General features: G+C 56.2%; 107 protein-coding genes, 1 tRNA gene and 1 pseudogene (2 of these 109 running past the window's edge). 58 read left to right on the top strand and 51 right to left on the bottom strand.

Annotated features, from left to right (window positions below; all coding sequences use genetic code 11):
• Positions 1-578, bottom strand: partial view of a transketolase gene (gene tkt, locus EGK14_RS01635; protein WP_125287328.1) — the start only. Its footprint begins 1414 nt before the window's first position; 578 of the gene's 1992 nt are visible here — the first part of the coding sequence; the start codon lies at positions 576-578; the stop codon falls past the left edge of the window.
• A 274-nt stretch (positions 579-852) separates the two neighbouring features.
• On the opposite strand from tkt, the gene EGK14_RS01630 reads away from it, so the two are divergent.
• Positions 853-1605 (top strand): M48 family metallopeptidase, encoded by a 753-nt coding sequence (locus EGK14_RS01630; RefSeq protein WP_125287327.1) that lies wholly within the window; start codon positions 853-855, stop codon positions 1603-1605.
• Positions 1606-1646: 41 nt separating this feature from the next.
• Here EGK14_RS01630 and speB read toward each other — a convergent pair whose 3' ends face one another.
• Both speB and speA read right to left on the bottom strand, forming a co-directional pair.
• Positions 1647-2570: an agmatinase gene (speB, locus tag EGK14_RS01625; protein ID WP_125287326.1), complete on the bottom strand. Its 924-nt coding sequence runs from the start codon at positions 2568-2570 to the stop codon at positions 1647-1649.
• Positions 2571-2712: 142 nt separating this feature from the next.
• Complete coding sequence (gene speA / locus EGK14_RS01620; protein ID WP_125287325.1) at positions 2713-4689, bottom strand: biosynthetic arginine decarboxylase; 1977 nt, start codon at positions 4687-4689, stop codon at positions 2713-2715.
• Positions 4690-5409: 720 nt separating this feature from the next.
• On the opposite strand from speA, the gene metK reads away from it, so the two are divergent.
• The 8 genes from metK (at position 5410) to ruvX (ending at position 12648) form a co-directional block, all read left to right on the top strand.
• Positions 5410-6564: a methionine adenosyltransferase gene (gene metK / locus EGK14_RS01605; protein ID WP_125287323.1), complete on the top strand. Its 1155-nt coding sequence runs from the start codon at positions 5410-5412 to the stop codon at positions 6562-6564.
• A 413-nt stretch (positions 6565-6977) separates the two neighbouring features.
• On the top strand, positions 6978-8375 hold the full coding sequence (locus tag EGK14_RS01600) for a sugar porter family MFS transporter (RefSeq protein ID WP_125287322.1): 1398 nt from the start codon (positions 6978-6980) through the stop codon (positions 8373-8375).
• A gap of 69 nt (positions 8376-8444) precedes the next feature.
• On the top strand, positions 8445-8957 hold the full coding sequence (locus tag EGK14_RS01595) for a SprT family zinc-dependent metalloprotease (protein ID WP_125287494.1): 513 nt from the start codon (positions 8445-8447) through the stop codon (positions 8955-8957).
• Positions 8958-9064: 107 nt separating this feature from the next.
• A complete protein-coding gene (gene endA / locus EGK14_RS01590) occupies positions 9065-9769 on the top strand; it encodes a deoxyribonuclease I (protein ID WP_125287321.1) in 705 nt (234 codons plus the stop codon).
• 72 nt (positions 9770-9841) lie between these two features.
• Positions 9842-10573, top strand: coding sequence for a 16S rRNA (uracil(1498)-N(3))-methyltransferase (rsmE, locus tag EGK14_RS01585; RefSeq protein ID WP_125287320.1), 732 nt, complete (start codon positions 9842-9844; stop codon positions 10571-10573).
• Between the two features lie 54 nt (positions 10574-10627).
• Complete coding sequence (gene gshB / locus EGK14_RS01580; RefSeq protein WP_125287319.1) at positions 10628-11572, top strand: glutathione synthase; 945 nt, start codon at positions 10628-10630, stop codon at positions 11570-11572.
• 90 nt (positions 11573-11662) lie between these two features.
• Positions 11663-12226, top strand: coding sequence for a YqgE/AlgH family protein (locus tag EGK14_RS01575; RefSeq protein WP_125287318.1), 564 nt, complete (start codon positions 11663-11665; stop codon positions 12224-12226).
• On the top strand, positions 12226-12648 hold the full coding sequence (gene ruvX / locus EGK14_RS01570) for a Holliday junction resolvase RuvX (protein ID WP_125287317.1): 423 nt from the start codon (positions 12226-12228) through the stop codon (positions 12646-12648). The genes EGK14_RS01575 and ruvX overlap by 1 nt, the downstream gene beginning before the upstream one ends.
• Before the next feature lie 242 nt (positions 12649-12890).
• Here the strand turns inward: ruvX and EGK14_RS01565 are convergent, their stop codons facing one another.
• Positions 12891-13886 carry a type IV pilus twitching motility protein PilT gene (locus EGK14_RS01565; protein WP_125287316.1) on the bottom strand — a complete coding sequence of 332 codons (996 nt, stop codon included), beginning with the start codon at positions 13884-13886 and terminating at the stop codon, positions 12891-12893.
• Positions 13887-13901: 15 nt separating this feature from the next.
• Here EGK14_RS01565 and EGK14_RS01560 point away from each other — a divergent pair, with 15 nt between their 5' ends.
• The 4 genes from EGK14_RS01560 to hemW are packed head-to-tail and all read left to right on the top strand — an operon-like array spanning position 13902 to position 16920.
• Positions 13902-14600, top strand: coding sequence for a YggS family pyridoxal phosphate-dependent enzyme (locus tag EGK14_RS01560; protein ID WP_125287315.1), 699 nt, complete (start codon positions 13902-13904; stop codon positions 14598-14600).
• A 15-nt stretch (positions 14601-14615) separates the two neighbouring features.
• Positions 14616-15167 (top strand): YggT family protein, encoded by a 552-nt coding sequence (locus EGK14_RS01555; protein WP_125287314.1) that lies wholly within the window; start codon positions 14616-14618, stop codon positions 15165-15167.
• Positions 15168-15197: 30 nt separating this feature from the next.
• The gene (rdgB, locus tag EGK14_RS01550; protein WP_125287313.1) at positions 15198-15791 is read left to right on the top strand and encodes an RdgB/HAM1 family non-canonical purine NTP pyrophosphatase; all 594 of its coding nucleotides are present in this window, start codon (positions 15198-15200) and stop codon (positions 15789-15791) included.
• On the top strand, positions 15784-16920 hold the full coding sequence (gene hemW, locus EGK14_RS01545; RefSeq protein ID WP_125287312.1) for a radical SAM family heme chaperone HemW: 1137 nt from the start codon (positions 15784-15786) through the stop codon (positions 16918-16920). The genes rdgB and hemW overlap by 8 nt, the downstream gene beginning before the upstream one ends.
• 247 nt (positions 16921-17167) lie before the next feature.
• On the opposite strand, the gene EGK14_RS01540 is transcribed toward hemW, so the two are convergent.
• The 3 genes from EGK14_RS01540 to trmB form a co-directional block, all read right to left on the bottom strand.
• Positions 17168-17875 carry a DUF2884 domain-containing protein gene (locus EGK14_RS01540; protein ID WP_125287311.1) on the bottom strand — a complete coding sequence of 236 codons (708 nt, stop codon included), beginning with the start codon at positions 17873-17875 and terminating at the stop codon, positions 17168-17170.
• 84 nt (positions 17876-17959) lie between these two features.
• Positions 17960-18286, bottom strand: a complete 327-nt coding sequence (locus tag EGK14_RS01535) for a YggL family protein (protein WP_125287310.1) — start codon at positions 18284-18286, stop codon at positions 17960-17962.
• Positions 18286-19005, bottom strand: a complete 720-nt coding sequence (gene trmB / locus EGK14_RS01530) for a tRNA (guanosine(46)-N7)-methyltransferase TrmB (protein ID WP_125287309.1) — start codon at positions 19003-19005, stop codon at positions 18286-18288. The genes EGK14_RS01535 and trmB overlap by 1 nt, the downstream gene beginning before the upstream one ends.
• A gap of 152 nt (positions 19006-19157) precedes the next feature.
• Between trmB and mutY the strand changes: the two genes are divergently transcribed.
• From mutY to mltC, 3 genes are read left to right on the top strand one after another with little or no spacing between them, the layout of a single operon-like run.
• Positions 19158-20237, top strand: coding sequence for an A/G-specific adenine glycosylase (gene mutY, locus EGK14_RS01525; protein ID WP_125287308.1), 1080 nt, complete (start codon positions 19158-19160; stop codon positions 20235-20237).
• Positions 20237-20509 (top strand): oxidative damage protection protein, encoded by a 273-nt coding sequence (locus tag EGK14_RS01520; RefSeq protein ID WP_125287307.1) that lies wholly within the window; start codon positions 20237-20239, stop codon positions 20507-20509. The genes mutY and EGK14_RS01520 overlap by 1 nt, the downstream gene beginning before the upstream one ends.
• Before the next feature lie 51 nt (positions 20510-20560).
• The gene (mltC, locus tag EGK14_RS01515; protein ID WP_199746323.1) at positions 20561-21637 is read left to right on the top strand and encodes a membrane-bound lytic murein transglycosylase MltC; all 1077 of its coding nucleotides are present in this window, start codon (positions 20561-20563) and stop codon (positions 21635-21637) included.
• A gap of 118 nt (positions 21638-21755) precedes the next feature.
• Here the strand turns inward: mltC and EGK14_RS01510 are convergent, their stop codons facing one another.
• Positions 21756-22583: a phosphoenolpyruvate hydrolase family protein gene (locus tag EGK14_RS01510; RefSeq protein ID WP_125287305.1), complete on the bottom strand. Its 828-nt coding sequence runs from the start codon at positions 22581-22583 to the stop codon at positions 21756-21758.
• Positions 22584-22585: 2 nt separating this feature from the next.
• Positions 22586-23806 (bottom strand): Tm-1-like ATP-binding domain-containing protein, encoded by a 1221-nt coding sequence (locus EGK14_RS01505; protein ID WP_125287304.1) that lies wholly within the window; start codon positions 23804-23806, stop codon positions 22586-22588.
• Between the two features lie 280 nt (positions 23807-24086).
• On the opposite strand from EGK14_RS01505, the gene EGK14_RS01500 reads away from it, so the two are divergent.
• Positions 24087-24722, top strand: coding sequence for a TetR/AcrR family transcriptional regulator (locus EGK14_RS01500; protein ID WP_125287303.1), 636 nt, complete (start codon positions 24087-24089; stop codon positions 24720-24722).
• Between the two features lie 62 nt (positions 24723-24784).
• Here EGK14_RS01500 and EGK14_RS01495 read toward each other — a convergent pair whose 3' ends face one another.
• Positions 24785-26929: an ornithine decarboxylase gene (locus tag EGK14_RS01495; protein WP_125287302.1), complete on the bottom strand. Its 2145-nt coding sequence runs from the start codon at positions 26927-26929 to the stop codon at positions 24785-24787.
• A gap of 798 nt (positions 26930-27727) precedes the next feature.
• Here EGK14_RS01495 and EGK14_RS01490 point away from each other — a divergent pair.
• A tRNA-Phe gene (locus tag EGK14_RS01490) sits at positions 27728-27803 on the top strand.
• A gap of 193 nt (positions 27804-27996) precedes the next feature.
• Here EGK14_RS01490 and EGK14_RS01485 read toward each other — a convergent pair.
• The 3 genes and pseudogenes from EGK14_RS01485 to EGK14_RS21475 all read right to left on the bottom strand — a co-directional run.
• Entirely contained in the window at positions 27997-28461 is a 465-nt protein-coding gene (locus EGK14_RS01485; protein WP_233598419.1) for a hypothetical protein, read from the bottom strand.
• A gap of 243 nt (positions 28462-28704) precedes the next feature.
• Positions 28705-29322: an ADP-ribosyltransferase domain-containing protein gene (locus EGK14_RS01480; RefSeq protein WP_233598418.1), complete on the bottom strand. Its 618-nt coding sequence runs from the start codon at positions 29320-29322 to the stop codon at positions 28705-28707.
• Positions 29323-29959: 637 nt separating this feature from the next.
• Positions 29960-30183, bottom strand: a pseudogene (locus EGK14_RS21475) (helix-turn-helix domain-containing protein); the annotation flags it as partial.
• Between the two features lie 424 nt (positions 30184-30607).
• Here EGK14_RS21475 and EGK14_RS01470 point away from each other — a divergent pair.
• Genes EGK14_RS01470 through queF form a run of 3 tightly spaced genes read left to right on the top strand, consistent with a single transcriptional unit; the run spans position 30608 to position 32934 of the window.
• Positions 30608-31204, top strand: a complete 597-nt coding sequence (locus EGK14_RS01470; RefSeq protein ID WP_125287299.1) for a helix-turn-helix transcriptional regulator — start codon at positions 30608-30610, stop codon at positions 31202-31204.
• An 18-nt stretch (positions 31205-31222) separates the two neighbouring features.
• Positions 31223-32110, top strand: a complete 888-nt coding sequence (locus EGK14_RS01465; protein ID WP_125287298.1) for a queuosine precursor transporter — start codon at positions 31223-31225, stop codon at positions 32108-32110.
• Entirely contained in the window at positions 32107-32934 is an 828-nt protein-coding gene (gene queF / locus EGK14_RS01460; protein ID WP_125287297.1) for an NADPH-dependent 7-cyano-7-deazaguanine reductase QueF, read from the top strand. Before EGK14_RS01465 ends, queF begins: the two co-directional genes overlap by 4 nt.
• A 61-nt stretch (positions 32935-32995) precedes the next feature.
• Here queF and EGK14_RS01455 read toward each other — a convergent pair whose 3' ends face one another.
• From EGK14_RS01455 to puuD, 3 genes are all read right to left on the bottom strand, one after another.
• Positions 32996-34276 (bottom strand): FAD-binding oxidoreductase, encoded by a 1281-nt coding sequence (locus tag EGK14_RS01455; RefSeq protein WP_125287296.1) that lies wholly within the window; start codon positions 34274-34276, stop codon positions 32996-32998.
• A gap of 148 nt (positions 34277-34424) precedes the next feature.
• On the bottom strand, positions 34425-34982 hold the full coding sequence (gene puuR / locus EGK14_RS01450) for an HTH-type transcriptional regulator PuuR (RefSeq protein ID WP_125287295.1): 558 nt from the start codon (positions 34980-34982) through the stop codon (positions 34425-34427).
• Positions 34983-35005: 23 nt separating this feature from the next.
• Entirely contained in the window at positions 35006-35770 is a 765-nt protein-coding gene (gene puuD / locus EGK14_RS01445; protein ID WP_125287294.1) for a gamma-glutamyl-gamma-aminobutyrate hydrolase, read from the bottom strand.
• A gap of 217 nt (positions 35771-35987) precedes the next feature.
• On the opposite strand from puuD, the gene EGK14_RS01440 reads away from it, so the two are divergent.
• Together EGK14_RS01440 and EGK14_RS01435 are read left to right on the top strand one after the other, a co-directional pair.
• Positions 35988-37403: a glutamine synthetase family protein gene (locus EGK14_RS01440; protein ID WP_125287293.1), complete on the top strand. Its 1416-nt coding sequence runs from the start codon at positions 35988-35990 to the stop codon at positions 37401-37403.
• Between the two features lie 216 nt (positions 37404-37619).
• Positions 37620-38996 (top strand): APC family permease, encoded by a 1377-nt coding sequence (locus tag EGK14_RS01435; RefSeq protein WP_125287292.1) that lies wholly within the window; start codon positions 37620-37622, stop codon positions 38994-38996.
• A 102-nt stretch (positions 38997-39098) separates the two neighbouring features.
• Here EGK14_RS01435 and EGK14_RS01430 read toward each other — a convergent pair whose 3' ends face one another.
• Entirely contained in the window at positions 39099-40358 is a 1260-nt protein-coding gene (locus tag EGK14_RS01430; protein WP_125287291.1) for a 4-aminobutyrate--2-oxoglutarate transaminase, read from the bottom strand.
• A gap of 109 nt (positions 40359-40467) precedes the next feature.
• On the opposite strand from EGK14_RS01430, the gene EGK14_RS01425 reads away from it, so the two are divergent.
• On the top strand, positions 40468-41940 hold the full coding sequence (locus tag EGK14_RS01425; protein ID WP_125287290.1) for a PLP-dependent aminotransferase family protein: 1473 nt from the start codon (positions 40468-40470) through the stop codon (positions 41938-41940).
• A gap of 384 nt (positions 41941-42324) precedes the next feature.
• Positions 42325-42591 (top strand): hypothetical protein, encoded by a 267-nt coding sequence (locus EGK14_RS01420; protein ID WP_125287289.1) that lies wholly within the window; start codon positions 42325-42327, stop codon positions 42589-42591.
• A gap of 51 nt (positions 42592-42642) precedes the next feature.
• Here the strand turns inward: EGK14_RS01420 and EGK14_RS01415 are convergent, their stop codons facing one another.
• Positions 42643-43440 (bottom strand): arylamine N-acetyltransferase, encoded by a 798-nt coding sequence (locus EGK14_RS01415; RefSeq protein ID WP_125287288.1) that lies wholly within the window; start codon positions 43438-43440, stop codon positions 42643-42645.
• Between the two features lie 192 nt (positions 43441-43632).
• On the opposite strand from EGK14_RS01415, the gene EGK14_RS01410 reads away from it, so the two are divergent.
• The 8 genes from EGK14_RS01410 (at position 43633) to EGK14_RS01375 (ending at position 52088) form a co-directional block, all read left to right on the top strand.
• Entirely contained in the window at positions 43633-43974 is a 342-nt protein-coding gene (locus EGK14_RS01410) for a hypothetical protein (RefSeq protein WP_125287287.1), read from the top strand.
• 913 nt (positions 43975-44887) lie between these two features.
• Positions 44888-45043 (top strand): hypothetical protein, encoded by a 156-nt coding sequence (locus tag EGK14_RS01405; RefSeq protein ID WP_233598416.1) that lies wholly within the window; start codon positions 44888-44890, stop codon positions 45041-45043.
• Between the two features lie 658 nt (positions 45044-45701).
• A complete protein-coding gene (locus tag EGK14_RS01400; protein ID WP_125287286.1) occupies positions 45702-46109 on the top strand; it encodes a helix-turn-helix domain-containing protein in 408 nt (135 codons plus the stop codon).
• Between the two features lie 93 nt (positions 46110-46202).
• Positions 46203-46784: a fimbrial protein gene (locus EGK14_RS01395; RefSeq protein WP_125287285.1), complete on the top strand. Its 582-nt coding sequence runs from the start codon at positions 46203-46205 to the stop codon at positions 46782-46784.
• 49 nt (positions 46785-46833) lie between these two features.
• On the top strand, positions 46834-47535 hold the full coding sequence (locus EGK14_RS01390; protein WP_125287284.1) for a molecular chaperone: 702 nt from the start codon (positions 46834-46836) through the stop codon (positions 47533-47535).
• A gap of 71 nt (positions 47536-47606) precedes the next feature.
• On the top strand, positions 47607-50237 hold the full coding sequence (locus EGK14_RS01385; RefSeq protein WP_233598414.1) for a fimbria/pilus outer membrane usher protein: 2631 nt from the start codon (positions 47607-47609) through the stop codon (positions 50235-50237).
• 14 nt (positions 50238-50251) lie between these two features.
• Positions 50252-51397 carry a fimbrial protein gene (locus EGK14_RS01380; protein WP_125287283.1) on the top strand — a complete coding sequence of 382 codons (1146 nt, stop codon included), beginning with the start codon at positions 50252-50254 and terminating at the stop codon, positions 51395-51397.
• 52 nt (positions 51398-51449) lie between these two features.
• A complete protein-coding gene (locus EGK14_RS01375; RefSeq protein WP_125287282.1) occupies positions 51450-52088 on the top strand; it encodes a helix-turn-helix transcriptional regulator in 639 nt (212 codons plus the stop codon).
• Between the two features lie 37 nt (positions 52089-52125).
• Here EGK14_RS01375 and EGK14_RS01370 read toward each other — a convergent pair whose 3' ends face one another.
• The 5 genes from EGK14_RS01370 to EGK14_RS01350 all read right to left on the bottom strand — a co-directional run bounded on the left by EGK14_RS01370 (position 52126) and on the right by EGK14_RS01350 (position 58688).
• Positions 52126-53226: an NADH:flavin oxidoreductase/NADH oxidase gene (locus tag EGK14_RS01370; RefSeq protein ID WP_125287281.1), complete on the bottom strand. Its 1101-nt coding sequence runs from the start codon at positions 53224-53226 to the stop codon at positions 52126-52128.
• Between the two features lie 594 nt (positions 53227-53820).
• Positions 53821-54831 carry a fimbrial protein gene (locus tag EGK14_RS01365; protein WP_125287280.1) on the bottom strand — a complete coding sequence of 337 codons (1011 nt, stop codon included), beginning with the start codon at positions 54829-54831 and terminating at the stop codon, positions 53821-53823.
• Positions 54819-57362 (bottom strand): fimbria/pilus outer membrane usher protein, encoded by a 2544-nt coding sequence (locus tag EGK14_RS01360; protein ID WP_125287279.1) that lies wholly within the window; start codon positions 57360-57362, stop codon positions 54819-54821. The genes EGK14_RS01365 and EGK14_RS01360 overlap by 13 nt, the downstream gene beginning before the upstream one ends.
• Positions 57363-57379: 17 nt before the next feature.
• A complete protein-coding gene (locus tag EGK14_RS01355; RefSeq protein ID WP_158616017.1) occupies positions 57380-58078 on the bottom strand; it encodes a molecular chaperone in 699 nt (232 codons plus the stop codon).
• A 58-nt stretch (positions 58079-58136) separates the two neighbouring features.
• Positions 58137-58688, bottom strand: a complete 552-nt coding sequence (locus EGK14_RS01350) for a fimbrial protein (protein WP_125287277.1) — start codon at positions 58686-58688, stop codon at positions 58137-58139.
• Between the two features lie 631 nt (positions 58689-59319).
• Here EGK14_RS01350 and mrdA point away from each other — a divergent pair.
• Positions 59320-61215: a penicillin-binding protein 2 gene (mrdA, locus tag EGK14_RS01345; protein ID WP_125287276.1), complete on the top strand. Its 1896-nt coding sequence runs from the start codon at positions 59320-59322 to the stop codon at positions 61213-61215.
• An 8-nt stretch (positions 61216-61223) separates the two neighbouring features.
• On the opposite strand, the gene EGK14_RS01340 is transcribed toward mrdA, so the two are convergent.
• Genes EGK14_RS01340 through EGK14_RS01320 form a run of 5 tightly spaced genes read right to left on the bottom strand, consistent with a single transcriptional unit; the run spans position 61224 to position 67247 of the window.
• Positions 61224-61997 carry a heme ABC transporter ATP-binding protein gene (locus EGK14_RS01340; RefSeq protein WP_125287275.1) on the bottom strand — a complete coding sequence of 258 codons (774 nt, stop codon included), beginning with the start codon at positions 61995-61997 and terminating at the stop codon, positions 61224-61226.
• Positions 61990-62988 (bottom strand): iron ABC transporter permease, encoded by a 999-nt coding sequence (locus EGK14_RS01335; protein ID WP_125287274.1) that lies wholly within the window; start codon positions 62986-62988, stop codon positions 61990-61992. The genes EGK14_RS01340 and EGK14_RS01335 overlap by 8 nt, the downstream gene beginning before the upstream one ends.
• Positions 62985-63803 (bottom strand): hemin ABC transporter substrate-binding protein, encoded by an 819-nt coding sequence (locus EGK14_RS01330; RefSeq protein ID WP_125287273.1) that lies wholly within the window; start codon positions 63801-63803, stop codon positions 62985-62987. Before EGK14_RS01330 ends, EGK14_RS01335 begins: the two co-directional genes overlap by 4 nt.
• A complete protein-coding gene (locus EGK14_RS01325; protein ID WP_125287272.1) occupies positions 63800-64828 on the bottom strand; it encodes a hemin-degrading factor in 1029 nt (342 codons plus the stop codon). The genes EGK14_RS01330 and EGK14_RS01325 overlap by 4 nt, the downstream gene beginning before the upstream one ends.
• A gap of 46 nt (positions 64829-64874) precedes the next feature.
• Positions 64875-67247, bottom strand: coding sequence for a TonB-dependent receptor domain-containing protein (locus EGK14_RS01320; RefSeq protein WP_125287271.1), 2373 nt, complete (start codon positions 67245-67247; stop codon positions 64875-64877).
• Positions 67248-67493: 246 nt separating this feature from the next.
• Between EGK14_RS01320 and EGK14_RS01315 the strand changes: the two genes are divergently transcribed.
• Entirely contained in the window at positions 67494-67769 is a 276-nt protein-coding gene (locus tag EGK14_RS01315) for a SelT/SelW/SelH family protein (RefSeq protein WP_125287270.1), read from the top strand.
• Between the two features lie 205 nt (positions 67770-67974).
• The gene (locus EGK14_RS01310; protein WP_125287269.1) at positions 67975-69192 is read left to right on the top strand and encodes an MFS transporter; all 1218 of its coding nucleotides are present in this window, start codon (positions 67975-67977) and stop codon (positions 69190-69192) included.
• Positions 69193-69323: 131 nt separating this feature from the next.
• Here the strand turns inward: EGK14_RS01310 and EGK14_RS01305 are convergent, their stop codons facing one another.
• Together EGK14_RS01305 and EGK14_RS01300 are read right to left on the bottom strand one after the other, a co-directional pair.
• Complete coding sequence (locus EGK14_RS01305; RefSeq protein ID WP_125287268.1) at positions 69324-69686, bottom strand: DUF6678 family protein; 363 nt, start codon at positions 69684-69686, stop codon at positions 69324-69326.
• Between the two features lie 179 nt (positions 69687-69865).
• The gene (locus EGK14_RS01300) at positions 69866-70909 is read right to left on the bottom strand and encodes an NAD-dependent epimerase/dehydratase family protein (RefSeq protein WP_125287267.1); all 1044 of its coding nucleotides are present in this window, start codon (positions 70907-70909) and stop codon (positions 69866-69868) included.
• 438 nt (positions 70910-71347) lie between these two features.
• On the opposite strand from EGK14_RS01300, the gene EGK14_RS01295 reads away from it, so the two are divergent.
• The 3 genes from EGK14_RS01295 (at position 71348) to EGK14_RS01285 (ending at position 74355) form a co-directional block, all read left to right on the top strand.
• Positions 71348-71929: a DUF4142 domain-containing protein gene (locus EGK14_RS01295; protein ID WP_125287266.1), complete on the top strand. Its 582-nt coding sequence runs from the start codon at positions 71348-71350 to the stop codon at positions 71927-71929.
• 1629 nt (positions 71930-73558) lie between these two features.
• Positions 73559-73921, top strand: coding sequence for a tlde1 domain-containing protein (locus tag EGK14_RS01290; RefSeq protein ID WP_125287265.1), 363 nt, complete (start codon positions 73559-73561; stop codon positions 73919-73921).
• Entirely contained in the window at positions 73918-74355 is a 438-nt protein-coding gene (locus EGK14_RS01285) for a Shiga toxin A subunit (RefSeq protein WP_125287264.1), read from the top strand. The genes EGK14_RS01290 and EGK14_RS01285 overlap by 4 nt, the downstream gene beginning before the upstream one ends.
• Positions 74356-74393: 38 nt before the next feature.
• Here the strand turns inward: EGK14_RS01285 and EGK14_RS01280 are convergent, their stop codons facing one another.
• The gene (locus tag EGK14_RS01280; protein ID WP_125287263.1) at positions 74394-74621 is read right to left on the bottom strand and encodes a hypothetical protein; all 228 of its coding nucleotides are present in this window, start codon (positions 74619-74621) and stop codon (positions 74394-74396) included.
• A 181-nt stretch (positions 74622-74802) separates the two neighbouring features.
• Here EGK14_RS01280 and EGK14_RS01275 point away from each other — a divergent pair, with 181 nt between their 5' ends.
• Positions 74803-74991: a YjfB family protein gene (locus EGK14_RS01275; protein ID WP_125287262.1), complete on the top strand. Its 189-nt coding sequence runs from the start codon at positions 74803-74805 to the stop codon at positions 74989-74991.
• A gap of 116 nt (positions 74992-75107) precedes the next feature.
• Here the strand turns inward: EGK14_RS01275 and EGK14_RS01270 are convergent, their stop codons facing one another.
• The gene (locus EGK14_RS01270; RefSeq protein WP_125287261.1) at positions 75108-76283 is read right to left on the bottom strand and encodes an MFS transporter; all 1176 of its coding nucleotides are present in this window, start codon (positions 76281-76283) and stop codon (positions 75108-75110) included.
• Positions 76284-76390: 107 nt separating this feature from the next.
• Here EGK14_RS01270 and EGK14_RS01265 point away from each other — a divergent pair, with 107 nt between their 5' ends.
• The 9 genes from EGK14_RS01265 to EGK14_RS01225 all read left to right on the top strand — a co-directional run bounded on the left by EGK14_RS01265 (position 76391) and on the right by EGK14_RS01225 (position 86297).
• Positions 76391-77350 (top strand): AraC family transcriptional regulator, encoded by a 960-nt coding sequence (locus tag EGK14_RS01265; protein WP_125287260.1) that lies wholly within the window; start codon positions 76391-76393, stop codon positions 77348-77350.
• Positions 77351-77789: 439 nt separating this feature from the next.
• Positions 77790-78830, top strand: coding sequence for a dipeptidase (locus tag EGK14_RS01260; RefSeq protein ID WP_125287259.1), 1041 nt, complete (start codon positions 77790-77792; stop codon positions 78828-78830).
• Between the two features lie 155 nt (positions 78831-78985).
• On the top strand, positions 78986-79057 hold the full coding sequence (pqqA, locus tag EGK14_RS01255; RefSeq protein ID WP_071789594.1) for a pyrroloquinoline quinone precursor peptide PqqA: 72 nt from the start codon (positions 78986-78988) through the stop codon (positions 79055-79057).
• Between the two features lie 51 nt (positions 79058-79108).
• Complete coding sequence (gene pqqB / locus EGK14_RS01250) at positions 79109-80020, top strand: pyrroloquinoline quinone biosynthesis protein PqqB (protein WP_125287258.1); 912 nt, start codon at positions 79109-79111, stop codon at positions 80018-80020.
• Positions 80021-80027: 7 nt separating this feature from the next.
• Complete coding sequence (gene pqqC / locus EGK14_RS01245; RefSeq protein ID WP_125287257.1) at positions 80028-80780, top strand: pyrroloquinoline-quinone synthase PqqC; 753 nt, start codon at positions 80028-80030, stop codon at positions 80778-80780.
• Positions 80780-81064, top strand: coding sequence for a pyrroloquinoline quinone biosynthesis peptide chaperone PqqD (gene pqqD / locus EGK14_RS01240; protein WP_125287256.1), 285 nt, complete (start codon positions 80780-80782; stop codon positions 81062-81064). Before pqqC ends, pqqD begins: the two co-directional genes overlap by 1 nt.
• Positions 81051-82184: a pyrroloquinoline quinone biosynthesis protein PqqE gene (gene pqqE, locus EGK14_RS01235; protein ID WP_125287255.1), complete on the top strand. Its 1134-nt coding sequence runs from the start codon at positions 81051-81053 to the stop codon at positions 82182-82184. The genes pqqD and pqqE overlap by 14 nt, the downstream gene beginning before the upstream one ends.
• Positions 82181-84517 carry a pyrroloquinoline quinone biosynthesis protein PqqF gene (gene pqqF, locus EGK14_RS01230; protein WP_125287254.1) on the top strand — a complete coding sequence of 779 codons (2337 nt, stop codon included), beginning with the start codon at positions 82181-82183 and terminating at the stop codon, positions 84515-84517. The genes pqqE and pqqF overlap by 4 nt, the downstream gene beginning before the upstream one ends.
• Positions 84518-84653: 136 nt before the next feature.
• A complete protein-coding gene (locus EGK14_RS01225) occupies positions 84654-86297 on the top strand; it encodes a methyl-accepting chemotaxis protein (protein ID WP_125287253.1) in 1644 nt (547 codons plus the stop codon).
• Between the two features lie 20 nt (positions 86298-86317).
• Here EGK14_RS01225 and EGK14_RS01220 read toward each other — a convergent pair whose 3' ends face one another.
• Positions 86318-86566 (bottom strand): helix-turn-helix transcriptional regulator, encoded by a 249-nt coding sequence (locus EGK14_RS01220; protein ID WP_125287252.1) that lies wholly within the window; start codon positions 86564-86566, stop codon positions 86318-86320.
• A gap of 521 nt (positions 86567-87087) precedes the next feature.
• Here EGK14_RS01220 and ftnA point away from each other — a divergent pair.
• The gene (gene ftnA / locus EGK14_RS01215) at positions 87088-87594 is read left to right on the top strand and encodes a non-heme ferritin (protein ID WP_125287251.1); all 507 of its coding nucleotides are present in this window, start codon (positions 87088-87090) and stop codon (positions 87592-87594) included.
• A gap of 106 nt (positions 87595-87700) precedes the next feature.
• Here the strand turns inward: ftnA and EGK14_RS01210 are convergent, their stop codons facing one another.
• Both EGK14_RS01210 and EGK14_RS01205 read right to left on the bottom strand, forming a co-directional pair.
• Positions 87701-88192: a GNAT family N-acetyltransferase gene (locus EGK14_RS01210; protein WP_125287250.1), complete on the bottom strand. Its 492-nt coding sequence runs from the start codon at positions 88190-88192 to the stop codon at positions 87701-87703.
• A gap of 14 nt (positions 88193-88206) precedes the next feature.
• Complete coding sequence (locus tag EGK14_RS01205; RefSeq protein ID WP_125287249.1) at positions 88207-88641, bottom strand: SRPBCC family protein; 435 nt, start codon at positions 88639-88641, stop codon at positions 88207-88209.
• Between the two features lie 485 nt (positions 88642-89126).
• Between EGK14_RS01205 and EGK14_RS01200 the strand changes: the two genes are divergently transcribed.
• Positions 89127-89648, top strand: coding sequence for a hypothetical protein (locus tag EGK14_RS01200; protein WP_125287248.1), 522 nt, complete (start codon positions 89127-89129; stop codon positions 89646-89648).
• A 44-nt stretch (positions 89649-89692) separates the two neighbouring features.
• Here EGK14_RS01200 and EGK14_RS01195 read toward each other — a convergent pair whose 3' ends face one another.
• The 12 genes from EGK14_RS01195 to EGK14_RS01140 all read right to left on the bottom strand — a co-directional run bounded on the left by EGK14_RS01195 (position 89693) and on the right by EGK14_RS01140 (position 102209).
• On the bottom strand, positions 89693-90964 hold the full coding sequence (locus EGK14_RS01195; protein WP_125287247.1) for a phosphatase PAP2 family protein: 1272 nt from the start codon (positions 90962-90964) through the stop codon (positions 89693-89695).
• Between the two features lie 136 nt (positions 90965-91100).
• Positions 91101-92327 (bottom strand): cupin domain-containing protein, encoded by a 1227-nt coding sequence (locus EGK14_RS01190; protein WP_125287246.1) that lies wholly within the window; start codon positions 92325-92327, stop codon positions 91101-91103.
• A gap of 429 nt (positions 92328-92756) precedes the next feature.
• Positions 92757-93662, bottom strand: a complete 906-nt coding sequence (gene mdcH, locus EGK14_RS01185; RefSeq protein ID WP_125287245.1) for a malonate decarboxylase subunit epsilon — start codon at positions 93660-93662, stop codon at positions 92757-92759.
• A complete protein-coding gene (locus tag EGK14_RS01180; RefSeq protein ID WP_125287244.1) occupies positions 93659-94261 on the bottom strand; it encodes a malonate decarboxylase holo-ACP synthase in 603 nt (200 codons plus the stop codon). Before EGK14_RS01180 ends, mdcH begins: the two co-directional genes overlap by 4 nt.
• A gap of 2 nt (positions 94262-94263) precedes the next feature.
• The gene (locus tag EGK14_RS01175; protein WP_125287243.1) at positions 94264-95220 is read right to left on the bottom strand and encodes an AEC family transporter; all 957 of its coding nucleotides are present in this window, start codon (positions 95218-95220) and stop codon (positions 94264-94266) included.
• 57 nt (positions 95221-95277) lie between these two features.
• Positions 95278-96069: a biotin-independent malonate decarboxylase subunit gamma gene (mdcE, locus tag EGK14_RS01170; RefSeq protein ID WP_125287242.1), complete on the bottom strand. Its 792-nt coding sequence runs from the start codon at positions 96067-96069 to the stop codon at positions 95278-95280.
• Entirely contained in the window at positions 96066-96902 is an 837-nt protein-coding gene (locus tag EGK14_RS01165; RefSeq protein WP_125287241.1) for a biotin-independent malonate decarboxylase subunit beta, read from the bottom strand. The genes mdcE and EGK14_RS01165 overlap by 4 nt, the downstream gene beginning before the upstream one ends.
• Positions 96895-97194, bottom strand: coding sequence for a malonate decarboxylase acyl carrier protein (gene mdcC / locus EGK14_RS01160; protein WP_125287240.1), 300 nt, complete (start codon positions 97192-97194; stop codon positions 96895-96897). Before mdcC ends, EGK14_RS01165 begins: the two co-directional genes overlap by 8 nt.
• Before the next feature lie 9 nt (positions 97195-97203).
• The gene (locus EGK14_RS01155; RefSeq protein ID WP_125287239.1) at positions 97204-98061 is read right to left on the bottom strand and encodes a triphosphoribosyl-dephospho-CoA synthase; all 858 of its coding nucleotides are present in this window, start codon (positions 98059-98061) and stop codon (positions 97204-97206) included.
• Positions 98061-99716 (bottom strand): malonate decarboxylase subunit alpha, encoded by a 1656-nt coding sequence (mdcA, locus tag EGK14_RS01150; protein ID WP_125287238.1) that lies wholly within the window; start codon positions 99714-99716, stop codon positions 98061-98063. Before mdcA ends, EGK14_RS01155 begins: the two co-directional genes overlap by 1 nt.
• A gap of 347 nt (positions 99717-100063) precedes the next feature.
• Positions 100064-100651, bottom strand: coding sequence for a cupin domain-containing protein (locus tag EGK14_RS01145; protein ID WP_125287237.1), 588 nt, complete (start codon positions 100649-100651; stop codon positions 100064-100066).
• Between the two features lie 652 nt (positions 100652-101303).
• Positions 101304-102209: a hypothetical protein gene (locus EGK14_RS01140; protein WP_125287236.1), complete on the bottom strand. Its 906-nt coding sequence runs from the start codon at positions 102207-102209 to the stop codon at positions 101304-101306.
• Positions 102210-102852: 643 nt separating this feature from the next.
• On the opposite strand from EGK14_RS01140, the gene EGK14_RS01135 reads away from it, so the two are divergent.
• Positions 102853-103335 (top strand): YlaC family protein, encoded by a 483-nt coding sequence (locus EGK14_RS01135; RefSeq protein WP_125287235.1) that lies wholly within the window; start codon positions 102853-102855, stop codon positions 103333-103335.
• Positions 103336-103339: 4 nt separating this feature from the next.
• Here EGK14_RS01135 and EGK14_RS01130 read toward each other — a convergent pair whose 3' ends face one another.
• The gene (locus EGK14_RS01130) at positions 103340-104767 is read right to left on the bottom strand and encodes a PLP-dependent aminotransferase family protein (RefSeq protein WP_125287234.1); all 1428 of its coding nucleotides are present in this window, start codon (positions 104765-104767) and stop codon (positions 103340-103342) included.
• A gap of 57 nt (positions 104768-104824) precedes the next feature.
• On the bottom strand, positions 104825-106957 hold the full coding sequence (locus EGK14_RS01125; RefSeq protein WP_125287233.1) for a bifunctional diguanylate cyclase/phosphodiesterase: 2133 nt from the start codon (positions 106955-106957) through the stop codon (positions 104825-104827).
• A 539-nt stretch (positions 106958-107496) separates the two neighbouring features.
• On the opposite strand from EGK14_RS01125, the gene EGK14_RS01120 reads away from it, so the two are divergent.
• The 6 genes from EGK14_RS01120 (at position 107497) to EGK14_RS01095 (ending at position 114197) form a co-directional block, all read left to right on the top strand.
• On the top strand, positions 107497-108063 hold the full coding sequence (locus tag EGK14_RS01120) for a spore coat protein U domain-containing protein (RefSeq protein ID WP_125287232.1): 567 nt from the start codon (positions 107497-107499) through the stop codon (positions 108061-108063).
• A gap of 74 nt (positions 108064-108137) precedes the next feature.
• Positions 108138-108617, top strand: a complete 480-nt coding sequence (locus tag EGK14_RS01115) for a spore coat U domain-containing protein (protein ID WP_233598429.1) — start codon at positions 108138-108140, stop codon at positions 108615-108617.
• Positions 108618-108635: 18 nt separating this feature from the next.
• Positions 108636-109343, top strand: a complete 708-nt coding sequence (locus tag EGK14_RS01110) for a molecular chaperone (protein WP_125287230.1) — start codon at positions 108636-108638, stop codon at positions 109341-109343.
• A 3-nt stretch (positions 109344-109346) separates the two neighbouring features.
• Entirely contained in the window at positions 109347-111743 is a 2397-nt protein-coding gene (locus EGK14_RS01105) for a fimbria/pilus outer membrane usher protein (RefSeq protein WP_125287229.1), read from the top strand.
• Positions 111740-112738, top strand: a complete 999-nt coding sequence (locus EGK14_RS01100; protein WP_125287228.1) for a spore coat U domain-containing protein — start codon at positions 111740-111742, stop codon at positions 112736-112738. Before EGK14_RS01105 ends, EGK14_RS01100 begins: the two co-directional genes overlap by 4 nt.
• Positions 112739-112877: 139 nt before the next feature.
• Positions 112878-114197, top strand: a complete 1320-nt coding sequence (locus EGK14_RS01095) for an MFS transporter (RefSeq protein WP_125287227.1) — start codon at positions 112878-112880, stop codon at positions 114195-114197.
• Between the two features lie 103 nt (positions 114198-114300).
• Here EGK14_RS01095 and exbD read toward each other — a convergent pair whose 3' ends face one another.
• Entirely contained in the window at positions 114301-114723 is a 423-nt protein-coding gene (exbD, locus tag EGK14_RS01090) for a TonB system transport protein ExbD (protein ID WP_125287226.1), read from the bottom strand.
• Between the two features lie 5 nt (positions 114724-114728).
• Positions 114729-115032: the final stretch of a tol-pal system-associated acyl-CoA thioesterase gene (gene exbB, locus EGK14_RS01085; RefSeq protein WP_125287225.1), read on the bottom strand. The gene runs 422 nt beyond the window's last position; 304 of the gene's 726 nt are visible here — the last part of the coding sequence; its start codon lies off the right edge, out of view; its stop codon occupies positions 114729-114731.

The following is a 115032-nucleotide window of genomic DNA, read 5'->3' as shown; positions in this document are numbered from 1 at the left end:
ATGTGACCATCAATAGAGATGCCGTTGTCATCATAGAAGGCCACCAGCTTGCCCAGCTTCAGCGTACCGGCCAGCGAGCAAACTTCGTGCGAGATCCCTTCCATCATGCAGCCGTCGCCCATAAACACATAGGTGTTATGATCGACGATATCATGGCCAGGACGGTTGAACTGCGCAGCCAGCGTGCGCTCGGCGATAGCCATGCCCACGGCGTTGGCGATGCCCTGCCCCAGCGGGCCAGTGGTGGTTTCAACGCCGGCGGTGTAGCCGTATTCCGGATGACCTGGAGTTTTGGAATGCAGCTGACGGAAGTTTGCCAGCTCGGCAATCGGCAAATCGTAGCCAGAAAGGTGCAGCAGGCTGTAAATCAGCATCGAGCCGTGTCCGTTGGACAGCACGAAGCGGTCGCGGTCGGCCCACAGCGGGTTGGTGGGGTTATGGTTCAGGAAATCACGCCATAACACTTCGGCAATATCCGCCATGCCCATGGGTGCGCCAGGGTGGCCGGATTTCGCTTTCTGTACAGCATCCATACTTAATGCGCGAATGGCGTTCGCAAGCTCTTTACGAGAAGACATGTTCTACTCCAGGTCGGATTAAAGGCTTCGCCGTCCTTAACCTATTTTAATCAACGAGTTATCAGGCAAAGCTGCAAAAGACGACCCTCAATGTACATGAAAGCGCAGCCGAATGTACATGGTGAAAAGTGCAAAAAAACAGGGCCATACTTGCGTTTTTCAGACGTTGGAACTATGCATTAGCGCACAGGAAGTTAACATAGTGCCAATCTTATTCCCTGCCTTTAACGGCAGGTCTTTGTTTTTATTACCTTGTTATCTAATGGATGGAAATATGAAAATACCCGCTTCCCTGATGGCGTTGGCCGTCGCTACCGCACTGACCGGCTGTCAGAATTTTGACAGCAACGCGCTGTTGCAGTCTGGCGCGCAGGCCTATCAGGCCGCTTCGCTTAGCGACGCACAGGTAAAAGAGCTGAGCGTAAAATCGTGCGAGCAAATGGACAGCGAAGCGCAGATTGCGCCAGCCGACAGCGTTTATACCCAGCGCCTGAATAAAATCGCCGCCGCGCTTGGCGATAACATCAACGGCACGCCTGCTAACTACAAGGTTTACCTGACCAAAGACGTTAACGCCTGGGCGATGGCCAACGGCTGTATCCGCGTTTACAGCGGCCTGATGGATATGATGACGGACAATGAAGTGGAAGGCGTGCTGGGCCATGAAATGGGTCACGTGGCGCTGGGCCATACCCGCCGCGCGATGCAGGTCGCTTACGGCACCACCGCAGCGCGTACCGCAGCCGCATCCGTTGGTGGTATTGCCGCCACGCTGTCGCAGTCGCAGCTGGGCGATCTGGGCGAAAAGCTGGTTAACGCGCAGTTCTCGCAAAAACAGGAGTCGCAGGCGGACGACTACTCGTTCGATCTGCTGAAAAAGCGCGGTATCAGCCCGCTGGGTCTGGAAACCAGCTTTGAGAAACTGGCGAAGCTGGAAGGCGGCAGCGCGAGCACCATGTTCGATTCTCACCCTTCTTCCGAGTCCCGTGCGGCGCATATTAAAGCGCGCATCGAAGCCGGAAAATAAGCCTGAACAAGGCCAGCCCTGCGGCTGGCCCCTTTCGACGATTACTCGCCTTTATTCACAGCCTGAACGTGCAGCATATCCAGCGCCAACGTGGCGGCGGCCAGCGCAGTGATATCGGACTGGTCATAGCCCGGCGCGACTTCCACCAGATCCATGCCCACAATGTTCAGCCCTTGCAGACCGCGCACCAGCTTAGTTGCTTTGTCCGAGGTCAGACCGCCGACAACAGGCGTGCCCGTGCCCGGCGCGTGAGCCGGATCCAGACAGTCGATATCAAAAGTCAGATAAACAGGCATATCGCCCACGATCTCTTTCACCTGCGCGATGATATCGTCAACGCTGCGATCGTTAATCTGCGCCGCATCCAGCACGTTGAAGCCCAGCGATGCATCGAACTCGGTGCGAATACCAATCTGCACGGAGCGCGTCGGATCGATCAGCCCTTCCTGCGGCGCGGTGTAGAACATGGTGCCGTGGTCGAACTTCGGGCCGTTGGAATAGGTATCGGTATGCGCATCAAAATGCACCAGCGCCATTTTGCCGAAGTGTTTCGCGTGCGCGCGCAGCAGCGGCAGCGTAACGTAGTGATCGCCGCCAAAGGTCATCATGCGTTTGCCGTTAGCCAGCAGCTTTTCCGCATGGGCCTGCAGTTTATCGCTCATATCCTGCGAATCGCCAAAAGCGTAAACCAGGTCGCCGCAGTCAACGACGTTCAGACGCTGACGCAGATCGAAATTCCACGGCCAGCGGCAGCCTTCCCAGGCCAGGTTTGTCGAGATCTGCCGGATGGCGCCCGGCCCTAAGCGACTGCCGGGACGGCCGGACGTGGCCGCGTCAAACGGTACGCCGGTGATCACCCATTCGGCGTCGCTGTCGTACGGCTGGAAGTTAACCGGAAAACGCATAAAACCAAAAGCATTGGAAACCAAAGAGTTATCGTACTGGTTGCCCAGAGTATTATACATAAGCCCCTCTCTTGCTGTCGGCCAGGCTGGCCTTGCTGTTATAGCTAAAAAAAAATCCCCGTCGCGTCGTTAGGCCCGACGAGAAAGGGATTGGGTTCAGGTTGTCAGGCGGAAAAGCGCCGCCCGACCGCGCGGCTAAGGCTTACTCATCTTCCAGATAAGTGTAGCCGTAGAGACCCGCTTCAAACTCTTCGATAAACTGCGCGCGCAGCTCGTCATCCAGATCGGATTCGGCAATCTGCTTGCGGAAATGCGTCAGCAGCTCGTTGGGATCCAGCTGCACGTATTCCAGCATATCCGCTACGGTATCGCCTTCGTCCGACAGCTGCACATCAACACGACCGTCTGCGTAAGCATAAACGTCAACCGCTTCGGTATCGCCGAACAGGTTGTGCATATTGCCCAGAATTTCCTGATACGCGCCGACCATAAAGAAGCCCAGCATCGGCGGATTATCCACGTCGTACTGCGGCATCGGCATGGTGGTAGCGATACCGTCGCCGTCCACATAGTGGTCGATGGTGCCGTCTGAATCACAGGTGATATCCAGCAGCACGGCGCGGCGCTCCGGCTTTTTATCCAGCCCTTCCAGCGGCAGTACCGGGAACAGCTGATCGATACCCCACGCGTCCGGCATGGACTGGAACAGCGAGAAGTTGACGTAAATCTTATCCGCCATACGCTCCTGCAGCTCGTCGATAATCGGACGGTGCGCGCGGTTGCCCGGATCCAGATGCTGCTGAATGTAGTTACAAACGCTCAGGTAAAGCTGCTCCGCCCAGGCGCGCTGCTCCAGATTGTAAATGCCCTGCGAGTAGCCCGTATGGATATCAAACAGATCCATCTGGCTGTCGTGCAGCCATTCGCGCAGCGAGCGGCGATTGTTCAGCTCGTGCATCTCCTGCCACGTATCCCACAGGCTGATAATCGGGCGAGGCGCATCCGCTGGCGGCGACTCCGGCGTAATAAACTCGTTGCGTTCCACGCCGATGATGTTGGAAACCAGCACGGTATGGTGCGCGGTAACCGCACGACCTGATTCGGTGATGACCGTCGGATGCGGCAGATTGTGCTCTTCACACGCATCGCCAATAGCCCAGATTACGTTGTTGGCGTATTCGTTCAGGCCGTAGTTGACCGAACAGTCGGACTGGGAACGCGTTCCCTCATAGTCCACGCCCAGGCCGCCGCCCACGTCGAAGCACTGGATGTTAACGCCCAGCTTCGCCAGTTCAACATAGAAACGCGCCGATTCACGTACGCCGGTAGCGATATCGCGGATATTCGCCATCTGCGAGCCAAGGTGGAAGTGCAGCAGCTGCAGGCTTTCCATTCGGCCGGCTTCACGCATGATTTCGACCAGCTTCAGCACCTGCGTAGCCGACAGGCCGAACTTGGACTTTTCGCCGCCGCTGGACTGCCATTTACCGGAGCCCTGCGAGGCCAGGCGCGCGCGGATGCCAAGACGCGGCACCACGTTCAGGCGTTCCGCTTCTTCCAGCACCAGCTTCACTTCGGTCATCTTTTCCAGCACCAGATAGACTTTGTGGCCCATCTTTTCGCCGATCAGTGCCAGACGAATATACTCACGGTCTTTGTAGCCGTTACAGACGATCACCGAACGGGTCATGCCCGCGTGCGCCAGCACCGCCATCAGCTCCGCTTTAGAACCGGCTTCCAGCCCCAGCGGCTCGCCGGAGTTGATCAGGGATTCGATCACGCGCTTATGCTGGTTAACCTTGATCGGATAGACCAGGAAATAGTCGCCGCGATAGCCATAGGATTCCCGCGCGCGCTTAAACGCTGCGTTAATGGAGCGCAGGCGATGCTGCAAAATTTGAGGGAAACAGAACAGCGCGGGCAGGCGTTGCCCTTCGGCCTCGCGCTCTTTAACCAGCCGGGCCAGATCGACGCGCGCTTCCGGCACGTCCGGATCGGGACAGACGCTGATATGCCCCAGCTCATTGACGTCGTAATAATTATTGCCCCACCAGGCAATATTGTAGGTGCGCAGCATTTTGCTGGCATCTTGATCGCTCATGGCCACCTCCTGCATTGAGCGGAGTACACCCTGTTCGCCTGCTGACGAACCCTTAATCATCTTGCTGTCGTCAGACATCGCGAGCCTCGAATTTCAATGATGCGGAACAGTTAACTACTATCGCAGGGAAAACCCACGACAACAACCCATCGACTACCGGGAAGCCCAGCATAAAACGCTGAGGCACCGCACCAGGCGATATCAAAAGTATAACATTAAACACGTCGCGGACTCCGGCACCCAGCTGCGCTGAGAAACGAGAAGAAGGAGATTATCGACAATGAATGCCGGTATTACGACCGGTGCTACATCGGCACGGCACCGAGGCAGGAAAACGGGACAGGAAGAGTCTGCGCGCGCCGGAATGGCGCAATGAACCGGTTGCGATCATGACCGTATTCAGCTCCGCTTGGGGAAACCGGGAGGAAAAGGCCAGCGAAAAGTCCTCTCGCTGACGCGCCTGCCGCTGATACCGGCAAACCCGGCTTACAGCAGCGGCGTTTTATACAATCAGCACGACAGGAATGCAAAATTTAAATGTAAGGAACAACAAGAGGCACGGTAATTTTTACAAAATTCCCCGGTTGTTTCCGATAAAAAATGCTGGCAATCTGTTTAACGAGTAACCTAAAATAGCCGTCCAGATGTGAATCCATCTATACTGGTTAACTTCTAAGCGTCTTAAATTAAATTATTGTACTGCTCATGGCTTTGCCTGAGGGGGCGCAGAGAGAGAAAGCCGTTTCTTTTTAGCGCTATGCAGTCGATCCCAACCCGTTTCAGTAAGGTAAAGAATAAATGGCTAAACACCTTTTCACTTCCGAGTCCGTCTCAGAAGGACATCCCGATAAAATCGCCGACCAGATCTCTGATGCCGTGCTGGATGCCATCCTTGAGCAGGATCCGAAAGCCCGCGTCGCCTGTGAAACCTACGTAAAAACCGGCATGGTGCTGGTCGGTGGCGAAATCACCACCAGCGCGTGGGTAGATATCGAAGAGATCACCCGTAATACCGTGCGTGAAATCGGCTATGTCCATTCCGACATGGGCTTTGATGCCAACTCCTGCGCGGTGCTGAATGCTATCGGCAAACAGTCGCCGGATATCAACCAGGGCGTGGATCGCGCCGATCCGCTGGAACAGGGCGCGGGCGATCAGGGCCTGATGTTCGGCTATGCCACCAACGAAACCGACGTGCTGATGCCTGCGCCGGTGACCTACGCGCACCGTCTGGTGCAGCGTCAGTCCGAAGTGCGTAAAAACGGCACCCTGCCGTGGCTGCGTCCGGATGCGAAAAGCCAGATCACTTTCCAGTACGATGCGGGCAAAATCGTTGGTATCGACGCGGTAGTGCTTTCTACGCAGCATTCAGAAGATATCGATCAGAAAGCGCTGCAGGAAGCGGTGATGGAAGAGATCATCAAGCCGGTTCTGCCAGCTGAATGGATCAACGCCGGTACCAAATACCATATCAACCCGACCGGCCGTTTCGTTATCGGCGGCCCGATGGGCGATTGCGGCCTGACCGGTCGTAAAATCATCGTGGACACCTACGGCGGCATGGCTCGTCACGGCGGCGGCGCGTTCTCCGGTAAGGATCCGTCAAAAGTTGACCGTTCCGCAGCCTACGCAGCACGCTACGTGGCCAAGAACATCGTGGCTGCCGGCCTGGCCGATCGCTGTGAAATCCAGGTTTCTTACGCCATCGGCGTTGCGGAACCGACGTCCATCATGGTAGAAACCTTTGGTACAGAAAAAATCTCTACCGAACAGCTGACGCTGCTGGTACGCGAGTTCTTCGACCTGCGTCCTTACGGCCTGATCCAGATGCTGGATCTGCTGCACCCAATCTACCGCGAAACTGCGGCTTACGGTCACTTTGGCCGCGAGCACTTCCCGTGGGAAAAAACCGACAAGGCCGCACAGCTGCGTGACGCCGCTGGCCTGAAGTAAGGTTTTACCTATTGCATCAAGGGCACCTAAAGGGTGCCCTTTTTGCTGCCCGCTGGCTGGCGGATTGGTAAACTCCGTGTACACTTTTGCAGGCTTTCGCCGCCCCGCATGTTAACGGTTACATCCAGAAACATCAGGCAGCATCTGATAATTAAGAATTTCCAGCCTTAACAAGAGTAGCGGGAATGCGCTATTTTCAGCGCTGTCCGATAGAGGGCCAGCAGGGAACCAGGAGAAGCTATTTAGTGCTATGCCTGAACGGTTATAAAGCGTAAGCGCGTATGAAAACCACCGTTTTCAGAAAGATCTGGTGTGTAACCGATTACACCGTGTGATCGCCCGCACAGTCTTTCGCGCCGGGTTTTTTTAACATTTATAAAAACAATATACAGTACCACTAATATGGAGGCTTCATGCCTGATAATAAGAAACAGAGCAGAACATCCAACAAGGCGATGACCTTGTTCGTATGTTTACTCGCCGCACTCGCCGGCCTGCTTTTCGGGCTGGATATCGGCGTGATTGCCGGCGCTTTACCTTTCATTGCGAAAGATTTCAACGTCACTGCCCACCAGCAGGAATGGATCGTCAGCTCAATGATGTTCGGTGCCGCCGTCGGCGCCGTCGGCAGCGGCTGGATGTCCTCTTACCTCGGTCGTAAAAAGAGCCTGATGATTGGCGCAGTGCTGTTCGTTATCGGCTCTCTGTGGTCAGCCATGGCGGGAAACGCGGATATGCTGATTGTGGCGCGCGTGCTGCTGGGCCTGGCCGTCGGCGTGGCTTCCTTTACCGCTCCGCTTTACCTTTCTGAAATCGCACCAGAAAAAATCCGCGGCAGTATGATCTCCCTGTACCAGCTGATGATCACCATCGGTATTCTGGGTGCCTATCTCTCCGATACCGCGTTCAGCTACACCGGCGAATGGCGCTGGATGCTGGGCATCATCACTATCCCGGCGGCCCTGCTGCTGGTCGGCGTCTGCTTCCTGCCTAACAGCCCGCGCTGGCTGGCGGCGAAAGGCAACTTCCGCGATGCGCAGCGCGTGCTGGATCGCCTGCGCGACACCAGCGAGCAGGCAAAACGCGAGCTGGATGAAATCCGTGAAAGCCTGAAGATCAAACAGTCCGGCTGGAATCTGTTCAAAAACAACGGTAATTTCCGCCGTGCGGTCTGGCTGGGTATTCTGCTACAGGTTATGCAGCAGTTCACCGGTATGAACGTCATCATGTACTACGCGCCGAAAATTTTTGAAATTGCCGGCTTTACCAATACCACCGAGCAGATGTGGGGCACCGTTATCGTTGGTCTGATCAACGTGCTGGCGACCTTTATCGCTATCGGTCTGGTGGATCGCTGGGGCCGTAAGCCGACCCTGAAGCTGGGCTTCCTGGTCATGGCGATCGGTATGGGCGTGCTGGGTACCATGCTGCATATCGGCATTCACTCTGCCGGCGCACAGTACTTTGCTGTCGCTATGTTGCTGATGTTTATCATTGGCTTCGCCATGAGCGCCGGCCCGCTGATCTGGGTACTGTGTTCTGAAATTCAGCCGCTGAAAGGGCGCGATTTTGGTATCACCGTTTCTACGGCGACCAACTGGATTGCCAACATGATCGTCGGGGCCACCTTCCTGACCATGCTGAACACGCTGGGCAACGCCAATACCTTCTGGGTCTACGCAGGTCTGAATATTCTCTTTATCATTCTGACTATTATGCTGATCCCGGAAACCAAAAACGTTTCTCTTGAGCATATCGAACGCAACCTGTTAAGCGGCAAAAAGCTGCGCGACATCGGTCAGCGCGACTAAGCTTCACTGGCCGGGGCAACCCGGCCAGCTTCATTGAATTCCCCTGCTTCACGTCGTATCCTCTGCACCATGAAATCCCCTCGACTTCCAATAGCCCTACAACAGGCCGTAATGCGTTCGCTGCGCGACAAGCTGCAGCAGGCTAATCAGCGTCTTGAACGCCACTATCCTGAACCAAAGCTGGTTTATCAGCAGCGCGGTACGGCTGCGGGCACTGCCTGGCTGGAAACCTGGGAGATCCGCCTGAATCCGGTGCTGCTGCTGGAAAATCAGGAAGCTTTTATCAATGAAGTGGTGCCGCACGAGCTGGCGCATCTGCTGGTATGGAAACAGTTTGGCCGCGTGGCGCCGCACGGCAAAGAGTGGAAGTGGATGATGGAGAGCGTACTGGGCGTGCCTGCACGACGCACGCACCAGTTTGCTATCGAATCGGTGCGCAGCCGCGCTTTCCCCTACCGATGCCGCTGTCAGCAGCATCAGCTGACCGTGCGCCGTCATAACCGGGTTACGCGCGGTGAGAGCGAATACCGCTGCGTTCACTGCGGCGAAAAACTACAGCCCGGCACGTTTACGCCTGCATAAAAATCGGCCTGGCGTCAAAAAAAGCGCTGATAAAGCACACGACGATTTCCTGTTATCCGGTGCTTCTGCTACTCTCGCCGCTTTATTGACTGACAGAAAACCGAACTATGTTACGCAAAATTATTGGCTGCTTTTCGATGCTGACCGCGTTCTTTGCCCACGGGTTAAGCCCCAACAACTACCATCAGAATAATTTCAGCCAGGCGAAAGCCTATGCCGCGCAGATCAATGCCGATGCGCCCGGCTCTTTTTACTGCGGCTGTAAAATTAACTGGCAGGGGAAAAAAGGCGTGCCGGATCTCGCCTCCTGCGGCTATCAGGTGCGCAAAAACGCCAACCGCGCTAACCGCATTGAGTGGGAACACGTGGTGCCCGCCTGGACTTTCGGCCACCAGCGCCAGTGCTGGCAGGACGGCGGCAGAAAACAGTGCGCCAAAGACGCAGGCTATCGCCGTATAGAGTCCGATCTGCATAACCTGCAGCCCGCCATCGGCGAGGTTAACGGCGATCGCGGCAACTTTATGTACAGCCAGTGGAACGGCAGCGAGCATCAGTACGGCCAGTGCGAAATGAAGATCGACTTTAAGAATAAGCAGGCTGAACCGCCAGCGCGCGCGCGTGGTGCCATCGCCCGCACGTGGTTCTATATGCGCGACCAGTACCAGATTGCGATGTCGAAACAGCAAACTCAGCTGATGACGGTCTGGGACAAGCAGTATCCGGTTACCGCCTGGGAATGCGAGCGCGATAACCGCATCGCAAAAGTCCAGGGCAACCATAACCCCTATGTACAGCGTGCTTGCCAGCGGTAAAATCTGTGGCCTAAACTGGACAGCATGTCTTGGCCGCGCCCGCCGCGGCCAGTTACTTTTATCAGGATCCCCATGCGCATACCCCGCATTTATCATGCCGAGCCGCTGGTCGTCGGCAGCGAAGTTCTCCTCAACGAAGAAGCGGCAAATCACGTAGGACGCGTACTGCGGATGAACGCAGGTCAGCGCCTGGAATTGTTCGATGGTACTAATCTGACATTTAGCGCCGAAATTATGCAGGCGGATAAGAAAAATGTGCGCGTCGCCGTGCAGGAAAGTCACGAAGAGTGCCGTGAATCCCCGCTTCACCTCCATTTAGGCCAGGTGATGTCGCGCGGCGAGAAGATGGAGTTCACCATTCAAAAAGCGGTGGAACTGGGCGTAAACAGCATCACCCCCTTGTTTTCTGAGCGCTGTGGCGTAAAGCTTGATGCCCAAAGGCTGGCGAAAAAAATCCAGCAGTGGCAAAAAATTGTGATTGCCGCCTGCGAGCAGTGCGGCAGAAATCGCGTGCCGGAAGTACGTGAAGCAATGACGCTGGAGGCCTGGAGCGCCGAAGAGGACAGCAGCCTGAAGCTCAATCTGCACCCGAGAGCGAGCCAAAGCATCAATACCCTGCCGCAGCCCGTGGAACGCGTCCGTTTGCTGATTGGCCCGGAAGGCGGCCTGACGGCGGATGAGATCGCGATGACGGCGCGCTACGGCTTTACCGATATCCTTTTAGGGCCTCGCGTGCTGCGCACGGAGACCACCGCGCTAACCGCCATTACCGCCCTTCAGGTACGGTTTGGCGATTTAGGCTGATAACAGGCACTGACGAGAAAAACGGCAGGCAAGAAAGCTCAACTGGAGAGACTAATGATTAAGCTTGGCATTGTGATGGACCCGATTAGCGCCATCAATATTAAAAAAGACAGCAGCTTCGCGATGCTGCTGGAAGCACAGCGCCGCGGTTATGAAATTCACTATATGGAGATGAAAGATCTCTATCTGCGCGGCGGCGAAGCGCGCGCGGCCACTCGTCTGTTGAGCGTTGAGCAAAACTATGACAAGTGGTACGAGTTCGGCAGCGAGCAGGATATTGCGCTGGCCGATCTGAACGTAGTGCTGATGCGTAAAGATCCGCCTTTCGACACCGAATTTATCTACGCGACCTACATCCTTGAGCGCGCGGAAGAAAAAGGCACGCTGATTGTCAATAAGCCGCAGAGCCTGCGCGACTGCAACGAGAAGCTCTACACCGCCTGGTTTGCTGAGCTGACGCCGGACACGCTGGTGACCCGCAGCGCGCAGCAGATCCGCGATTTCTGGCAGGAACACGGCGACATTATCCTGAAACCGCTGGACGGCATGGGCGGCGCCTCTATTTTCCGCGTGAAGCAGGAAGATCCAAACCTGTCGGTGATTATTGAAACGCTGACCGAGCATGGCAGCTTCTACTGCATGGCGCAGAACTATCTGCCAGCGATTAAAGAAGGCGACAAACGCGTGCTGGTCGTGGATGGTGAACCCGTGCCTTACTGCCTGGCTCGCATTCCCAAATCGGGCGAAACGCGTGGCAACCTGGCGGCCGGCGGCCGTGGCGAAGCGCGTCCGCTGTCCGAAAGCGACTGGGAAATTGCCCGCCGCGTCGGCCCGATGCTGAAGCAAAAGGGCCTGATTTTTGTCGGCCTGGATATCATCGGCGACAAGCTGACGGAAATTAACGTGACCAGCCCGACCTGCATACGTGAGATCGAGGCCGCATTCCCGATTTCAATTACTGGTATGCTTATGGATGCGATTGAAAAACGACTGGCCTGATAAAAAAAGGATTGACGGGCCTTCGTGCTAACCCTGTTGTTCGCCTGCGGCCTTTACCGCAGGTGGGCAACCCGACTACAGAATCCTGATATGAATTTACAGCATCATTTTTTGATTGCCATGCCCACGCTGCTGGATCCTTTGTTTAAACGTTCGGTTGTTTATATCTGCGAACACAATGACGAAGGCGCCATGGGTATTATCGTTAATAAACCGATGGAAAATCTAACCGTCGACGGCATTCTTAAGAAGTTAAAAATTATGCCAACCCCGCGCGAACCCGAAGTCAAGCTCGACAAGCCGGTTTTTGCCGGCGGCCCGCTGGCAGAAGATCGCGGTTTTATTTTGCACTCTGCTCAGCATACCTACGCGTCCAGCATTCGCGTTTCCGATAATACGGTGATCACTACCTCCCGCGACGTGCTGGAAACGCTGGGCACGCCGGAGCAACCGGAAAGCGTGCTGGTCGCGCTAGGCTACTGCGCCTGGGAGAAAGACCAGTTGGAAAACGAGCTGCTGGAAAATGCCTGGCTGACCATTCCGGCCAACAGCAACATTCTGTTTAAAACGCCCGTTGCCGAACGCTGGCGCGAAGCGGCGAAAAGCATCGGCGTGGATATTCACAATATCACCAGCGATGTTGGACACGCCTGATGAGCCACCTTACCCTGCTGGCCTTCGATTTTGGCACCAAAAGCATCGGCGTGGCGATTGGCCAACAGCTTACCGGCACCGCCCGCCCGCTTCCTGCCCTGAAGGCACAGGACGGCACGCCCGACTGGAGCAAAATCGAGGCGTTGCTGAAAGAGTGGCAGCCGGATCATGTTGTGGTCGGTCTGCCGTTAAATATGGACGGCACCGAACAGCCGCTAACCGCCAGAGCGCGCAAATTTGCCAACCGGCTGCACGGGCGCTTTGGCGTCAAGGTAGAGCTGCACGATGAGCGGCTCAGCACCGTGGAAGCCAGGGCCGACCTCTTTTCACGTGGCGGCTTCCGTGCGTTAAATAAGGGCAGCGTCGATTCCCTTTCAGCCGTGATCATTCTCGAAAGCTGGTTTGAAAACGCGTGGAGCTAGTCGGCTCGCTTATCGCTTCACTTTTTACCGCCGGGCCGCGTAACGCCGCCCGGCTCGTGCACCAGCCGTTACGCTATCGGTTCTGTCTGCCGTTACGCCCCGGGCACGTTTTCCCCCCGCCGCCGGTCACCTGCCGCTAGTCCTGCCTGCCGTTACGCCATCAGCCTGACCTGACGCATCAGCCTGACCTGTCATTACGCTATCGCCTGCGCTTACCCTTATACCACCTGCTCCGCTTATCGTTACGCCACCTGCCCGGCCTGCCGCCGCGCCTGCAGGCTCTGCTCAAACGTCTGCATACCCAGCTGCGCGCCGGTTTGCAGCACGCCCGGCAGCTGATGCGTTTTGCCTTCGCGAATCAGACTGCTCGTGGCTGGGGTATTGATCAGCACCTCAAACAGCGCCACCCGGCCTTTGGTCACGCCCGGCACCAGCTTTTGCGCAATCACCGCTTTCAGGCTGCCGGCCAGCTGACTGCGGATCAGGTTTTTCTCCGCGCCGGGAAAAACGTCCACCAGCCGGTCCACCGCCTGCGCTGCGCCGCGCGTGTGCAGCGTCGCCAGCACCAGATGCCCGGTTTCTGCCGCCGTCAAAGCCAGCTGAATGGTGTCGCTATCGCGCAGCTCGCCCAGCAGAATGACGTCCGGATCCTGACGCAGCGCCGCCCGCAGCCCGGTGCTGAAAGAGAGGCAGTGCTGGCCTATCTCCCGCTGCTGGATCAGCGATCGCTCGCTGCGGTGAATAAACTCCACCGGATCTTCCAGCGTCAGGATATGGCGGTGCTGCTGCTGGTTAATCGCGCCGATAAGCGCAGCCAGCGTTGTTGATTTGCCGCTGCCGGTCGCGCCCGTCACCAATACCAGCCCGTCCTGCAGCCGGAGCAGCCCCGTCACTACCGGTGGCAGCTCCAGCTCCGCCAGCTCGGGACAGCGGCTGGCGATAAAGCGCAGCGCCAGCGAAACGCCCCGCTGCTGCCGGAACAGATTCGCCCGCAGCCGCGTGCCGTCGGCCAGCGTCAGTGCGAAATCCAGCTGGCCCGCGCGGCCAAACTCGCGCTGTTGATCGGCATCCAGCCACGCCTGGCTAATTTTTAGCAGCAGCTCGTCGCTGGCAGGAAGACCACCCGGTATCGCCTCCAGCCTGCCCGCCAGCCGCCAGAACGGAGAATGACCACTACAGAGGTGCAGATCCCCGGCGTTATGCTTTACACTAAGCGCCACTAATTCCTCAATATCCATATTAACTCCCTGACTATGACCCCGATTCAGCACAACTTACAGCAGATACGCGAGCGGATCTCAGCGGCAGCCGCACGATGCGGCCGCGATCCGGCAGAAATTACGCTGCTTGCAGTGAGCAAAACAAAACCTGCGAGCGCGGTCGAAGAAGCGGCGGCGGCGGGCCAGCTTGCTTTTGGCGAAAACTACGTGCAGGAAGGCGTCGATAAAATTCAGGCGCTGAACAATTCCGCGCTGGCATGGCACTTTATCGGGCCGCTGCAATCCAACAAAAGTCGGCTGGTAGCGGAAAACTTTGCCTGGTGCCATACGGTGGATCGGCTGAAGATCGCCGCCAGGCTGAACGAACAGCGTCCGGCCGATTTACCGCCGTTGAATGTGCTGATCCAGATAAATATCAGCGACGAGCAGAGTAAATCTGGCATCATGCTGTCTGCGCTGCCGGATCTGGCTCGGGAGATTGCTCAGCTGCCGCGTTTAACGCTGCGCGGCCTGATGGCGATCCCCGCGCCGGAGGCGGATTATCAGCGCCAGCTGGCCGTTTGTCGTCGGATGACGGCAGCCTTTAGTGAACTGAAAAAGAATTACGCCTCCGTCGATACGCTCTCCCTGGGGATGAGCGACGATATGGATGCGGCTATTGAGGCAGGTACGACCATGGTGCGCATTGGCACCGCCATATTTGGCGCGCGCGATTACGGCGCCACTAACTAACTTTTGAGGGACTCCATGCTGACGTTGACTTTTCTGGTCTCAACGATAATTAATCTTTACGTGAAAGTGCTGCTGCTGCGTATCTGGATGCAGTGGGCAAGATGCGATTTTTATAATCCGTTCTCGCAGTTTATCGTTAAGATCACCCAGCCGGTGATCCGCCCGATGCGCCGGGTCATTCCCTCTATCGGGCCGCTGGATACCGCGTCTTTACTGCTGGCGTATGTGCTGAGCGTGCTGCTGTTTACCGTGATGTTTACGCTACAGAGCAGCGTATTTATTTTCGATCCGGTCTTCCTCTATTTCGGCCTGGTGTCGCTGGTGAAAGCCGCCGGCGTGCTGGTATTCTGGGTGATTATCATTCGCTCGCTGATGAGCTGGATAAGCCAGGGCCGCAACCCGGTGGATTACGTGCTAATCCAGCTGACTGAGCCGCTGATGGCGCCCGTGCGTCGCCTTATTCCGGCGATGGGCGGCATCGACTTCTCGGCGATGGCGGTGATCCTGATCCTCTATATGCTGAACTATCTGGGAATGGACTTTATTCCCGGCTGGGCGCAGCTTTAATTTGTACGGTAGTTAACTTCTGGACCTGATATGCAAAAAGTAGTGCTCGCCACCGGCAATGCCGGAAAAGTTCGTGAACTGGCCGATAAGCTGGCCGCCTTTGGCCTGGATATCGTGGCGCAGACCGAATGTGGCGTGGAGTCGGCCGAAGAGACCGGCCTGACCTTTATCGAGAATGCCCTGCTGAAAGCGCGTCACGCTGCGGCTATCACCGGCCTGCCGGCTATCGCCGACGACTCCGGGCTGGCGGTGGACGCGCTGGGCGGCGCGCCCGGCATCTATTCGGCGCGCTACGCCGGCGCGGAGGCCAGCGATCGGCAGAATATTGACAAGCTGCTGGAGGCGATGGAAAACGTGGCGGACGGCCAGCGCCAGGCGCAGTTCCACTGCGTACTGGTTTATCTGCGCCATGCTGAAGACCCCACGCCGCTGGTGTTTCACGGCTGCTGGCAGGGAGAAATCGCCCGTACCGTCAGCGGCGAAGGCGGCTTCGGCTACGATCCCGTGTTCTTCGTGCCGACGCTGGGCAAAACCGCCGCAGAGCTGAGCAAAGAAGAGAAGCGCGCGGTTTCCCATCGCGGTAAAGCGCTGGCTCTGCTGCTGGAAGCGATGCGCAATGCATAAGCTACCGCCGCTCAGCCTCTATATTCATATTCCGTGGTGCGTACAGAAATGTCCCTACTGCGATTTCAACTCGCACGCGCTGAAGGGCGAGGTGCCGCACGAGGAATATGTACGGCATTTACTGGCCGATCTGGATGCCGATCTTCCGCTGGCGGCTGGCCGCGAGGTTGGCACAATCTTTATTGGCGGCGGCACGCCAAGCCTGCTGAGCAGCGAGGCGATGCAGATGCTGATGGACGGCGTACGGGCAAGGCTGCCGCTCTCGCCAACGGCGGAAATCACCATGGAGGCGAACCCGGGTACCGTCGAGGCCGATCGCTTCAGCGGCTATCAGCGCGCCGGTGTCAACCGTATCTCGATTGGCGTACAAAGCTTCAGCCAGCAGAAGCTGACGCGTCTTGGCCGCATTCACGGCCCGGAAGAAGCGAAGCGTGCGGCGAAGCTGGCTCAGGGGCTGGGCCTGCGCAGCTTTAATCTGGATTTGATGCATGGCCTGCCCGATCAGTCGCTGGCGGAGGCGCTGGACGACCTGCGCCAGGCTATCGAGCTGGATCCGCCGCATCTTTCCTGGTATCAGCTGACCATCGAACCCAACACGCTGTTTGCCTCCAGGCCACCCGTGCTGCCGGACGATGACGCATTATGGGATATCTTCGAGCAGGGCCACCAGCTGCTAACGGCAGCGGGTTACGAGCAGTACGAGACTTCCGCCTATGCCAAACCGGGCTACCGCTGCGAGCATAACCTCAACTACTGGCGCTTCGGTGACTATCTGGGGATCGGCTGCGGCGCGCACGGCAAGCTAACGCAGGCAGACGGGCGAATTATCCGCACCGCCAAAACCCGCCATCCACGCGGCTTTATGAACGGCAATTACCTGGACCGTCAGCATGAGGTCGCGGAAACAGAAAAGCCGTTTGAGTTCTTCATGAACCGCTTCCGGCTGCTTGAAGCGGCACCGCGTGAAGAGTTTGCGCGCTTTACCGGCCTTAGTGAGGAAGCTATCCGTCCTCAGCTTGATGAGGCGCTGGCAAAAGGTTACCTGACGGAAACGGCGCAAAGCTGGCAGGTGACGGAGAAAGGCAAGCTGTTCCTGAACTCGCTGCTGGAGCTGTTCCTGGCTGAATAGCCGCCCCGCTTTACCCACTCCCCGCCGGAAAAAGCGGGGAGCCTCTTTAACTGCCTGTACCCTCTATCCGCGCGGCGCGTGAAACACCGGCCTAATCGCGAGCCGTTAACACCGTCTGCCGTTATGGCAACTCTGCCAGCTATAAAGCCGATGGATGTCTTTAGACAAAGAGAAAGGCAACGGCGTTCAGCCAGTCTTTGCAGCCTGCAGATAGCCCGTACAGACGCCAGAAGAGCAGCCAGCCGGATTATTTCAACCCGCCGATCAGCGCCTTACGCTGCGCTTCCAGCGCAGTGACGCGGTTGCAGACTTCGTGTCCAAAATTCTGGAAATCCGCCTCCTGATTGCTCCACTCCGCCTGCACGGCCTGCTGCAATCCGCCCAGGTTACCCATTACTGCCTGAAGCGGGTTATCGCCGTTTACCTTGCTGCCCATTTCGTTAAGGCTGTCCTGGATCACGCCGCCCATCGCGCTCTGCACCAGCTTTTCGCCATCCTGCCGCACCTGCCCGATAGCCTGATGATGGAACGTCAGCCCGTCGCTGCGATGCTCAATAATGCGGTTCATCTGCTGCTTCAGCTGCTCGTCCAGCTTTATCAGGCGGCTACGGACTCTGCTGTCCGTGCCCAGTTTGTTGACGATCACGTTATCCAGCGCCACGCGGCTTTTTTCCAGACGTTGACGCGCTCCCTGATCGATCCAGGGCAAATCACGACGCAGCGCCGCCTGATAGTCGATAGCGGTCTGACGCGTGGCGTTATCGACCGAAGCGGACTGCCCGTTGCGCTGTACCTCGCCGGTCGGCGTGATGATCAGATTGCCGCTGGCGCCCACTACCTTGACGTTCTGCGGAGAAATAACGATATCGTCCTGAGGATTGACGCTACATTGATAGTCGGCCTGTGCCTGGCCTGCCGCCAGCAACAGCGCGGCCGCTACGATCGCTTTACGCATTTATTCTTCTCCTGAGAAACAAAAGGCCACGCATGCGTGGCCTCAACGGACGGTTTGCCTGCTTATGCTACGGCAGGCAGATAATTAGTCCCACCAGACGTCGAAAAGTTCGGTTACCTGGATATTATTCAGCTGGCGATCTTCCAGCCATTTACGCACCAGCTCGCGATGCTCGTCGGTGCACTTGCCGGTTTGCTGCAGGCAGACCAGTCCTTCCCACTGCAGGAAGCCGCTGCCGTCAAACGCCAGGCCATTGGGATCGATAACTTCATTAATGAAGGCGTCCAGGGTAGTGTCGATGGTGTCGCCGCTGGTATCTTCCGGGAAGGTGAAAGCGACAGAAAAGCCTAATTCCTGAAACTCATCGATATGCATTTTTTTACGCAAGCGACGACTGCGTTGAGCTGCCATTATTTAATCCTCTCAAACATCAAATCCCATACACCGTGGCCAAGACGCTGGCCGCGCTGTTCGAATTTCGTTAACGGCCGCGAATCGGGACGCGGCACATAATCGTTGGTTGCCGACTGGTTTTTGTAGCCTGCGATGCTGCTCATGACTTCCAGCATATGTTCCGCATAGGCTTCCCAGTCGGTCGCCATATGAAACACGCCGCCCAGCTTCAGCTTGCGCATAACCAGCTCGGCAAAAGGCACCTGAACGATGCGGCGCTTGTTATGGCGCGCTTTATGCCAGGGATCCGGGAAAAAGAGCTGCACCATGCGCAGCGAATTATCCGGGATCATTTTCTCCAGCACGTCGACTGCATCGTGACACATCACGCGCAGATTCTCCACGCCCGCCTCGTCGGCCGCGCTCAGGCAGGCGCCGACGCCAGGCGAATGGACTTCAATACCCAGAAAGTTTTGCTGCGGGTTCGCGGCGGCCATGGCCACCAGCGATGCGCCCATGCCAAAGCCAATCTCCAGCACTACCGGTGCCTCGCGGCCAAAAAGGGCGGCCAGGTCAACGGGTTCCGGCTGATACTCCACACCTTTAACAGGCCAGAAATGGTCCAGCGCGTGCTGCTGGCCTTTGGTCAGGCGGCCCTGACGGCGAACGAAGCTGCGAATACGGCGCATCGGGCGGCCGTTTTCGTCAAACTCCGGTGTAATCACATCATTCTTCATGTTTCTGCCTGCTGGTCTGCAATATCTGAAAAACGGGCATTATGCAAAGTTACAGCGGTTAAGCAAGCCCTGGAAACTTCCGGTTTACAGCATAACGGGTCTGTGCTGGAATCCCAGCCTGATTTTTAATTTACCGGGGAAACCTCGCAAAGATGATGCAAGCGCCGCAGTTCTCACAGCAGGTACTGGACTGGTATCAACGCTTTGGCCGCAAAACCCTGCCCTGGCAACTGGCAAAAACCCCCTATAAAGTTTGGCTCTCCGAAGTGATGCTGCAACAGACGCAGGTCGCGACCGTTATCCCTTACTTTGAGCGCTTTATGGCGCGCTTTCCCACCGTAACCGATCTGGCTGCCGCAAAGCTGGATGAGGTGCTGCATTTATGGACCGGGCTTGGCTACTATGCCCGCGCGCGCAATCTGCATAAGGCGGCGGTACAGGTAGTGGAAAAACACGGCGGGAGATTCCCGGAGACCTTTGCAGAGGTTGCCGATCTGCCCGGCGTCGGCCGCTCGACGGCGGGCGCGATCCTTTCTTTATCGCTGGGTCAGCATTTCCCAATTCTGGACGGCAACGTCAAGCGAGTGTTGGCCCGCTGCTATGCCGTTCAGGGCTGGCCGGGCAGGAAAGAGGTGGAAAAGCGCCTTTGGCAGATTAGTGAAGAGGTCACACCTGCCGAAGGCGTCAGCCAGTTTAACCAGGCGATGATGGATTTGGGCGCGATGGTCTGTACCCGCTCAAAACCCAAATGTGAAATTTGCCCGCTGAAGCTGGGCTGTATCGCCTGTGCACAGGGCGACCAGACCGCTTATCCCGGCAAAAAGCCAAAGCAGGTTTTGCCGGAGCGCACCGGCTATCTGCTGATGATGCAGCGGGACGACAAAGTGTGGCTGGAGCAGCGACCGCCGGTCGGTCTGTGGGGCGGGCTGTTCTGCTTTCCGCAGTTCGCCAGCGAAGACGAGCTGCGGCAGTGGCTGCACAGCCGCCGTATCGATCATACCGCGCTGATCCAGACTATCGCTTTTCGCCACACATTCAGCCATTTCCACCTGGATATTGTGCCAATGTGGCTGAAAATGTCTGCCGCAGGCGCGGTCATGGATGAAGCCGCGGGTCTCTGGTATAACTTAGCGCAGCCGCCGTCCGTGGGACTGGCTGCCCCGGTGGAACGCTTGCTGGCACAGCTGCGTCAGCCGCAACCGATGGGCATTCCAACAGAAGAGGAAGAGTGATGAGCAGAACCATTTTTTGTACGTTCCTGCAGCGTGACGCTGAAGGACAGGATTTTCAGCTCTATCCGGGTGAACTGGGCAAGCGTATCTATAACGAAATTTCCAAAGAAGCCTGGTCGCAATGGATGAGCAAGCAAACCATGCTGATCAATGAGAAAAAGCTGAGCATGATGAATCCGGAAGATCGCAAACAGCTTGAGCAGGAGATGGTGAAATTTCTGTTCGAAGGACACGATGTCCATATCGAAGGTTATACCCCGCCAGCAGAATAAACGTTGGGCCTCGCCATAGAGGCCCCCTCAATTTGGGCGTAGCACGACATAATGAAGAAACTGATAGGCTTGCTGGTTATCGCGCCGCTGCTGATTTCCTGCTCCAGCAATAAAAAGCCGGTTTTCCACGAAGAGTGGGTCAAGGACACCAACGGATTCGACATTCTGATGGGGCAGTTTGCCCATAACATCGAAAATATTTGGGGTATTAATGAAGTTCTGATCGCCGGTCCAAAAGACTACGTTAAATATAGCGATCAGTATTATACGCGCAGCCATATTAACTTTGACGCCGGTAAGATCACTATTGAAACCATCGCCGGTACGGATCCGATGGCAAGCCTGCGCCAGGCGATCATTACCACGCTGTTGATCGGTGAAGATCCGGGCAATGTCGATCTCTACTCCGACGCCAACGATATTCAGCTGGGTCAGGAGCCGCTGCTCTATGGTCAGGTACTGGATAATACCGGCCAGGCGATCCGCTGGCAGGGCCGCGCGGCCAGCTTCGCCGACTACCTGATCCAGAATAAATTGCAGCGCCGCAACGCCGGTCTGCATATCATCTGGTCGGTTACTATCCCAATGGTGCCCAACCATCTGGACAAGCGTGCGCATAAATACCTGCCGATGGTGCGCAAGGCGGCGGAGAAATACGGCGTGGATCAGGCGCTGATCCTGGCGATCATGCAGATTGAATCGAGCTTCAACCCCTACGCGGTCAGCCATTCCGACGCGCTGGGCCTGATGCAGGTGGTGCAGCATACCGCCGGCGCGGACGTGTTCCGCATGAAAGGAAAATGGGGCAAGCCGAGCCGCAGCTACCTGCTCGATCCGGAAAACAATATCGATGCGGGCACCGCCTATCTTTCGCTGCTGCAGGACAGCTACCTTTCCGGCATCGCGAATCCGCTGTCACGACGCTATGCGGTGATCACAGCCTATAACGGCGGCGCGGGCAGCGTGCTGAGAGTCTTTTCAAGCGATAAGAATCGAGCCTTCAGCGCGATTAACGATCTGTCGCCTGCGGAGGTGTATCAAACGCTGACCACCAACCACCCTTCTGCCGAGTCGCGTCGCTATCTTTATAAAGTGAACAACGCGCAGAAGAGCTACCACCGCTATTAATACAGCTGCGGGTAGCGCGGGCGGGGTAAAGCGGTTAGCGCTGCGGCTAGCAGCGCACGGGCTTGCGTTCCGCAAGAGAGCAAAGCGGGCGGATCCTCGGAGCCGTCCGCTTTCTGGCTTAGCGGCTGATGTTTTTAAACCGCTTTGTGGTTTCCGTCAGCGCAACTTCGGTCGGCAACCGCTCCATGGAGCTGGCGCCGTAAAAACCGTCGCACTGTGGACACTGGCTGAGGATATACTCTGCGTCTTCCGGCGTGGAAATCGGCCCACCGTGGCAAAGTACAATGACCTCTTTACGCACTTTCTTCGCGGCTGCCGCCCATTCGTTGATTAACGGCACGCAGTCGGCCAGCTTCAGCGCGGTTTCCGCGCCGATGTTGCCGCCGGTGGTCAGCCCCATATGCGCCACGATGATATCCGCGCCCGCTTCCGTCATCGCTACAGCATTTTCCGTGCTGAAAACGTAAGGCGTGGTCAGCATCTCTTTTTGCGCCGCCAGCCGGATCATATCGACTTCCAGCCCGTAGCCCATGCCCGTTTCTTCCAGGTTGGCGCGGAAGTTGCCATCAATCAGCCCTACCGTGGGGAAATTTTGCACGCCGGAGAATCCTGTCGCCTTGAGATCGTCCAGAAACTTATCAAAATGGCAGAAGGGATCGGTGCCGTTGACGCCCGCCAGCACCGGCGTGTTCTTCACCACGGGCAGCACTTCTTTTGCCATATCCACCACAATCTCGTTGGCGTTGCCGTAGGCCAACAGGCCGGCCAGCGAGCCACGCCCGGCCATACGATAGCGCCCAGAATTGTAAATAACGATCAGGTCAATGCCGCCCGCCTCTTCGCATTTCGCGGAAAGCCCTGTACCGGCTCCGCCGCCGATAATCGGTTCGCCGCGAGCAATCATTGCGTTAAATTTTGTCAGTATTTCCTGACGGGTAAAAGCCATGTTCAGCTCTCCTTTTCGATCAGCTGGCGAAACTCTCTGACCGCCGCCAGCGCAAATTGCGGATCGTTGATATTAAACGGCAGGCGACGAATAACGCGGCGGCTGGTCTGTTTGACGTTCGCCTCCAGCGTGCTGATAAAAGCGGCGCGCGCTTCCGGCGACCAGAAAGCCTGGCCCGGCGCATCCAGTGCGGAGAACCCGCCTTCCGGGATTAAAAACACGATGTCGCCTTCGCAACGATTAAGCTTATCCGCTATCCATCTCGCCATCGTCGCGTTCTCCTCCGGCGTGGTGCGCATCAGCGTAACCTGCGCGTTATGGTGATAGAAAAGCCGCCCGGCATATTTCTCCGGCACGCCGGAAGGATGGCCAAAGTTGACCATATCCAGCGCGCCGCAGGAAATTACGCAGGGAACGCGGCTGTTGGCTACGGCGTCAAAGCGCGTTTCATCGCAGGCCAGCACGCCGCCAAACAGGTGATCGCAGACTTCGGTGGTGGTTAAATCCAGCAGCCCGCTCAGCATCCCGCTGTCGGTCAGCTTTTCCATCGCCTTGCCGCCGCTGCCGGTGGCATGAAACACCAGGCAGTCGTAATGCTCTTCCAGCATGGCGCTGACCGTCTGAATACAGGGCGTGGTGACGCCGAACATGGTCAGGCCCAGCGCGGGCTTGTCGTTACTGTCTTTCTCTACAGGAAAAAGCACCGCACCGGCGATTTGATGGGCCGCATTGCCCAGCACGCGGCGCGAGATACGGTTCAGGCCGGAGACATCGGTGACCGAATAGACCATGCTGATATCGCTGGCACCCACGTAGCCGGAAACGTCGCCGGAAGCCATCGTCGAGACCATCACCTTCGGCACGCCGATCGGTAAGGCCTGCATCGCTGGCGTAACCAATGCCGTTCCGCCGGAGCCGCCGAGGCCAATAACCCCAAGCAGATCCTGACGCTGGCTAAGGAAAATTTTAAACGCCTGCGCCATCGCGTTAATGGCCCTGCCGCGGTCGCCGCAGAACACGGCTTCACGCCCGTCCGGATGAAAGTCGGCGACCAGCTGCGGCGGAAAATCAGCGGTGGAAGGCGTACTAACTGATTGAGTTGACAGGTCAACTGTGACGACGTCAACGCCGGCCTTACGCAGGCAGTCGCTGACATAAAACAGTTCCCTTCCTTTAGTATCTGCCGTTGCGACGGCGTAAACAAAACCACGATTAATAGTCATAGTCGTAACAACACCCTGTTATCAGACAGAATAAAGACTTGATAAAGAAGCAATAAAACAGTAAATAGAGATTGAGAGTTTTTTACTTTCAATTTGATGAGATAACAGTATCACTATCATCAATGATAAATCAATTGAATGGAATAAGTGTCTCACAAGGATGTTGGCTATGCTTAATAACAAAACCTGTCCTGCAGACGCTGGCGAACGGGAATGCCCTTGACGCGCTGCCGTCTTCAATCGCTTGAATATCAGGCAGATTTAACAAAATGAGGTTAATGTGGAGCAAAGGGATTCCGCTGGGGTTGTAAAGCTGACCGCCACACGCGCAAGAACACGTCGTTTACTGATCGAAACCGCTATGCGGCTTTTTGACAGCGGCGCGTTCCCATCCATTACCGAAGTCGCTCAGGAAGCTCAGCTTTCTCGCGCAACGGCCTATCGCTACTTTCCAACGCAGAGCGCGCTGGTTTCCGCCATCGTCACAGAGACGCTCAGCCCGATTAAAAGCTGGCGCCCGACTCGTGAAGAAGCCAGCGACCGTATTGACGAGCTGCTGACGTTCGCTTTTCCGCGTATGTTGGAGCATGAAGGCACGCTGCGCGCCGCGCTGCACCTTTCTCTGACCCAGTGGGCACAGTCGCAATCCAGCAACAAGCCGGACAGAGAAAAACTGGTAAGGGGAAACCGCAAGGCGCTGTTACAGCATGTTCTGGAACCGCTGAACGACGAGCTGCCGCCGGAGATTGTCGAGCGGGTAATTAAATCCCTGTCGCTGGTCTACGGCTCGGAGATTTTTCTGGTGATGAAGGATATCTGGGGCTGCGATAACGACCAGCTTCAGGATATTGGCAAATGGATCGCCAAAGCTATTATGCGTCAGGCGCGGGAAGACGCCGCGCTACAGGCTAACTGAACGGCGCTACCGTCCGATAAAAGGGGCTTATCCCGCGACCTTAACGGCGCGGGATCGCTGGCTTAGCGATTAAGCATATAGCCCATCAGGCGCCTGACGCCGTTTTCATCCGTTTCCACATAAACCCCCTGCAGCTCCGGTGAAAAGCCCGGCAAGCCGTTTAGCCCTTTCTCCAGCGCAAGGAAGTAACGCTGCGCCGCGCCGCCCCAGACCTCGCCCGGCACTACGCAGAGCACGCCCGGCGGATAAGGCAGCGCGCCTTCCGCAGCGATACGCCCTTCCGCCTCCGCGATGGGCACCAGCTCGACGTTGCCGCGTATAAATTCAATGTTAGCGTCCTGAGGGTTCATCGCCACCTTCGGCAGGCTCTGCTGGCGGAACATCGCCTTCTGCAGATCTTTTACCTCGTTACGGGCATAGAGCTGGTGCATCTCCAGACAGAGGCGGCGCAGCGTGTAGCCTTCGTAGCGCGCGGCGTTTTTGCGGTAAATAGTCGGCAGCACGTCGCGCAGCAGCGCGTCTTCGCGAATATGCTGCTCAAACTGCGCCAGCTTTGCCACCAGATGCGCCATTTTCTCCATGCTTTCGGCGGGCGTCAGCAGGAAAAGAATGGAGTTCAGATCGCATTTTTCCGGCACCACGCCGTTTTCGCGCAGGTAGTTGGCCAGGATCGTCGCCGGAATGCCGAAATCGGCATACTGACCGCTGGCGGCATCAATGCCCGGCGTGGTCAGCAGCAGCTTGCAGGGATCGATCAGATACTGATCTTTTTCGTAGCCGGCAAAGCCATGCCAGGCGGCGCCCGGCACAAAGCTGAAGTAGCGGCTGTCGGCGGCAATAGCGGCCGTCGGCACATCCTGCCAGCGCTCGCCGTCCACCTCGTCAGGGATAAAAGGCCGGATCATCTCGCACCTGGCGAGGATAGCCTTGCGCGCTTCAATCCCCAGCATCACGCACTCATGCCACAAACGTCTTCCGGCTTCGCCCTGATGCATTTTGGCATTAACGTCGAGCGCGGCGAACAACGGATAAAACGGACTGGTCGAGGCATGTAGCATAAAGGCGTTGTTAAGGCGCTTATGGCTGCAAAAACGCCGCTGGCCGCGAAGGTGGTTATCCTTTTTATGGATCTGGGAGGTTTGCGAAAAGCCAGCCTGCTGTTTGTGTACCGACTGGGTGACAAAGATGCCCGGATCGTGCTCATTAAGTTCCAGCAGCAGCGGCGAGCAGGCTTCCATCACCGGAATAAACTGCTCGTAGCCTACCCAGGCGGAATCAAACAGGATGTAGTCGCAAAGGTGGCCGATACTGTCGATAACCCTGCGCGCGTTATAAACCGTGCCGTCATAGGTGCCAAGCTGGATAATCGCCAGCCGGAAAGGACGCGGCTGGTTGGCGCGCTCTGGCGCGACGGCGGCAATGTGCTCCCGCAGCCACGTCTCTTCAAAGCAGTGCGCATCGATACCGCCGATAAAGCCAAACGGGTTACGCGCCGTTTCCAGATAAACCGGCGTCGCGCCCGCCTGGATCAGCGCGCCATGATGGTTGGATTTGTGGTTATTACGATCGAACAGCACCAGATCGCCCCGCGTCAGCAACGCGTTAGTCACGACTTTATTAGCGCTGGAAGTGCCGTTCAGCACAAAATAGGTTTTGTCCGCGTTAAAAACCCTGGCCGCAAATTTTTGCGCGTGCTTGGCCGACCCTTCGTGAATAAGCAGATCGCCCAGCTTGACGTCGGCATTGCACATATCGGCGCGAAAAATGTTCTCGCCGAAGAAATCATAAAACTGACGTCCGGCCGGATGCTTTTTAAAAAACGCGCCGCCCTGGTGACCCGGACAGGCAAAGGTGCTGTTATCCATTGCCACGTATTTGGTCAGCGTATTGAAAAACGGCGGCAGCAATTTTGCCTGATAGTCGGCAGCGGCGGCCTCCAGCCTGGCGGCATCGTCCTCTTCGCCCGTCAGCACGCCCGTTACTTCGGGCAGATCCTCCGCCTGGGCCGGATCGTCAAGCGAGATAAATACGGGCAGGTTAAACCCGGTATGGCGCAGCAGCGCCAGCACCCCGCTACGCGAGTCGGCCACGGAGAGCACGATTGCCGCCACATCGGTGAAGTCGGTTTTTTCCAGCGTCACGACTTCGCGACCGGTCTGAAGGTGGATCGCTACGGTGGTGCTGGCTGCAATTTTAAGTGGTGTCATTACGCAAATCCCAGGGCAAGGATAAGGGTGCCGGAGGCACAGCAACGGGGAAAGGCGCGGCCTTTGCCCCACGAAAGCGTCAGTAGGGCCAGCTTCGACCGACAGACATCAGTAAACTCCGCGCGTGGCGGGTTTTACTCATGGCTAACCGTGAAGCAGGCAGAACCTCACCGCATGGTGAGCGACGTGGATAAAAGCAGAAAAGAGGATCGAAGGCGCGGCATTGGATGATAGCGACAGTGCAGCAGAGCTTGCATGATGACGGCCTCGCAGGATGAAAAACGGGGCAATAATCGCATCTTTTATTTTGATGTTCAAGACGAAAAAAGCACTACCCAAACATCGCCATATTGATATAAACACATATTTTTCATGTATTTATATTTTATCACATCTCTTCCATGCTGATTTTTTTGGTGGTTATGCACTGAAAATGCAAACATATTCAGCAGTTTTCCGTGATTTTGCCTTTAAGAACTGACGGCATTTGCGCGACATGCGCTTTCGCTGCCCTGCCCCGTTTATTAGCCATCTTCTTTTCCCTTAGTAGCGACAAGGCCTCAACAGGATGCGTGGTCTGCAAAGCGGAACAAAACGGCGGGAAAACCAGCTTTTAGTATGATGTAACTAACCAGCAAAGGCAGCCCGTGAGCGCGATAGTTTGCAGCAGACGAATGTAGGCAATGGCGACAAAGCGGCGTAAATACAGCCGGATTGATGGAAAAGAGTGCAAACAGTTCGCTTTTGTGCATAAAGCCGTTGACGGTTTTCCGCGACTCCTGTTTAATGCGCCTCGTTGCCCGGATAGCTCAGTCGGTAGAGCAGGGGATTGAAAATCCCCGTGTCCTTGGTTCGATTCCGAGTCCGGGCACCACTTATTTGCATCAAAGTACGCTGGTTAAGAGATGAGAATCTTAACGGGCGGAAAATATAGGGACCGTTTATACAGAATATCCTCGGGCGCTACAGAGCGCTTGCACTGGTTGATATTCAGAATATGTCCCTCAGGAAGGGAACCTGTTCACACAGGTTCCCTTTTCTCGCTCGCCGTTCATAACTTCAGTCAATTACATCTGTAGGTTTCTTTCTGCTGTTACATCTGTATGAAGAGACATTTCAGCCTCCAGCGTTTTCCTGACCATATCCATCTGTAGTCCCACGTATTCCATTGTTGGACTAACGCTGCAATAACCCAGCAAATCTTTAACCAGCTGAAGATGTCTTTCGGATGACGTCATCAGTTCGGTCGCCAGAGTATAGCGAAAGCGATACGGCGAGACAGCAAAACCACATTCTCTGGAAAGGCGTCTGAAGAAGGAACGGATATTCTGGTGCGTTACCGTCACATCATTTCTGTCAAATTTTGCCTTTCTGCCGCTAATACAGAAATTTACATCAAAGAGATTATCTTTCCGCCCCGCTCCGGCCTCTGTTGACCACGACAGATGATGAGATTGGTAGTATGAAGCATGGGAGTTATCTCGTGTTTTGTATAAGGATCCGACACCTGTATCAAAACCGGTAACTTTCAACCTTTCAATGGTCAGTGTCAGAGCAAGTCGCGACTAATACAGCTGAGCAGGCCACGCGCTCAGGCATCAAAATCGAAGTAGCTATGCAGCAGCCCCGCCAGACGCCTCATAGCTGAAAATTCCAGACGTATCGATCTGATTTTCCAACGGTCAGAGGTCGTAAGCAGCCTGACTGCACCATTCTTCCACAGGCAAGCCCGGCGTTCTGCCGCTAAAATATTACGTTTCGGCGTGGTTCATTTGCTATCGCCCTAACTTTGCAACATCTGTTAAGAAAGGGACTTTATCTTCATGCGCAGGCTTACGAACTTCTTTCAGCCTGTAAACCTTTGTACCGATGTGCATGGCATACTCAAAATAACTGCCAGCTGTCACCTGAAAATAGCTTTCTGGAGGATATAATACTTCACCTTCATCCAGCCAGGCTGAAATTTCAGCGCCCGATATACCTTCCACAATAAAAATCACTCTCTGATCTTTCTCCATAGGTATTTTTGAATCATATTTTCCTTTAGAGAAGTCGTGAGCAACAGACCACATTGTAGTGGTGGACATGAATTGATCGGTCTTAACTATAGTATTGTTTTTACTGAAAAAATCAAGTAAAGCAATAAACTGTTGTGAGGCAAGTATCCCCCTATAACTCTTATGTGGCTTCCTTTTCTCCAGAAGCAGATTTTTCAGTAATGATGAGGAAAATGCATTTGACAGTTTTCCCTGAACAGCCATGCTGCTGCATGTAGCATCAAGAGTGATCCCCCACGAGTAGGCGGCTTCTTCACTTTGTTTTCTAAATTTTTCAACTATCTGCTCCATTTTCATGGTCAGCGGCTCATCGACCATTCGCTGAACAGGGTTCAAACGCCTTCTGAGGGGGGTGTTATAATAGTTACTTGATGTCACATAGGTGGCTACCAGCGCCTTGTGCAGATGTTTTATCGGGCTGATTGCGCTGTTTCTGGCAGCGACAATTTCATTACGTGCGATGAAATCCTCTTCCTTGAATTTTTTTGCTTTAGCATTGTCATAAACAATATGGATGGAGTTGTCTCATTAGTTCTGAGATGAATAATTATACCCACAATCCTTCGATCGGCAACATCAATAAATTAGCACGGCAATACCGTTAACAACTATCAAAAAGGGGGGTATTTTAGGGGAAAGGCGGAGGGGTTATTAACATTAAGAAAAATTTAAACCATAAAAATCAGAAGGTTGAAAAAATAAATATAATCAGGTCAGCAAACAAAAAAACATAACTCACGCAAAAAATAAAACAGGCGATAACAAAATAATAAGCCATTTATTGATGGTTTGTTTTATTTCAGGCCGAGCAGCTAAACATCAATGAAACGAAAACCAGACCAGACATATAATTTTAACAACATTTTCGTTCCCACTGTCATGGTTGGGAGCCTGTGCCCCTGTTCTCGAAAAGTGCTATGTGACGTATAAAAAACAAAATTATCATATTCTTAATCTATTAAAACCGGATTTATTACAATGTCTTTTCGTCTTTAAGATTTTTATAAACCCTGAGACAGGCAATACTAAGCCGGCGCGCAATTTCCGTTGCGCCTGTACCTTTCTGATAAAGCGCCGGCACAGTGCTTCTTTTCACTGAGCGTTTGCGGCCAATCTTGAACTTTACAGCCTGGCTCCTTGTCGGCCTTCGTTTGTACGCTCCGGGATCCTCCCGTGTTCAGGCTGGGCCGCCACACTTTTATTCAATGGCCGGTAGCCCGAAAAATGGCAGAGGTAATATTACCCTGTAGCTGCATCTACGCCTTTAAGTGTAACAGCCCTGGCGAACCTGATGGGTGAGCATCAGGTTCGCCAGCGTAATGGGTTCCCTGACGTTGGCAAGAATACTGGAGATATTTTTATTATGTGCTGCTTTGTACAGATAACTTAATCTTACACCCTTAATAAAGTCAACAAAAAAAGAGACAAAACCAACGCTAAAATGAATACCCACCCGTCCATTACACTATAAGTTATTGATTTTATTTTAATTATAAATTTATACAGCAGCAAAAAAGCAGACAAAACCAGGTCTGACCTGTCTACCCCCTGCTTCACATTTATTGAATAACATTAAATTTACTTATAAAATGCGGCTTATGACAGCAACCGGACGCTTATCATGAAAACATCGGCATTGCAGAGAAAAAATAATATAATCAATAACATAGATTATATTATTAAAAGCCGGGGCGAGACAAAAGTCTCCTTCGCCAACCGTACCGGCGTCACCCGCGCGACGCTGTATAAAATCCTGGATGGCAAAGTCAATAACGTACAGCGCTCGACTATTACGCGAATCGCGGATTTCTTTGGCGTATCGTGCGAGATTATTGAAAATCACGATCTGCAGTCTATCGAACTGATCGAAAACACCCTGTCGCCCGACGGCGATAAAAACCCGGCTGCCGTGCCCGTTATTCCTCAATCGGCATTTTTACGCTGCGCGGACAAAAGAGTAGGCCAGCTGGTGGCGCACTATCCCGTTACCTGGTTTTTTGGTGAGGCCGCTAACACAGTCGCGCTACAGGTTGAAAGGAATCTGGGTAACCTGTTTTTTCCTGGCGATGTGCTTATTATCAAACGCCATACGCCGCCACAGGAAAAACAGCTGGCGCTGTTTTCTTCCCCGACTCAGGCGCTATTTGTCAGTGATATCTACTCCGGCGCTGAGGAAGCCTCCCTGCTGGGCGCCATTATCGAAGAAAGAATCCAATAACCCTAAGGACTGTTCTGCATGGAACAAAACAAGAAGTATAAGCTGTTGGGCTTTACACGCTCGGATGTGATTACGGCCAACGTCATGGTGCTGGCGACCGGCAAGCATATCAGCATCGGCCTGCCCGAGCTGGAAAGCAGCGAAATCACGGATGATTTTAACCGGCATGAACTGAAATCCCTTTACCGTCGCCTTTATGGCGATAACAGCACCGTGACTTCTTATGATATTGGCGACAGGCATGAACGCTCCTGGTACGCCTATCTGATTATCAGCATTGCACTGACGGTTATTTATACGCTCAGCACCGTGAGCGGCGTAAAACCCGTTCAGATCCCCGTGGTGAATTTCGTGGTACCGCCCGCCATTTTTTTCTATCCGCTCTCGTTTATCCTGGTGGATATTATCAATGAGTTTTACGGCCTGAGAATGGCGAGAAGAACGATATTTATTTCATTTATTTCTAATACGCTGTTTGTGGCGGGCCTGTGGCTGACCAGTCTTTTACCCGGCCTGAAAGAGTGGGAGCTGAATATCTCCTACGCCACCTTTGTCAACAGCATTGTCTCCGTGCTGTTCGCCTCTTCGGCCGCGTATCTGGTGTCGGAAAATATTAACTCACTGATCCTGTGCAAAATAAAAGAGCTGACCAACTCGCGCTTTCTTTTTGTTCGCGTGCTGACCAGTAACGTCATCGCTTCGGCTCTTGATAGCGTGATTTTCTGTACGCTGGCCTTTCACAACGTGCTCAGCATGGAGACGATTAAAACCATGATTATTTCGCAGTTCATTATCAAGCTGGGCTATGCGCTGCTGGGCGTTGGCCCTATTTACGCTACCCGTGAATTGTTCAGACGCTATATCAATAAAGAAAGACAGGTCAATCGCGCAGAGGAAGTAGTATGAAAACAGAGGAAATTACGCTGCTGGGCAAAAGCACCGGCTATGTTCAGCATTATGCGCCCGAGCTGCTGGAGGCGCTGCCGCGGTCGCGCGGTCGCCAGGAAATCGGCCTGACGTCGGCGGAGCTGCCCTTTTCCGGCTTCGACCTGTGGACCGGCTTCGAGCTTTCCTGGCTTAACGCTAAGGGCAAGCCGGTGGTGGCTATCGCCGAATTCTGGATCCCGGCCACCAGCCAGCATCTGATCGAATCAAAATCTTTTAAGCTTTACCTGAACAGCTTTAATCAGACGCGCTTCGCCGCGCCGGAGGAGGTCGCCGCCACGCTGGAAAGCGATCTGTCGCAGGCGGCCGACGGCAGCGTGAAGGTGAAGCTCTATCCTGATTTAAACGGCTATGCCGCTTTTACCGCCGCGCTGCCCGGCGAATGCATTGACCATCTTGATATCGCCGTGGAGGATTACGATTTTTCTCCGCAGCATCTGCAGGATGCCGCCTCCGGCGATTTTGTGGCTGAAACGCTCTCCTCAAACCTGCTTAAGTCTAACTGTCTGGTGACCAATCAGCCCGACTGGGGCAGCGTAATCATCCACTATGAAGGCAAGCGGATCGATCGGGAAAAACTGCTGCGCTATCTGATTTCGTTCAGGATGCACAACGAATTCCACGAGCAGTGCATTGAGCGCATCTTTAACGATATCAGGCACTATTGCCGCCCGGAAAAGCTAAGCGTGTTCGGCCGATATACCCGCCGGGGCGGGCTGGATATCAATCCGTTCAGAAGCGATTTTGAAGCGCATCCAAACACGGGGCGCCTTGTCCGTCAGTAATGCCCGCCAGGAACAGGCGTACGCCTGTTCCTGTTTATTACGCTCGAAAATGGCTATCTCTCTACACGCCCAGCCTGTCGCGGATGCTGTACCAGGCCGCGCCCATTGCCGTAAGCGGAATACGCATATTGCGGCCGCCGGGAAACGGATAGTGCGGCAATCGGGCAAAGGCGTCGAAACGTTCGGCGTCGCCGCGCAGCACTTCCGAAATCAGCCGACCGGCCAGATGGGTACAGGTAACGCCGTGCCCGCTATCACCCTGCATATAGTAGATATTGTTTTCCAGACGGCCGAACTGCGGCATCCTTGAGAGCGTAAGCAGGAAGTTGCCTGTCCAGCGGTAGTCGATTTTTACCCCTTTCAGCTGCGGGAAGGTTTTCAGCAGTTTCGGCACGATCAGCCGATCGATATCCTCAGGATCCCGCGCGCCATAGACCACGCCACCGCCGTACAGCAGGCGATGGTCGGCCGTCAGCCGGAAATAGTCCAGCAGATAGTTGCAGTCCTCCACGCAGTAGTTGGAGGCGAGCAGCGACGCGGCCAGCTCTGCGCCAAGCGGCTCCGTGGTCAGCACCTGCGTGCCGCACGGCATACTGCGCTTCGACAACGATGGCTCCAGTTTGCTGCCAAGGTAGGCGTTGCCCGCGACGATAACATAGCGCGCCTTAACCTGGCCCTGCGCCGTTTTTACCACGGCCGGGTTACCATGCTGGATCTCCACCACCGGCGACTGCTCGAAAATCCGGCCGCCGTTCAGGACTATCGCCTGCGCTTCGCCAATCGCCAGATTTAACGGGTGCAGATGGCCGCCGCGTTTGTCCAGCAGCGCGCCAACGTAGCGATCGCTGTCGATCTCCCGGCGGATCTGAGCGGCGTCCAGCAGCTCCAGCTGGTCATTGCCGTAGCGCGCCCAGTTCTGCTTTTGCTCCTCCAGCGTGGTGAACTGACGGGCGTTCAGCGCCACGAAAAGGCCGCCCTGGCGATAGTCGCAGGCGATACCGTAGCGTTTAATGCGCTCGCGAATAATATCGCCGCCTTCAAACATCATGCTGCCCAGCATTTTGGCGGCGTCTTTGCCGTAGCTTTTTTCAATCACGTCCACGTCACGGCTGTAAGAGTTGACCACCTGACCGCCGTTGCGCCCGCTGGCGCCGAAGCCGACCTTCGCCGCCTCCAGCACCACGACCTGATAGCCATTTTCCGCCAGATGCAGCGCTGAAGACAGCCCTGTGTAGCCTGCACCAATGATGCAAACGTCGCAGGCGATCGGCTCTTCCAGCGGCGGAAACGGCGTGTAGGCGTTGGCGCTGGCGGCATAGTAGCTTTGCGTATGTTCAGTCATGCTTACGGCTCCAGAGAGATCCAGACGGATATCGTTTCGGTGAATGTTTGCGGCGCGACCCGCGCCCGTTGCCGCTCTGTATGGCGTCAAAAGGCGCGGGAATGCGCCGTCGTGGTTCACAGGCCCGCGCTGCAGCGGCCGTCAGGCATCAGAAGGTGGTAGGCGTATGGGCGCTGATAATGCGGCAAACTTTTGCCGATGTATTGCTGAAGCTGTGCGGAATGCCGGTGTTGATGGCGTAGCTTTGCTGCGCCACCAGATGATAGCTCTGACCGTTGAATTTCAGCACGACTTCCCCTTCCAGCAAGGTGCCTATCTCTTCCCCCTGATGCTTGATGCGCTCTCCTGTGGTGGTGCCTGGCTGATAAGTTTCAATCATCATCGCCAGCGTGCGGTTCGGCGCGCCGTTATGGATAAGCTTCATGGAGACGCCCTGACTGCCGATCTCAATCAGCTCGTCAGGATTAATCACCACCTGAGGCTCGTCCGGGATCTCCGGCTCCGCAAAAAATTCGGACAGCGACAGCCCGTAGACTTTTAGCAGCTTTTGCAGCGTACTGATGGCCGGGCTAACCTTGTCCTGTTCAATGGTGCTGATGGCGCTGTGTGTTAATCCAGACAGTTCGGCAACCCGGCGCTGTGACAGACCCAGTTGCTGGCGGATCCCGGACAAACGCTTGCCTGGTGCCAGGCCGTCATTGTTCATAAACGCATTTCCTTCAATGTAAGTCAGAGCTGCTGCTTTTCAGCGTGGTGCTGCTGACATGCCGTGATAAAGCCTTCAAGCAACAGGCGCGACAGCGCATATTCGCTGCTTTTCCATTCCGGGTGCCACTGTACGCCCAGCGCGTAGGGATGATCGAGCACGCTGACCGCCTCCGGCAGCCCGTCCTGGGAGTACGCCTCCACGCGAAGCCGCGGGCCAAGGGTTTTTGCGCCCTGCCCGTGCAACGAGTTTACCCAGAATGTTTTGCTTCCGGGTATCAATTGCGAAATTAATCCGTCCGGCTGGATTTTGATCTCGTGCGAGGGCGCATACTGCTGATCTATTGGCAGATCCGGGTCCTCACGATGCTCAAGAAACTGCGGATGGTCGCAGAGGCGACGGTAGAGGGTACCGCCCGTCGCTACCACCAGCTCCTGTAAACCGCGACAGATGGCAAAAATGGGGATGCGCCTTTCGAGCGCCTGCGCAATCAGCGCGATGCTCAGAAGATCTCGCCCGGGATCGGCGGCAGGCTCATCGCCGTTTTCACCATAATGGTGCGGCTGCATATTACTGGGGCTGCCCGGCAACAACACGCCGTCCAGCAGCGGCATCACGCCCGCCAGCAATTCCGGCTCCGCCAGCGCATGCGGCAAGGCGATGGGTAAACCGCCCGCGTCCAGAACCGCATTCAGGTACTTATCTTGCAAGGTATGACTTTGTTGGCCTTTGACGGGGTTGCTGCACATCACTACCCCAACAGTTGGCCTGTAAAATATATCGACCATGCTTCACCTCTTGTTTCGGACTGAATTTTTACAAAAGCGTCTGAAATTACCCGAAATGCGCAATATTTCCGCTGACTGGTATTTTGATAACCCTTTTTTAAATCAAATGCAACATTTGACAAACAATTTGTTTCCGTCCAGATTGTTTTTGTGTGCATTATATTTAACAACATGAATCCGATCCTGCCATCCCCTACCAAGCAAACAGCGGTGAATCATGGAAACTAATCTTGTAGCAGTGGAAAACTTTAAGCAGCCGGAAGAGAGACGGAGCAGCGCCTTCGCCAGAGAAGTTGAAGCCTATCTGAGCCGCTATCCGGATACCCATTACGTCGACGTGATGCTGACCGATCTAAACGGCTGTTTCCGGGGCAAGCGTATCCCGGTGGCGGCGCTGCGTAAGCTGGAGAAAGGCTGCTATTTCCCCGCCTCCGTTTTCGCGATGGATATTTTGGGCAACGTGGTGGAAGCGGCGGGCCTGGGTCAGGCATCCGGCGAGCCCGACCGCATCTGTGTGCCCATCGTCGGGACGCTGACGCCTTCCGCCGCCGATCCACAGACCATCGGCCAGCTGCTGTTGACTATGCTGGACGAAGATGGCGCTCCCTTTGACGTTGAGCCGCGAAATGTCCTTAACCGCCTGTGGCAGCAGCTACAGCAGCGTGGACTGCATCCCGTAGTAGCGGTAGAGCTGGAGTTCTATTTACTGGATCGGCAGCGCGACGCCGAAGGCTATCTCCAGCCGCCCTGCGCGCCCGGCACCCAGGATCGCAACAGGCAAAGCCAGGTCTACTCCGTGGATAATCTCAATCACTTTGCCGACGTGTTAAACGATATCGACGAGCTGGCGCAGCTGCAAAAGATCCCGGCGGATGGCGCGCTGGCGGAGGCGTCGCCGGGCCAGTTTGAGGTGAACCTGCACCATACCCGCAACGCGCTGGAGGCGTGCGACCATGCGCTGGCGCTGAAGCGCCTGATCCGGCTGGTAGCGGAAAAACACCACATGCACGCCACGTTTATGGCCAAGCCCTACGAGGAATACGCCGGTAGCGGTATGCATATTCATATCAGTATGCTGAATGACCAGGGCGAGAACGTGCTGGCCGACCGGCACGGCAACGATTCCCCGCTTCTGCAACGCTCGCTGGCCGGGATGATAGAAATGATGCCCGCCTCCATGGCGCTGCTGGCGCCTAATATCAACTCCTATCGCCGCTTTCAGGCCGGGATGTATGTGCCGACGCAGGCTTCGTGGGGCCACAATAACCGCACCGTCGCCCTGCGCATTCCTTGCGGCGATCGCGATAATCATCGCGTGGAATATCGGGTCGCGGGCGCGGATGCCAACCCTTATCTGGTTATGGCAGCCATTTTTGCCGGGATCCTGCACGGTCTGGATAAAGATTTGCCGCTGCCGCCGAAGGTCGAGGGCAACGGGCTGGAGCAGGAAGGCCTGCCTTTTCCTATTCGTCAGAGCGACGCGCTATGGGAATTCGCCCAGCACGAGGCGCTCTGTGCTCAGCTCGGCGAGCGCTTCAGCCACGTCTGGCACGCCTGCAAAAGCAACGAGCTGACGCAGTTTGAGCGGTTGATCACAGATACGGAAATTGACTGGATGCTGAAAAACGCCTGATGGCATTCGGCCTCAGGAAGAGCCTCGCCCATGCGCCCCGTCTGGAAACGAGCGCGCTCTCTGCCGGTTTTCCGGCCCGTACCGCCTGTCGACGAAGGAAAAAGCGACGGCGGAACGCCCTACATCATGAGGTTCGGAAATGGTGCACCTGCCCGTCCCGTATACCCTTAAGCCGCCCGCGGCAGCCCTCTCAGCGTCGCCGCAGGGGGGCTGTTAATGGCTGCCGTCACTGAAGAAAGCCCGGCAAAACCAGGGCTGAGAAAATCCCTTAAGCTCTGGCAGATTGTGATGATGGGGCTGGCCTACCTGACGCCGATGACGGTGTTTGATACCTTCGGTATCGTTTCCGGTATCAGCAACGGCCACGTTCCCGCTTCCTATCTGCTGGCGCTCGCCGGCGTATTATTTACCGCCGTCAGCTACGGCAAGCTGGTGCGCCAGTTTCCCGAAGCCGGTTCCGCCTATACCTATACACAGAAGGCGATCAATCCTCATGTCGGCTTTCTGGTCGGCTGGTCGTCGCTGCTGGACTATCTGTTTCTGCCGATGATTAACGTGCTGCTGGCGAAGATTTATCTTTCCGTCCTGTTTCCGGAAGTGCCGCCCTGGATATGGGTAGTGGGTTTTGTGGCGATTATGACCGCCGCCAACCTGAAAAGCGTCAGCCTGGTGGCGAACTTCAATACGCTGTTTGTGCTGGTTCAGGTCGCGATTATCAGCGTCTTTATATTTCTGGTGATCCACGGTCTGTATCGCGGCGAAGGCGTCGGCACGGTCTGGTCGCTACAGCCTTTTATCAGCCAGAACGCGCACCTGCTGCCGATTATGACCGGCGCGACCATCGTCTGTTTTTCGTTTCTCGGTTTTGACGCCGTTACCACGCTCTCCGAAGAAACGCACAACGCCGGGAAGACCATTCCGCGCGCCATCTTTCTGACTGCGCTCTACGGCGGGCTGATTTTTATTGCCGCCTCATTCTTTATGCAGCTCTTTTTCCCCGATATCAGCCGCTTTAAAAATCCCGATGCGGCGCTGCCGGAAATCGCGCTCTACGTAGGCGGCAAGCTGTTTCAGTCGATTTTCCTCTGCACCACTTTTATCAACACGCTGGCTTCCGGCCTGGCGTCTCATGCCAGCGTTTCCCGTCTGCTGTACGTAATGGGCCGGGATAATGTCTTTCCGACCAGGGTGTTCGGCTACGTGCATCCTGAATGGCGCACGCCCGCGCTTAACGTGATTATGGTTGGCATCGTGGCGCTTTCCGCCCAGTATTTCGACCTGGTAACGGCAACGGCGCTGATTAATTTCGGTGCGCTGGTGGCCTTTACCTTTGTGAATCTTGCCGTGTTTAATCACTTTTACCGCCGCGAAGGCCGCAATCGCACCTGGAAGGAGAAGCTGCATTATCTGGTGCTGCCGATGGTGGGCGCCGCCACGGTGGCGGTACTGTGGTTCAACCTGGAGGCGACATCGCTGACGATGGGGCTGATTTGGGCAGTGCTCGGCGTGCTTTATCTGGCCTGGCTGACCCGCCGTTTTCGCCAGCCGCCGCCGCAGTTTAACAAGCTGCGTGCGGAAACGGGCGGGAAATAAATGGCAGAACGTTTATGGCCGCGTGATGCAGGCGGCTTTGTGCGTCAGGAGATGAAAGGTCTGTCGAAATATGCCCGGCCGCGTGGCGCAGCCGGGAACGCCTTAAGCTTTCAGGATCGAGGTCAGAATGTTTAGCGAGCGGCTAAACTGCTCGTCCGGAATGGTCAGGGGATAAAGGAAACGGATCACGTTACCGTGCACGCCGCAGGTCAGCAGGATCAGGTTCTGCGCCAGCGCCCGTTGCTGAATATCGCGGGCGAAAGCGCTGTCCGGTGCACCGGTTGCAGGATGATTAAACTCCACTGCAATCATCGAGCCGCGTCCGCGTACCTGAGCGATGGCGGGATGACGAGTGCCGATAAGGGCTTCGCTGAGGGCCGCGCCGAGCCTGTCGGCACGCTGGCACAGCTGCTCCTCCTCAATGATATCCAGCACCGCATGGGCCGCCGCTACCGCGATCGGGTTACCGGCATAGGTGCCGCCCAGCCCGCCAGGATCCGGCGCGTCCATCACTTCGGCGCGGCCAATCACGCCGGAAATCGGGAAACCGCCGCCCAGGCTTTTCGCCATTGTCAGCAGATCCGGTTTCGCATCCGGGTAGTATTCGCTGGCGAATACCTTACCGGTACGCGCAAAGCCCGTCTGGATCTCATCCGCCACCAGCAGAATGCCGTGCTCGTCGCACAGGCGGCGCAGCGCGCTGACAAACTCCGGCGGCGCGACGTTGAAACCGCCCTCGCCCTGAATCGGTTCAAAAAGAATGGCGGCGACTTCCTGCGGCGCGATATCGCAATGGAAGATATCGTCCAGGCTTTTCAGCGCATCCTCCACGCTGACGCCGTGCAGCTCGTTGGGATAGCGGGCGTGGTACACCGAGCCGGGGAAAGGGCCAAAGCCGGTTTTATAAGGCGCGACCTTGCCGGTCAGCGCCATCGTCATCATGGTGCGGCCGTGAAACGCGCCGGTAAAGGTAATGACGCCGGGACGCCCGGTCGCGGCACGAGCGATTTTCACCGCGTTTTCCACCGCTTCCGCACCCGTGGTGAAAAAAGTGGTTTTCGCTTTGCCCGCTATCGGCGCCAGCTCGTTCAGGCGCTCCGCCAGCGAGATATAATTTTCATAAGGAATAACCTGGAAAGCCGTATGGGTAAAACGGGTCAGCTGCTGCTGCACGGCAGCGATCACTTTCGGATGACGGTGGCCGGTATTCAGCACGGCGATCCCCGCCGCGAAGTCGATGTACTCGCGCCCCTGCGTATCGATAAGCGTGGCGTTTTCGGCCTGCTCGACCAGAAAATCGCACATCACGCCCACACCGCGCGGTGTGGCGTCCAGACGGCGCTGACGGATGGAATCGTTCATGTTTTACTCCTCGTTACGGGAAGCCGGGTTGTACCTGAATTACCTTGATTTTTAGCGCTGATGGGGTGCTATTATCCAGAGCCAGTTTTGACTATTTTAGGGAGCCACTTTGCGCACACTCGTCGGTGATCTGGTCGCCTGCCGGCTCGGACAGACGGCCGCAGGCACGCTGGGCAAGCGTCTTTACGACGCCTTACAGCAATCCATTCAGAAAGGGATGCTTGCGCCCGGCACTCGTCTGCCCGCCTCGCGCGATCTGGCCGCTGAACTAGGCGTATCGCGCAATACGGTGATGGCCGCTTATGAGCAGCTGCAGTCGGAAGGCTATCTCATCACCCGCGCGGGCAGCGGCACCTTTGTCAGCGCCAGGCTGCCGGAAAGCGATCTTTCAGCGGTGGAACGGATCGTTTCCACCGACGTACCCTCAGGGCAGATCGCACTTTCCCGCCGGGGCGAGCAGCTGCTGAACCGCGCCGGGGCCAGCCAGCGTCAGTGGGGAGCCTTTATGCCCGGCGTGCCGGACGTAAGGCATTTTCCGCATAAAACCTGGCGTAAAATCACGCGCCGTCTGAACCTGCGCCTGCCGGTAGAAACGTTGAGTTACTCGCAGCACGGCGGCTACGCGCCGCTGCAACACGCGCTGGCGGATTACCTGCGCGTGGCGCGTTCGGTTAAATGCACGCCGGAGCAGATCCTGATTGCTTCGGGTACGCACCAGTCACTGGATCTGCTGGCGAAAATGCTCTGCAATCCCGGCGATCGGGTCTGGGTAGAAGAGCCGGGCTACTGGGGCCATCGCAGCGTGCTGGAAATCAACGGCCTGGAGACGGTGCCGATTGCGGTAGACGACGAAGGCATAACGCTGCCCGCAGACGTCGCGCCGCCACGGTTGATTTGCGTGACGCCCTCCCACCAATATCCGACCGGAGCCGTGATGGGCCTGGCGCGTCGCCAGGCGCTGCTCCGCCAGGCGCAGGCCTGGGGCAGCATTATCATCGAGGACGATTACGACAGCGAGTTTCGCTTTGGCGAAAGCCCGGTACCGGCGCTACAGGGACTGGCGCAGGATGAAAACGTCATCTATCTGGGCACCTTTAGCAAAACGCTCTATCCGGGGCTGCGCACCAGCTATATGGTGGTGCCCGACTCGCTGACGGCCCACCTGAAAGTGGCCCATTCCGAACTTTATCGGGGCGGCTACGGCCTGACCCAGCTGGCGCTGGCGGAATTTATTCGCGAAGGCCACTATGCGGCGCACGTTCGCCGTATGCGGCAGCTTTACGGCCAGCGACGCGAGGCGCTGGTCGAGACGATCCGCCGCGAGCTGGGCGCGGAATTTATTGGCCAGGACAGCCATGCCGGCCTGCATCTGATCCTTGCGCTGCCGCCGGAAATTGACGACGTAGCCCTTGCTTACGGACTGGAGCAACAGGGGATCTGGACTCGCCCGCTTTCGGTTTATTACAGGGGCGAGGCGAACAGGCGCGGCCTGATCCTCGGCTACGCCTGTGTAGAGGCGGAAGCGATGACGGAAACCTTTCTACCTGTTGTCCACGCCCTGCTGCCGCTTCTGGCAAAATAAGCGGTGTCGGTAAGCTTTCCACCTGAAAACATACCCGCGCGGTGCAGGCTAAACCAGAGGGAAAAGCAGCGCATGGTCAACGACTTCCGGCCGCTCCTCGGTTATTTATTTAAAATATATGGATAGTAAATAATTCAAATTACGAATAAATAAGGCTCAATATTCAACCCCACCCCATTATTAACTATTCCAATATTTACCACCTGTAGTAAGCAATAAATTCCTGTTAACCTCATTAATAATAAAGCACTGGCAGGGATGCGCTTTTTATATCCAGGCTATTCGTGCGGGAAAATTATATCCAGGAACTTTCGCCCTTTACGCAAGCGGCAGCGATAAATATATTAACTCCGCTGTATTAACCTTATATACAAGGAGAAAGTAATGAGAGAAATCAGCCATAATGAAGTACAAATGGTGAGCGGCGCCGGTCTGACTGACGTTATCACCGGCCTGAATTCGGCTATGGAAAGTGTCTCAACCAGGCTGCAAACCACCGTTGATGCTATTTCTACCACGACGGATAGCTGGAGCATCAAAAAACTAACGTATCAGGCTATAGGACTGTCCTGCACCTATGCGAAACTTTCCTTTCTGACGAATATCCTGACCAAATTAACTACTTCAGCCGACAGCTCGTCTGCCGCGTAGTTTTGCGCCAAGGATCTGAATAAGGCAGGCCACCGGTCTGCCTTCATGCCCTCAGCCGATTTTATCGTAAATTGCCCGTATCTCCGTATCGCTCAACACGCTTTCCGCCGTGAAAAAGGAGAGGATTAACGCGCGAAAGGCGCTAAAGGATGCGGCCTCCTGCTGCCTTTTCTCCTCTCCGTAGACGGTAAGATGCCGGTTGAACAGATTGGTCTGCTGCCCGTTTATTATTTTCGCCATCATCAGATTATGGCGAAACAGCGACTCTTCATATGTGGCAACAAAGTGGCTGGCGACAAGAATATCTGACTGTTCGCAGGCACCATCGGCAAACCGATACATCAGCCGCCAGCTGTCGCCGCTTTTCATCGACAGCAGCCACTCTTCCTGGCTGAACCGCTCAAGGCGGTGACCCTGCTGCTCGCCCGCCTCCAGCCGTAAAGGCGCGGTCAGGCTGACGCCGCCAAAACCGACATCCGTCAGATACCGCACGCCGTCGAGCGCCACGGTTAACAGCATATGCGTTTGCGGCGTCGCGTCCGGCTTATCCTGTCCCCACAGCACGCGTGCAAGGTGCGGCGTAACCCTGAAGCCAATTTCTTCAAGGATCTGTCGCAACAGCAGATTATGCTCAAAGCAGTAGCCTCCCCGCTGTTTGTTCAGCAGCTTGTCGGCAATTTTCTCTACGTCGATGCTGACCGGCCTGCCCAGCAAAACCTCTATATTTTCAAAGGGAATAAGAGAAGGCCAGCGCTGATGTACTTCACTAAGCGTGGCGAAATCAGCAGACGGCGACGCGGAAAAACCAGCCAGCGCCGCAAAGCGGGAAAAGTAGTAGTTGCTGTTCATAGCGACTCGTTCATGTTGTTAAAACATCATGTTAGCAGCTTTGCCACTGCCGGTTATTTTCGCAGGCCGCCGGATTAATGGAAAACTTCCAGTCCTCTTTTTTCTCTCACTCTGTAACAGCAAAAGCGTTAACCTGGCGAAAAAGCGCCGGAAAGGTTAAGCTCGCCGCCACCGCTTCAGTAAAATACCTGTATGAAACGCAAAACTATCGCCATTGTGGCTTTGCTGGCTATCGCCGGCGGGCTTTATCTGACCCTTTTCTCTCCGGAGCAGGATCCGCACTATTACGCCGCCGCCTGCGTGGCGATCAAAGATATGCATGAGACGCCAGACTCGGCAGATTTCCCTGATAAATTGCGCGAAGTGATTGCTAACGAAAACGCGTCCTACGCGGTGGACAAAGTAGCTTTCGACAAGCATTCGGCACAGGGTGCCGTTCAGCGTTACCAGCAGCTAAGCGAGCAGGATAAAAGCCGGACTCGCCAAAGCATCGACGACTGTTTAAGCGTCATGTTGCCAAAAAAAACCGGCTAAAAGGCCGACGGCCTGCCGCTGACGGGTCGTTAGTCACTCAGGTTATGGATTAACTTCGTCACAGCATCTTTCACTACGTTCAGGCAGTAAGGGTAAAGGGGCCGCAGAGCGCTGTTACATATTCAGCCAGTCGACTCAGCCTGCTACGGATCTGAAGGCGCTGCAATGTATCTCCTTCTTTGTCTCTTTGTTGCAGCGGAGCGGCTACCCACAGTTTCGGCAAGCGCGCCTGTTTTACTACCGCTATAAATCGTATTTATTAAGATTTTTTGTGAGCGTGGACATCCTGTTTAACTTCCTGTCGATAAAAAATAAGCGCCCCTCGCATCCATTAATTAACGCCGTTTAACTTGCCTTATGCGCATTTATCTGTAAATCAACAGGACGGCGCCTTTCCCGCTGGTTCCGCGTTAAAATTATCATAAAGCCACCTGCTATCGCCTGCCAGGAGTGAAAGGGAAATTCAAGCTGAATACTATTATGTGACCCAACGACCAGAACAAATGAATTTTCATCTGTTACACCGCCGCGGCTGCCGGAAAATGCCCGGGCCAAATAAGCTGGCGTTTATCGGCAGCTGCTATGCCCCTCTCCAGGCATTAACCGTGGCTAAAGCCCGGTTTGGCAACCGCGTAAAAGCCTGCGGCTTCTGCTGCCAGGAACGTCATGAGCGCGCAAACCTTGTTATTTCTTCTCATCTGTAAATAGCGCTTTGAAGCGCCGGTGCAGATAGTCGGTAAAACAACGGATCCTTTTTGGCGTCATGAGCATAAACCGCATAAATATCCGCTCAAGGCAGCTGATATGAAGTGAGAACCTTTTCCAGCTTATTTGAACCCGTACATGGCTCTGCGCCGACATCGCTGGTGAAGTCATCGCCAGTCCGACAGGTCAAACCTGGTGCGGCGCGACGATGCTCGCTCATCCGGACCATAGCGAGGCGGCGGAAGCAGTGGTAGCAGCCATTGAACGCGTGCTGAGTAGTGAAGATAAAATACGGTCAATCCCGGACATTGGCGGTACGGGAAGAACGACCGCTCTGAGCACCGCTATCGCCGCCGCGCTGTGAATAATGAAGGAGAAAGGTGGCTTTCTCCTTTTTGCTATTTTGCTGAAGAGAGAAATTTATTGTGTTTGCCTATTGTAAAAACAGAAAAATATGAGACTATTCCCATTAAAAACACCGGCGAACTATGAACCAGGGAATAATCCACGCTAATTCATGCCTGAGAATAATCCTGGCTAACGGGTCTGATTATTTCACTAACCTGAACCATAAATAAATTTAGCAGTTTTTTATTATCATCGACAACCTACCGTTAAAACATGACAATAACTAATGAAAAATTTGATTTTATCTGTTAGCTGGTTTGATAGTTGTTAAAAATAAACATCATCATTGTGAATAATGCGCAACACTGATATAAAACATCTACTATTTAACACTAAAATAAGAGGCTAAAATAGATTTTTCGTTTGATGATTACCCAACCCCCTCAGGCAAAACAAAAAGCCATAACACCCGCAGATATCAGCACAAAAAAACCATAAAAAACGCCTTAAGTAGTTTTTAATACCTTTAATTAATGACAGGACACCTGTTTATAAAAGAATAGATTAGCTATTGAGATAGATTTATCTCAACAGTTACTATAGCTGCACTCAGGAAAGAGTTCCCGTTTGACACGCTTTGAAAAAGTCGGTCTGGTTTTCATGGAGGAAAAGTAATGGATTGGAAAAGCGCAAAAGTCTACGGTTATATGATTGAACCCGACATTCAGGTTAATATTAACCAGAGCAGGATAATCAATATAAAGCTGTTGACAAATGAAAAAAGCACGAGCGCAATTAAATTAAGAAAAACCATGATGCGCCTTTTTATTTACCTGCTGGAAAACGCCGACAATAAAGTTATTGGCAATGAAGAAATATTAACCAATGTCTGGGACAAGTATGGACTGAGCTCGTCATCACAACGGCTCTGGCAGGTAATGCACTGTCTGAGACGCAAGCTTTCAATGCTCGGCATTGCGGAAGACTTTATCACCCGGACAGAAGAGGATCACGTCAGAGGATTCTGTATTAATAAAGATCGCGTCACGCCTATTTATTATTTCGATGCAAAGAATTTGTAGATAAGCCTACTGCAAATAGTTTCCCTCAGGGAAAAGCTAACAATCCCGACGCAAGAAGGGATTTATTTTAAATTTATAAAATAAGGATATTTGATGAAAAAGTTGCTGATCGCTGCTGCTATAGTGACCGCTTTTACCGGCGCGACTGCTCAGGCAGCTTCTACAGACTCTTCGGGCACCATTACCTTTAATGGTGAACTCACTGCCACCACCTGCAAGGTAAATGTAAACGGTTCAGGTAATTCAGACGGTAATGTTACGCTGCCGACGCTTGAAACCTCTACTATGCCTGCGCAGGCGACTACCGCAGGTGCTACTCATTTCCTTATGGAACTGACAGAGTGTAAGCTGGCAAACGATATGAAAGAAGTGTCGGCTTTCTTCGAGTACGGCTCTACCGTTAATTCTAACGGACGTCTGACAAACCAGAGTACGGACACGACAAAGTCAAACGTCACGCTGGAGCTATTAGATGCTAACAGCACTACCCTTAATGCTATTACCGTCGGTGATGATAATCAAAAAGCCAATGCGACTTATAAAGAAGTGGTTTTAGATACTGACGGAGTTGGCAAGGCAACGTTAGATTACGTCGTTCGCTACTATGCAGAAACTGCAGCCGCTACCGCAGGTAAAGTTAGCAGCAGCGTGGTTTACGCGCTTCAATATAAATAAAACCTCCCGCAGAGAGACGCAGTCTCTCTGCTTTTTACAGAAGATGAGTATGAATAAATTTTCTCGCTTATTTTTGTCCGGTTTAAGTACTTCTTTATTGCTGGCGCTTAGCTACGTGGCTTCTGCGAGCGTAGTGATTACCGGCACCCGAGTTATTTACCCTTCAGATGCCAGAGAAGTCAGCGTAAAATTATCGAACAAAGGGAAAAAGCCGGTGCTGATCCAGAGCTGGCTCGATGACGGCGATGTAAAAGCCAAACCGGAAACTATTCACGTACCTTTTATCCTGACGCCGCCCATCAACCGCGTGGAGCCGGATAAAAGCCAGACGCTGCGCATCAGCTACACGGGAAAACCGCTGTCGGCCGATCGGGAAAGCATCTACTGGCTGAACGTGCTGGAGATCCCGGCTAAAAACCCCTTACTTAAAGACAGCAACCTGCTGCAAATGGCCTTCCGCTCGCGCATTAAATTCTTTTTCCGTCCCGTTGGTTTGAAGGGAAACGCTAACGATGCCGCACAAGAGATCGTCTGGAAAAGAAAAGGGCAACAGCTGATAGCCAATAATCCTACGCCTTATTATATCTCTCTGACCAGCATAGTTATCAACGATAAAAATACCGAAGCAGATACGATCGCGCCTTTTTCTGAAGCCAGCTTTACTGCCGCCGCAAATCCAGGGGATAAAATAAAGGTAAATTATATCAATGATTATGGCGCCTCTATCAGCGTAGATGCACAAGTCAATTAATGCATATTTCACTCTACGTCATCGGGACAGATTAATGACGCTTAATCAGGTTTTTTATAAAAAGGACTTTTATGGAAAACGCCTCGCCACAAGGGAAAAGATGGAAGCAAGCGCAGCTGATGCTGCTCCTTCCTTTTATTTCTTCAGCCTATGCGATTGAACCTTCTCTTTCTGCACCGCAGGAAGTTGCCAAAAATGTTGAGTTCGATCCTACATTTCTTAACGTCAGCGACGGCAGCGCTATCGATCTCGGCCGCTTCGCTAACGGTGCGACGGCGTTGCCCGGCATCTATCGAACGGCGGTTTACGTTAATAATGACCTGCTGGGAAATTACGATATTGAATTCAGCGCCGATAAGAACAAAAACGTTCTGCCCTGCTTAAAAGAAGAGCTGATAAAAAAGATCGCTTTCGATGCAGGCCGGATACCCGCAAACTTTTTTGAGCAGGATGAGCGCGGCCAGGGCTGTTACGATCTGAAGAAAAAAATTCCCGAGATCGCCGTCAATCACGACAGTAATGAACAGCGGCTTGATATTATCGTTCCGCAAATTTATATGGCGCGAAACGCGCGAGGATCGATAAGCAAGGATCGCTGGGACAGCGGTATCCCGGCAGCGCTGCTGGCTTATAATGCCAGCGCCTACAACAGCGAAAGCGGGGGAACCCGCTATCAATCCGTCTATGCCAGCATCCGGGCGGGATTAAATATCGCCAGCTGGTATCTGCGCCATAACGGCAGCTGGAACTGGGTTGAGCACGGGCAGAAAAAATATAGTGCCCTTAACACCTACGTGCAGCGCGATGTTCCCGTTCTGGAAGGCCGCCTGCTGGCTGGCCAGGCAAATACGTCAGGATTGCTGTTTGAAACGCTGCCCTTTTCCGGCGTCCAGTTTGCCAGCGATGAAAGAATGCTGCCAGGTTCGCTTCGCGGCTATGCGCCCGAAATCCGTGGCGTGGCCCGTACCAACGCCAGGGTCACCATACGCCAGGGCGATCAGGTTATTTATGAAACCACCGTGCCGCCAGGCGAGTTTTTAATTAACGATCTCTATCCCACCGGCTACGGCGGCAATCTGGCGGTCACCGTGCGCGAGTCTGACGGCAGCGAACGATATTTTGAAGTACCCTATTCGTCGGTCGCTCAGTTGCTCAGGCCGGGCAACAGCCGCTACTCCGTTACCGCTGGCAGGCTGCGCAGCAGCTCGCTGTCAGAGAAGCCCGCGCTTTATCAGGCTACGTTGCAATATGGCCTGACCAACATGCTTACCGCCTATGGCGGTTTTCAGGCGAGTCAGAACTACTATGCGCTGCAATCGGGCCTGGCACTCGGCACCGAAATCGGTGCTTTTGCGCTGGATGCCAGTCAGGCCCGCACCCATTTAGGCGGAACTGCCGAAGAGGCGCCAACATCAATGAGCGGGCAGAGCTTTCAGCTTAGCTACAGCAAAACCGTCAGCGCCACCAGCAGCAAGGTGTCGCTGGCAGCCTACCGTTTTTCAACCAGCGGCTATATGGGTTTTATGACGGCAATGCAAACGCGGGAAGCGGTTGCCGACGGGCTGTCGACCCGTTCCATCTGGCGCGCCAAAAACCGTTTTATCGCCACGGTCAGCCAGGGGCTGCCGGAACGCTGGGGAACCGTTTACGCCAGCAGCTCGCTGCAGGATTACTGGAACCGCGACGGCAACAGCAAGCAGTATCAGCTGGGCTACAACAACCACTATAAAAATCTCTCCTGGGGTCTTAGCGTTAACCGAACCCGGACGCTGTACGGCGAAGCTGAGAACAACTATCTGCTGAACTTCAGCCTGCCGCTGGGAAACAACAGCGGCTATACGCCCCAGCTGCGTGTCGATCTGGCGCATAACAGCAACGGGCGAACCTCAGAACAGGCGAGCTTATCCGGCACGGCGGGCAAGGCTGGTCAGTTTTCTTATGGCGTCAGCGCCGCCAATGCCAATCAGGGCACGGGTAGCAGCGGCACGATTAACGGCACATGGCGCAGCGCCGTTTCTTCTTTGAGCGCTTCGTACGGCAAAGGCAGCAACTATTACAGCGCATCTGCCGGGATGAGCGGTACCGTTATTGGCCATTCCGGTGGCGTGACCCTAACGCCTTACACCTCCGATACCTTCGCACTGGTGGAAGCTAAAGGCGCTCAGGGCGCCAGCGTTTCATCCTACCCGGGCGTCCACGTTGACTGGAACGGCTACGCTGCCGTGCCTTACCTGGATCCCTATCAGCTGAACGAAGTCACGCTGGATCCTAACGGGGCCGCCAGCGATGTGGAACTGGATACCACCTCGCTGAAAGTGGCGCCGCTATCAGGCGCCGTAGTGAAGCTGAAATATGGCACGCGCAGCGGAACAGCGGTGCTGATTGCGGCCACCTTCAAGGGCGAACCTGTGGCCTTCGGTGCCGACGTGCTGGACAGCGAAGGCAACCATGTCGGGACCGTCGGTCAGGGCGGCGAAGTCTATGCGCGCGTTCAGGCGCAGCGGGACAAGCTACGTGTTAAATGGGGAGACGCGCCGGATATGCAATGCAGCCTGGGCTATATCCTGATGCCGCAGACAGAAACCGACCGCCAGCGTGAGATACAGCGTTTTGAAAGCGTTTGCGAGCCCGTCGAAAAAACCGCACGGCCAGAGGGAACTATTGCCGAGGCGCCGTCGACATCCCGTCAAAGTCACAGTTAATACGGATTGAAGAAATGAAGAGTCGTTTAATACAAAAATATTGCCGGTTCCCTGCTTTACTTGTTTTGCTGGCTGTCTTTACGGCCTGGAGCCAGCAGGCTTTTGCCTTCAGCTGTAGTCTGCAACAAAACGCTGGCGTTATGAATTTTACGCTGCCCTTACAAAGTAGTAATTTGACCATCGGGCCGGGCGTCAGTAACGGCACCGTTATCTATCGCCAGTATTTTAAGCCCTCCCGCTCTACAAACATAGCCTGCGTTGGTAATACGACGACCTATCAACCCACTATTAGTTGGTATTACAGCAATACGTCTAACGTGGTGTCTGACTGGACAGACAGCTCTTTTCGCGCCGGGAAAGTATATGAAACCGGCGTAGCGGGTATAGGCATAGCTATTTACACCTATAACCTGACGTATTATTCCGTTCCTTTCAACTATCAGCCATGGCAGGAAGAACGAAGTGAAACCAGTACGGTCTGGAAAGCACAGGACGGCTTTGAATTTGACGTGGTGCTGATTAAAACCGGCACGATCACGCCAGGTACGATTAACGGGTCGCAGCTGCCTACGGTGAAATATGATTTTCAGGCACAGGGCATTTCGCCAATTAACTTAGGCAGCCTGAGATTTTCTGGTGATATAAATATCATTTCACAAACGTGCGAAACGCCGGACGTCACCGTGCAGATGGGGCAATACGATATCGCTAAATATTTTACGGGCCCAGGAAAAACAACCGAATGGAAAGATGCCACTATCAAACTAATTAACTGCCCTCGATTTTACGGGACGCTGAACGACGGCAGAAATACCTGGACTTCCGACAATGGTGCCAAAGGCATGGGTGCTATCACCAGCAACATTTTAAACCTGACGCTATCGCCTAATACCGCTACTATCGACAGCGCCAACGGCATTCTTGGTATAAAAACGGACAGCAGCAGCGCAACGGGCGTCGGTATTCAGATGGCCTATGGCAGCACGTCCGATGCTTCTCCCGTGCTGGTGGATTTCGCCAGCAGCAAGGATTACACCATGCAAAACGATTCGGCAACCACGCAGTCTATGCCGCTTATCGCGCGTTATATTCAGACCGACTCGACTGTAAGTGCAGGAAGAGCAGATGCGACCGTTACATTTACCATTAACTACTACTGAAAAAAGCGAGGTTTTTTTTCAGACATAACAGGGACAGGATAAAGAGGGAATTATGTGCATATATGTTATTTCCGACGATATGTACTTTGTGGCCGGGTTAAAATATTTCCTGGCGGCAAATGGCATAGCGATGCAAGGATTTAGCTATGAAGGCTGGCTAACTCAATTCCGCCCCGGTAAGTTAACTAAAGAAGATGCCGTTATCATTGATATCAATTTCACTAATTGCCACACTAAACCCGGCATGGCAAAAAACATTGGATACTTTGGCATCAATATTGTTTTTATTGTCGACCTCCCTTTACAGGATGAGTATAAAGGCTTTCATCCTTACTGGATTATTTCCAAAAAAAGCGCATTTAAAAAATACCTCCCTTTATTAAAAGCGATCCCGGATTATGGAACGTCACACGACAACCAACTCTCCCGTAAGGAAACGCTGATCCTGAAAGAGCTGGCTTCCGGCCACTCGGCTATTTTTATTTCACGGAAACTCAACATTTCGGTCAAAACGATTAGCTCGCATAAGCAGAATGCGGTTCGCAAATTGGGCATGATCAAAATGAATGATATGGCGCTGGTCTGCTATAAAGAAATTATTAATCTTTATTCCGGCTTTAACAGCAGTTATATGGGATTGCGGGATCCGTCATCGTGGCGCACAGCATCGTCGCTTTCTCGCCTACAGTAAAAAGCGGCAGGAGGCCACAAGACCTCCTGCCGATGTTTTACTCGCTAACGCGATAGCGTTCCAGCCAGTGAGCATAAGGCGCTGGCAGCACCCACGAAGGCTGCTCTTTTTTTAACGCCCGCGCGGCCTGATAGGGCCAGTTGGGGTTAGCCAGGTGTGCCTTACCGACCATTACCAGATCCAGCTGACCTTTTTCAACGGCTTCGTTGGCAATTAACGGCGCATCAATACCCCACGCGGAAGCCACCGGAATATCCGCTTCGCGGCGTACGCGCTCGGCAACTGGCGCCAGGAAAGCAGGACCCCACGGAATATTAGCGTCCGGCGTGGAGAAGCCGATGCTGACGCTAAGCAGATCCAGGCCGCCCTCGCGGAATTTTTTCGTCAGCGTAATCGCCTCTGTCAGCGTCTCCTCGTCACGACCATCGTATTCGATCACGCCAAAACGCGCCGTCAGCGGCAGGTTATCCGGCCACCGTGTGCGTACGGCAGCCAGCGTTTCCAGCAGGAAGCGGCTACGCCCTTCGAAATCGCCGCCATATTGATCCTGACGCTGGTTAGCGTGCACGGAGAAGAAGCTCTGTGCCAGATAGCCATGAGCGAAATGCAGCTCCAGCCACTCGAAACCGGCATCACGCGCGCGCTGTGCCGCCACGGCAAAATCATCGCGAACGCGGGCAATATCTTCCAGCGTCATTTCGTGCGGCACCTGCGGCAGGTTAGCACCGAAAGCGGTAGCGGACGGCGACAGCGTTTCCCAGCCGCGCGGATCGGTTTTCGTAATATGATCGTCACCTTCCCACGGACGGTTGGCGCTGGCTTTGCGGCCCGCATGGGCAATCTGAATACCCGGCACCGCGCCTGCCGCCTTGATATCACGGGCGACGATCGCCAGTTTTTCAGCCTGCTCGTCGTTCCAGATGCCGAGGCAGCCAGGCGTGATGCGTCCTTCAGGCGCAACCGCCGTCGCCTCGACGATCACCAGACCTGCGCCGCCACGGGCCAGGCTGGCATAATGAACGCGGTGCCACTCGTTGCTCAGCCCATCTTCAGCGCTGTACTGACACATTGGTGGCACGGCGATACGGTTGCGTAACGTCACGTCTTTTAGGGCAAAAGGGGAAAATAACCCTGACATAAAAACCTCTTAATGAATGGCGGTAAAACAGGTTGCCTGATGACAACGTCATGTCGGTCGATTATTACGCCAGTAGTGGAGACTTCACTAAGCGGTTAATGCTGGGGTACGCGTTTCGCTCGATCGGCATAGCCGTAAACAGGATCCATGGCCCAATTCGTGATGAGTTCTGACGATATAAGATTTATCGTTCAGAACAGACGTGCCGTTCAAAACTAATCCTCTGCGTATCGTCCCGGGCTGATTGCTCCCATTAAAAATGTGCGTCATACAGGTCCAGCGGCCGCTGGCAGCGTTACGGTTTGTCCGCACAATGCCCAATCCAAAGCCCGAAAGGGAAGTTCCCAGACCCATACCCGGACAGACCAGACCATCAACATTTACGGTCAAACCAGGGCTAATTCAGGCCGCATTGCCAATACCGGCAACCGGTTGAAAATTGCCGCTCCCTCTACAGGTAACATTAAGGGAGTGCGTTTCTGTAGCGATAAAGTTCAAATAAAAATAATTCATTTTTCGAAACCAGGATCCCGAAAGGCATTCATCTCTCCGGGATCCTATCAGGCGGCGAATAAAAATACACATCCCGACGTTTTATTCATAAAAAATATAAAAAACCATCGTTGAATCAGCGGTACCGGGCTGGATACGATCGGCAGTCTGGTAGTAGCGCGCGCTAAAAGGGATCGTCGTTGTGCCTGCCTGGAAGGGGTAGCTGATAGCATCCCTGGTGGTATCGATCTTTTGTCCGTCCAACATAAGCTGGATCCCGACACCGGCTGCCGCGCCTTCCTCGTTACTCAGAGCTATCACCCCTTCATTTTTATCTGCATAACCGTAGCCAGGTTCCAGCCGCATCATGACATTAGCGGCAATGCCCTGGCAATCTGATAGCGTAATAGCAAAAGGCACCGCTGGCCCCTTGCTGCCCTTACCATGAAATGTTGCGCTTGAAACGGTGCCCATTTGCACATCTTTATGCGTTTCAACTGCACAGCCAGCTTTGCTTAATTGCACATCGCCCTTAAAATCGATACGGTAAAGATCGCCTAATAAATTATTGTCGTCATCCGCTTCCGCCATAAAAATAGTCTGTTCTATATGTCCGATTTTTCCATAATCGCTACTTTTTCCGGTTTTTACTAAATAAAATTTATCGGTAATAGCGACTGTTCCATTGCTTCTTAGACCGCGCCGCGTCCCCACGCTGTTCATATCCGGGAAATAGACGCTCATACAGCCCCATTTACCCGCTCCGGAATTAAAGTTTGTCCAGACGATACCCAACCCCAGATCGCTTATTCCCGTGTCGGTATCCAATACCGCACAGGTTAAACCATCCACGTTAGCCGTCATCCCCGAACGGTTCCAGCTCGGATTGGTGACCCTGAGGATCTCCTGATGACGCTTGCCCGCCTTGCAGGTAATATTGAGGGTATTAGAAACCACGCCCAGAACATCGCCTGGCTGCGAGTTTGGCGGTACGATTATTTTTTTTAAGTCAATAATGTATTGGTTATTATCTGCCTGACAAATCTGTTCCGCGCTTGCTGGCTGACAAATAACCACCATCCATATCGATAAAAATAAAATTAATTTTTGCATTTCAGCTCAGCCATGATTATCCCGTTATGCGCCGTATTGCTGCGCGAGTCGAAAGGTATTTTGCATAGTGTATTCCCCGGCAGGGGAATATTTAATTCAACCTTTTCAGGCAAACCGGTTAAATAAACCTGCCCTCTTTCATCAGCAATGCCGCTGACGTCACCAGCACTTACCAGAGTGCCAAGCGGTAAAGGCTTGTCGTGATGCGTAATTTTCAGGAATGCCCGATACCCTAATCGGGTATTAAAATCCATCAGAACCAGCGCTTCACGCGTGGGCACTTTCTTTTGTACCGGATCCGTCAAATCGACATCGTTTCCCAGCGTTGAGGTATCCAGAGCAACCTCGTTTTCCTGATAGGCCGATAGCGAGGGGACGATGGCATAGCCTCTGTCGTCCGTTTCCAGGCCGTTGTGATTAACTATACCGACCTTACCCGCGCCCGGCGCCCGGATCAGCGCGTAGCTGCCTCCGTCAACCAAAGGCTGCGCCAGCGTCATGCCGTAAGGATGGGCGACAACGGCGCCGCGTGCCGCCCAGGTGACGCGCTGGTTTTGTCCATAGTAGCGGGTATAGCCCAGGCTAAGGGTGGACATGCTGCTTTGCAGGCTGGCAAACAGGGCTGAGCTTTCATTGACCCTGCCGCCGTACTGATTACGCGCCTGGGCTACCGACCAGGAGAGGTTATTATTCTCCAGCGCCGTACCGTAAAGGGTTGTCGTCAGGTTGCTGCCTGCCGAGGGCGAATAAGCAAAACGGTTGCTCATGGTCAGCGAGCGGGTCGATTGCGGCGTTAACCATTTGCCCAGCGGCAGCGAAAGGCTGGCCGCAATAACGCTGTCCGTTTTTCCCGTCTGCCCACTTTTATTCAGGCTCTGGCTGAGGTTGATCGTGACGCCGTCAAAGTTTTTACTCCAGCTGCTGGTGACTGTGCGCGTTTTAAGGCCGTTCTGATGCCAGTAAGCCTGCTGCGATGCGGAAAGCGCAACGGCGCCGAGCCGGCCTACAGGCTGACTGAGCGTAAGCTGCGCCCGATTTTTCAACGAGCGGCGCAGAGCCTGAGAAGATGAATGATAATACTGAGTGGCTTCGTCAAAGCTGTAATAGCCGTCGGTGTCGAAGCGATAGCCAGCCAGCGTCATCGCGGTGCCGGTGCGCTCTATTTGCTTGCTGTAGCGTAGCCGCCATGACTGGCCTCTGCTGCTGTCGCCGTGACAGAAACGGGTCATCGCCTGCGTCATATCAAGCGATACCGCCCCCAATGCGCCCAGGCTTTGTCCAATACCAAACGTGCCCGCCTGATAATCTTGCGCCGCTATCGCTCCGCCATACACGGATGTGGTATTAAGCAGGCCATAAATCGCCTCCAGCTGGGTAAAGCGTCGGGTAACCTTACCGTTTTCCGTACCGGTGCGGTCACCATGCTCACCGGCGGTCAGCGAGTATTTGACTCTTCCCTGCCGTAAGGAAACCGGCGGCGTGGCAAAAGACTGAATACTTTTACGCACTGAGCCATCTTCTTCGCGAATGGTAATTTCCAGCTCGCCGGACGTGCCGGTCGCATAAAGATCGTTAATAACGAAGTCGCCGGGCGGGACAAAAGTTTGATAGAGCAGATTGCCGTTTTGTCTGACTTCGACCGTGGCGTTGGTCATAGCGACGCCGTGTATAACAGGCGCATAGCCTCGCATACTAAATGGCAGCATTTCATCCTGCGACGTCAGCGCCGCGCCCTGAAAACTAAAGCTATCGAAAATGAGGCCCGGCGTGGCCGTATCGCCGACGATTAGCCGCGCGCGCAACGCTTTGATATCCCGTTCCACCCAGCTCTGTAAACTTCGCCAGTCGCTTTTTCCCGCTGCCGTCCGGGCATAGTAGCTGTAATTACGCAGCCGCCACGGGCCGATATTAACGCCGTTACGCAGGTTAAGATATTGCGAGGTTTCCTGGCCATCGCGGTGGTTTTTTACTTTAGCGCCTGACAGGCTATAAGAGGAAAACAGCATCGGTACGCCTTCTTCCCAGCGATCGGGCGATATATAGCCCTGAACCTGGCTGTCTAAAGCCGCCTGAGGAATACTCAGGTTAAGCCGTCGCTTGTCAAAATCGAAATCGGCTGCCGCCCGGGGAATATAAGCGGCAATGTTGCTGACTACCGCATCCTGTGGCAGCTGCTGCAAACCCGGTATCGCCGTCGTTTTTATCCCTGAAGCCTGTAACAGACTGACCGGCAGCTGCGGACAGAGCTGCTCGCCACAGGTAATGAAACGCAGCTTTTTTTCGCCCATATCATGCTGATTAACACTAAGCTGAACCTGATATACACCGGGTAACTGATTAGTAAGATGGGACAGCAGCGACGGATCCAGCTGCGACTTTTGCTCCTCGCTAAGGTGCAGCGCATTAATATTGAAATAAAGTTCTGCACGCGCAGGGGAAATTATTAATGCCAATACAAGGAAAATAACGGCCACGCGAGCCGGGAAAAAGACATGTAAACCTGGCCGACAAACTACTTTTTCGGCGTACATACTCCCTGACTCCGCTATCAGAATTTCTCATGATGTTCTGGCGTAAAACCGCCAAAATCATTAATTGTGCTAAAAGTGACAGACGTTATTTTCCCGACCGGTGCCTTTATCACGCGTGAAGAAAAAGGTTGCAGCGTGCCTGGCCTTTCCAGCGGCCTGTTATTAATTTTCATCCGCGTCAGGGTAACGACATAAGGCGTGGGATTAGCCACGGTAAGGCTGCTTTCGCCGGGCGTGACTTTAAGCTGACGCCAGGCCTCGCCCGCTCCCTTCACGGTTAATCCGGACGGGCGATAGATCAGCTTGATGATATTTTGCGTGGCAATCGTTAAGCGGTTCGGAGAAGCTTCTTTGGATACCGCCGGAACGGCCCGCACATTAAGCAGGAACAGGCTTTCGCGATCGGTTGGCAGCGAGCGTGGGCCGCTGCCGGTATAAACCACCCTCACCGTACCGCTGCCCTGACGCTCCAGCTTAAATAAGGGCGGCGTGGTAATAAACGGCACTTCATCTTCTTTTTGATTAAAATCTGTGACCCAGGCCTGAATAAGATGAGGCAAGCTATTGCCGGTGTTAGTTAACGGCACGCTGGCCTCTTTTTTTCCCTGGGAATAAATTAATCGCGTAGCGCCCAGGCTCAGGCCATCGGCGTGACTTGCGGGCACGCAGACAAAAACCAGCACGGGCACAAGAATAACAGAGCTGAACGAGCGCATTAACAACCACTCCAGAGGGTGTCGCCCCTTGTCAGGCAAGGGGCATGGGATAAATAAATTACGAGTTGGTGTAATCGATAACGAAGGTGACATCCGTATCAATATCGCCCGTAGGCGTACCGCTGCTGTAAGCAACCAGGTAGGCATTAAAACGCCCCGTGGCGCTGCTTACGTCTTCAGCCAGTTCGTTAAAGCCCGTATTAGCCGTCTTAACGCCGGGCAAATAGTAGGTGCCCGTTTTACCCGCATCTTCCAGTTGAATACCGATACCCGGTACCTGACTGGTAAAAAGATGGGTGTAATTTTCTGTAGAGACGGCAGTCCCCTTAAAAGTGATATCAGGTGCGGCAGTGACCGCGCAGTCGGAAAGCTCAATCGTAAAAGGTTTAGCACCAGTGCTGCTGCCGGCGGTCTTTAACGTGGCGCTGCTTAGTTGTCCAAAGTCCACGGTGCCAATGGTGGCGCCGGATCCTGCCACGCTGGAGACCGTACAGGCAGCGGCTGAAATCGTGCCGATAAAATTGATGGTGCCGTCATCGGCGCGGGCAAGCGTCACGCTGCCCAGGCCGACAGGAATTAAAATTAATGCCAGTAGTTTTTTTCTCAACATATTACAATCCTGTAGGTCATGTTAAAATTTAATGCTTAGTTAATAGTGATAAATTCATTTTTAATAATATGCCTGAGCCTTAGCGCCGGCAGACAGCTACCGAGCAGAAAATATATTCCTGCTATTTCCAGCAAACAAGGGCGTCGTTTACAGCCTTACATTCTGCACCTGACATAAAGAAAAGCAAAAAGATAATATGGTAAAAAAGCCATAAATTAATAGCGAGCACCTGTCAGGAAACAAATAAAAAAGGATTCAGTAACAAAAGGAAAACCTCACTCCTTTAAAAGGTTAATGGCCCTACACTTATGCTATAAAATAGAAAACAGTAACAATAAAAAATATAGCAAAAAGATAACCGCACTTTTATAATAACGAGCCGTTATCAGAAATAAATAACGTTCTCGTTTAATCACCATTAATTTTATGCCCAAGGACGAAAAAATAATTATTAATCATATGGCGCAGGCGTGGTAATAACCATCGATCGTTTAAAAATCAGGCGATCAAACTGTTACAACTTCAACAAATGTCACACTTTACCCGGCCGGGACGCATCTTTCAGGTCGTGATTTGTTGCGTAATCTCTATCATGTAGCGGGTAAATAAAAGGCTACTTGATTGGCAGTGGATGAAATTCAGAGATTTTGCAGAAGAAGAAAAGCTGTTTGTTCGCAGGGCACTGGTGGCCTTTGGCGTCGTGCTGGCGGGTTTTGTCACGCTCGGCATCAATCTCTGGCATCTACAGATCGAACAAAATCAGTACTATCAAACGCGCTCTAATCAAAACGATATCAAGATGATCCCTATCGCCCCCACGCGTGGGATAATTTTCGACCGTAACGGTACGCCGCTGGTAAAAAATGTTACCTGGTATGACATCGAAGTTGTGCCTTATAAAGTGCATGATATGAAGGCATTACTGGCTGAACTGACGCCAATAGTCGATCTGTCCGCCGACGATATCGAGACGTTCAGCCATAATCTGCACAACGCCAGCCGCTACAAGCCGGTGGTGTTGAAAACCGAGCTATCGGCAGAAGAAGTTGCCCGTTTCTCTGTTAATCAATTCAAATATACCGGCGTCGATATCAACAGTTATGAAGATCGCCAGTACCCCTACGGTCCGGATCTGGCACACGTGGTGGGTTACGTCTCTAAAATAAACGACAGCGATTATAAAAGGCTGGATAAAGAAGGAATTAGCGAGAACTACGCCGCCGACCATAATATTGGCAAACAGGGGATTGAAGGTTATTACGAATCGGTGCTGCATGGCAAAACCGGCTATCAGGAAGTGGAAGTGGATAACCACGGCCGGGTGATCCGCGTACTGAAAGAGGTGCCGCCCGTTGCCGGTAAAAATATCTACCTGACGCTGGATCTTCCTTTACAGCAGTACGTGGAGACGCAGCTGCCAGGCCAGCGGGCCGCCGTGCTGATTGAAAATCCCAAAACCGGCGAGGTGCTGGCGATGGTGTCCAGCCCCAGTTACGATCCCAACCCTTTTGTGAAGGGCATCAGCTATAAAGCCTATAAGTCGCTGTTGGCTAATAAAGATCTGCCGCTCATCAACCGCGTAACTCAGGGGCTTTATCCGCCTGCCTCTACCGTTAAGCCTTATATGGCGATGTCGGCGCTGCTGAATCACGTCATTACGCCGCAAACCAGCTTCTACGGCGCGCCGACCTGGACGCTGCCGGGCACCGAGCGCAAATACCGCGACTGGAAAAAAACCGGACATGGGATGCTGGACGTGACCCGCGCGATAGAAGAGTCGGCGGACACCTTCTTTTATCAGGTGGCGTTTATGATGGGCATCGATCGCATTCATACTATGCTCAGCCAGTTCGGCTACGGTAAATCTACCGGCATCGATCTTAACGAGGAGTATAACGGCCTGCTGCCAAGCCGCGAATGGAAGCAAAAGGTGCATAAAAAGAGCTGGTATCAGGGCGATACCGTTTCCGTCGGCATCGGCCAGGGGTACTGGATCGCCACGCCAATCCAGATGGTGAAAGCGATGGCCACGCTGATTAATAACGGGCACGTTATCCAGCCTCACCTGATGTATGAGGAAAAACAGGGTAAAAACGTCAGCCTTTGGCAGCCCACGCTGCCCGCTCAGCAGGTCGGCGATCCTGACTCGCCGTACTGGGGGATAGTGCGTCGTGCCATGTTCGGCATGGCCAACGCGCCGAACGGCACCGGCTATAAATATTTCCATACCGCGCCTTACGGCATTGCAGCGAAAAGCGGTACCTCGCAGGTGTTCGGCCTGAAGCAGAATCAGATCTACAACGCCAGGATGATCCCGACCCGCCTGCGCGACCATATTTTCTATACCGCCTTTGCGCCTTTCGATAAGCCCAAAGTGGCGATAGCGCTGATCCTGGAAAACGGTGGCATCAACGGCGTCACGGCCGCGCCGCTGGTAAGAAATATTCTCGACCATATCTTCCTGCCGCCGGATGTCAAACCGATGGCACCGACTGCCGATCCGCAAAGCAACCTGACCGCGCAATAGCCCGGACGCTAGCGCCGCAGCATAAGCTGCGGCGCCAGCCCGTGATGATGAACCTGTAGCTCGGCCCGATACCAGCGCGTCAGCGTCTGTTCGGTCATCACTTCCGCCGGCGGGCCGCTGGCGACCCGCCTGCCCTCATGCAGCAGCAGCATGGTGTCGGACCACAGCGCCGCCAGGTTCAGATCGTGCAGCACACAGCAAACCGCCAGCTGCCCTTTGCGGCTGAGCCGATGCAGCAAACGCAGCGCATGCTGTTGATGATAGAGATCCAGCGCCGAGGTTGGTTCGTCTAAAAACAACCAGCCGCGCGGGCCATCGTCGTGCCAGAGCTGCGCCAGCGCCCGCGCCAGCTGCACGCGCTGCTGTTCGCCGCCGGAAAGCCGACGATAGTCGCGCGTAGCCAGCTCGTCGCAGCCGGTCAGCTGCATCACTTCGTCCAGCATTGACGAACTGGCGCGGTCAGGCCAGGGCGCACGTCCCATCGCCACCACTTCGCGTACGCTGAGCGGAAACTCAACGTGGCTTTGCTGCCTCATCACCGCCCTGACGCGCGCCAGCCGATCGCGCGGCCAGCTATCCAGCGCCTGACCATTCAGCAGGCACTGACCTGAATCCGGCGAGAGATAGCCCGCCAGCAGCCGCAGCAGCGTGGACTTCCCCGCCCCGTTCGGGCCAATCAGCGCGACCATTTCGCCCGGCGTCAGCGTCAGCGAAACCCGATCGATCAGCAGCCGCGACCCTGAGCGGCAGGAAAGATCGTTCGCCTGTAAAACATCAGTCATATTTGCCTTCTCGCCGACGCAAAATCAGCCATAAGAACCAGGGTGCACCCAGCAGGCTGGTCAGCAGGCCAACCGGCATTTCGGCAGGCGCCACCAGCGTGCGCGCCAGCGTATCGGCTATCAGCAGCAGCATGGCGCCGAGCAGCGCCGAAGCGGGCAGCAGCCAGCGATGATCGCCGCCGGTGCCCAGCCGGATCAGGTGCGGCACCACCAGGCCGATAAAACCGATCACGCCGCTGACCGCCACCGCTGCGGCCACCATCAGCGCGCTGAGCACCAGTACGATGCGCTGCGTGCGCCGCACATCGACACCCAGATAGTGCGCTTCCTCGTCGCCCAGCTGCAGCAGATTGAGCCGCTTTGCCTGCCACTGCGTCGCCAGCAGCGCCGGCAGGATCGGCACGGCGCTGGCCAGCACCGTTGCCCACTGCGCCTGTCCCAGCGATCCCATGCCCCACAGCGAAAGCTGACGCAGCTGCTGATCGTTGCCGATCCAGGAGAGCAAGCCGACCGCCGCGCCGCAGAGCGCGTTGATAGCAATGCCCGCCAGCAGCAGGCGAGAGAGCGTGGTGCGGCCGTGGCGGCTGAGCAAGAAAATCACCAGGGTTACGGCCAGGCTGCCGACAAAGGCAGCCAGCATCGGCCACCATAAAGCCAGCACGGCAGGCAGCGTCAGCGGCATCACCAGGGCCAGGGCCAGCGTCAGCGACGCGCCGCTGCTGATCCCCAACAGGCCGGGATCGGCCAGCGGATTACGAAACAGTCCCTGCAGGGTCGCGCCGGAAACCGCCAGCGCGCTGCCGACCAACACCGCCAGCAGCACGCGCGGCAGGCGGATAGTCCACCAGATCTGCCAGACCAGGCTGTCGGCCGATGCCTGCCAGACCATCGGCAGCGACAGCCGCATCGCGCCCGTGCTGGCGGCAAACAACGCCGTCGCCACCGTCAGTGCAAGCATGATCCCCAGCCCGCGCGACGTCATCTTCCTCATGGCAGCGTCGCTTCCGCCGCTTTACGCAGTTTGCCGATAGCACCCGGCGTTTGCAGACCAAAACCCAGCAGCGCCATATCGTCCACTACCAGCAGGTTGCGTTGCTTGCCCGCAGGCGTCAGCGCCAGTCCCGGCAGCTGCCAGATACGCTCCTCATCGCCCATCACCTTCAGGCCGTCTTTCCCTATCACCACCAGCTGCGGCGCGCTGGCCACAATGCCTTCCTGCGTCAGCGGCTGGTAGCGCGGCACCTGCCCCATGGCGTTAATCAGCCCGGCGCTGCGAATGGCGCTGTCCGCCGCCGTCTCCGTTCCCGCCGCCATCGCCTTCATGCCGCTATGATTGAGGATAAACAATACTTTGATCGGCAGCGGTTTTTTCGCCATTCCGGCAAGCTGGCTATCCAGCCTGGCATCCAGTACCTTGCCCTCCTCTTCCCTGTGCAGCGCGCCTGCAACGGTAGCTATTTTTTTATGGATCGCCTGAAGCGTCGGCTCGCCCGTCACCGTGACCACCTTGACCCCGGCCTGCTCAACCTGCTGTAAGGCCAGCGAGGGTTTAGCCAGCTCGCTGGCGATAACCAGCGTGGGCCGCATCGCCAGGATACCTTCCGCATTGAGCTGGCGCATATAGCCCACGTCCGGCAGTTTGCTCGCCAGCGCGGGCCGCAGGCTGGTGGAATCCCGCGCCACCAGCGTTTGTTGGGCGTCCAGCGCGTAGACAATCTCGGTGACGTCGCCGCCGATCGTTACCACTCGCTCTTCCGCCATCAGCGTAAAGGGCAGCGACAGCAGCGCTATCAGCCACAGCCTCATACCGTCGCTCCTTGCTTTGTCAGCCCGGCGATCTGCTCGCGCCAGCGCGTCTGTTCCGGCTCGCCCTCGGTACGCTGCCCAAACAGCTGGGCGATCTGCGTGCCGTCGGCGGCGAATAGCTCCAGGCTGGTGATAAAGCCGTCGGCGGTGGGCTTACGGGTGATCCAGCTTTCCGCTATGCGATCTTCCATCAGATGTAGCGTAAACGTGGGATTGAAAATGTTCAGCCAGTTTTCCATCCTTACCAGCTTCTCCACCACACCGGTAAAGATCTGCACGCAGCCGCGGTTGCCGACGAAAATCATGATCTCGTTGCCGTCCTGGCTGGCCTGCCGTAGTAGCTCGCCGAGCGCGCTGTTGTCCACCTGCTGCGCCAGATCCTCGGGAACGGCGCGGAAAGCCTGCTGGCGGGAAACGCCGTGGCGGTTCAGCAGGCCGAAAAACTGATGTATGTTAGTCATCGCTCGCCATTCCTGTTCAATAGCCGCGCTGTCCGGCTGCGAACTAACGCTGGCTGGCGTGACGGGGACAACGCTCAGCGTCGGCGGCTCCGCCAGCCGGTAGTCGGCAATCAGCGCCTGCCAGGCCGCCATATCGGTGTTGGGCGTGGCGTAAATTTTCAGTACCGCGTCGCCGTGCGCGTCAAAAATCTGAATACTGTGACGTTCGCCGCGCGCCGTCTCCTCACGCAGCGCATAAGCGCTTTTCCAGTGCTGCGGAAACAGTCGCTGATCCAGCGCTCGCGGGTTGAGGATCAGCCCGGCGTGACCGCCCAAATGTAAATTCTCGTAGCGGCCAGTTTGTTCATGCACGGCAAAGGCATTGCGGGTAATCGATTTGGTTTCGCCGGTCGCTTCCAGCGCGGTCAGCAGCGCTCTGAAGTCGGGGCGCAGCGCCGTTGCCTCGTCCGCCGTGCGGACGTGGGTCAGCTCGGCCTCGCTGACGCCCAGCAGCGCGGCCAGGTCGCGGGCATATTTTTTCGGATGTTCAGCTTTAAGCTGCCTGTAACACTGTAAAAGGTTCATCGCTTGTTCTCCATTAAGCCCCGCGCGCGGGGCAAAGTTAAGGCGGTCAAAAATCCACATTGACGCCCAGCTGGAAGGTGCGGCCCGGCATCACCGCCAGCGCTTTATCATAGGCATCCTGTCGCGTGCTTCCCGTCAGGTTGCGGCTGCTCAGGTAGTCCCAATATTTACGATCGGTCAGGTTATAGATACCGCCGCTGACGCGCACGTTTTTCGCCGTCTGCCACCAGGCGGTCATATCCACCATGCCGTAACCCGGCACGCGGCTGTATTCCTCGTCCGATCCGGCCAGCGCCGCGCCGCTGTTGCTGTAGCTTTCGCGATTGGTTGCGGTCGCCCGCTTGCCCTTAACAAAGGTCGCCGTTACCGCAGCGCCGTAGACTTTTGCCGGATCGTCCCAGGCGAGGCCCGCTATCGCTTTGACCGGCGCCACGCTGTCTAAATCGATATAGCTGTCGCCAGCGTAGCTGGATTTTGATTTGCCTTCGCTGTAGCCCAGCGCAAAGGTGGCGCTCAGGCCGTTAACCTCGCTAAACCAGCTGCCGACATCGAGCCTGGTGCTAAGCTGACCGCCCCAGATAAAAGCTTTATCACGGTTTTCTGCCTGATAGATAGTGTAAATATTCGACGGCACCCGGCTGAACTTCGCCGGACTGCCGGCGCGCGTGTAGCGGGTATAGGCAATAAAGTTGTCGTAGGTGTTGTAGAACATGACGGCATTCAGCGATACGCCTTTCGCCGCCTCGCCCTTTAACCCCCACTCCAGGTTATTGCTGGTTTCCGTTTTCAACGCGCTGTTGCCGATCAGCGCGTACTGGGCGGATCCCGCATAGCTGGAGCCGAGGTTCCAGGAGCCGTACAGCTGGCTGGCGTTGGGGAACTGCGCGCCGCGCTTGTAGAGCACATACGTCATCAGATCCGGCGTCAGATCGTAGTTCAGGCTCAGCGATGGCAGCAGCTGCGTATCGCTATTTTTCTGCCCATAAAGTTTTTGCAGATCCGCCTCGGTAATAGCCGTGCTGCCGGTGGTCAGGCTGCTCAGGTTTTGCGGCCTGATGCTTTGGTAAGCAACGCGCACGCCCGGCACCACGCTGAAGTCGTGGCCGCTCAGATCGAAGTGGATTTTATCCTGAAGGTAACCACCCGCCAGATAGCCGCGGCTGTCGGCCTGCGGCTGCATGATGACGCTGTACTGGCTGGGGGCAGGCGTCTGGCGGAAAGGCCGCTGTGTGTCGGTAACGGCTGCGTTCAGTCCGCCGCTCAGCTCGTGGCGTCCCAGGGTTTTTATCAGCCGGGTTTCGATGCCCCGGATATCCACATTGTAATCGGAATAAATCCGCTCCATCGCCGTCGCGCTGGCAGGCATCAGGGTATTGTCGTGCGCCTGCGTCTGCTGGTAATACAGGCGGGAGGTCAGGCCGTCGAGCAGATCGCTATTCGGCGTCCATTCATCCTTCAGGCTGATGCCCCAGCGGCGGCTATTGCTCTGCTGCTGCGCGGTGCCCCAGATGGTGTTGCCGCTGCTGTCCCACGAGTCGTAATGGGTGTGGTTGGTTTTATCATAATAATCAACGGTGCCGGTCAGCTTGTGCTCGTCGTTGGGCTGCCAGATACCGGAAGCCAGCAGCGCGTTTGAATGCCAGTTGGCCGGATAAGCCGCCAGCGTGCCGCTGTTATTGCGCGTTTGCTGGCCGTCGCGACGGCTGTATACGAACACGCCACGCAGCGTGGCATCGCCTGCCGCAGCGGTTATACCGTTGTGCCAGCTGCGGTTGGCGGAGTCGTAGCCGGACTGATAGCCGAAATAAGCCGGTTTATAGGGCGACAGGTAGTCATCTGCAGATTTCGGCAGGAAGGAGACCGCGCCGCCAATGGCGTTGTTGGCTTTTTCCGTGGAGGTTGCGCCGGATTCGATCTCTATCAGGCCGTAGAGATAAGGATCGATATAATCGCGGCCAATGCCGAAGGTGTTCAGACCCGCACGGCTGGCGTAGCTGCGCCCGGCCGCTTCCGGCTGCGGGATGCCGTCTACCTCCAGCCCTACACGGTTGCTTTCCAGGCCGCGAATGTTGTAGCCGATATAGCCGCCGCGATCGAAACCGCTTTTACCCGTGCCCGATCCGCCGCTGGCACCGGTCGCGCCAATCAACGGTTCATAACGCATTATCGAGCCAAAGTCGGTCACCCCTTTTTTTTGCATTTCCGCTGCGGTGAGGGTGGTCTGGCTGCCCGCCTCTTTTACCTGTCGGGGCGCGGTGACCACCATTAAAGGCTCGCTGTGCGTATCCGCAACGGTCGGCCGTTCATTTTCGGCCCGCGCGTCTGCCGCCCGGGCGCCTGATGTTAAACCGGCCGCCGCCAGTGCCGTAAACAGCACGGAGCGATAGAAAATTCCCTGAGAACACTGATTCTTATACATGCTGGTAAGCCTTTTTCCTTATTAGTATCGACTCACATCACTGCCAAAAGCGTTACTGACGCCCGTCACGCCTGGTTATAGTCGATCCCTGACTACTGATAAATGCGAATGATAATCATATTGATTAATATTATCAATAATCTCCATAAAGAATTCACAATTCGGGAAAGGGCACGCAGCTGCAGGCTTGACAGCGTGTCTCCCCCGCCAGAAGATGGTGCTCCCCTTTTTTGCCGGACTACGCTAATGACAACGCCTGCCATCACTATTCATTACTGCTCCCAATGCAACTGGCTGCTGCGCGCGGGCTGGATGGCGCAGGAGCTGCTGCATACTTTTGGTACCGATTTAGCCTCGGTCACGCTGGTGCCGGGCACGGGCGGCATTTATCAAATCGCCGTTGACGGTCATCTGCTGTGGGATCGCAAAGCGGACGGTGGCTTTCCGGAAGTGAAAGAGCTGAAGCAGCGCGTGAGGAACCACTGTTTTCCCGAACGGGATTTGGGTCATATAGACAGATAGCCAGCTAAACAAAGCGCCCTGCGCTAGCGCCTTGACGGGCCATCCACGCGGCCCGGCTTGTTTATTCCCGTCGCTACACGGTAAACTCAGCGCCGTCCGGCAGCATGCTGCCAGCCGGCAATAATAACTACTCTTGCCTGCCCTGCCCTCATCGTCCCCGTCACGCGTTGTGCACAGGTTTTAGCCTCTCTTATTAAGACTTTTTATGACTATTGAAAACCCAACTTCTCCTGCGGTGCGCGCCGTCGGCCCGCTGCTGTTTGCCCTGGCGCTGGGCGCCTTCGCTATCGGCCTGAGCGAATTTGTGATCATGGGCCTGCTGCCGCAGGTCAGCGAAGCGATGCACGTCAGCCTGGCCGAAGGCAGCCGTTTTATCAGCTACTACGCGCTGGGCGTGGTGATCGGCGCGCCGCTGTTTTCCCTGAGCACCGCGCGCCTGAGCCGCAAACATCAGCTGATGATTTTTATCACGCTGTTTTTAGGCGGCAACGTCAGCAGCATGCTGGCGGACAGCGCCCACGCGCTGGTGATTTCCCGTTTCCTCAGCGGCCTGCCGCACGGCGCTTTTCTTGGCGTGGCGGCACTGGCGGCCGCTTCGCTGGTGGAAGAGAACCGGCGCGGTCAGGCGGTGGGCAGAGTTATGCTCGGCCTGACGCTGGCCTCACTGCTGGGAAATCCGGCGGCAACGCTGCTGGGCGAACACCTGGACTGGCGCTGGGCCTTTGCCTGCGTGTCGCTGCTGTCGCTGGCCGATGCGCTGCTGATTTTTAAACTTTTCCCACAGCAGCATGAGGAAGCGCAAAGCTCGCCGCTGAAAGAGATCCGCGGGCTGGCGAACAGCCGCATCTGGCTGACGCTGGGCATCGCGGCCATCGGCTTTGGCGGCATGTTTGCCGTGATCAGCTATATCACGCCAATCCTGACGCTGGCCGCGCATCTCTCTACGCTCTGGCTGCCGGTGGTGCTGTTCGCTTTTGGTCTGGGCATGGTGTTGGGCAATCTGGCTGGCGGCAAGCTGGCCGACCGCAAAATCATGCTCTCTATTTTTTGTATTCTGGCCTGGAGCGTGCTGGTGCTGACCCTGTTCCCGCTGATGGTTTCTTCCGTCAGCGGCCTGCTGCTGGGCGCTTTCCTGATCGGCACCAATCTGGCGCTGTGCGCGCCGCTCCAGGTGCGTCTGATGCAGGTGGCCGGAAAAGCGCAAACGCTCGCCGCGACGCTGAATCACTCCGCCTTTAATATCGCCAACGCGCTGGGCGCGTTTCTGGGTGCCTGGGTGGTGCAGCAGGGCTATCCGATGACGCAGACCGCCAGCTATGGCGCTGTTCTGCCGCTGATGGGGATGGTGATCTTTGCTTTCGCCCTGCTGAAGGAAGTGGCCGACCGTAAAAAAAGCGCGATTGGCGCCACCGATCTGATTTAAAAGATGGGCGTGTGGCACTGATGCTTATTTAGTGAATGTTCAGGTGATGTCCGCTTTGTTGGAAAAAGCGGACGTCATGGAGAAATCAGATACCGTGCGGCTACTGTTTAAGCGAGAAGCGGAGGAAAATTTTACTTTTCCATTATTAATCCCGCTGGCCGCTTATTGACGCTGTCCACCTGAAGATACCCTACATAGCTGGTCGGATCCGCGTATCCAAAAATCCTGTAGCCGGTTGAAGTTTCAATACCGGGGAGATGAATAGCCCGAAGAATAACCCCAACTTCCGCGTGCTGCTCAACTGAATTTGTCAAAATATCAAGATAGTGGATATCCGAATAGCCACCCGCATTGAAATGGTAAAACCATTCGCCATCAACTGCGGATCTATAGCCATTGAGAGAGGTCGTTTTCCATAAAGGAGGCGATGTCATGTTAATCATTGCCAGACGGATCTCATTCCATTTTGTATTATTCATGCAGCCAGAGAGCATTCAAACCTCCTGTCACTGAAGAAAGCGACGCCTGGCAGCTTTTCCAGACGCCCCGGCATTGCTATAAGCATGATTTCCCGGACAATTTATCAGGGAATTAACTCAGCCGTTGCAAAACGTCCGCCATCCGGCCGCAAGGGCAGATCGGCAGCCTGCCAGACGGCGGACTGCCTTGCCTGTCAGGGAATAAGTTTACTGCTGCGCATGGCTTCCAGATGCTCGATCAATACGTCATCGGAGCGCCTGATCATGGCGTCAAATCCTTCCCGGCGCGCTTTGGTAACGTCAAATATGGCATCTTTCTGCACATGGAAGATGAAATCACCAAATCCGCCCAGCGCCAGCTTATCGATATCCTTCTCCTTCAGCTGCGCCTTGTCGGCGATGGATGACCAGAGAGGCTTAAGCCCGCTGAGCCGTTCGCTAAGCGAGACAGGCTGCGCCTCGCCGATCGGCACACCGAACCAGTCAGCCAGTTTTGGCCAGACATGACACCAGCGAAACACGTCGCCATTGGTGATATTGAACGCGCCGAATTTGGCGTTTTCGGCAGCCCAGATAGCGCTTTGCCCCAGAATGCGGCTGTCGGTGATATTCACCAGCGTATGACGATAGGCGTCATCCGGGCCGGGGAAATGCAAAGCGGTTCCCGTTTCGCGGCAAATCGTCCCGTACACGCCGATCAGATTTCCCAGGTTCATGGGCGATCCGAATGAGTGGCCGATAACAATATCCGGGCGCAGCGCGGTCCAGCCGATACCTTCCTCGCCAATCTTCTTCGCATAGTCTTCATGCCGGAAATAAAGGTTAGGCGGAAAATGCCGGCTGTCCTCTTCCCGTGCCGGGGTGCGGTAAACGCCCAGATGAGCGCCATAAACCTTGCCGCCCTGAATAAAGATAATATGCTGCAACGCATTGCCTGACGAGCGCACTGCGCCGATCAGGTTTTCAAACATCAGCGCATTAATATCTGCTTCCACGCCCGGATTAGGATCCTGGCGCAACGCCGCGTAAAAGATATGCGTCACCGTTTCAAACGCTTCGCGGTGTTGTTTAAGATCCTCTGAAGAGGTCAGGTCAGCGCTGATATGAGGAGAAGAATGAGGGCTGTGCGGCGAACGCCCAAGAGTCGTGATTTGCCAGCCCGCTTTATGGAAGGAATCATGAGCGGCGAAGCCCACTACGCCGCTTGCACCGACCAGCAATACGTGCTTGTTATTCATACAGTTCTCCGCTTGGTTTCAGATAACAAAATGTAGCCGCGTTTTTGGCCGCCGCAGGCCCCGGCAGAAAACATACAAAGGGTTTGGCGCTGCCGGAAAACGGCGCCGTGCCCGAACGCTGTTATTAAAAAGTGATCTATATAACAGAATGAGTCAAACAATGATCGACAGGCGCAGAGCCACAGAAACGTTTCTCTCTGTTCACGTTTACAGCACAGAATTTTCCGGTCTGGCGCCTACGCCCCTATCAACTTCTGGCGTGTGACACAGGTGCCATTCCCGCTTTTTTACCTCCATCATTTGCTGCCGTTCTCATTGCAGACCCTGACTCGCTCCGATGATCCACTATACTGACCATTGCTGATGTAATTTACCTACGAATCTGAGCACGGTTAGCGACCAATTACCCACCCTATCCACGACCATCAGGAGAACAACATGCAAAAGAATAAAACCTTGAAAATGCTGTTAGCCGTATCGGCAGCGGCCGCTATGTTCAACACTGTCGGCGTACAGGCCCAGACGCCAACGAGCGCCGCGCAGAATGTTGCCGCAGGCCAGTCGGGATCGAGCACCAAACTCAGTGCCGGCGACGAAAAAGCGGTGAAGGACATGGCGCAGGCCAATATCAATGAAATCGCCGCTGCCAAGCTCGCGCTGAGTAAGGCCCAAAGCAGCGATGTCAAAGCATTCGCTCAGCAGATGGTCGAAGATCACGGCGCCGCCTTGAGCAAAGTCCAGGCCGTCGCCCAGCAAAAGGGCGTGACGCTGCCGACTGAGCCGGACGCCAGCCACAAGGCCATAGCCGCCAAACTGGAAAAGCAGAGCGGCAACGCATTTGACAAGATGTATATGGAAAATGCCGGCACGAAAGACCACAAGATGGTGCTGGCGAAGCTGAAAAGTGACGCCATGCAGATTAAGGATGCGGATGTGAAGGCCCTGGCCGACGCGCATACGCCGGTCGTTGAGCAGCACCTGAAGTCCGCCCAGCAGATGTCGATGTCGGCAGGTAAGTAAACAGGTTATTCGCCAGGCGCAAGGTTCTGTCGCCTGGCTTTTAGTCAACGTATGGCAAAAAGCCCCGGCGAGAGTGTGATTGTTGACAGCGCTGAAGAACGAGAGCCGACCTTTACCGTAACTGCATCGCTCGTTACCCGGTCGTGGGTTGACACCCGCTCTGCGTACTGATAATCATCATTGCCCTAAAGCAGCTCAACAAGATACCTGGCGCAAACATGGCAAAAGATCGCTTCTGGCTCCAAACGAACATGCCTACCCTATGCGCGCAGAATAGCCATCCCCAGCCTGGCGCGGTAGCCGTAGTTCTGCCAGTTAACGGTTCTGCCATATGACCCCCTTTAAACAAAAAAACCTACCGAAGTGAGCCTATATTATATATGCGGGGAGCTTTCCTTTTATAAACAAATAGCCATTCTAACAAGCATTAAAAAGGCCGCACCTGGCGACCATATAATATAATATTTAAAATGAAATTTGCTATATAAATTACATTTATTTCTTAATCAAGATCGAAAAAATAAAATGAATAAATTTAACCACACTAATATAGCAAATCATCATTATACTGAAGCGTGATATTTCTTCAGGGAATGCATACCAATTAGTAAACATTACCTTTGCACCACTCAATAGCGATGATGCCAGAAGCACCCCAAAAAAAATAGCGAGGCAGTAAATCAATTTCTCTTTCACTTTAAGCGTCCTTAAAAGGGACAGAAGTCGCCAGAACAATTTGAATTGTTTGAACCGGAACCACCGCCTCCACCGTTGCCGCTATTCTTGAAACATCCACCAGAGATAACGCCACCAGCCAGCCCTACGGCTATACCAGCCAAACCACCCAACGATCCGGCTATCATTCCTCCAATCATGCCGCTGTTACAGTTTGTAACATCGTCCCCAAAGATGCATAGAAGCCCCCACCAGAGTTGGCAGTGGATTTACTTGCCCCGCTTCTGCCTCCGCGCTGACTCGCACTGGCACTGGCACTGGCACTGGCACTGGCACTGGCACTGGCATGGGAAGGATCACAGCCTCCAGAGGCTCCAGTAACTAAAACCCATTCTTCTTGCTGCAACGTCCTGATAGCCATAATAAATCCCTTTTATTATCAACCTAAATATATGCCCACCATTTGCTTCCTGATAAGGCATAAACAGGTTTACCCTTTTGTCAGGGATTCGTCAATCTATGTAATCATTTACCTAAAACCACAATAAAGACAATATATACAGACAGTTATACTTTTAATAAAAATAAATCAAGAAATTTTTGGAGCGGTAATTAAATAAAAAAACAAAAAGGTTGAGCACCATCACAAATTAAAAGAGTAATGTTAAAAGTGGACTGAAGCATCACAGTGATAATGGTATGCCGCGTTTGCCACAGGGCTAACAGCGAAAAACCCCGCCGTGGCGAGGTTTGCAATTCGTAAGTGGCCTATGCACAAAAAGGCTACTTTGGAGAGATACTATGCCAATTTCGAACAAAATCAATCCCTCTTTTGATTACTGTTATGAGATCCTTTAATTTCCTTTATCTGCTATGGAAACAGGTAAATGAATTCTGTTTAAAATGCATATTGCAGGAGTAAATCAACAGTTGGTGTAAACAAGGAGAGTAACAATGGCATGGGTTTATGAAGTGATGAATAAATCTTTTTACCTGAATGGTAAGTTCCAGTTTAAGGCTATGTATGCTGGTACGCCGGGGTATAAAGATGATGTAACATTTGAATGCGTTAAATTTAAAGGCCCTCTGCCTCGAGGCAAATACCATATTGGGCGAATGCAAGCCACGCATCCAAAAGCGGGGAAACATGTCATACGTTTAACTCCTCATCAAGGGAATAGCATGTGTGACCGGGATGGTTTCCTTATTCATGGTGATAATGGTAAAGGGACAGCATCTAACGGTTGTATTGTTACCAGGTTATATGACAGGAAAAAGATTGCTGAAAGTCATGATCAGGAGTTAATTGTGAAATGATAAAAAACTCCGCGCTTTTTACCTTTATTATCTGTGTTAATGCATCTGCGGGCGTAACACCTGAATCATGCCTTGATATTAACAGAAGCGTCGGGGTAAGTATGACCGATGCTCTTGTTGCAGATTTAGATATCAAAGAAAGTGACATTTTAGTTGATAAAACAAAGTTGTCACTCCTGAGTACTAACAATGTAACGCCTGAGCTTGCTGAAACTCTCGCCAGGAAGAACTATAGTACAGAATCAACGCATTTTTTTTCGATCGATAAAGGAAAACAAATGTTTATGGAAAGTAATGCTAAAAATATAATTGTAAAGTATGATTATATTAACCACAAAAATAAACACATTGTCACTTTAGCTTCGCTATTAATTAATGATGACGAGTGCTCTGTCAATTTTAATGGTTATATTATTGTCAAGCGCGAGTTTTGATTATTGCCTCTGCGTATTGGCGCAGGGGCTTTTTACCATTAACGCGTCATATTTCTGAACTGTGCGTCAGCATAGCTTTCTTCGATCTCAAGTTTCGCCACCAGCTTTTCAAAAAAGGCTTTCCGTTGCGTGGCCAGGGCAACTGGTTCAGCTCTGATACCAGCATTTGAGCACCAGGCGGTTGTGGCTGCCGAACGGCAATACGCCTCAAACGCCAGCTTCGCCAGCACGACCAGGCATTTACCCGGCTGGCTGCGGCTTAACAACCAGCAAAACCTCACCACGCAACGCTTTCAGGCCGCTATAAACAAGACGCGCCCGCACCACGCCGCCATGCCTGCTCCGTCAGGGTATCGCTAAAGATTTGCGCTCAAATGCCGATAGCTTTTTCAGGCTTCTGAAAGCCTTTTTTACCCTTTGGGCAGTCATATTAATCAGGAGAGCAAGATGGATGTATCACAAATTGCATCACTGGCTACCGGCCTTGATAACATGGAACTCGGTAACAAAGTAAGCACGCTCGTACTAAAGAAAGCCCTGGATAATCAGCAGTCTGTGGCGGCCGGGATCGTTGATTCCATCCCTCAGTTACCTGCCAACCCCGCAGTCGGTCGCAACATCAATACCACCGCCTGATTAGCGGCAACAATCCTGAGCACGACGTAAAAAAATCCGGAAACAGGACGTTTCCGGATTTCTGCACCACTACAGCATCATTAACCGATCGGCATCAGCTACCGCACCGGCTTGTTTTATACGCTGTCCTGCACGGGTGCTTTCACGCGCAGCGCCATAAAGATGGTCATGGTCGCCAGCAACAACAGCAGCGCGCTACCCATAAACACGCCTTTAGCGCCGGTAACGTTAAAGATCATACCGCCGGCCGCTGCGCCGATAGTGATGGCCAGTTGAATAGCCGCCACCAGCAAACCGCCGCCGCTTTCCGCCTCTTCCGGCATGGTGCGGGTGATCCACGTTGACCAGGCAACCGGCACGGCGCCAAACGCCATGCCCCACAGCGCGACCAGCAGCGCGTCCATCACCGGCGCGGAACCTAATCCCACCAGCGCCACGCCCATCAGCCCCATCGCCAGCGGCATGCCGATCAGCGTCAGATGCAGATTACGCTCCAGCAGCAGGCCCGCCAGCAGCGTACCGGCGAAGTTCGCCACGCCAAAGCCCAGCAGAATAGCGGAAAGCCCGTTGACGTCCACGCCGGTTACGCTCTCCAGGAAAGGTCGCAGATAGGTAAAGAAGGCGAAATGGCCGGAGAAAACCAGAATAATCGCCAGCAGCGCGGTCTGCATGCCCGGACGCTTAATCAAGGACAGGATCGAGCTGTTTTTAGCCAGCGGATTAGGCGGCATTTTTGGCAATGCTGCCAGCTGCCAGCCCAGCGCCAGCACGCCGATGGCCGCTGCGGCGACGAACACGTTACGCCAGCCGATAAGATGACCGAAATAGCTGCCCATCGGCGCTGCAACAATGGTGGCAACCGACACGCCGCTAAAAACAATGGAGAGCGCGCGCGGGATCATCGCTTCCGGCACCAGCCGCATAGCGGTTGCCGCCGCCAGCGTCCAGAAGCCGCCGATGGCAATACCTAAAATCACTCGTCCCGCCAGAATAAAGGTCAGGTTCGGCGCGAAGGCGACCAGCAGGTTAGAAACGATCAGCATCACGGAAAACAGCAGCATCACACCACGGCGATCCAGCTTGCTGGTCAGGGAGGCGCTGAAGAAACTGGTTACCAACGCGAAAATGGCCGTCACGGTCACCGCCTGGCCGGTCATGCCTTCCGTCACGCCCAGGCTGGCCGCCATCGGCGTTAACAGGCTGGCGGGCAGGAACTCGGCGGTTACCAGGCCAAATACGCCCAGCGCCATAGAGAACACGGCTCCCCACTGCGGCTTTATTGGTGTTGTCATAGAAAATCTCTTTAATCGTTCGATGGCAGCAAGATTAAAGCGCTGGTGTCGGATGGTCTATGATGTAAAATCCGTCATTATTGATTAATCGTCCGGGAAGCGCTGCCATGACCACAGAAGCCCACGATCTCACCAGCGAGCTGCTCTACGGGATGCGCCTGCTGGGGCTACAGTATCGACGTATCGAACTCGCCGCGCCGTTTGGCGTTGGCTTTGTTAAAGCGCCGGGCCGCGCGCAGTTCCACTTCGTCAGCCGCGGCCCGGTGCTGCTGCGGACGCAAAACGGCCGGCTGCGCACCCTGAATACGGGCGATGCGCTGCTGCTGCCGCACGGCAGCGATCATGTGCTGCTCTCCTCGCCCGATGTGGCCTGCAAGGACATCCGCGCCTTCAATACCACGCCGGTTTGCGGCAACGTCTGCTGCATTAAAGACTGCTCGTCCACCGAAGAAACCACGCTGATATTCAGCGGCTGTATGGAGTTCGATCTGGGCGGGATGCAGATGCTGATCGGCTCGATGCCGGAAGTGCTGCTGGCGGATACGCTGATCCATAAATATCCGGAAGTGCAGCCGATGCTCGAAGCGATGGAGCGGGAATCGCTGGGCAAAAGAGCGGGCTATGCGGGCATCCTGGCGCGGCTGGCGGATGTGGTCGCGGCTTTTATCGTACGCGGCTGGGTGGAATCGGGCTGTGGCGCGGCGGGCGGCTGGCTGGAAGCGCTGCGCGATCCTAAGTTAGGCAAAGCGCTGGTAGCGCTGCACCGCGATCCCGGCAAAAACTGGACGGTGGCGCAGCTGGCGGCGGAGATGGGCAGCTCGCGCTCGGTCTTTGCCGAACGCTTTCTGGCGGTTACCGGTATGACGCCGGTACGCTATCTGACCAATCTGCGTATGCAGCTGGCGGCGCAGTGGATTGGCCGCGATGGCGAAGCGATAGAGAGCGTTGCCTGGCGGCTGGGCTACGGCTCGCTGGCCGCTTTCAGCCGGGCGTTTAAGCGCACCACCGGCGCCACGCCGGGCGCGCTGCGGGCGGAAGAGAGCCGAAGAGCGGAGCAGCAGGCCTGACGGCCTGTAAGCGGCTCCTTCCTGCATACTACAGAAACCAGGAGGCGTACCCTGTCTGTCACGCTGTCGCCCGGATTTTTAACCGATGGCTGCATACTGTCTTTTGGCAAGCGGGTCAGGCCGCGTCCGGTCAGCGAAGGGCGGACTTGCTCAACCGCCCCCCCTTATCGTGCGGCATATCAGCGCGCCGGAAGCCCGAAGGGGGTAAATGAAAAACTGCTGAGCTTTATACGTCAAAAGCTTTAACACCGTAGGCGACGCTCGTCGGCAGCCTGGTTCTTTCCTGTCTTTGCCGACACTCTCTTTACCCTTACCGCAATTCTTTACACTTATCCCTGCCGTTTAACGCGATTTAGCGCCATAACCGCACTTTTCAGCAGGCCCGGCACGGCGCTTTGAGGTATCATTTATTTAACAATGTACCTTCTGATTCATAACAATGACGCTATCGACCTCAGCCCAACCCGTTTTTGACGGCCATAACGATCTTCTGCTGCGCCTGTGGATGCAGGAAACTGGCGATGCCGTGGCGGACTTCCTGCACGGTACGATGAACGGCCACCTGGATATGCCGCGAATGCGCCAGGGCGGCTTTGCCGGCGGCCTGTTTGCGGTGTTCGTTCCGCCTGCGCAGTACGTGAAGCAAAGCAAGACGGGCTGGCAGGAAGAGGATCACGACCCGCTGGCGATTACCGAAGCGCAGATTGCCCTGCTGCATCAGATTGCCGATCGCTCAGCCGGGCAGGCCCGTATCTGCCGCAGCGCCAGCGAGATCGAGCGCTGTATCGCTCAGGGCGTGCTGGCGATGGTGCTGCATATTGAGGGCGCAGAGGCGCTGGATGACGAGTGCAGCCAGCTTGACCGCTGGGTTGCCGCCGGGTTGCGCAGCGTCGGCCCGCTGTGGAATCTGCAAAATCGCTTCGGCACCGGCGTGACCGGCGGTTTTCCCGGCTCGCCGGACAGCGGCGACGGGCTGACGCCTGTCGGGATCAAGCTGCTGCGCGTGCTTAATCAGAAAAAGCTGCTGATCGATTTGTCGCATATGAATGAGAAATCTTTCTGGCAGGTGGCGGAGGTCAGCGATGCGCCGCTGGTCGCCACCCATTCCAACGTTCATGCGCTTTGCCCGCAGCCGCGTAATTTAACCGACGCACAGCTGGCCGCAATTGCGCAGAGCGACGGCTTTGTCGGCGTCAACTTTGGCAACGCCTTTCTGCGCGCCGACGGCAAGCGCGACAGCGATACGCCGCTGGCGCAGATTGTGCAGCATCTTGATGCGCTGTTGGAAAAGCTGGGCGAAGATCGCGTCGGCTTCGGTTCTGACTTTGACGGCATCAGCGTGCCGGACGAACTGGGCGATGCGGCCGGACTGCCGAAGCTGGTCGATTTAATGCAGCAGGCGGGCTATTCGCCCGAACTGATCGATAAGATTTGCTGGCGTAACTGGTTACGCGTGCTGAAGAAAACCTGGGGAGAATAACGCTCCCCCCGTTAATCCCTGCGGCTTACAGGGTTGATATCACTGTGACACAGGTGCAACATTTGCGCCGCCGCAGGGCGATATTTGACAATAAGCTGTTTACCTGCCGAACTTAACGGGCAGATTTTTCCCTTAACACCATGAGGAGCTCCGCTATGTGGACTAAACCAACGTTTGTTGATTTACGCTTAGGCCTGGAAGTGACGCTGTACATCTCCAACCGCTAAGCCCTTATGCCCACTCAGGTGGGCATTTCCTCTCTTTTTTCTGGTCTACACATGCAAATTAACGTTCTTGGCTCTGCGGCCGGCGGCGGTTTTCCCCAGTGGAACTGCAACTGCCGAAACTGTCAGGGCGTGCGTAACGGCACGCTGAAAACGTCGGCGCGTACGCAATCTTCCATCGCCATCAGCGACGACGGCGTCGATTTTGTGCTGTGCAACGCCTCGCCGGATATCGCTCATCAGATCGCTGCCACGCCCGCGCTGAATAAGAAAGACGTCCTGCGCGGCACCGCTATCGGCTCGATTATCCTGACCGACAGTCAGATCGATCACACCACCGGCCTGCTGAGCCTGCGCGAGGGCTGTCCGCATCAGGTCTGGTGCACGCCGGAAGTACACGACGATCTCACCACCGGTTTTCCCATCTTTACCATGCTTGCGCACTGGAACGGCGGCCTGACGCATCACGCGATTCAGCCCGGCGAACCTTTCTTCGTGGCGGTCTGTCCGGCGCTGCGGTTTACCGCCATCCCGCTGCTCAGCAACGCGCCGCCCTATTCGCAGTATCGCGGCAGACCGCTGCCCGGCCACAATGTCGCGCTGTTTATTGAAGATACCCGCAGCGGAAAAACGCTGATGTATGCGCCCGGTCTGGGCGAGCCGGACAGCGAGCTATTGGGCTGGTTGCAAAAGGCCGACTGCCTGCTGATCGACGGCACGCTGTGGCAGGATAACGAGCTGGCGACAACCGGCGTGGGCCGCAATACCGGTAAGGATATGGGTCATCTGGCGCTGGCCGAAGAACAGGGCCTGCTAGCGCTGCTGGCTTCGCTGCCCGCCGAGCGCAAAATCCTTATTCATATCAACAATACCAACCCGATCCTGGATGAAGAGTCGGCTGAACGTCAGGCGCTGACGCAGCACGGCATCGAAGTCAGCTGGGATGGTATGCGTATCGACCTGTGAGAAAATCATGCAACAGACTCCCATGACGCGCGAAGCGTTCGAGCAGGCACTACGCGCCAAAGGCGCTTATTACCATATCCATCATCCTTACCATATCGCTATGCACAACGGCCAGGCAACGCGCGAGCAGATCCAGGGTTGGGTAGCGAACCGTTTTTACTATCAGACCAGTATTCCGCTGAAAGACGCCGCGATTATGGCGAACTGCCCGGATCCGCAGACGCGTCGCAAGTGGGTACAGCGTATTCTGGATCACGACGGCCATCAGGGCAGCGAAGGCGGGATTGAAGCCTGGCTGCGCCTGGGCGAAGCGGTCGGTCTCAGGCGCGAGACGCTGCTGTCGGAAGAGATGGTGCTGCCCGGCGTGCGTTTCGCCGTGGATGCTTACGTTAACTTCGCCCGCCGCGCGGTATGGCAGGAAGCGGCCTGTAGCTCGCTGACCGAGCTGTTTGCGCCGGAAATCCACCAGTCGCGCCTGGACAGCTGGCCACAGCACTATAAGTGGATCGAAGCCGAAGGCTACGGCTATTTTCGCGGCCGCCTGAGCCAGGCTAACCGCGACGTCGAGCACGGGCTGGCGCTGGCGCTGGACTATTTCACCACGGCCGAACAGCAGCAGCGTATGCTGTCTATTTTGCAGTTTAAGCTGGATATTCTCTGGAGTATGCTGGACGCTATGACCCTGGCCTACGCGCTGCATCGTCCGCCTTACCATACCGTGACCGACCAGCCCGTCTGGCATAAAGAGAGATTGCTGTAATGACCCTTAACGACCAGCAGATACCTGCGTTTCGCCGTGGCTACCGCCTGCAGTGGGAACCGACGCAGGATTGCCATGTGATCCTGTACCCGGAAGGCATGGCGAAGCTGAACGAGAGCGCCACCGCGATTTTGCAGCTGGTGGACGGTAAACGTCCGCTTGCCGCGCTGATTGCCGAACTGAACGCTCGTTTTCCCGATGCGGGCGGCGTGGATGAGGACGTCAAAGCGTTCTTTATGCAGGCCGTCGAACAGAAGTGGATAATTTTCCGTGAACTCGCTTAAGCCTAATCCGCCGCTCTGGCTGCTGGCGGAGCTGACCTATCGCTGTCCGTTGCAGTGCCCCTACTGCTCGAACCCGCTGGATTTTGCCCGGCAGGAGCAGGAGCTGACCACGGCGCAGTGGATAGAAGTTTTTAAACAGGCCCGCCAGATGGGCGCCGTTCAGCTGGGCTTTTCCGGCGGCGAGCCGCTGGTGCGTAAAGATCTGCCTGAGCTGATCCGTGCCGCGCGGGATCTGGGTTTTTACACCAACCTGATCACTTCCGGCATTGGCCTGACCGAGAAAAAGATCGACGCCTTTGCCGAAGCGGGTCTCGATCATATCCAGATCAGCTTCCAGGCAAGCGACGAGACGCTGAACGCGGCGCTGGCGGGATCGCAAAAAGCTTTCCAGCAAAAGCTGGCGATGGCGAAAGCGGTCAAGGCGCACGGCTACCCGATGGTGCTAAATTTTGTACTGCATCGCCATAACATCGACCAGATCGATCGCATTATTGAACTGGCCATCGAGCTGGAGGCCGACGACGTCGAGCTGGCGACCTGCCAGTTTTACGGCTGGGCACAGCTGAACCGCGAGGGCCTGCTGCCTACCCGCGAGCAGATCGCCAGCGCCGAAGCCGTGGTGCAGCGCTACCGCGAAAAAATGAAGGACAACAGCAACTTTGCTAACCTGCTGTTCGTGACCCCCGACTACTATGAAGAGCGGCCGAAGGGCTGTATGGGCGGCTGGGGCGCGATTTTCCTGAGCGTGACGCCGGAAGGGATGGCGCTGCCGTGCCACAGCGCGCGCCAGCTGCCGATTGCCTTCCCATCGGTACTGGAGCATACGCTACAGGAAATCTGGTACGACTCGTTCGGCTTTAACAAATATCGCGGCTTCGACTGGATGCCGGAGCCCTGCCGTTCGTGCTCCGAAAAAGAGAAGGATTTCGGTGGCTGCCGCTGTCAGGCCTTTATGCTGACCGGCAACGCGGACAATGCCGATCCCGTCTGCGCCAAGTCGCCGCATCATGGCCAGATCCTTGAGGCGCGCGAACAGGCCAACTGCAGCAATATCCAAATCAGCCAGCTGCAGTTCCGCAACCGCACCAACTCCCAGCTGATCTTTAAAAGCGAAGCGTGAGCGGCCATTCCTCTTCCCGCGTGGCAAACGGCCTGCGGATCACGCTGATCCACGAGCCGGAGGCCACGCGGGCGGCGGCGCTGTTCCGGCTTTCCGCCGGTAGCCTTGACGAACCCGCACGCTGGCCGGGCCTGGCGCATCTGCTGGAGCATGTGCTGTTCGCCGGCAGCGTCGGTTATCAGCATGAGCAGCGGCTGATGGCCTGGGCGCCCGCGCACGGCGCACGGCTTAACGCCACTACCCTGGCACATTTTACCGCCTGGTTTGTGGAGATTGCCCCCGAGCGGCTGGCACAGGCGCTGTGCAGGCTGTCTGATATGCTGGCGCGCCCGCTGCTGGCTACCGCGGCGATTACCGCAGAAGCGGCAGCGATCGAGGCGGAGTATCGGATGCTGCAAAGCCACGGCCCGACGCTGTGCGAGACTGCGCTGAGCCAGGCCTTCGCCGCGCCTCATCCCCTGCACGATTTTCACGTCGGCAGCCAGCGCCACTTTGGCGACGACACGGTCGCGCTCCAGCAGGCGCTGCGGGACTGGCATCAATGCTGGTTCCATAGCGGCAAGCTGGAACTCTGGCTGAGCGGCCCGCAGCCGCTGCAGGAGCTGGAAGCCCTGGCCGAAGAGACCGCGGCGGCTTTTGCCCGCGCAGAAAGCGTGCCTGCCGCGCCGCCGCTGTTACAGCTGGCCCCACAGCGGGCTTTTGCGCTGCAAAGCGCCGCAGCACAGCATCTCCAGCTGAGTTTTCTCCTCAACGACCCGCAGCCTGCCAGCCTGACGCTGCTGCGCGAGCTGCTGACCGACCAGGCATCGGGCAGTTTGCTGGCGACGCTGCGCGAACAGGGGCTGTGCGACAATATTTCGCTGCTGGAGCCTTACCGCAGCGCGCGGCAGTCGGTAGCCAGCGTGCGCTTTCAGCTGAACGGCCTTCAGCTGGCGCAGTGTGCCCGTATAGAAACGCTGTTTCGCCGCTGGCTGGCGCAGCTTTCCGGCCTGACGCAACAGCAGCGGGCGCACTATGCCAGCCTCACGCAGCGGCGTTTCAGCCAGCTTTCTCCACTCGACCGGCTACGCGATCTGGCGCTGGGTTTTCCGCCTGCGCAGTCGACCACGCCGCTGCCGCTGCCGCAAAGCCTCAGTCGCCTGTGGGTATCGCCTGCGGTCAGCGCGCCGGTCGTCCGCGCGCAGGGCTTTTCGCTACGGCTGGCTGCTATCGACTGGCCGCAGGCGAAGCCGGAAACGCCACCCGCCCTGCGTTTTTACTCACCAGCCTCCACGCCCGTCGCGCCCGCGTTACCGATCGCGCAAAGCGCGCTGGCCGCCGTGGCTGGGCCGGGCGAGCCTACGCTGCTGCTTAGCATTCAGCCCGGCCTGCTGGCTGGTCGGCGCACCGCCGCGCTGATCGAGGCCGCGCTTCAGCCTGCGATGGGCGATGCGCTGCACGGCGGCGGCGAGCTGGCCTTTTCCCGCCAGCACGGTCTGTGGCAGCTGCGGCTCAGCGGCCACGATGCGCTGCTGGCCGCTACGCTGGATCGGGCCATACAGGCGCTGACGGATCCGCCAGCCGCCACCCAGGCTTTTGGCGAACGGCTTTTTCATCAGGCGCAGCAGGCTGATGATATCGCTATCCGCTGTCTGCTGGCGCGCCTGCCCGATTTGCTGAACAGCACGTCAGCGGATGCGCTGTCGGCGCTACGCTGGCAGGCAACGCTTTACGGCGGTGCGGACAACAGCGCAGCAGGCCTGGCGCGGCGGCTGACCCGGCTGCCGGGCACGGTCGAACCGGCGCAGTCACCGCCGCAGGTTTTCCCCACGCAGCCGCACTATTCCTGCCCGACGGCAGGTGGCGACGCGGCGGTGCTGACGTTCTGCCCGCTGGCCGAGGCCAGCGCGGTCTGCTTTGCCAGCTGGCAACTGCTCGCCGCGCTGTTTGAGCCGCGCTTTTTTCAACGGCTGCGGGTCGAGGCCAACGTCGGCTACGTGGTCAGCTGCCGTTTTCATCAGACCGCCGGACAGGCCGGCCTGCTGTTTGCGCTGCAATCGCCTGCTTTAAGCACGGAAGAACTGTTCGGGCATATCGATCGTTTTATTGCCGATATGGCGGCAACGGTAGAGAGCCAGACCACCGAAACGCTTGCCGCCGGCTGGCTGTCATTGCTGCCGGCCCTGCCCGAAAACGTGCCGAAAAACCGCCAGCAGATCACCCCTCACTGGCTCTATCAGCAGCTTAACCTGCCGTTCAGTTTTGCCCGGCCCTCGCCCGATCGGCTACGTCTGGCTTATCAACAGCTGACCGACAGTGCTGCCCGCTGGTGGCGACTGAGCAACAGCGCTTAAAGCAAATTTTTTGCCGGGCGCTCAAGCTAATCGATTCAGCTTATATTTTATTCACCGCCTGATACCTGCTCGCCATAAAGTTTCCCTGTGTGACTACCGATAAGCCTTTATCGACTCCCCTTTCCGAGTACGCCGTATGCTAAAAAATATTAAAGTTGTGACCAGCATCGTTATCATGTTGGTTATTTTTAGCGGGCTGCTGCTGGTTTCCAGCGCGCTCTCATTTAACGCTATTAGCCAGGACAAAGAGAATTTCAACCACGCCAGCGTGCTGACGCAGCAGCAGAACCAGCTCAGCGACACCTGGCAGACGCTGCTTGAAACGCGCGTCACCATCAACCGCGCGGCTATCCGTATACTAAAAAAGCAAACCGATCCGGCCACGCTGGCGGCCATCGACAAGCTGCTGACCAACGCCACTGCCCAGCTTAATGAGGCGCAGGCGCATTTTGAGCGTTATCAGCGCGCCCCCGCGCAGCCAGGACAAAGCAGCGAGATAACGGCCAGCGTGGCCAGTAGCTATCAGCAGCTGCATGACACCATGAAGCAGTCTATCCAGTTTCTCGGTGCGAATAACTACGAGGCTTACGGCAATCTGGATGCACAGCAGGCGCAGGACGGCCTGAAAGCCAGCTATAACCAGTGGCGCGAACAGAACGCGAAGCTGCTGGCGACGGGCATTGAGGTCAATCAGCACGGCTTTACGAATATGATGTGGACGCTGGCGGCGGTGATCCTGCTGCTGCTGGTGCTGGTGCTGGGCCTCTGGAAAGTGATTAAGGAAGTGCTGCTGCGACCGCTGAAGCAGGTTGAAGAACATATTCAGCACATTGCCGAAGGCGAGCTGACCCGCACGCTGACGGTGGAAGGCCGTAGCGAAATAGCCAGGCTGGCCGCCCATCTTTCCGCCATGCAGCAGGCGCTGACCGTTACCGTCAGCCACGTGCGGGAAAGCTCTGACGCCATTTACACCGGCGCGAGCGAAATTTCGACGGGCAACAACGATCTCTCCGCCCGTACCGAGCAGCAGGCCGCCTCGCTGGAGCAGACCGCAGCCAGCATGGAAGAGCTGACCGCCACGGTGAAGCTGAATGCCGAAAACGCGCGTCAGGCCTCGCAGCTGGCGTCGAGCGCGTCGCAAACCGCGATCAAAGGCGGCCAGGTGGTGGACGGCGTGGTGCAAACCATGAGCGATATCGCCGGCAGCTCGAAGAAAATTGCCGATATCATCAGCGTGATTGACGGCATCGCTTTCCAGACCAATATTCTGGCGCTTAACGCCGCCGTGGAAGCCGCCCGCGCGGGCGAACAGGGCCGCGGCTTTGCCGTGGTCGCGGGCGAAGTGCGCAATCTGGCCCAGCGCAGCGCCCAGGCGGCGAAAGAGATCAAGACGCTGATTGAAGCATCCGTCAGCCGCGTCGACGCCGGTTCGCTTCAGGTCACCACCGCCGGAGAAACCATGCACGATATCGTCGATGCCGTGGGGCGCGTCACCGCCATTATGGCGGAGATCGCTTCCGCCTCTGACGAACAAAGCCGCGGTATCGATCAAATTGGTCAGGCGGTCACGGAAATGGATCGGGTCACGCAGCAGAATGCTTCGCTGGTACAGCAGTCGGCCGCCGCCGCCGCGTCGCTGGAGGACCAGGCGACCCGTCTGGCTCAGGCCGTTGCCGTGTTCCAGACCGGCCACGCGCGCGCGCCAGCCGCAAAACCTGGTGCAAAAGCCCTGAAAAAAACGCAGCCGGCAGCCGGTGAAGGAAACTGGGAAACGTTTTAAGCAGTCGCCGGCGGCCGGGCTTACCGGTCGTTCTGATTGTGATATTTATGTGGCCGCACCGGATGCTGATAGCGTGTCGGCCATATTTTCTCGGGAGCGATGTCCAGCGCTTCAGCAATCAGCCGTTCGCCTTTCGGCCAGGGCCGGCGCAGCGCGTTAGCCAGCGTCGAGGAAGCCAGTCCCGCCTGCCGTGAGAGCGCGGATAAGTTTGTGCCTCTTTTCTTTAACGCAGCGATAATATCTGCGGTATGCCAGTCCTTTAGCTCCATTCTGCATCCCTTTTATAAGTTAAATCGTTGTCCGCGGCCAGGCCGCCCGTCCCATCATTTACCTGCTTCGCGTCGTTATCGGCCGTTGATGATGTTCAGCCACGGTAGCAGAGCGCCAGACAGCAGCGGTAACGCGCGCAACCGCCGCTATTATATTTTGCAAATAGCGGCGTTTATTGTTTCTCTGTTATACAGCTAAAAAGCGTATTTTTAAATATTAACCCTGGCAAAAAAACGAACTCGACTAACAAAAAACCCTTTCAAATCATTAATTAAACAAGTAATTCACACAGCTTATATATACACTTAAAAGGACGCCGCTTTTAAAGCGAATAGCTAACAAGAATAATTATCAAAACCATTACAGCAGGCCCCGCCATAAGAAAGGATGATAATAATTATCACTCCTTATTTTTTGTGCCAGATAAATTTAAAATATATTTTTCTGCGGTTTTTATTTCTCTGCTTCCCGTGCATAATGCGGCGAATAATTATTTTGCCTGTTAATATCTGGAGCCGCTATGCTGACTGCCGAAATGACCGCTCGCCTGAACGATCAGTTAAACCTGGAATTCTTTTCCGCCAACCTCTATTTGCAAATGAGCGCCTGGTGCGCCGACAAAGGGTTTGAGGGGGCCGCTGCCTTTCTGCGCGAGCACTCCCGCGAAGAGATGCAGCATATGCAGCGCCTGTTCAACTACCTGAGCGATACCGGCGCCATGCCGGTGCTGGGCAGCATCGCCGCGCCGCCGGTGACTTTTGACTCGCTGAATAACGTGCTGGAACAGGCCTACGAGCACGAGCAGCTGATTACCGCGAAAATCAACGAGCTGGCGCATGCCGCGATGACGTCGCAGGACTACTCTACCTTTAACTTCCTGCAGTGGTACGTGGCCGAACAGCACGAAGAAGAGAAGCTGTTTAAATCCGTGCTGGATAAACTGACGCTGGTCGGCACCAGCGGTAAGGGACTGTTCTTTGTTGATAAAGATCTGATGCAGATGAGCACCTCGGGCGAGCAGGCCTGAGTGAAAGGGGCGAAGCGATCGCCCCTGAGGCTGTTGACACCCTCGTGCCCGGTCACCAGGGCGCAGTCAAGCCGGTGACCGGCGGCAAAAGCCGACTGCTTTTCTGCTACAGCGCCAGCTGGTAGAACTTTGTGTCCACCTTCATCACGGGAAAAGCGGCCGGCAGCGCGGCTTGCGCCACTTCGCTAAAGCCGTGCTTCTCGTAAAAACGATGCGCCGCCAGAAATTTCGCGGTGGTGCCCAGCCAGACGTCACGGAGCTGCCGCTCGCGAGCGTGCGCGAGCAGCGTTTGCAGCAGGCTATTGGCCACGCCGTGCTCCCTGCCTCGCCAGCCTTCCGCCACGAACATTTTCCGCAGCGCGGCCTGCTGCTCGCCGATATCCTTCAGACCGATGCAGCCAACAACCCGATCGTCGGCCGTCGCCAGCCAGAAATCGCCCGCGCCCTGTTGATAAAAGGTCGGGATATCGCTGAGATCCGGCTGCTGCTCTGCCGAAATCGCAATACCGAACTCCTGATTCTGGATCGGCAGGATCAGATCTTTTACCCCCGTCTGGTAGCGAGGATGGTAGCGCTGCACGATAAATCGCGTCGTCATGCCGAAGATCCTTATCAGCCAGCCTGTTGCGCGATGTTTTGCAGACAGGTCGCGAAGACGCCTTCGCTGATGCTCTGCGCCACTTCCTGTTCGTCATGGCCCGCCTTAACCTTGAAATCCGCCCACCATTCCGCCAGCGTGGTGCCGTCGTTTTTTGGCGTCAGCTTCACCACCGCGACGTAATCCGTGACCGGCATGATGCCGTCCAGAATCGCGTAGTGCAGCTCCCAATTGGCTTTATCCAGCTTTACCAGGCGCTCACGCACTATGCCATCGGGCAGCGTCAGCTTTCTGGCCACGCCAACCTTGCTTTCGGTAGCGCCCTCTTCCAGCTCGCTGGAGGAGATCGCCGGATGGATTTTCGGCAGGCCGTTAAAATCGGCAATCAGCGGCCAGATTTGTTCTGGCGTGGCGGTAATAATGCGGCTGGCATAGGACGAGTGCGACATAAAAGGGATCCTCTGAACGGGGGAAATTTTAACTCTAGCATGGAATACAGCACGCTTTTATCCGTTGCTGCGCACGGCATAAAAAAAGCCGTCCATTTGAAAATGACCGGCCTGGCGTTCAGGACTTTACGGATAACGCTTCGTTAAACTTTCGTCCACGGACGACCATCGCCATCCGCTGCGCCGGTGGTACTCTCAGGTTCAGGTTCAGGTTCAGTATTTGGGCCAGTCCCCCTTTGGCGAGATCATTTCTTCCTTATGGAGAACCCGATCGCCGCCGTTGTCAATCCGGTGCTTCCGGTACTATCGCCCCCGGCGCCTGACCGACAGTGCCGCACTGAGGCCGACGACATAAAGGCAATAAAGTTGATTTTAATCAACGGACAAGATGGAAAGAGCGGCTGCTGAATGCAGCATCGTTTATAGTCGCTGCGCCCGAAGGAACCTGTCCAGGGAAATGCCGGAATCGGCGAAAAGGAGAAAACATGAAGCCAAAAATGAGGCCGGTCGTAGGGCTGGCGATAACCCTACTGCTGGCGGGCTGCGATCGTTCGGAGACGCAGCCGGTGAAATTTATCAACCCGGAAAAAGTTATGCAGGACTCCGGGCTGGCGGAGCAGCTGAAAACGCGGCTGCAGGCGGTCGATAAAAAGCTCCAGCAGGGCCTGGAAATGGCGCAGGAAAACGGCGCCAGGCTGCCGGAGGAGAAGCGGCGCAGCGCGCTGCTGGCCGATCGGCAGCTGCTGGATCTGGAGTGGCAGCATGAGCAGCGTCGGGCTAACGGTGTCGTCATGAAAGCGATAGCGGAGGCGGCCGGAGAATATCGCCAGCAGCACCAGCTGCTGGCGATCCTGCCGACTCAGGCCGCCCTGGCCTTTGCGCCAGAAGCGGATATCAGCGAAGCGTTGGCGAAAACGTTAAAAGGGAAAACGCTCGATTTCGGCGCGCTGCCCAAAATCGGCGTTAAAAGCGAGGAACCAGCTTCGGCTGAAGCCAGTAAGCAATAACAGCGCCGCATCACAGGAGATCCGGGGCGGCGATCGCCCCTTTTTTATCCTTTGTGCATATCAGCTGCGGCTGACAGATCCAGCCGCTGCCAGAAGTTCTGCTCCGGCGTGCTGCCGGAAAGCGGATAGCCTGCGGCGATAGCGGTCGCCACCATCCTTTGCCGACGCTGCCGGGCGCTCAGCTGCGGCAGCGCCGCTTCCAGCAGTACCTCAGCGCCTTCCGGCACCACAACCGCTTGCTGCTTCACTTTCTCCTGCGGCAGGCCCCAGGTCATGGCAAAACGCGCAAACTCCTGCATCTGCGGCGCGGCGTAAGGATCGGCTGCCCCGGATGGTCTGGCGCACTCGGCAAGCGAGGTGCCGCACTCTTTCTCCAGCGCGTCGCGCAGCTGCTGCTTCGCTTCAGCAAACAGCGGGCGATACTTTGCATCGTTGAGATAGTGCGCCACGTTACGTTGCGCCACCATACGGGAGCCAATCAGATCGATCGGATAGTGCACGCCCAGCACCATGCGCGAATAGCCGTAGCGCGCGGCGCGATCCATCAGCGGCACAAAGCGTTCCGGCACCATTTCGCCCAGCAGCAGCGCATCGGTCCAGGCCGTATTGGTGTGGCCGCTGGGGAAAGATCCTTCGCTCGCCTGATAGGGTTGATTATCTTTTACTATCACCGTATCAGGCACCGCATGGATAGTATTGCCCGGCATCAGAAAAGGACGCGGATAGTTAAAGTGCGCTTTGGCCGCGCCGGTGCTGACCTCGCTGGCCTTGATCAGCGCTGCCGCACGGCCCATCTCGCCTTTGGTATAGGCGTTCAGAAAGGCCTGACCCAGCTTTGGCCCCAGCGCGTCGGCCAGAAAAAACAGATGGTTTTGCCCTTCCGCATCGATAATCGCCTGGCGACGCTGGCCGTCGGTTGCCTCGAGGTTAACCTGCGCCACGCGCTGCAGGCTGGCGTCCAGCTGGCTTTTTGGCAGCGTGGCGAAAGCGTTTAGCAGCGCAATGCCGGCCTGCTGGTTGGCTTTTTTAGCAAAGTCGTAGCCGCTCGCCTTCAGCCAGCCGCGATCCGCCAGCCTATCGCTCTGTGCGGTTTTCTCCAGCTGCGTACGCGTCAGCTTAGCGGCATCGCCCTGCAACGCGCCGATCAGGTCTTGCTGGATCTGAGCGTCAAAGGCCACGAAACGGGCATCGCTGCTGGCAGGCGTGGTGGTTGCAACAATCCTCTGGATGCGATCGAAGTCAACGGGCGCGGTTTTTGCCTGAGCAACCTGCGCCAGCAGCAGCGCGCTGGCCAGCAGAGAATAACGAAAGCGCATAAAAGTTCCTTAATTTACGTCGGTTAGCTTTATCGGTATTCATGCTGGAAGAGGTTGATGACAGGAAAGTGACAACTTATATTTTGAAACGAATTGGCGGCGGGCCGGGCCGCCTCCCTGCGGCCTGTCCGGTTCTCTAGCCGCCCACCACCGGCTTTTTGGTTTTATCCAGCGCCTGCATAAAAGCGTCGTCGAGATGCAGATGCTGGCGCACCAGCTGCGGCGGCGTCGAGGCCAGCCACTGATTCAGCGAGATATCCGCATAGTAGCTGCTTTTAAATAGCTCCAGAAAACGCAGCGGCCTGTCACCGGTGTTTTCCACGTAGTGGCCCATCGCAAAAGGCACGTAGCCAACATCGCCCGCGCGAAAATCGTAGGTGCGCGCCTGGCCCGAAGAGGCAAACACGCCCATCCGCCCCTCGCCTTCCAGATAGTATTGCCACTCGTCGGTGTTGGGGTGCCAGTGTAGCTCGCGCATCGCGCCCGGCTGCAGCTCTACCAGCGCCGCCGCGATGGTTTTTGACACCTTAAAGAGGGAAGAATCGGTAATCCGCACCGTGCCGCCCTTTAGCGTGATGGGCTGCTGCGCCAGCATCCGGTGACTGAAAGCGGTGGTGGAACGGCTCGCACCCGCGATAGCGTCCTTTTGCAGATCGCCCGGCGGCGTGGCGGCGAAGATATACTCATCGGCTGGCGAAGGGAGCTTGCTGAAGTTTTCCACCGGCACGCCGAAGTTTTTCGCCAGTATTTCCGGCGGCACGTGCTTAAACCAGTCGCTGAGCAGAAAAGTGCTGTCTTCATCAAAGCCGCCGTTATCAAACGCCAGCAGGAACTCGCAGCCGTCCGGGCCAAGCCCCTGGATTGAGTGCGGCACGCCGGAGGGGAAATACCAGAGATCGCCCACGCCGACGTCGTCCACAAACCAGTGACCATCCACGTCCAGCGCGGTGATGCGCGCCTTGCCGTACAGCATATAGGCCCATTCGCCTTCTTTATGCCAGTGCAGCTCGCGGATGCCGCCGCTGTTAAGGCGCATATTAACGCCGGCAATGCTTTTGGAAACGCCCAGCTCGCGCTCGGTTATCTGCCGCGTCCAGCCGCCGCTGCCTTTGCGCACGTGCGAATCGCTATAGGAAAAACGCAGGTTGGGCAGCGTGCCGCTGTCGGTCGCGGGCGGGTTGACGATATCAGGGTTTTCTCCCTGCCGCAGCGGATCGTGCGGGCCGGGATCGCTGCCGCCCGTCTGGCCGGTCCAGGGCCGTGCGGCGACGGTGCGATCGTGAGCATGAACGGAGCCAGCCGCCAACGCGACGGTGCTGCCGGCGGCAAAAGTCATAAAGCTGCGACGTGTAAGAGGATTCATGTCTGCTTCCTTGTGTCGAAAGGTTAAGGCGCATCGCGCTGCGTAGCGCATGCGGACTTAAGCTTAACTACACAAAAATCAACAGAACCTAACCGGGTAAAAGCTTAAAGCAGCTGAAATGTAAGCATTAAAGCATCGAATAATTTTATCGATAGTTAAAATTAATTTATAAAATCTCGTCTATGCGCCGGCATAATCATGATGTTACAGCTTTGTTAAGCACCTTTATCAGCAGCAACCTCTGTTACGCCCTTATCGTCATCAATTATTTTTATTGAAGGAGACAGCGACAGCGAAACACCTGGTTACGTGGCTACGCAGCCTGAAAAATATCGCGGCAGCATTATTACGCGACGAATATAAACGCGCAGGCGCATGCATAACGCCGCCCGGCCTTTATAGCTGTTTTGGCCAGCCGGAGCCGATCGTTCAGCCGTCGGCCTGCAAACGCTGCGCCAGCATTAACGCCAGCTCGTAGCCGCCCTGCTCCAGAGCAAGCGCTTCGCCTTCGCTGAAAGCCTGCCGGGTCAGGCCGGTCAGCACCGCGCCGGGCGGCACTTCAATCGCCAGCCGGACGTCTCGCTCGTTGGCCGCTATCATTGCCTCATGCCAGCGCACCGTGCGCGACATATTATACGCGAGGTCGTCCGCTATCTGCGCCGGCTGCCAGAGCACCCGGCCGCTACTACTGCTCAGCCAGGCGCGACGCGGACGAACAAGGGTGATCGCCTTAAACGCCTCCGCCAGCTTTGCCGTCGGTTCCGCCAGCAGCGCGCAGTGCGAAGGCACGCTGACCGCCAGCCGGTGCGTTTTCTGCGCCCCTGCCGCTTTCGCTCTTGCCGCCGTCGCCTGCATCGCCGCCTCGCTGCCCGCAATCACCAGCTGCCGCTCCGCGTTGATATTGGCCAGCCAGCTCTCTTCTCCCAGCAGCGGCTCCAGCTCGCTCTGGGTGAGGCCGATAATCGCGGTCAGCCCGTAGCCCGCCGGATAAGCCTGTTCCATCAGCTGCCCACGCAGCGCCACCAGTCGTAACGCATCGTCGAAGGCCAGCGCGCCCGCGACTACCGCCGCCGGATAAGCGCCAATGGATAAACCGCTGGTCATTGCAAACGCCAGGCCCTGACGCTCCAGCTCCCGCGCGTGCGCCACGCCCGCAATTAACAGGCACAGCTGTACCGCGCGCGTATGCCGCAGCGCGTCTGCCGAGTCCAGCGCCGAGGCGTCTTCATTCAGCGCTTCGCTGGCCTCTTTCAGGATTGCCTCGCCCTGAGGCAAATTTTGCAGCATGCCGGGCCGCTGCGGTCCCTGTCCGGGAAAGGTCAGTAAAATTTTCATCGCGGCGTCTCCCACGGCGCGGCGGTCAGAAAAGGGCCGCCATTGGTTTTCAACAGCGCTCTGCCGTCGCGCAGCCACTCCGCCAGCGCAAAACCGCCCAGCCTGGTTTCCAGCTGCGTATCGGCATGGCAGGGCAGGCTGGCACAAAGGCTTTGCCAGCGCTGCAACGCCGATGCGGCGGGCGGCTCGGGCACGCGGATCAGTAAATCCAGATCGCTGCCCGCGTGCATTACGGCTTCGCCGGTCGCCAGCGCATAGCCTAGGCTGCCGGTGATGCCCCACGGCCACGGCCAATCTGCCTGCGCAAGCCGCAGCGCCGCCTGAACAGGCGGCAAAGTATGAAAAGGGGTATGCGGCAGCCGATCGATAAGCGCTTCCGGCGACAGCACGCGCACCACTGCCGAAGCGTCAACCCAGCCCGCCGCGCGCTGATAGCGGGCCGGGCCGCGTACGCCGATGGGAATACGTCCCTGCGCATCGCTGTCGCGTCGCACCACCAGCGGCAAAGCTGGCTGCCAGTGGGCGACCCATTCCGGCAAATCGCCCTGCAATGCTTCACGATCGCTCAGCCAGAGCAGATCGTGCGGCCGAACATCCATTGCTACATTCCTGCGGTTAATGAAATAAACAGCGGCAGCGTCACTATGCTCAGCACGGAGGTGATCAGCAGAGTGGCTTCCGCATCCGGCGACTCTACGCCGAAGCGATTGCCGAACACGACGCCAAAGAAGCCTGCCGCCAGCGCGATCATCAGGATCGAGGCGATCGCCAGCGAGCCGTGCAGCCCCAGCGCCAGCACAATGCCCCAGGCAATAAAGGGCTGAATGAGCAGTTTAGTCACGCTGGCGACGATCACCGCCCGATTGATCCTGATCTGACGTGCGGAAAGGATCAGCCCGGTCAGGAAAAGCGCCGCCGCGGTGGCGGCCAGCCCCAGCGGCCGGATGGTAGAGAGCAGCAGCTCCGGCATGTGAAAGCCAAAGGCGGAAAGCACCACGCCCAGCAGCGGACACCAGACGATAGGCTTAATAACCGATCGCCACATCAATACTGGCAGCATTGCGGCGCTGGAGTGCTGCGTGCCCTCGGTTTTCGCTTTTTCACGCTCCAGGATCAGCAGGCAAAACGGCGTCATCAGCACCGAGCCGCAGGCTATTGAGACGGCGACAGACAGCGAGGTTTCGGGAGTGGAGCCCAGCACGCTGCCAAGGATTGGCAACCCCAGCGCGGCATAGTTGGGCAGCGCAACGGTCAGCGTCAGCACGGCGGCATCCTGCGGCGCTTTGTGAAACACGCGGGTACAGAGAAAATAGATAGCGGCGTAGGCTATCCACATCGCCAGTACCAGCACCGCCGCCAGCGGTGCCTGCCCGACGATACCAGCCCAGGGCGTTTGCACCGTGGCGGTAAACAGCGCCGCCGGCAGGGCGAAGTCCATGACGAAAACGTTCAGCAGGGCAACGTTGTGGTTATCGACCTTCTTTGCCTTACCGGCGTAAAAGCCCAACAGCATAATGACGAAAATTGGAGCCAGAGCATGAACGATCACGTAAGTCATAACTTGCGCCTCGCAGGCTGAACGCGTCAGGGCAGGATTGCCCGCTGTCTTGCTGGATTACCAGGCCGCGCGCATTTTTTCCCGCACCAGCGCGGAGCTGCGGCGGTTTTCGCCCTTAAGGCGATCAAGAGCGGGATCTTTGCGCGCCGAGCTGACCGCCTGCTCCAGCGACGCGCGCACCCGCTGAACATCGCCATCTTCAGGCGCATCCGGCGAGGCGATATCCAGCAGCGCCTCCAGCAGGCCTAACGTCTGGTAGTTATTGATGTCGTAAGCCATTGGCGCAATGGTCTGCGCCAGCTGTTCCAGCGCCTCAATGCTGCGCAAGGTGATGCGCGCCGCCGCCGCTTTCCCCATTGCGTGCACCATCACGTCCGGATCGTTAAAGGCAATCAGCCGGTTCGCCTGGTAGCCGTGCGCCAGGAACGCGCCGGACATCGCTTTACCGACGATCAGCCCGATCACCGGGTGTCCGGCCAGCCGCGCTTTGGCATAGGCGCCTACCGCTGCCGCCAGCGCCTGGTGGATGCCGAACGCTTCTTCGCGGCGGCCATAGGCCTGGCTTGGCACGTCGATGACCGCCACAATCGCCCGCTTCTGTGCTTTGTCCGCATCCGCCACTATTGCTTCATCGATAACTTTCGCCAGCGTCCAGCCTTCCAGCAAGCCGACCTCGCCTTTAGCGGCGCGCGGAAAGTGGTTCTGCTCGTCCGGCACCACCGCAATATAACGCGCGGTCTCTTCGCCCAGCGCCGCATCCGCCGCCTGCACCGAAGGGCAAAGCCCGCCCAGCCTTTCAGCCCCGTTGGTTAACAGGCTGAGCCATTTTTCACCACGACTGACGCTCATCCGCGATCCTCCCTTGCATAGACTTCGTTAACCTGCTGTGCATCGGCCTGTCGCCCGGTGTTCATTTCGCTCAGGCGCGGCAGATAGTAGCTGTACTCGTCCGAGCGATGCCGGGCGGGCACGCCACGCGCGATCGCTTCTTTCATCGCTTTTTTCACCGCATTGGCGCCGTCGGGCACCAGCACGTCGGCCAGCCCGCTGCGATAGCGCGCTTCGCCGCCGGTCATGCTCCAGATAAAAGGCCGGTCGCGGGAATCGTATTCCGCAATACCCGCCTCTTGTTCGATAACCTGCGGACCGTTGAGGCCAAGCCTCGCTTCACGGGTGACGATCAGCGAGCTGCACAGCCCGGCGGCAATAGACATCCCGCCAAAGCAGCCGACCGTACCGGCGATGATGCCGATAACCGGCGTATAGCGGCGCAGATCGACGATGGCGGCGTGGATATCCGCAATGGCCGCCAGGCCAAGGTTTGCTTCCTGAAGGCGCACGCCGCCGGTTTCCAGACAAAGCACCGCCCGCGTCGGCATACCTTTGCGGTTGTCTTCGGCAGCCAGCTCCAGCGCCGCCGCCATTTTCGCGCCGGAAACTTCGCCCATGCTGCCGCCCTGAAACGATCCTTCGATGGCGACGACCACCGCTGGCTGACCGTCGATGGTGCCTTTCATCACCACCATGCCGTCATCGGCCTGGGGCACGATGCCCTGTGCGGGCAGCCAGGGCGACATAATGCCGTCAAAAGGATCGAGCAGCTCGCGTCCGCTGCCTTCATCCAGCAGCAGCCGCGCGCGCTGGCGGGCCTTAAGTTCGATAAAGCTGCTGTCATCACGCATCTGCGGCCTCCTCAAATACCTGCTCAATACGAATACGCGCCACGCCGGGCGTCGCGCCGAAATCGTGAATGGTCATCTCGCCCGCCGGCAGCCCGGAAAAAGCGCTCAGGCGATCGAAAAGCGCCCGCCAGCGCGTCCCGCTGTTGTCGACGGAGGTGGTCAGGTTGACCGTCAGCTGCTGGCCCGCTCCGGCCACAAACAGCACTTCCATATCGCCCGAGCCCACCACGCCCGCCAGCGCTTTACCGCTGAGCTGTCGTGTGGCCGACAGGGTAAACGTCATCTGTTCCATAAAATCCTCTCAGAAAGTGGTGTCGCCCAGCCTGTCTACAAACAGCGTGGCGGCAAGTAAATCGGCGGCGCCGCCGGGCGAGGCGTTCAGCGACAGCATGTGCGCGTCCAGACGGGCCAGCGCGCGCTGCCCGTGCGGCGTTTGCGCCCCTCCGGTATCCAGCACGGCGCGCGCGCCGTTCTGCATCGCCACCAGCCCGTAAAGCCCGGCGCGGGAAAGTACGCAGGTATCGCTGAGCGAACTCATGATTGCCATCAGCGCGTTCAGCTGTGCCTGCGCTTCCGTCGCCCCGTCGTGCCTGCTGCGCCTTAGCTGCGGCAGCCCAAGCTGCATAATGTGGGGAAAGCCTTGCTGCGCCTCTTCGCGCGCGCCGGGCACCTGATAGCGGCGCGTCGCACACAGCCCTTTGCTGAACAGTTTCGGCGCCTCGTCATCCGGCAGCTGCGCCAGACTGGCCGCCGCCTGCGCAACCTGATGCTCGCTGCCCTCGCCCGCCAGCATGGCGCTGGCGCTGACCATCAGGCCGGTCGCCCAGAGCGCGCCGCGATGGGTGTTGACGCCGCGCGTCGCCTGCATCATCTGCCGTTCGCCTTCACGCCCCAGCCTGCCTACCTGCTGCCGTAGCGCGATATCCGCCGGACGCTGCCAGCAGTGCAGCGCCAGAGCATAAAACGCGGGCGTCAGGCTGCGCGCCGAAGCCTCCATCAGCACCAGCGTCAAATCCCGATGCGCGCCGCTGCCTCTGCCGTCGACCAGGCCGGGTTTGGGCGTCAGCCGGGCTTCGTCGATCAGGCAGCGCGTAGCCAGCTCCGCCAGCCGCGCAGCCTGCCGCTCTATATCGCTCAGCGAACATGAAGAAGGTTTCATTACCAGCTCCGGAACTTAGCCGGCGGCTGATAAAGCCCGTCCGACCACTCGACCAGCTCCGCCACGCTGCCCGCCGCCAGCAGCGATCGGGTGGCTTCGGTACGGCGAATGCCTAAATCTTCCGGGAAGGCGACTTTGCCCTCGCGGCGTAAATTGGCCACTCTTTTCGCGTCCACGCCCAGACCGATATCGGTAATGCCCGCCACCGCCGCCACCATTGCCCGACGCTCCTCCAGCGTTTTCGCACGGTAGAGATAGGCGATGCCCTCTTCGGTCAGCACGTGGGTGACGTCATCGCCGTAAATCATCACCGGCGCCAGCGGCATCCCTGAGGCTTTCGCCACGTCTACCGCATCCAGCTTTTCGACAAAGGTCGGCTTGCCGCCGCCCTGGAAGGTTTCCACCATCTGCACCACCAGCTTGCGACCGCGCGCCAGCGGATCCGGCTCGTCAATCATCGCCAGCCAGGCAGGCGTGGCGTGGCGACGTCCATGCGGATCGTGCCCCATATTCGGCGCGCCGCCGAAACCGGAAAGGCGGCTGCGCGTTACGGTCGAGGAGTTAGCCAGGCCGTCAACCTGTAGCGTGGAGCCGATAAACATATCGACCGCGTACTGGCCCGCCAGCTGGCAAAACGCGCGGTTGGATCGCATTGAGCCGTCGGCGCCGGTAAAGAAAACATCGGGGCGCGCCGCGACATAGTTTTCCATGCCCAGCTCGCCGCCAAAGCAGTGCACGCTTTCGACCCAGCCGCTCTCTATCGCCGGGATCAGCGTTGGATGCGGGTTCAGCGTCCAGTGACGGCAGATTTTGCCCTTCAGCCCCAGCTTTTCACCATAAGTCGGCAGCAGCAGCTCGATGGCGGCGGTGTTGAACCCGATGCCGTGGTTCAGCGACTGTACCTGATGCTCGGCATAGATCCCTTTGATCGCCAGCATCGCCATCAGGATGTGCTCCTGTTTGATCAGGCGCGGATCGCGGGTAAATAACGGTTCAATAAAGAAGGGTTTGTCGGCGACGACAACATAATCGATCCAGGATCCAGGAATATCGACGCGCGGCAGGTCGCACTCGTCATCGACCAGTTCGTTGACCTGAGCGATAACGATGCCGTCGTGAAAAGCGGCGGCTTCTACCAGCGCGGGGGTGTCTTCCGTACTTGGCCCGGTGTAGAGGTTGCCTTTGCGATCGGCTTTAAAGCCGGCGATCAGCGCGACGTTAGGCGCAAGATCGACATAAAGCCTCGCATAGAGTTCGACATAGGTATGGATAGCGCCAATTTCCAGCTGGCCATCTTCCAGCAGCTGAGAAATACGCAGGCTTTGCGGCCCGGAGAAGGAGAAATCCAGCTTGCGTGCGATCCCCTTTTCAAACAGATCCAGATGCTCGCTGCGCCCGACGCTGGGCATGATCATATGCAGATCGTGCACGATCTCCGGGTTGACTTCGGCCAGGCTGCGCGACAAAAAGTCCGCCTGTTTCTGGTTATTACCTTCCAGCACCACGCGATCGCCCGGCGCGATCAGCCTTTGTAGCAAATCGACCAGATCGTCGGTCGGCAGCACTTTGCCGTTGATACCGAGCTGCTCGATGCGGCGTTTTTTTTCACTTCGACGTGTATCCCATACGCGGTTGGACGTTTGTCCCGGCAGCATGTAAACCTCCGTAACGCAGTAGGCGGAGGATCGGCTTATGCAGACGACAGCGCCGATCCGGCGGATAAATTTGAAGGTAGCCGCCGGTGAAAGATTGCGCAAACCGATGAAAAATCAATTGGGTAACCAGAGATGACAAAATGTATTTTTACAGCTTGCCGCTGGCACTGCCTGGCGCGGCGCTTTTTGAGCGGCAAAACCTACGGTGCCGGGCGGCGGCTGCGCTGTGGGTGCGGCCCGCTCCGGCAAAGTGACGCGTACGCCAGTACCCGTCTAAAAAAGAGACGCTATAAAAAAATATTTGGCAAGGCGCGCCTGATGCGGCAGACGCGCCAGCAAGAAGGGAACTAATCAGCCTGTAAAGGGTGCCATATTTCAGTCACCGCGCCTTCGCCGCCGGTAATGGGATCGTGCTGCGGTACAGGTACGCGCTTAATAGCCAGTAGCGAAGCCTCCACATCTTCCAGATCGCTGCGTCGCGTCACTGGCTCCATGCCTTGTGGATAGGCGCCTACGGCAAAAAAATCCTCGCTGGCCGCCAGCTGCTGGTGTCCTACGCCTGCCGGGATCAGGATCGCATCGCCCGCGTGAACGGTGACCGCCCTGCCCGTTTCGCCGCCGAAAAGGATTTGCGCCCAGCCTGCGCCGATACCCAGCAGCTCATGGGTGTTGGGATGATAGTGGGTATAGGGATAAATCGGATAGCGCCAGCGCGGCGTCCAGCGATGGCGGGCGAACGTTTCTTCAAACCAGGCCGCCACATCTTCCACCTCACCCGGCACCACGCGCGGATAGATAATCAGCGGCAGCGGATTATTCGGCACGCCGCTGGCCGGCTGGAACGTCATATATTGCGGATTGTTTGACATACCCGCAGAAAAGGTGCCGGCTGCAAAAGACATCATCGCAAGCAGGTTACCAGCATGGGTTAGCATAAGATGCCTCCTGTAATTTCGGTGTTAATTAATTGTGACACCTGGCGGCAAAGATGCAATCATTACGATCGGTTTTTGATCACATAACTTCTTAATTTTTCTCTACTTAACCCAAATTATTCAACCACCTGCCTCGGCGGAAAAATGTCAGGCCATTTTGCATCCCGCAAATAGTTCACGCGCCTGCCAAAAAAAACGATTTAGTAATAAACAGGCTGTTTTTAAGAAGAAGAAAATAAAATTAAAAGGCGGCTCAATCCCTTAATAATTATAAGGGATTGATCAACGAAAAAATGGGAAAACCGCGCTGGTATGGGGCGCCGCGTGACTGGCAGCAACGGCCTGCCTGACGCTATTCCTGCGCTGCGCACGGCGCTGAACAACAACGGATAACAGCAGCACATTATTAAAACCGTTCCCCGAAAGGCTATATTCTGGAAACGGCATACTGGCATATCCTGCCGCCGGAAATGCAGGCGTCGGTGACGGCTACGGCTTCTGCACGCTCCCGGAAAAAGAAGCGGAACCCCCACCCGCCGATTGCCCGCTTCTGGCGCTTGCTGTGCCCGGTACAGAGCATAATACTGCTTATTCTGTTCATAGCTGCCGGAAGCATGCGCGCCGCGCCTGTTCACGGTTCGTTCGCCGCCTGTTATGAAAAAGCTTCCCTGCGCGCAGCCCGATGGCTGGCGGCAAAAAGCGCGCTCAGGCCTTCCTTATCCCGTTCAGGCGAAACCGCCGTCAGCAGCAGGAGCAGGCTAAGCGCACGTTGGCAAAGATCGGTAAAATTTTTCTCCCAGTCGGTGACGAGATGGCCTGGAAAAAAGTTATGGCAGAGTTCATAAAACAAAAAATTACCGACGATCTTTCGCCGCGCGCTGCTCGCTTTTTGCAGGTCGCGCCACGTCTGCCGTAGCGCCTCCTCACCTGTTTGCCGCATCGCTTTCAGCTTGTGCAGCCTGGCGTCGCTATCGACCAGCAACCATATCGGCAGCGCCTCCAGATGCTGCCCGGCGATCGGCGGAAAGCCGTGTTCCTCCTGCTGACGGCAAAGCGCCTGCACCAGCCGCCGGCGTCCGGCGGGCTGAAGCCATGTCTCCAGCAGCGCGGCCCGCCGCTCCGGGTCGAGCGGGCCAGACCGGTGAATAAAACCGTACAGCGCATAGAGCAACAGTACAGGCTCAGTCCGGAAAGCGGTAAACAGCCGCAGGCAGTGCTGATTCATCTGTAATCGCTCTGCGGAGAGTTGGGGTAAATGTTCGGCCAGGTCTTCGCTGACGCTCAGGGTACAGGACGCTGTCAGGCTCAGGATTTCCGCCGCTGCCCGGTTGCAGCTGATGTCCGCACTGTGGCGCACGTGGTTATTCCAGCGGAACTGCAGCAGCGGCGATGCGCCGTCGCAGCCGGAGCAGCCGCAAAGATGAATGTTTTGCCGCAGACGCAGAACGTAATCGGGCGTCCAGACGGTAGCCGTTACGCCTTCCGTTAATAATGACCGTGCGCTATCCGTCCTGTTCCCCTTTCTGCTATGGATGCTGGCAAAATTATTTTTCATCATTGTCACGCCGCCCCGGATTGGAATGCACAAAGTAATTAACAAAAAAACAATATTTCCCTATTTCCATTCTGGTAATCCTTACCTGATTTAACTTGTTATCTGTTTATTTGAAGGCAGCTTAATATTTAAAAGCAGAATTAACCTGGTGCTTTATCCGTTATTAGGACAGTACAAACATATAACAAGCCAGCGGCCATAACAAATCGGCGCGTCATGCATTTTAATTGTGGCAACCTGTAATTAATTTAAACAAAAGTGTATTAGCGCTTACCGCAGACAGATCTGTGTCGTCCGCCTTTTACAAGACGCCACTCGTTTTTTTCATTATGTTTCTTGCGCTTTCAGGTGATTTATTTTTTTGTGGTGATAATAGATCCCGTTATCGATTAACTTATTTATGCCGAAAGAAAAGCGACAGGTAGGTTGAAAGAGGCTGTACTTTCGGCTGCGGCGGCGAACCCGTCGGCGTTTTCACCCCCCGCCTCCGCCTGCGGGCAGACGGCGACCGTTCTGACGCGTTCTGGTAACAAGAACGTTAATTTTGTTATATGGACAACTGTTATAGCTTTATTCGCATTAACTGTGTCTGCCCTTCTTGCGCCAGGTGTGGTCTACTGATGCCTGTACCAAGAGGAGGTTCAGAGTGGAAGACGTTAAACAGATCCTGCTGCGCGAAATCGACACCCTTAATCGTGAAGAACAGCGCGATAACCGACCGCGTTTCAGCTTCAATTTTCTGAAAAGTCATCCTGGCTTATGGGCGTCGATGTATGTTTGCTATGCCCTGACCGTCGCGCTGATTTTTACCACGGAGTTTCTGGGCTGGCCTGCATTCTGGGGCGCCACTTTTTTCGTGCTGCTGATGAGCGGCCTGATGCTGCTGGATGTCAATCCGCGCTACCGCTTTGAGGATATCGACACGCTCGATCTGCGCGTGTGCTACAACGGCGAATGGTATTATGTACGTACCCTGTCCGACAAGGCGATCCAGGACATTCTTGCCAGCAGCCAGGTGCCGGACAACGTTAAGCAGGGCATTCAAAAGCTGCTGCAGCTGAAAGGCGAAGTCGATTTTTACGACGTTTATCATCTGACCTGGGGCCAAAAACGCGCCTCTGCCGTCTGATATGTCAGGGCCAGCGCTGGCCCTGAAGCATTTCCGCAATCAACCTGCCCAGCGTTGCTACCGCCGCCTCCCGCAAGTCATTCCATTCCCAGGCCGTATTAAAACGAAAATAGTTAGCATACTGCTCGCTGGTAGAAAACATTTTACCGGGCGCGATGCTGATTTTCTCGCGCAGCGCCCGATAGTACAGCTCGGTGGTGTTAACCGCTTCCGGCAGCTCGATCCATAAAAAGTAGCCGCCCTGGGAGTCATTGATTTTGGCGCTGGCGGGCAGATGCCGCCGCAGCGACTGCCGCGCCAGGCTTTTGCGCTGCTCCAGCCGCTGGCGCAATCGGCGTAAATGCACGTCGTAGCTGCGGCTGCTCAGGTAGTCGACCAGCGCCAGCTGCATCGGCGCGCTGGTCGAAATAGTGCTCATTAACTGCAGTCGCTGAATTCGCTGCGCGTGTCTGCCCGCCGCCACCCAGCCCACGCGAAATCCCGCCACCAGGTTTTTAGAAAAAGAAGAGCAGTGCAGCACGCTGTCCTGCTTCTCAAACGCCTTTGCCGGCAGCGGTTTTTCGCTGCCGAACCAGAGTTCGCTATAAACATCGTCCTCGATTAGCGTTACCTGATGCGCTTCCAGCAGCGCCACCAGCGCCTGCTTTTTCTCACGGCTTAGCGTGCAGCCCAGCGGGTTCTGCTGATTCGACATCATCCAGCACGCTTTGACCGGCAGCTTCGCCAGCGTGGCGGCCAGCTCCGTCAGATCGATTCCGTGTTGCGGATGCGAGGCGATAGCGACAGCCTTGAGCTGAAGTCGTTCGATAGCCTGTAGCGCGCCGTAAAAACAGGGGTTTTCCACCACCACCCAGTCGCCGGGCACGGTAACCGCCTGAAGGCTCAAATTCAACGCCTCCATCGCGCCGTTGGTGATAACGATCTCTTCCGGCGAAACCTGAATGCCCTGTAGCGCATAGCGTTTTGACAGCGTTTTGCGCAGCGCCTCGTTGCCCGGCGGCAGGTTGTTTAAGGCGTCCGCCGGTTTTAACGAGTGCGAAACAGCGGAGAGCGAGCGCATCAGCTGGCGCTGCGGGAAGAGTTCAGGATCGGGAAAGGCGGAGCCGAAAGGCATGATGTCCGGGTCGCGACACGCCTGCAGCACCTCAAAAATAAAGTCGTTGATATCGACCGATTCCGTGAGCTGTACCTTCTGATGGCTGGCGGGCTGGCTGAGAAACTCCGCCCGCGGCGCTACATAGTAGCCGGACTGCGGCCGGGAGACGATCCAGCCCTGGCTTTCCAGCACCTGATAGGCGTGCATCACGGTCATCAGGCTCATTCCACTCTGCGCCACCTGCTCGCGCAGCGAGGGGAGCTTTTCGCCCGGCAGCCAGATCTCACTGGCGATCTGCTGCTGGATTTGGTCGATTAACTGCAGATATTTTGCCAAAACTGTTACAGGCCCGTGCTCAGGAATGAGCAACTATTATAGTTAGGCGGGCCGTGATTAAACAGCTTTTGACACCGGGATCTTCTCCTCCGCCGCTTTTTTCTGTTCCGGCGTGCGGTTGGACTCGTGGTTGCCTGCATAAAGCTTCAGGTGCGGCACCTGCTCAGGGGGAACCGGTTTGCCCAGCAGATAGCCCTGCAGCGAGTTGCAGCCCAGACCGGTGAGAAAGGCCTGCTGCTCTTCCGTCTCTACGCCTTCCGCCACTACTTTCAGGTTCAGCGTCTGCGCCAGCGCCACGATAGCGGTAACAATAGTGGCGTCTTCGCTCTGCGTATGCAGCTCGTTAACGAAGGCGCGATCGATTTTCAGCTCGCTGGCGGGCAGGCGTTTCAGATAAAGCAGGCTGGAATAGCCGGTACCAAAATCGTCAATTGAGGCTTTTACGCCCAGCTCGGTCAGCTCGGTTAAAATACGCACGCTTTCGTCAGGATCGCGCATGGCGGTAGTCTCGGTCACTTCCAGCGTCAGCAGCTCTGGCGCAATCTGATGTGTCTTCAGCGCGGCGACCACCGTTTCTACCAGTCCGGCCTGCTCAAACTGGAGCGACGACAGGTTGACCGCTATCGACCATTGCGTATGGCCCATCTGATGCCAGACGCGAAGCTGGCGACAGGCTTCGTTAATCACCCAGTTGCCGATGCTGACGATTAGCCCGGTTTTCTCCGCCAGCGGCAGAAAAATGTCCGGCGACAGCAGCCCGCGCTGCGGATGCTGCCAGCGGATTAACGCTTCAAACCCGACGATAGGGCCCTGCGGCGCGCAGAATTTCGGCTGATAGAAAAGGCGCAGCTCGTCATGTTCCTGCGCCAGCCAGAGGTCATTGATCAGCTGTAGCTGATTTTGCGCGATGGTATTCATCGACGGCTGGAAGAAGTTATAGCCGTTACGGCCGTTGTTTTTGGTGTGGTACATAGCGGCATCGGCATTAAACATCAGTTCCCGCTCGTCGTTGCCGTCGCCCGGGTAGACTGCAATACCGATGCTCAGCGACACCACCAGCTCATAACGCGAAATCAAAAACGGCTCGTCGATAGCCTTGACCAGCCTATCGGCCACGGCGGCGGCGTCGTTCGGCTCGCTGATTTCCACCAGCAGCACAAACTCGTCGCCACCCAGCCGCGCCAGCGTATGGTGCCCGATCGGTAAATTTTTCATTCGCTCGGTGACCGCAACCAACAGGCTATCGCCAACGTGGTGGCCAAACGCGTCGTTAACGGCCTTAAAACCGTCCAGATCCATAAACATCAGCGCGAAAGCGCTCTCTTCCCGCACGGCCTTGCTCAGTGCCTGATCGAGGCGATCTTCCAGCAGAATACGGTTAGGCAGGCGGGTTAAGTTGTCGTGCAGCGCCAGCTGGGCCAGCTCGCGGTTGGCTTCCGCCAGCGATGAAGCCAGCACCGAGGTTCTGGCCTGCAGCCGCGCGTCGAGCGTGGAGACCACCAGCGTAATACCCAAAATAGACAGCGTCACTACCACGACCAGCATCGCCAGCCAGCTGCTGTTAACGCCCATCTGCGTGGCGTGGCTGTCCATCGGAAAGCTGGCCGCCGCCATGCCGCTGTAGTGCATCCCGGCGATGGCGGCCCCCATAATCAGCGCCGCGCCGGCGCGCAGCAGCGCTAAATGCCCTTCGCCCTGACGTAGCTTAAACGCCAGCCATAGCGCGGCCGTTGAGGCGCCCAGCGCGATCGCGATCGACACCGCGATCCAGCGCCAGTCCCAGACAATACCCGGTTCAAACATCAGCGCGGCCATGCCGATATAGTGCATCGCCACCACGCCGCTGGCCATCGCCAGCGCGCCGACCAGCAGACGGGCAAAGACCAGTTCACCGTAGCAAACAATCCAGAGCGCAAAAATTGAGGCGACTACGGCTACAAACATGGAAATAAACGTGAGCAGCGGATCGTAGCTCATCACCATCGCCAGGTTCATCGCCAACATGCCGATAAAATGCATAGACCAGATGCCGATGCCCATCGCAAAGCCACCGCCAACCAGCCAGACGCGGGCCGCTTTCCCCGTAGAAGTTGCCACCCTGCCCGCCATATCCAGCGCGGTATAGGATGCCAGGAAGGCAACAAAGATGGAGACGATAACCAGCAGCTGGTCGTAGGAGCTCATAAGCATATGCAAATCTCTGAAGCAAAAGCCAGATTACTGGCACCGGGTAAGGGAATAACAAAGCTGTTAAATCGATTTCAACAATTACGGTATCGGCTAAAGAGTAGGCAACTTTACCCCAGCAGGTGTAAAGCGGCCATGCCCGGCTGAGAACCCGGGCTTAATTTATCTATGTCCTTATAATTAAACGGGTTTATTAACTGTTTTTTTGCTTAACGACCTTAGCACCCGCTCTTTTTTTTGCCCAGCAAAATCCAGCGGCAGCGCTGATTATTTTTTTGTCAGGCGCGCTGTCTCAGGCTGCCGCAGACGGATTTACCTTTGTTTCAATTCATTAACAAAATTTTGCGTTTCGCTTAGCTCAGCGTTCAAGGCTGTTCTATAGTGTTAAACATAACAGAAATTGGCCAATCTGGCTTTTGTCGTGGACAGCGGCCAACACAGCTCTTTCCGGCTCCGCGTCTTACCTGCTTCGCGACTATTTTTTTACTTTTATACACCGGGCGAAAAAGCACTTCCATTGGTCTGATCGGTAAGGAATGATTATGAAAATGAAGCTTTTTCTGCTGGGCTGTGGCTTGGGTCTCGGCGTGGCCTCTTCCGGCTTTGCCGCCACCACGACGGGAACTATCAACGCCACGCTGGTCCTGACCACCGGTTGCCTGGTCAATGGCCAGACCGCCACCACCGGCGTTAACTTCGGTACCTTAGACTTTGGTAGCAGCGCCGCGACCTTTGATACCCTGAACGCCACCTTAGTCGGCGCGCTGGGCAACGGCATCTTTGTGCGCTGCACCACTGGTCAAACTTATAACGTGCAGCTCACCAGCAGCAACGCCGCGCCCGCTACCGTGTTTGGCGAAGTGACCGCGCAGCCTCGCTATCTGGTGCTGGGCAGCAACGCCACGCAAGGCATTGCCTACACGCTTTATAACTCCACTTCCTATACCACGCCCATCGCTAACAACACTAACCTGACCAGCACGGGCACCACGGATCCGACCAATGGCGACAACTATCCGATTTACGGTCGTATTACCGGCGGCGGTTTTAACGCAGCGATCCCGGCAGGTACCTATACCGATACGATTAACGTTGCCGTGAACTACTGATTGACGGCGGCAGGGAGCGCGTCGTGTCGGGGCAGGAAAGAACAGCGGCGGGCTGGCTCAGCCCGCTTTGTGTCGTGGTTTGCTGTATCAGCTTTCCGGCCAGGGCGCTGCCGACGCAGACTTTTCAGGTGACGGCATCGGTGGTGAACGGCTGCGTGATTTCCGGCACCAATACGGGCGTGTTCGGCACGCTGAACTTCGGTACCCGCCCCGGCGTCGGATCGGCTTCCGCCAGCGCCAGCTTTGTCCAAAGCTCCACGATTACGCTGGCCTGTACGCCGGGCACCGCGCTAAGCATGAGCGTTAACGGCGGCAGTAATTATTCCAGCACGCGTAATCTTAAAATTGCTAATAACACCGATTTAGTGGCCTATGCGCTTTACACCAGCGCCTCCGCCAGTGCGGCAAGTGCGATCCCGGTCAATCAGAACGTGGCGCTGACCTACAGTAACGCCAACAACATCACGCTGCCGATATATGGTCGGCTACAGACGAGCGGCGTCCGGCGAGCCGGGACTTACAGCGACACGCTGACGGTGACGCTGAGTTGGTAAACAGGGAGAAAGTATTTCATGAAGACGCTACGTATTTTCACATTGCTGGCCGGGCTGTCGCTGCTGCCCGCGTGGGCAGGAAATTCGGTGCTGATCTGGCCCATCGATCCGAAAATCCACAGCGGCGATAAAGCCACCGAGCTGTGGCTGGAGAATCGCGGCGCAGCGACCACGCTGATGCAGGTCAGAGTTTTCAGCTGGCAGCAGCAGGACGGGCACGAACAGTATCAGACGCAGCAAACGGTGGTCGCCAGCCCGCCGCTGGTAAGAATAGAACCGGGCCAGAAGCAGCTGGTCAGGCTAATTAACCAGGCCCCGCCGCCCAAAGGCGAGGAGCGGGCTTACCGGGTGCTGCTCGATGAGATCCCCACGCCGCAGCAGCCTGGCGAAAATCAGGCGGGCCTCAACTTCCAGATGCGCTATTCCGTGCCGCTATTTACCTATGGCGAAGGCCTTTCAGCCGACACGGCCCGCCCCGACCTTAGCTGGCGCCTCGTTAACCAGAACGGTAAGTCAGCGCTGCTTATTACCAATAACGGCAGCGGCCACGCGCGGCTAAGCAATGTTTCGCTGGGTGGCCGGACGCTGTCAAACAGCCTGTTCGGCTACGTGTTGGCGCGATCAAGCAATACGTTCCCGCTTAATTTCCCGGCGTCTGACCGCTCGCAGCTCAGCGCGGAACTGGATAATAACCAGACCTGGCGCAGCGGCAGCTCTGCGCGCTAGCCGATGAACGGGCGACGCTGCTCCCTGGCCCTCTGCCTGTTAAGCTACCTGCTCTCTTCAGCCGGTCGCGCGGAAACCTATTCCACTTTGCCGCCGCCACCGTCGCCAAACGCGCCGGGTGCCGCTCAGCAATATATGCTGGGGTTGGTGATCAACGAGCAGGACAGCGGCCAGGTCGTGCCGGTGGAGTTCCGTGATAACCATTACTATCTGCGCGCCGGCGATTTGCAGCGGGCCGGGATCCCTTCGGCGCTGATTACCTCATCGATGATGGATGTTTCCGCCATGCCGCAGGTAAAAGCCGACTACGACCAGGCCCGCCAGCGCCTCTTGCTGACGGTGCCGCCCGGCTGGCTGCCGCGCCAGAAACTGAATAACGAGGAGCAGAACGGCCCGCGCTTTCCCGGCAGAACCTCTACCGGCGCGCTGTTTAACTACGATCTCTATACCAGCCGCACCACCGCCAGCGGCAGCCGCCTCTCCGCCTTTAACGAGTTTCGCCTGTTTGGCGCGCTGGGGCAATTTTCCAGCAACGGCGTCTGGCAGCAGCAGCTTTCCGGCCAGACGACAGGCTCACAGAACGAGGGCTATCTGCGCTATGACACTTACTGGAGCAATCAGGACGAAACCCGCTCGCTGAGCTGGCGCGTGGGCGATCTGATCACCGATTCGCTGGCGTGGAGCAGCAGCGTGCGGCTGGGCGGCATTCAGATCGCGCGCGACTTCTCCGTGCGCCCGGATCTGGTGACCTATCCGCTGCCCTCTTTCTCCGGCCAGGCAGCGGTGCCCTCTACGGTCGATCTCTTCGTCAACGGCTATAAGAACAGCAGCAATGACGTGCAGCCCGGCCCCTGGTCGATGACCAATATGCCGTTTGTTAACGGCGCGGGCGAAGCGGTGGTAGTGACGACCGACGCAGCGGGCCGACGCGTCTCCACCACCATGCCCTTTTACGTCTCCAGTAGCCTGCTGAAGCCCGGCCTCTCTGACTTCTCTTTTTCCGCCGGGGCGCTGCGCAATAATTACGGCATCAAAAGCTTTGACTATGGCTCCGCCGCCGCCAGCGGCTCCTGGCGCTATGGCCTGACCGACTGGCTGACGCTGGAAAGCCATGCCGAAGGCGCGGACGCACTGGCGCTGGGCGGCGCGGGCGGCCAGGTCAGGCTGGGGTCGCTGGGCGTGGTCAACGCGGCGCTGGCGCAGAGCCAGATGAGCGGCGAACATGGCAATCAGTACAGCTGGGGCTATCAGTACAGCAACAGCCGCTTTAACATCGGCACGCAGCATATTATTCGCTCGGCGGGCTTCAGCAACCTGGCGCTGTACGGCGACCGCAACAGCGGCCTGGCGGGCACGGAATACACCCTCAGCCGCCGCAGCGCCCAGTACAGCGCCAGCGTCTCGCTCGATCGCTTCGGCAGCCTCGGCGCGGCCTTTATTGACATCGTCAGCGGCAGCGGCGACCGCACCCAGCTGTGGAACCTTTCCTGGAGCAAAAATATCTGGGGCAACAGCAGCCTTTACGTTTCCGCCAGCCGCGACCAGCGACAGGGCGACTGGACGGGCACCATTTCGCTGGTGATCCCGTTCAGCGAGCGCGGCAACGCCAGCCTGAGTCTGGATCGCGACCAGCAGGGCACGGCCTCGCAGCGCGTAACGGTCTCGCGATCCATGCCTACCGATGGCGGACTGGCTTACGACGCCTCGTGGGCCAACCAGAGCAGCGGCGGCGACTATAAGCAGGCCAGCCTGAGCTGGCGCAACCAGAAAATTGAGACTTCAGCAGGCTTCTACGGCGACGGCGATTACACTACCGAATGGGCCGACGTGAGCGGCTCGCTGGTGCTGATGGACGGCAGCTACTTTGCTGCCAACGAGGTTAACGATGCCTTTGTGGTGGTGAAAACCGACTATCCCAATATCAACGTGCGCTACGAAAATCAGCCGATGGGCAAAACGGACGCCGGCGGCCATCTGCTGGTGCCGGGCATCAGCTCCTATTATCCGGCCAAATACGATATCGACACGCTGGATCTACCGGCCGATATGACCACCTCCAGCGTCGAACAGCGCTTTGCCGTCAAGCGCAACAGCGGCTACCTGCTGCACTTCCCGATTGAGCCGCTACGCGCGGCCAGCGTGATCCTGCACGACCAGAACGGTGAACCGCTGCCTGTATCCACCCAAATTATTCGCGCGGGTGCCGCGACGACTTATGTCGGCTGGGACGGCATCGTCTGGATGGAAAACCTGGCTGCCGTTAATCCTTTCCGCGCTGAAACGCCGGACGGACGCCATTGTGAAGCGAAGCTCGACGTGCCGGGCGGTCGCCCGACGTCGCTACAAACTTACGGGCCGCTGACCTGCGCCCTTTCCGCTGCCTCAGGAACCTCACCATGACCTGGCCAATAAGATCGCTCTTTCGCGTGGCGCTTTTTTCGCTGCTGATGCTCTGCTCGCTATCCGGCCGGGCGGCCTGCACGCTGCCGACCTCTACGGCTACTTTTGGCAGCGTCAGCTCTTTTACGCTAAACACCACGGTGAGCAACACCACCGCTACCGTTAACGTCAACTGCGGTTCGGGCAGCGTGCTGTCGCTGCTGTCCAGCGATTACATTCGGTTTCAGCTGGCCAGCGCCACCTATACCAGCAGCACGCGCGGCGCGTTGAAAACCTCCAGCACCGGAACGGATCTCATCCCGCTACGCGTATGCAGCGATACGGCCTGCGCCACCGAGATGCTGATTGGCGGCACTACGGTCAACTATAGCCAGGCGCAGCTGCTTAATTTGCTGGGAACGGGCGGCGGACAGAACTTCGCTATTCCGCTTTATCTGAGAACGCTTACCGGCCAGGTGGTGGCCGCCGGCACCTACACGGTGACGCTGAATATCCTGGTCAGCTATAACATCTGTACCGGTATTGGCGCGCTGGGCACCTGTTTGTTGGGCAGCCAGCAGACCGGTTCCGGCACGGTGCCTGTCACTACTACGCTGGTGGTCACCAACGACTGCACCACTATTACCGCGCCTAATGTTAGTTTTGGCAGCGCGCCGCTGGTCGGCAGTTTTAACGCGGTTTCGCAGTCCATTAACGTGATCTGCACCAAAGGCAGCACCTACACGGTTGGCCTGAGTAACGGCGGTTATGCGGTCGGCGCGCAGCGCTATATGGCCAGTGGCAGCAACCGACTCGCCTATGAAATTTATAAAAACGCCACGACGTCGCGCTGGGGGCCGACGGGCACGGAGCGCGTCGCCAGTTCGGCGGCCAACAGCATCACCACCGACGGCCTGACCCGTACCTTTAACTATACGGCACGCATACTGACGTCGCAGGCTACGCCGCCTGCGGGCAACTACAGCGACAGCGTGGTGGTGGATCTCACGTTTTAGCGCACGGTTTGCCCCCGGATAGTGCATTGTTAACCATTTGTTACTAATACCTATATAGCTGGCACTTTAACGGTGAGGCCTGTCACATTAATGTCTGCGCAGGCGCGATAAAACATAAGAAAAACTGAAAGGACAGGCTATGACATCTTTTTCTTCTTCGGCGAAAAAGCCGCAGGGCAGCGCCCGCACCATTTTCAATGTGACCAGTGGAAACTTCCTGGAAATGTACGATTTTATGGTGTTCGGCTACTACGCCACGGCGATTGCCAAAACCTTTTTTCCCGGCGACGATCCGTTCGCCTCGCTAATGTTAACGCTGATGACGTTCGGCGCAGGCTTTCTGATGAGGCCGCTGGGCGCAATTATCCTCGGCTCCTATATCGACCATCACGGACGGCGTAAAGGGCTGCTGCTGACGCTGGGCCTGATGGCGATCGGCACTTTAACCATCGCTGTCGTACCGGGCTACAACACGCTGGGCGCGGCGGCGCCAATCCTGATCCTGCTTGGACGTCTGTTACAGGGCTTCTCGGCGGGCGTCGAGCTGGGTGGCGTTTCGGTCTATCTCAGCGAGATCGCGCCGAAAAACCGCAAGGGCTTTTTTGTCAGCTGGCAGTCCGGCAGCCAGCAGGTCGCCGTGATTTTCGCCGCGCTGCTGGGCCTGGGGCTGAACCATCTGCTGGCGAAAGATCAGGTGACCGACTGGGGCTGGCGTATCCCTTTTTTCATCGGCTGCCTGATTGTGCCTTTCCTGTTCTGGGTCAGGAGAATGCTGGAAGAAACCGAAGCCTTCAGCCAGCGTAAGGTGCACCCTTCCATGCGTCAGATCGTGCGCGGCGTCGCCAGCAACTGGGCGCTGGTGCTGGCAGGCATGCTGATGGTGGTTACCACAACCGTGATGTTTTATATGATCACCGCGTTTACCCCAACCTTTGGTAAAACGGTGCTGATGATGAGCGATAAGCAGAGCTTTCTGGTGACGCTGTGCGTCGGCCTGTCAAACCTGATCTGGCTGCCGATTATGGGTGCCGTCTCCGACCGCTACGGCCGTCGTCCGCTGCTGATCCTGTTTACCATACTGATGATCGCTACCGCCTGGCCGGTGCTGCACTGGCTGGTCGGCTCGCCAACCTTCTCCCACCTGCTGGAGGCCGAGCTGTGGCTGTCGTTCCTTTACGCCAGCTATAACGGCGCGATGGTGGTCTATCTGGCGGAAGTGATGCCCGCAGAGGTGCGCGCGACCGGCTTTTCGCTGGCCTACAGCCTGGCAACGGCGCTGTTCGGCGGCTTTACGCCTGCGATGTCCAGCTATCTGATCCATGCCACCGGCGACAAGGCGATGCCCGGCGTCTGGCTGACCTTCGCCGCCGTTTGCGGCCTGCTCGGCACGCTGCTGATCAAACGCCTGGTGCAGCAGTATCAAACCCGCCAGGCCAGCGAGCCTGTGGCGCAAATGTAGCGCCGCTGGTGCGGCCGTGGCGTAAGGCTGCGGCCGCCTGCCCCGATCCTGAGCAAAAAAAATCCGCAACGGTCGTTACGGATTTTTTATTTTCTGACGGCGATTATTTCGCGACGGTTTCCATGCCTATCAGCCCAATCTTCAGATAGCCCGCCTGACGCAGCTTATCCATCACGCCCATCAGCGTTTCGTAATCCACCGATTTATCCGCCTGGAAGAAGATAGTGGCGTCTTTATTGCCCTGCGTCTGGCTTTCCAGCGCCGACAGCAGCGTTTCCTGCGTTACCGCATCATTGCCGATAAACAGCTGTTTATCCGCTTTGATTGAGAGGTAGACCGGTTTTTCCGGGCGCGGCTGAGGCTTGCTGGTAGAGGCCGGCAGATTAACGCGAACGTCAACGGTAGCCAGCGGCGCGGCGACCATAAAGATAATCAGCAGGACCAGCATCACATCGATAAACGGCGTGACGTTGATTTCATGCATTTCGCCGTTGCTATCGAGATCTTCATTCAATCGCATGGCCATGGCGCTTATCCTACCCGCAGCTTCTGCGTTGGATGCTGCGGCGCGCTGGCGGACAGATCCAGATCGCGGCTTTGCAGCAGCATAATCTGCGCGGCGGCGTCGCCCAGCGAGGCTTTATAGCTGGCGATAGTACGGGCGAAGACGTTATAGATCACTACCGCCGGAATCGCAGCGAACAGGCCGACAGCCGTTGCCAGCAGCGCTTCTGCGATGCCGGGCGCAACCACCGCAAGGTTCGTGGTTTGCGTCTGGGCAATGCCGATAAAGCTGTTCATAATGCCCCAAACGGTGCCGAACAGGCCGACAAAC

The organism is Erwinia sp. 198, assembly GCF_003937915.1.
Classification (GTDB): domain Bacteria; phylum Pseudomonadota; class Gammaproteobacteria; order Enterobacterales; family Enterobacteriaceae; genus Erwinia; species Erwinia aeris.
Note: the sequence above shows the minus strand (reverse complement) of the source record. Positions and strands in the feature narration are given on the sequence as shown.

Bases quoted from the DNA above. Each gene is read 5' to 3' on its own strand.
- rsmE (WP_125287320.1), top strand. From the start codon at position 9,842: ATGCGCATACCCCGCATTTATCATGCCGAGCCGCTGGTCGTCGGCAGC.
- EGK14_RS01310 (WP_125287269.1), top strand. From the start codon at position 67,975: ATGACTATTGAAAACCCAACTTCTCCTGCGGTGCGCGCCGTCGGCCCG.
- EGK14_RS01440 (WP_125287293.1), top strand. From the start codon at position 35,988: ATGGAAACTAATCTTGTAGCAGTGGAAAACTTTAAGCAGCCGGAAGAG.
- EGK14_RS01465 (WP_125287298.1), top strand. From the start codon at position 31,223: ATGGAACAAAACAAGAAGTATAAGCTGTTGGGCTTTACACGCTCGGAT.
- EGK14_RS01165 (WP_125287241.1), bottom strand. From the start codon at position 96,902: ATGCGTGATGACAGCAGCTTTATCGAACTTAAGGCCCGCCAGCGCGCG.
- EGK14_RS01370 (WP_125287281.1), bottom strand. From the start codon at position 53,226: ATGTCAGGGTTATTTTCCCCTTTTGCCCTAAAAGACGTGACGTTACGC.
- EGK14_RS01520 (WP_125287307.1), top strand. From the start codon at position 20,237: ATGAGCAGAACCATTTTTTGTACGTTCCTGCAGCGTGACGCTGAAGGA.
- EGK14_RS01285 (WP_125287264.1), top strand. From the start codon at position 73,918: ATGATAAAAAACTCCGCGCTTTTTACCTTTATTATCTGTGTTAATGCA.
- EGK14_RS01200 (WP_125287248.1), top strand. From the start codon at position 89,127: ATGAAGCCAAAAATGAGGCCGGTCGTAGGGCTGGCGATAACCCTACTG.
- hemW (WP_125287312.1), top strand. From the start codon at position 15,784: ATGCATAAGCTACCGCCGCTCAGCCTCTATATTCATATTCCGTGGTGC.
- EGK14_RS01205 (WP_125287249.1), bottom strand. From the start codon at position 88,641: ATGTCGCACTCGTCCTATGCCAGCCGCATTATTACCGCCACGCCAGAA.
- EGK14_RS01335 (WP_125287274.1), bottom strand. From the start codon at position 62,988: ATGAGGAAGATGACGTCGCGCGGGCTGGGGATCATGCTTGCACTGACG.
- mrdA (WP_125287276.1), top strand. From the start codon at position 59,320: ATGAAATTCAGAGATTTTGCAGAAGAAGAAAAGCTGTTTGTTCGCAGG.
- mdcA (WP_125287238.1), bottom strand. From the start codon at position 99,716: ATGCTGCCGGGACAAACGTCCAACCGCGTATGGGATACACGTCGAAGT.
- EGK14_RS01380 (WP_125287283.1), top strand. From the start codon at position 50,252: ATGAAGAGTCGTTTAATACAAAAATATTGCCGGTTCCCTGCTTTACTT.
- EGK14_RS01095 (WP_125287227.1), top strand. From the start codon at position 112,878: ATGACATCTTTTTCTTCTTCGGCGAAAAAGCCGCAGGGCAGCGCCCGC.
- EGK14_RS01410 (WP_125287287.1), top strand. From the start codon at position 43,633: ATGAAACGCAAAACTATCGCCATTGTGGCTTTGCTGGCTATCGCCGGC.
- EGK14_RS01225 (WP_125287253.1), top strand. From the start codon at position 84,654: ATGCTAAAAAATATTAAAGTTGTGACCAGCATCGTTATCATGTTGGTT.
- mdcC (WP_125287240.1), bottom strand. From the start codon at position 97,194: ATGGAACAGATGACGTTTACCCTGTCGGCCACACGACAGCTCAGCGGT.
- EGK14_RS01110 (WP_125287230.1), top strand. From the start codon at position 108,636: ATGAAGACGCTACGTATTTTCACATTGCTGGCCGGGCTGTCGCTGCTG.
- EGK14_RS01375 (WP_125287282.1), top strand. From the start codon at position 51,450: ATGTGCATATATGTTATTTCCGACGATATGTACTTTGTGGCCGGGTTA.
- EGK14_RS01430 (WP_125287291.1), bottom strand. From the start codon at position 40,358: ATGAACGATTCCATCCGTCAGCGCCGTCTGGACGCCACACCGCGCGGT.
- exbD (WP_125287226.1), bottom strand. From the start codon at position 114,723: ATGGCCATGCGATTGAATGAAGATCTCGATAGCAACGGCGAAATGCAT.
- rdgB (WP_125287313.1), top strand. From the start codon at position 15,198: ATGCAAAAAGTAGTGCTCGCCACCGGCAATGCCGGAAAAGTTCGTGAA.
- EGK14_RS01360 (WP_125287279.1), bottom strand. From the start codon at position 57,362: ATGTACGCCGAAAAAGTAGTTTGTCGGCCAGGTTTACATGTCTTTTTC.
- EGK14_RS01405 (WP_233598416.1), top strand. From the start codon at position 44,888: ATGCTCGCTCATCCGGACCATAGCGAGGCGGCGGAAGCAGTGGTAGCA.
- EGK14_RS01535 (WP_125287310.1), bottom strand. From the start codon at position 18,286: ATGGCAGCTCAACGCAGTCGTCGCTTGCGTAAAAAAATGCATATCGAT.
- EGK14_RS01265 (WP_125287260.1), top strand. From the start codon at position 76,391: ATGACCACAGAAGCCCACGATCTCACCAGCGAGCTGCTCTACGGGATG.
- EGK14_RS01155 (WP_125287239.1), bottom strand. From the start codon at position 98,061: ATGAAACCTTCTTCATGTTCGCTGAGCGATATAGAGCGGCAGGCTGCG.
- EGK14_RS01175 (WP_125287243.1), bottom strand. From the start codon at position 95,220: ATGACTTACGTGATCGTTCATGCTCTGGCTCCAATTTTCGTCATTATG.
- EGK14_RS01390 (WP_125287284.1), top strand. From the start codon at position 46,834: ATGAATAAATTTTCTCGCTTATTTTTGTCCGGTTTAAGTACTTCTTTA.
- EGK14_RS01315 (WP_125287270.1), top strand. From the start codon at position 67,494: ATGACAACGCCTGCCATCACTATTCATTACTGCTCCCAATGCAACTGG.
- EGK14_RS01470 (WP_125287299.1), top strand. From the start codon at position 30,608: ATGAAAACATCGGCATTGCAGAGAAAAAATAATATAATCAATAACATA.
- EGK14_RS01600 (WP_125287322.1), top strand. From the start codon at position 6,978: ATGCCTGATAATAAGAAACAGAGCAGAACATCCAACAAGGCGATGACC.
- EGK14_RS01415 (WP_125287288.1), bottom strand. From the start codon at position 43,440: ATGAACAGCAACTACTACTTTTCCCGCTTTGCGGCGCTGGCTGGTTTT.
- EGK14_RS01270 (WP_125287261.1), bottom strand. From the start codon at position 76,283: ATGACAACACCAATAAAGCCGCAGTGGGGAGCCGTGTTCTCTATGGCG.
- metK (WP_125287323.1), top strand. From the start codon at position 5,410: ATGGCTAAACACCTTTTCACTTCCGAGTCCGTCTCAGAAGGACATCCC.
- EGK14_RS01510 (WP_125287305.1), bottom strand. From the start codon at position 22,583: ATGGCTTTTACCCGTCAGGAAATACTGACAAAATTTAACGCAATGATT.
- puuR (WP_125287295.1), bottom strand. From the start codon at position 34,982: ATGAACAATGACGGCCTGGCACCAGGCAAGCGTTTGTCCGGGATCCGC.
- endA (WP_125287321.1), top strand. From the start codon at position 9,065: ATGTTACGCAAAATTATTGGCTGCTTTTCGATGCTGACCGCGTTCTTT.
- pqqB (WP_125287258.1), top strand. From the start codon at position 79,109: ATGCAAATTAACGTTCTTGGCTCTGCGGCCGGCGGCGGTTTTCCCCAG.
- EGK14_RS01595 (WP_125287494.1), top strand. From the start codon at position 8,445: ATGAAATCCCCTCGACTTCCAATAGCCCTACAACAGGCCGTAATGCGT.
- EGK14_RS01275 (WP_125287262.1), top strand. From the start codon at position 74,803: ATGGATGTATCACAAATTGCATCACTGGCTACCGGCCTTGATAACATG.
- pqqC (WP_125287257.1), top strand. From the start codon at position 80,028: ATGCAACAGACTCCCATGACGCGCGAAGCGTTCGAGCAGGCACTACGC.
- EGK14_RS01290 (WP_125287265.1), top strand. From the start codon at position 73,559: ATGGCATGGGTTTATGAAGTGATGAATAAATCTTTTTACCTGAATGGT.
- EGK14_RS01325 (WP_125287272.1), bottom strand. From the start codon at position 64,828: ATGAACCTTTTACAGTGTTACAGGCAGCTTAAAGCTGAACATCCGAAA.
- EGK14_RS01385 (WP_233598414.1), top strand. From the start codon at position 47,607: ATGGAAAACGCCTCGCCACAAGGGAAAAGATGGAAGCAAGCGCAGCTG.
- puuD (WP_125287294.1), bottom strand. From the start codon at position 35,770: ATGGTCGATATATTTTACAGGCCAACTGTTGGGGTAGTGATGTGCAGC.
- EGK14_RS01295 (WP_125287266.1), top strand. From the start codon at position 71,348: ATGCAAAAGAATAAAACCTTGAAAATGCTGTTAGCCGTATCGGCAGCG.
- EGK14_RS01400 (WP_125287286.1), top strand. From the start codon at position 45,702: ATGGATTGGAAAAGCGCAAAAGTCTACGGTTATATGATTGAACCCGAC.
- ruvX (WP_125287317.1), top strand. From the start codon at position 12,226: ATGAGCCACCTTACCCTGCTGGCCTTCGATTTTGGCACCAAAAGCATC.
- EGK14_RS01365 (WP_125287280.1), bottom strand. From the start codon at position 54,831: ATGCAAAAATTAATTTTATTTTTATCGATATGGATGGTGGTTATTTGT.
- EGK14_RS01140 (WP_125287236.1), bottom strand. From the start codon at position 102,209: ATGATGAAAAATAATTTTGCCAGCATCCATAGCAGAAAGGGGAACAGG.
- EGK14_RS01180 (WP_125287244.1), bottom strand. From the start codon at position 94,261: ATGGATGTTCGGCCGCACGATCTGCTCTGGCTGAGCGATCGTGAAGCA.
- ftnA (WP_125287251.1), top strand. From the start codon at position 87,088: ATGCTGACTGCCGAAATGACCGCTCGCCTGAACGATCAGTTAAACCTG.
- EGK14_RS01145 (WP_125287237.1), bottom strand. From the start codon at position 100,651: ATGCTAACCCATGCTGGTAACCTGCTTGCGATGATGTCTTTTGCAGCC.
- mltC (WP_199746323.1), top strand. From the start codon at position 20,561: ATGAAGAAACTGATAGGCTTGCTGGTTATCGCGCCGCTGCTGATTTCC.
- EGK14_RS01565 (WP_125287316.1), bottom strand. From the start codon at position 13,886: ATGGATATTGAGGAATTAGTGGCGCTTAGTGTAAAGCATAACGCCGGG.
- EGK14_RS01355 (WP_158616017.1), bottom strand. From the start codon at position 58,078: ATGCGCTCGTTCAGCTCTGTTATTCTTGTGCCCGTGCTGGTTTTTGTC.
- EGK14_RS01505 (WP_125287304.1), bottom strand. From the start codon at position 23,806: ATGACTATTAATCGTGGTTTTGTTTACGCCGTCGCAACGGCAGATACT.
- EGK14_RS01220 (WP_125287252.1), bottom strand. From the start codon at position 86,566: ATGGAGCTAAAGGACTGGCATACCGCAGATATTATCGCTGCGTTAAAG.
- EGK14_RS01575 (WP_125287318.1), top strand. From the start codon at position 11,663: ATGAATTTACAGCATCATTTTTTGATTGCCATGCCCACGCTGCTGGAT.
- EGK14_RS01120 (WP_125287232.1), top strand. From the start codon at position 107,497: ATGAAAATGAAGCTTTTTCTGCTGGGCTGTGGCTTGGGTCTCGGCGTG.
- mutY (WP_125287308.1), top strand. From the start codon at position 19,158: ATGATGCAAGCGCCGCAGTTCTCACAGCAGGTACTGGACTGGTATCAA.
- EGK14_RS01105 (WP_125287229.1), top strand. From the start codon at position 109,347: ATGAACGGGCGACGCTGCTCCCTGGCCCTCTGCCTGTTAAGCTACCTG.
- EGK14_RS01340 (WP_125287275.1), bottom strand. From the start codon at position 61,997: ATGACTGATGTTTTACAGGCGAACGATCTTTCCTGCCGCTCAGGGTCG.
- EGK14_RS01330 (WP_125287273.1), bottom strand. From the start codon at position 63,803: ATGAGGCTGTGGCTGATAGCGCTGCTGTCGCTGCCCTTTACGCTGATG.
- EGK14_RS01260 (WP_125287259.1), top strand. From the start codon at position 77,790: ATGACGCTATCGACCTCAGCCCAACCCGTTTTTGACGGCCATAACGAT.
- pqqD (WP_125287256.1), top strand. From the start codon at position 80,780: ATGACCCTTAACGACCAGCAGATACCTGCGTTTCGCCGTGGCTACCGC.
- EGK14_RS01540 (WP_125287311.1), bottom strand. From the start codon at position 17,875: ATGCGTAAAGCGATCGTAGCGGCCGCGCTGTTGCTGGCGGCAGGCCAG.
- EGK14_RS01100 (WP_125287228.1), top strand. From the start codon at position 111,740: ATGACCTGGCCAATAAGATCGCTCTTTCGCGTGGCGCTTTTTTCGCTG.
- EGK14_RS01455 (WP_125287296.1), bottom strand. From the start codon at position 34,276: ATGACTGAACATACGCAAAGCTACTATGCCGCCAGCGCCAACGCCTAC.
- speB (WP_125287326.1), bottom strand. From the start codon at position 2,570: ATGTATAATACTCTGGGCAACCAGTACGATAACTCTTTGGTTTCCAAT.
- EGK14_RS01555 (WP_125287314.1), top strand. From the start codon at position 14,616: ATGCTGACGTTGACTTTTCTGGTCTCAACGATAATTAATCTTTACGTG.
- queF (WP_125287297.1), top strand. From the start codon at position 32,107: ATGAAAACAGAGGAAATTACGCTGCTGGGCAAAAGCACCGGCTATGTT.
- speA (WP_125287325.1), bottom strand. From the start codon at position 4,689: ATGTCTGACGACAGCAAGATGATTAAGGGTTCGTCAGCAGGCGAACAG.
- EGK14_RS01350 (WP_125287277.1), bottom strand. From the start codon at position 58,688: ATGTTGAGAAAAAAACTACTGGCATTAATTTTAATTCCTGTCGGCCTG.
- EGK14_RS01125 (WP_125287233.1), bottom strand. From the start codon at position 106,957: ATGCTTATGAGCTCCTACGACCAGCTGCTGGTTATCGTCTCCATCTTT.
- EGK14_RS01560 (WP_125287315.1), top strand. From the start codon at position 13,902: ATGACCCCGATTCAGCACAACTTACAGCAGATACGCGAGCGGATCTCA.
- EGK14_RS01210 (WP_125287250.1), bottom strand. From the start codon at position 88,192: ATGACGACGCGATTTATCGTGCAGCGCTACCATCCTCGCTACCAGACG.
- mdcH (WP_125287245.1), bottom strand. From the start codon at position 93,662: ATGAAAATTTTACTGACCTTTCCCGGACAGGGACCGCAGCGGCCCGGC.
- gshB (WP_125287319.1), top strand. From the start codon at position 10,628: ATGATTAAGCTTGGCATTGTGATGGACCCGATTAGCGCCATCAATATT.
- EGK14_RS01190 (WP_125287246.1), bottom strand. From the start codon at position 92,327: ATGAATCCTCTTACACGTCGCAGCTTTATGACTTTTGCCGCCGGCAGC.
- mdcE (WP_125287242.1), bottom strand. From the start codon at position 96,069: ATGAGCGTCAGTCGTGGTGAAAAATGGCTCAGCCTGTTAACCAACGGG.
- EGK14_RS01420 (WP_125287289.1), top strand. From the start codon at position 42,325: ATGAGAGAAATCAGCCATAATGAAGTACAAATGGTGAGCGGCGCCGGT.
- EGK14_RS01630 (WP_125287327.1), top strand. From the start codon at position 853: ATGAAAATACCCGCTTCCCTGATGGCGTTGGCCGTCGCTACCGCACTG.
- EGK14_RS01195 (WP_125287247.1), bottom strand. From the start codon at position 90,964: ATGCGCTTTCGTTATTCTCTGCTGGCCAGCGCGCTGCTGCTGGCGCAG.
- EGK14_RS01395 (WP_125287285.1), top strand. From the start codon at position 46,203: ATGAAAAAGTTGCTGATCGCTGCTGCTATAGTGACCGCTTTTACCGGC.
- EGK14_RS01320 (WP_125287271.1), bottom strand. From the start codon at position 67,247: ATGTATAAGAATCAGTGTTCTCAGGGAATTTTCTATCGCTCCGTGCTG.
- EGK14_RS01305 (WP_125287268.1), bottom strand. From the start codon at position 69,686: ATGCTCTCTGGCTGCATGAATAATACAAAATGGAATGAGATCCGTCTG.
- trmB (WP_125287309.1), bottom strand. From the start codon at position 19,005: ATGAAGAATGATGTGATTACACCGGAGTTTGACGAAAACGGCCGCCCG.
- EGK14_RS01495 (WP_125287302.1), bottom strand. From the start codon at position 26,929: ATGACACCACTTAAAATTGCAGCCAGCACCACCGTAGCGATCCACCTT.
- EGK14_RS01435 (WP_125287292.1), top strand. From the start codon at position 37,620: ATGGCTGCCGTCACTGAAGAAAGCCCGGCAAAACCAGGGCTGAGAAAA.
- EGK14_RS01300 (WP_125287267.1), bottom strand. From the start codon at position 70,909: ATGAATAACAAGCACGTATTGCTGGTCGGTGCAAGCGGCGTAGTGGGC.